Genomic DNA, 115,343 nt, shown 5'->3' with positions numbered 1-115,343 from the left:
GCTGGCCGTGGCGCCGGATTTTGCGGCCGGCAGCCTGGCGAGCGGCACGCCGTGGCGGCGCCAGGTCGACCAGGAGACCGGATTGCAGGTCCTCACGCTGGACGCCGGAAGAGGCAACGAGGCTGCCGCGCTGGCGCAGCGCATCGCCACCGCGCGCCCGGCCGCGGTGATCGTGGCGGGCGATACGCTGGCCTACGGCAATCTCGGCCGCGCGCTGGCGGCGCGGGGCTGGTACGGCTTCCTGGTGGGCTTGTCCGCGGTCAATTCGCTGGCGGCGCGGGAGATTCTTGGCGCCGGCTACAACGGCGGCATCGTGCTGACCCAGATCGCCCCGGGCCCGCAGGATCTGACCCTGCGCGTGGTCAAGGAGCATGTGGGCCGGATGAAGCAGTTCCTGGACGAGCCCGCCTCGCCGGCCACGCTGGCCGGCTACATCGGCGCGGCCTGGCTGGTGCGCACGGCCTTGTCCGGGCCGCGCGGGGCAACCCCGGCGGACCTGCGGCGCGCGCTGCAGGCCCGCGTCGACGTGGGCGACTTCGTGCTGGATTTCACGCACGGCACGCGCGGCTCGCAGTATGTGCAGCTCGCGGCGATGGGCGGCGGCACGGCACGGTGAGCGGTAGCGCGGGCACCGGGCCGCGCGCGGCTCAGGCGCGCGGCAGTACGATGCGCACCCGCAGGCCGCCCTCCGGGCGGTTGGCCAGGCTGAGCTCGCCGCCGTGGCGCGAGACGATATCCGAGGCGATCGACAGGCCCATGCCGACCCCGCCGGTGGTACGGTTGCGCGAGGATTCGAGCCGATAGAACGGCTCCAGCACGCGCGCCATCTCCTCTGGCGGGATGCCGGGGCCGTTGTCGCACACATCGATCACCACCCGCTCGGCACTGTCGGCCAGCTCGATGCGCGCGCTGCCGCCGTAGCGGTGGGCGTTCTCTACCAGGTTGACCACGGCCCGGCGCAGTTCGGCCGGATAGGCCAGCAGCGGCTCGGCGTCACCGGACAGGGTGACGTCCTGGCCGATCTCCGTGGCATCGTCTACCACAGCCTGCAGCAAGGCATGCACATCCACCCGCTGGCGCGGCGCGGCGGCGCCGTCGCGCTCGCGCAGGTAGTACAGGGTGGCATCGATCAGCCCGTTCATCTCCGCCAGGTCCTGGCGCAGGCGATAGCGGACCCGGTTGTCGTCGACGCCTTCGATGCGCAGGCTCATGCGCGTGAGCGGGGTGCGCAGGTCGTGGGACACGGCGGCCAGGAAGCGCGATTGCTGTGCCAGCTGGGTGCGGATGCGCTGCTGCATGTGGTTGAAGGCCTTGGCCGCGGCGCGGGCCTCGGCCGGGCCGCTGTCTTCGTCCAGCGGCGGGGCATGCACGTCCTGGGCAAGCCGGCCGGCGCTGCTGGCCAGGCGCTGGACGGGCCTGGCCAGCAGGCGCGCGCCCACCCATGACGCGGCCACGATGGCGGCAAGCTGGAACAGCAGCCCCAGGCGGGGTGGCCCCAGACCATGGGTCCGGCGCTGGCGGTGGGGCGGCACGGGAGCGCCGCTTTCACCGTTGTCCGCGCGCGCCCCGGCATCCGGCGGCGGCGGCGGCGGCGGCGGCTCGCCCCGCTGCCCCTCTTCGCCCGGAGGCGGCCCAGGCGGAAGCTCGTCACCGGGGGAGAAGCTGAATCCGGTATGCCCCGGGCGCGGGAACACGCTCTCGATGACCGTCACGCCGAGCAGGTGCACGGCCAGCATGATCGCGGCCATCACCAGGAACAGCCGGATGAACATGGAGTCGTGGCGGGCCACCCAGCCCGCGCGCTCAGGCTTCGACGGCGCCGGTGAAGACATAGCCCTCGCCTCGGACGGTACGGATCAGCGTCGGGTCGCGCGGATCGTCGCGCAGCTTCTGGCGCAGGCGCGAGACCAGCAGGTCGATGCTGCGATCGAAGACATCGAGATCGCGGCCGCGCGCCTGATTGATCAGCAGCTCGCGATCGAGCACGCGGTTCGGATGTTCGATGAATGCAAGCAGCAGCCGGAATTCAGCATTGGACAACGGCACCACGGTTTCCTCGCCGTCCACCAGCTGCCGCAGCGTGGTGTTGAGGCGCCAGCTACCAAAGCGCAGTTCGTGGCCGCCCACCGCCGCCGGGCGCTTCACGCCGCCGCCCCGGGTGCGGCGCAGCACGGTGTGGATGCGCGCCACCAGTTCGCGCATCTCGAAGGGCTTGGTGACATAGTCATCGGCGCCCACCTCCAGCCCGACCACGCGGTCGGCCAGCTCGGTGCGCGCGGTGAGCATGATCACCGGCAGGTCGCCGCGCTCGCGGATCTCGCGGCACAGCGCCAGGCCGTTTTCGCCGCGCAGCGAGAGGTCGAGCACCACCAGGTCGTAGTCGCGCGTGGCCATGGCGGCGCGCATGGCGCCGCCGCCCTCGGCGCCATCGGCTTCGATGCCGAAGGTGGCGAGATACTCGGCCAGCATGGAGCGGATCTGCGGATCGTCGTCGACGATCAGCAAATGAAGGGGCGTGGCGGGAGAATGGTCCATCGGGTTTCGTCGTGCTTTGCAGTGGTTTGCCGCGTGGCGTATGGCATGTCTGCGGCAGGTTTGCTTCGGTATGGAAGCGGATCGGGGCGGCCCGGCAGGCGGCCGCCGCCAGGGATTGACTCTACCAGCCCGGCTTGACGGCCCGATAGGCAGGGTGTGGCCGCTTTGTACCGGGCTTGATACAAAGCGGCCCGCCCCGGGGACTCGCTTTGTACGGCATTGCTTGCGCGTGCTGACCAAGCGCTCAAGCAACAGGGGGCTAGCCTTTCTAAGATGTCATGTCGTTATCCCGCCGCTTTTGTGCCTGCAAGTTCCTGACAAGCAGGCAACGGCAGCCCGGCGCCCCGCTATGCTTGAAGCCATCGGCATCACGTCGGCGATCCCGGGCCTCTCCCCGCATGACCTCCATGGAGAATCCTTGTGACCCAGCCCCAAGCCTTACTGCCCCGACTGCGTTCCCTGCCGTCCCTCGCCGTGCTGTGCGGCGCCTGCGCCTTGACGCTGCCGGCGCACGCGCTGCAGACCAGCGCGCCGGCCGTTGCCGGCCCCGGCCAGCCGGCGGCACCCGCATCGCTGCCCGAAGCGCTGGCGCTCACGCCTGCCCAGGCCGCCCTCTGGCAAGCCGCCCGGGCCGCGGCGCGGGAAGCGCATGCGCACGCGCTGGAACTGCAGGCGCGCTTTATCCGCGAAGGTGGCGGCCCCGCTCTGTCGGAGGGGCTCGAGCCGTCGCTGCGCGCCCGCGCGGAGCGGGAAGACCGCTTGCACGACGCGCTCGACAAGGATCGCCGCGCCGCGCGCGATCGCTGGATCGCGTTTGAAGAAAGCCTGGAAGCCGGCCAGCGCAAGCGTCTGCGCGACATGCCGGAGGGTCGCATGCCGGGCTCGCCGCCGGGCCCGTTCGGCCCCGGTCCCCACCCGTTCCCCGGCGCCATGGCAGGCCCGATGCCCGGCCACGGACCGGCGCCCATGCCCTGCGCCTTCGGCGCGAACGGCCCGTTCGGCGTACCCGGCGCTGCGGAACCTCACCGACCAGGAGTGCCAGATGCCCAATAAGCCCCTCGACCACGCAGGCCCGCTCGCGGAAAACGCAGGCCGCCGCCGCTTCCTCGGCGGCGTTCTGGGAGGATCCCTCGGCGCCGGGTTGATGGGGCTGGCGGGCGATGCCGCCGCGCAACCCGCCGCCTGCCTGCTCACGCCGGCCATGACCGAGGGCCCGTTCTATATCGACCAGGCGCTGGTGCGCCGCGATATCCGCGATGGCCGGCCGGGCCAGTTGCTGCGGCTGAGGCTGGTCGTGGTGGACACCGACCGCGGCTGCGCGCCCGTGGCCGGCGCGCTGGCCAGCATCTGGCATTGCGATGCCGGCGGCAGCTACAGCGGCTACGACCAGCGCAGCATGCCGCCGCCACCTGCGGGCAGCCCCGGCCCAGGGCCGGAACAAGGCCCAGGCCCGGACGGTGGCGCAATGCACGCCGTGCCCGCCAGCGCCTCCCGCTTCCTGCGCGGCGTGCAGCCCACCGGCCCCGATGGCGCCACGCAATTCCTGACGATCTACCCGGGCTGGTACGCGCCGCGCGCGGTGCATATCCACCTGAAGATCCATCTCGGCAAGACCGAGGTGCTGACCACCCAGCTGTTCTTCGACGATGCCCTCAACCGCGAGGTGCACCTCCAGCATGCCGCGTATCGCGCGCGGGGCGCTTCGCCAGTGCAAAACGCACAGGACGGCATCGCCGGCGCGCGCCCCAACCTGCTGCGGGTACGCCGCCTGCGGGACGCGGCCAGCACGCTGGAAGGCGAATTCACCCTGGGCATCGCGCGCCCCTGACAGCCACAGGATCTGGCGGATTCCCTAAAAAAACGCCCCCGGACTTAAGGTGCGGAGGCGCTGAACAGGGAAGAAGTCGGGCGTAATGCCCGGCCACGCCGCTCCGAAGGGACGGAACGACGCGGCACCTGGTCCAGTACATCGGGCCAGGCACTGGCGATGTTAGACGGACATCGGGCGGGGGTCATGTCCCCCTTGTAGGCTAATGTATCGACTTTGTACGTTCGGCACCGGCATGGGGCACGCCATGCCGGCGCCGGTCATGCCGGGTTCTTGCCTGGCGCGCCGGGCGTTCCCAGCAGGGCCTTGAGCCCGGCCAGGCGGTCCTTGGGGCTCATGGCGGGCGTTTCGTCCTTGATAGCGGGCGCCTCCTCGAGCTTCATCTCGCCGATGAAGCGCGAGGGCTCGCACGAATAGGTATCGCGGGCGCGCTTGCGCTTCTTGCACCAGCTCAGGTGCAGGCTGCGCTGGGCTCGCGTGATACCCACATACATCAGGCGGCGCTCTTCCTCGATCTTTTCGTCGCTCATGTCTTCGTCTTCGCGGCAGTGGGGCAGGATGCCCTCCTCCACGCCGACCAGGAACACGTGCGGATATTCCAGCCCCTTGGAGGCGTGCAGCGTCGACAGGCGCACCGCGTCGGGATCTTCCTCGCGGCCTTCGAGCATGCTCATCAGCGCCACCGTCTGGGTCAGCTCCAGCAGGTTCTTGCCCTCGTCGCCGAAGCCGTCGGCGGTGTCGAAGCCGGTAGCCTCTTCCGCCTCGCCCGTGGCTTCCGGCTTGGTGCCCTTGCGCTTGAGCCAGTCGAGGAATTCCAGCGTGTTGGTCCAGCGCGACTGGGCCTGGCGCTCGTCGAAGGTGTCGTACAGGTAGGCCTCGTAGTGGATGCCTTCCATCATGTCGTCAAGCACCTGCGTGGCGGGATCGCTGGCCGCGCGCCCGGCCAGGCGCACCATGGCCTCGCAGAACACCCGCAGTGGCTCCAGCTGGCGCGGCTGCAGCTTGCCTTCGATGCCGCCCATCATGGCTGCCTCGAACAGCGACACCTTGGCCTGCCCGGCGAAGGTGCCCAGCACTTCCAGCGTGGTGTTGCCCACGCCGCGTTTGGGCGTGGTGATCGCGCGGATGAAGGCAGGATCGTCGTCCGGGTTGGCGATCAGGCGCAGGTAGGCGCAGATGTCCTTGATCTCGGCCTTGTCGAAGAAGCTCTGCCCGCCCGAGAGCACATAAGGAATGCGCTCGCGGCGCAGGATCTGCTCGAACAGCCGCGCCTGGTGGTTGCCGCGATACAGGATGGCGTAGTCGCGGAACTGCGCGCGCCGCTCGAACTTGTGGGCGGACAGGCGGAACACCACGGATTCCGCCTCGTGCTCCTCATCGTTCATCGGGTTGACGGCGATGGGGTCGCCCATGCCGTGCTCGCTCCACAGCTTCTTGTCGAACAGCTTGGGATTGTTGGAGATGACCGCGTTGGCCGCCTCCAGGATGCGCACGGTGGAGCGGTAGTTCTGCTCCAGCTTGACCACCTTCAGGTCGGGGAAATCGGTCTGAAGCAGCTTCAGGTTGTCCAGCGTGGCGCCGCGCCAGCCGTAGATGGCCTGGTCGTCGTCGCCCACCGCGGTGAAGGCCGGCGCGCGCAGGTGCGAGCCGCCGGCGAGCTGCTTGAGCAACTGGTACTGGCAGGCGTTGGTGTCCTGGTACTCGTCCACCAGGAAGTAGCGCAGCCGGTTCTGCCAGCGCAGGCGCACTTCCTCGTTGCGCGCGAACAGCTCGGCCGGCAGGCGGATCAGGTCGTCGAAATCCACCGCCTGGTAGGCGTGCAGCGTGGCCACGTAGTTGCGGTAGATCAGCGCGGCCTGGTGATCGTCGGGATTGTCGGCCTGGGCGATGGCGGTCTCGGGATCGACCATGCCGTTCTTCCACAGCGAGATGGTGCTCTGCACGCTGCGGATCAGCTTCTTGTCGGTGGAGGCAAGCTGCTCCTGCACCATGCCGAAGCAATCGTCGGAGTCCATGATCGAGAAACGCGGCTTCAGCCCCACGTGCTCCGCCTCGGCCCGCAAGATCTGCACGCCCAGCGAGTGGAACGTGCTGACCGTGATCTGCTTGATGGGGATGCGCTTGCCCTCGCGCGTAGTCTTGCCCTCCATCAGCTTGGCGATGCGCTCCTGCATCTCCTTGGCGGCCTTGTTGGTAAAGGTCACTGCGGCGATGTGCTTGGGCTGGAAGCCCTTGTCCTCGATCAGGTGAGCGATCTTCTGTGTGATCACCCGGGTCTTGCCCGAGCCGGCGCCGGCGAGTACCAGGCAGGGGCCGTCGAGGTAGCGAACGGCTTCGGATTGGGCAGGGTTGAGTCCGTGGGTCATGCGAGGCGGGTAATGACGGATGCGCAACGCGGCATGCGCGATTGCTGGGCGGAGGCTGGATGTTAACACGCGGCCATGGCCGGGCCTTGGACGGAAAAGAGTGTACTCACCGGCACGTAACACTTCGTAAGCCCGGGAGCCGCGGCCTTTCTGGCACGTCTAATTTCTATGTCCGGCCAAAGTGTGAGCCGTGCCGGATGCACTTCACCATACGTTGGGGGCAAACACGCTGGAGGCAATCATGAACACCCTGCATTCCCTGAGCAAGGCGGTCTTGATCGGTATCGCGGTAGCTGGCATGGCGGGCTGCGCCGATATGACACCAAAGCAGCGAAACACCGCAATCGGTGCTGGCGTTGGCGCAGTGGGTGGCGCAGTCCTGACGGGCGGTGACGCACTAGGCACCCTGGGCGGCGCCGCGGTAGGCGGTGTCATCGGTAACGTTACGACACCCAACCATCGCGGGCGGTAGTGCATCGCAGCAGGACAGTGACGCCGGCCGGGTGCGTTGACAAAGCCAGGACGCTCCCGTAAATTGCGCGCATCTGACCGGGAGAGCGCGCATATCTTGCGCCGCCGAAGGGGTATCACCCGAAAACTCTCAGGCACCATGGACTGGTTGGATCGGCTTGCAACATGCACACGATGCACGCCGTACTCTGGAGAGCGGCACCCGCCACTGATCGATTCCATCGACAGCCATGGTGAGCGTGCCCACCGAAGGGGCGCGCAAGGTTTGGGTTTCCAGCAACCGGGATCCGCCTTGTAATCTCTCAGGTATCGAGGACAGAGGGGTCATCCGCCGCAGCGGATTTGGCAGCGCCATGGCGCGCCGAATCCTGCGGTGGATGGCCCTTTTTTCGTTTTCGAACCGAGATTTGCCTTCCCCCGAGGATTCCATGACGCTCCAGGCCACGCCCCTCAACGCCATCCACCGCGCCCTCGGCGCCCGCATGGTCGACTTTGGCGGCTGGGACATGCCGGTCAACTACGGCTCCCAGATCGAGGAACACCATGCCGTGCGCAGCGATGCCGGCATGTTCGACGTCTCCCACATGTGCGTGGTCGACCTCAAGGGCGCCAATGTGCGCCCCTTCCTGCGCGGCCTGCTGGCCAACAATGTCGACAAGCTGCAAACGCCGGGCAAGGCGCTGTACTCCTGCATGCTGGATGAAAAGGGCGGCGTCATCGACGACCTGATCGTCTATTTCTTCGCCGAGGACCACTTCCGCCTGGTGGTCAACGCCGGCACCGCGAACAACGATATCGAATGGATCGCCGCACGCAACGCCGCCACCAATAGCGGCGTGAAGATCACGCCGCGCCGGGGCGACAATGCGCCCGACGGCGTGGCCCCGCTGGCCATCGTTGCCGTGCAAGGCCCCAACGCCCGCGCCAAGGTGTGGAGCGCTTTCCCCTCGACCCAGCCCAGCGAAGCCCTGAAGCCGTTCAACGCCGTGGTGGTGCAGGACCCCGCCCTCGGCGAAGTCATGGTGGCACGCACCGGCTATACCGGCGAAGACGGTTTCGAGCTGGTAGTGCCGGCCGAGAACGTGGCCGGCCTGTGGGAAAAGCTGATCGCCGAGGGCGTTCGCCCCGCCGGCCTGGGCGCGCGCGACACGCTGCGCCTGGAAGCCGGCATGAACCTGTACGGCCAGGACATGGATATCCACACCTCGCCGCTCAACGCCGGCCTGGCCTGGACCGTGGACCTGCAAAGCGAACGGGACTTCACCGGCAAGGCGGCCCTGGTCGCCGGCGGCAAGACCCGGCAGTTCGTCGGCCTGATCCTGCGTCCGGCCAACGGAAAGGCGGGCGGCGTGCTGCGCGCCCACCAGAAGGTCATCACGCCGGCCGGCGAAGGCGAAATCACCAGCGGCACCTTCAGCCCCTCGCTCAGCCAATCCATCGCTTTTGCCCGCCTGCCGCTCGACGTTGCCGTCGGCGCCGAGGTGCAGGTCGAGATCCGCGACCGCAAACTCGCCGCGACTGTGGTTAAACTGCCGTTTGTGCGCAATGGCAAGGCACTCGTGAGCTGACGCTCGCACCGGTCACAGCGCGCCTGCCGGCGGTTTCCCGATCGACGATCGACACCCCCCGCCCGGCTGGCGCTGAAAAACAAATTGAATCTGGAGCAATCCCATGAATTTCCCCGCCGACCTGAAATACACCGAGTCCCATGAGTGGGTGCGCGTCGAAGCCGACGGCACGCTGACCATCGGCATCACCGACCACGCGCAGGACGCGCTGGGCGACATCGTCTTCCTGGAGCTGCCGGAAGTGGGCAAGTCGGTCGGCGCCGGCGACGCGCTGGCCGTGGTGGAATCGGTCAAGGCCGCATCCGACATCTACGCCCCGGTGGCTGGCGAAGTCATCGCCATCAACGATGCCGCCGCCGCCGCGCCGGAAAGCGTCAATGCCGACGCCTTCGACGCCTGGCTGTTCAAGCTCAAGCCGGCCAACAGCGACGACGTGAACGGCCTGATGTCGGCCGACGCCTACAAAGCCAACGTCGGCGCCTGATGCCAGACCGTCATTCCCGCCGCCACGGGAATGACGGATGAAGATTGACGCGACGCGCCGGGCCGACCACCCGCCGCACCGCTCCCACGAGATCCTTGCCATGAACGCCCCCCTGCCCATGACTGCCGCCCAAGTTGCCCGGCCCACGCTGGCCGAACTGGAGGCGCGCGACGCCTTCGCCTCCCGCCATATCGGCCCCGATGCCGCCGAACAACAGCACATGCTCAAGGTGCTGGGCTATGACAGCCGCGCCGCGCTGATCGACGCCGTCATCCCCGCCGCCATCCGCCGCCGCGACGGCATGCCGCTGGGCGAGTTCACCGCGCCGCTGAGCGAAGAAGCCGCGCTGGCCAAGCTGCGTGGGCTGGCCAGCAAGAACCGCGTGCTCAAGAGCTTTATCGGCCAGGGTTACTACAACACGCTGACCCCGGGCGTCATCCTGCGCAATATCTTCGAGAACCCGGCCTGGTACACCGCCTACACGCCCTACCAGCCCGAGATCTCCCAGGGCCGCCTGGAAGCCATGCTGAACTTCCAGCAGATGGTGACCGACCTGACCGGCCTGGACATCGCCAATGCCTCCATGCTGGACGAAGGCACCGCCGCGGCCGAAGCCATGACGCTGCTGCAGCGCGTCAACAAGCACGCCTCCACCACCTTCTATGTGGCGGACGACGTGCTGCCGCAAACGCTGGAAGTGGTACGCACCCGCGCCCTGCCGCTGGGCATCGAAGTCAAGGTCGGCCCCGCTGCTGAAGCGGCCGGCGCCCATGCCTTCGGCGTGCTGCTGCAGTACCCGGGCGTCAACGGCGATGTCGCCGACTACCGCGCCATCGCCGACGCCGTGCATGCTGCCGGCGGCCTGGTGGTGGCTGCCGCCGACCTGCTGGCGCTGACCCTGATCGCCGCGCCCGGCGAATGGGGCGCCGACGTGGCGGTGGGCAACTCGCAGCGCTTCGGCGTGCCGCTTGGCTTCGGCGGGCCGCACGCCGGCTACATGGCGGTCAAGGATGCCTTCAAGCGCTCCATGCCCGGCCGCCTGGTTGGCGTGACCATCGACGCGCAAGGCAACAAGGCATACCGCCTGGCCCTGCAGACGCGCGAGCAGCATATCCGCCGCGAGAAGGCCACCTCGAACATCTGCACGGCACAGGTACTGCTGGCCGTGATGGCCTCCATGTACGCCGTGTACCACGGCCCGCAAGGCCTCAAGCGCATCGCCCAGCGCGTGCACCGCCTGGCCGCCACGCTGGCCGGTGGCCTGGAACAACTGGGCTACGCACGCACCAATGCCACTTATTTCGATACGCTGACGCTGGAAACCGGCTTCAACACGGAAGCCATCCACGCCTCGGCAACCGCCCGCGGCATCAACCTGCGCCACGCCGGCGCCACCCGCATCGGCATCTCGCTGGACGAAACCACCTCGCGGGAAGACGTGGTCGCCCTGCTGGAAATCTTCGCGCACGGCAAGCCGGTGCCCGACTTCGATGTGCTGGAAGCCGTCGCGCAGGATGCCTATCCCGCTGGCCTGGCACGCCAGAGCGCTTACCTGACCCACCCGGTCTTCAACACGCACCACGCCGAGCACGAAATGCTGCGCTACCTGCGCATGCTGGCCGACAAGGACTTGGCGCTGGACCGCACCATGATCCCGCTGGGCTCGTGCACCATGAAGCTCAACGCCACCAGCGAGATGATCCCGGTGACGTGGCCCGAGTTCAGCAAGATCCACCCCTTCGCGCCGCTGGACCAGACGGTCGGCTACCGCGAGATGATCGACCAGCTCGAAGCCATGCTGTGCGCCGCCACCGGCTACGCCGCGGTGAGCCTGCAGCCCAATGCCGGCTCGCAAGGCGAGTACGCCGGCCTGCTGATCATCCATGCGTACCACGCCAGCCGTGGCGAGAGCCATCGCGACATCTGCCTGATCCCGTCCTCCGCGCACGGCACCAACCCGGCGTCCGCGCAAATGGCCGGCATGAAGGTGGTGGTGGTGGCCTGTGACGAAGATGGCAACGTCGACCTGGACGACCTGGCGAAGAAGGCCGAGCAGCACAGCAAGAACCTCGCCGCGATCATGATCACCTACCCGTCCACGCACGGCGTGTTCGAGCAGGGCGTGCAGCAGATCTGCGACATCGTGCACAAGCACGGCGGCCAGGTCTATGTGGACGGCGCCAACATGAACGCCATGGTCGGCACCGCCGCGCCGGGCCAGTTCGGCGGTGACGTGTCCCACCTGAACCTGCACAAGACCTTCTGCATCCCCCACGGCGGTGGCGGCCCGGGTGTTGGCCCCGTGGCGGTCGGCGCGCACCTGGCCGACTTCCTGCCCAACCAGGACAGCGTGGGCTATCGCCGCGACGACCAGGGCATCGGCGGCGTGTCCGCCGCGCCGTTCGGCTCGGCCAGCATCCTGCCGATCTCGTGGATGTATATCGCCATGATGGGCTCGGCCGGCCTGACCGCCGCCACCGAGAACGCCATCCTGGCCGCCAACTATGTGGCGCGCCGCCTGTCGCCGCACTTCCCCGTGCTCTACACCGGCCAGCACGGCCTGGTGGCGCACGAGTGCATCCTGGACGTGCGAGCGCTGCAGAAGACCACGGGCATCTCCAACGAGGACGTGGCCAAGCGCCTGATGGACTACGGCTTCCACGCTCCCACCATGAGCTTCCCGGTGCCGGGCACGCTGATGATCGAGCCGACCGAGAGCGAGGCCCTGCATGAGCTGGACCGCTTTATCGACGCCATGATCGCCATCCGTGCCGAGATCGCCCGCGTGGAAGACGGCAGCTTCGACCGTGAGGACAACCCGCTGAAGAACGCGCCGCACACCGCCGCGGTGATCACCGCCGACGCGTGGGAGCACAAGTACACGCGCCAGGAAGCCGCCTACCCGGTGGCCGCGCTGCGCACGCAGAAGTACTGGCCGCCGGTTGGCCGTGCGGACAACGTGTACGGCGACCGCAACCTGTTCTGCGCATGCGTGCCGATGAGCGAGTACGCTGAAGAGTAAGCTGGTATGAAGCCGGGGCTGCTGCTCGTCGCGGCAACCCCGGCGTTTTGCCAGCGCGCCTTGCCAACGCGCTATGCTCGGTGTGGATGCGCGGCCACCCGGCCGTGCCCGGAAAAACGGAGCACGCATGTGGAATCTCAGCGCCCCATGGTGGGAATTCGTCCTGCGCGGACTGATCGTCTACGGCAGCCTGCTGGTGCTGCTGCGGCTTTCCGGCAAGCGCCAGATCGGGCAACTCACATCGCTCGACCTGGTGTTGTTGCTGGTGCTGTCCAACGCCGTGCAGAACTCAATGAACGCCGGGGACAACTCCGTTGCCGCAGGGCTGATCCTGGCGGTGACGCTGGTCGCCGCCAACCTTGTGCTGGCGTGGCTGAGCTGGCGCAGCCGGCGCATCGAGAACGTCGTCGAAGGGCGGCCTGAGGTACTGATCCACGATGGCCTGGTGTTTGCCGACGTGATGAAGCGCGCGCTCGTCACACGCGACGACCTGCACAAGGCGCTGCGGCATGCCGGGTGCCAGCGCGTCGCCGATGTGCATTTCGCGATTCTCGAGAATGACGGCACGATCAGCGTGCTGGTAAAGAAAGACGCGCCCCCCACCCCGCCCAACGCGGCAGGCTCGCTGTGGCGCGCCCCCATTAACAACGATATGGACGCGCCGGTCTGAATCCGGCGCCAGCCAGCCCCCAGGAGCCTCTCGTGGCAGTCAGCGTCTTCGATCTGTTCAAGGTGGGCATCGGTCCCTCCAGTTCCCACACCGTGGGCCCGATGCGCGCGGCGCTGATGTTTGCCCAGGGGCTGGCCCGCGACGGGCTGCTGCCGCAGGTGGCCAGCGTGCGCATCGAGCTGTACGGCTCGCTCGGCGCCACCGGCCGCGGCCACGGCACCGACAAGGGCGTGATTCTTGGCTTGCTGGGGGAGGCGCCCGACACCGTCGACCCCGACACCATCGACTTGCGGATGGCCGCGCTGCGCGCGAGCCGCACGCTGTCGCTGCTGGGCACCCACCCCGTGCCCTTCGTGGAGAAGGAGCACATCGTCTTCTATCGCCGCGAGGCCATGGCCGAGCATCCCAACGGCATGAAATTCCACGCCTTCAATGCCGGCGGCGAAACCATCCGCGAAGGCCGCTACCTGTCGGTGGGCGGCGGCTTCGTCATCACCGCGGGCGCGGCCAATACGCAGATCCTGGAAGCGGACCATCAACTGCCGCATCCTTTCCGCAGCGGACGCGCCATGCTGGAGATGGCAACCGCCAGCAAGAAGAGCATCGCGCGGCTCATGATGGAAAACGAATGCGTGTGGCGCAGCGAGGCCGAGGTCAATGCCGGCCTGCTGCGGATCTGGGCCGTGATGCAGGCCTGCGTGGCGCGCGGCTGCCGCACCGACGGCGAGCTGCCGGGCCCGTTCAAGGTCAAGCGCCGCGCCCCCGAACTGTTCCGCAACCTGACCGAGCACGCCGAGCGCTCGCTGGCAGATCCGCTTTCGGTGATCGACTGGGTCAACCTGTACGCGATCGCCGTCAACGAGGAAAACGCGGCCGGCGGCCGCGTGGTCACGGCGCCCACCAACGGCGCCGCCGGCATCATCCCGGCCGTGCTGCATTACTACGACCGCTTCGTGCCGGGCGCCAACTCGCAAGGCGTGATCGACTTCCTGCTGACCGCCGGTGCGATCGGCATGCTGTACAAGCTCAATGCCTCGATCTCCGGCGCCGAAGTGGGCTGCCAGGGCGAAGTCGGCGTGGCCTGCTCGATGGCCGCCGGCGCGCTCGCCGCGGTGATGGGCGGCACGCCCGAGCAGGTGGAAAACGCGGCCGAGATCGGCATGGAGCACAACCTCGGGCTGACGTGCGACCCGGTCGGTGGGCTGGTGCAGATACCCTGCATCGAACGCAATGCGATGGCGTCGGTGAAGGCCGTCAATGCGGCGCGCATGGCGTTGCGCGGCGATGGCATGCACTACGTGTCGCTCGACTCCGTCATCAAGACCATGCGCGAGACCGGCGCCGACATGAAGACCAAATACAAGGAAACGGCGCGCGGCGGGCTGGCGGTGAATATCGTGGAGTGCTGAGCGCATCGCCCCGGCAAATCCGATCACGCGCTTTCTGCTACGCTAGCCGCGCATCCACCCCAACCCACTGGAGTCCGGCATGGTCAAGATCAGCATTCTCTACCCGCATAGGAAGGGCGGCCGGTTCGATATGGACTACTACATGCAACGGCACGTGCCGCGCGCCGTCGCGCTGTTCGGCCCGCATCCGGGCTACCACGGCGTGTCGGTGGAGCGCGGCCTGAGCGGCGGCGCGCCGGGCTCGGATCCGGCCTTTACGGTGGTGTTCAGTTTCCTGTTCGAGTCGCTGCCGGCCTTCGTCGCGGCGTCAAAGGCCGTCGGCAACGAGCTGCAGCTCGATATGCCCAACTACACCGATGCGGTGCCCGTGATGCAGATCAGCGAAGTGGTGAATATCGGCTGACACGCCTGCGGGCGGCGCTATCATGTAGCGTTCTTCCCCCATTGGCGGCCACAGCCATGCAGACCTTTCATCAGCTATTTGACGAAACCTCGTCCACCTTCACCTACCTGCTGATCGATGCGGCCACGCGCCAGGCGTTGCTGATCGACCCGGTAGACCACCAACTGGAGCGCGACATGGCGCTGCTGCAGGCCAGCGGCGCCACGCTGGCGTGGGTGGTCGAGACGCATGCCCACGCGGACCACATCACCTCCGCCGGCCATGTTGCACTGCAAACCGGGGCGCACACCGCGGCCCCCTCGGGTTGCGACATCCAACCCGCGCAAAAACAGCTGATCGACGGCGACACGCTGCAGTTCGGCACGCAGACGCTGCGCGCCATCCACACGCCGGGGCACACCGCCGGCAGCATGAGCTACCTGTGGGAAGAAGCCACGCCCGCCGGCACGATGCGCCGCGTCTTCACCGGCGACGCGCTGCTGATCGACGGTTGCGGCCGCACCGACTTCCAGTCCGGCGACGCTGGCACGCTGTACGACAGCCTCACGCAGAAGCTCTTCGCCCTGCCCGACGACACCGTGGTCTACCCCGCCCACGATTACAAGGGCCGCACCGAATCCACCATCGGCTTCGAGCGCGCCAACAACAGCCGCGTGGCTGGGCGCACGCGTACCCAGTTCATCGAGATGATGGGGCAGTTGAACCTGCCCAAGCCGAAGCTGATCGATGTGGCGGTGCCCGCCAACCAGCGGCTCGGGCTGCGGGATGGCGAAAGCGTGCCGCACGGGGTGTGACGCACGCGCGCGAGAAGCAATAAGCTATCGGCCTTCGCAGGCACTTGAATGGAGAGAGAAGACATGGCCCAGTACACCGCAGAGATCCTCTGGCAACGTGGCGAGCAGGATTTCCTCGGCAACCGCTATAGCCGCAAGCACCTGCTGCGATTCGATGGCGGCGTGGAAGTGCCAGGATCCTCATCGCCCCATATCGTGCCCCTGCCCATGTCGGACGCCGCCGCCGTCGATCCCGAAGAAGCCTTTGTTTCGTCGCTCTCCAGCTGCCACATGCTGTGGTTCCTCTCCATCGCCGCCAAGCACAAGTTCTGCGTGGACCGCTACTTCGATGCCGCGGTCGGCACCATGGCGAAGAACGCGGAAGGCCGGATGGCCATGGCGGTGGTCACGCTCAGGCCGGAGGTCACCTTCTCCGGAGAGCGCCAGCCGACCCGCGAGGAACTGGCGCACCTGCATCACACGGCGCACGAGGCTTGCTTCATTGCCAACTCGGTGAAGTCGGAGGTGCGCTGCGAGCCGGTGTACGTGGGCGCACAGGCCTGATTGCCCCGCTGCAAGCCGCGGGCCTGCCAGCGATTCGGACTGATTAGGACTGATTAGGACTGCTCTGATTGAGCAAGCCTGCAGATTGCGCTATGTTGGGGGCCCGCTGCCCGACTGCTCCTGCAGGTGCCCATTTGCCCGCCACGCCAATATCCGCCCCGGATCGCCAGCGCCGCCGCTTGCTGAAGGCTGCCGCTCTTGCTAGCGCTAGCGCCAGCTGCGCTTGCAGCGCGCCGGACCCATTGGTGGTGGACGACGTCAGCCAGTTGAACCCTATCCGCGTGGCGCAGCTGGCCACGCCGGCCAGCACGGCGCAGATCCAGCAAGCATTGCGAAAAAGCGCCGGGCCGGTATCGATCGGCGGTGCGCGCTTCAGCATGGGCGGACAGGTGGCCATGGCCGATTCGCTGCATCTGGACATGCGCGGGATGAACCGCCTGGTATGGCTGGACGTAGCGGGCCGGCGTGCCCGGGTGCAGGCCGGCATGCGCTGGCGCGATCTACAGGAAATCCTCGATCCGCACGACCTCGCCGTCAAGGTGATGCAGAGCTATAGCGATTTCTCGGTGGGCGGGTCGGTCTCGGTGAATTGCCATGGGCGCTACGTCGGGGCCGGTCCGGTGGTCGAGTCAGTGCGTGCGCTGCAACTGGTGGGCGCCGACGGCAATGTCCGCGAGCTGAGCCGAAATAAGGATGCGGCACTTTTCCGTGCTGTGGTTGGCGGCTACGGCGGCCTGGGGGTGATCTCCGAGGTGGAGCTCGACTTGGCGGTCAATGGCGTGATTGCCCGCCATGCGCAGCGCGTGACGCTGCCTGACTATCCCGCATTCTTTCGCGATCAGGTGGTGGGCAACCCCGCAGTGGTGCTGCATAACGCCGACCTCGCGCCGCCGGACTTCGACCAACCGCTAGCGGTCAGCTGGATTGCCTCCGACGCAAAGCTGACCCAGAGCGAACGCCTGGTGCCACGCAAGCTGAACTACGCACGCGAGCAGAACCTGATCTGGGCCGTGTCGGAATTGCCTGGCTCACAATGGCTGCGCGAGCGCTACGCCGAGGAAAATCTGCTGCGCGAGCGTGCGGTTGTACACCGCAACTATGAAGCCAGTCTTGATACCGCCTCGCTGGAACCACGCACGCGAATCTTCTCGACCTATCTGCTGCAGGAGTATTTCATCCCGGTAGCCGCGTTCCTGCCCTTTGCCAGGCGGATGGCGGACATCCTGCGGCGGTATCAGGTCAACGCCTTGAACATATCGATCCGGCACTCTCCACCGGATACGACCACGCTACTAGCGTGGGCACCCACCGAGGTGTTCTCCTTCGTGCTGTACTACAAGCAGCGAAGCAGCCAGAGCGCCGATTTCGCCACGCGGCAGTGGACGCAGCACCTGATCAACGCAGCACTGGACGCTGGCGGGCGCTACTACCTGCCTTACCGCCTGCATGCGACACCGGACCAGTTCCTGCGCGCCTACCCCGAAGCGGCGGCGTTTGCGCGCATCAAGAAGCAGGTAGATCCTGCCTATCGATTCCGGAACCAGCTTTGGGAGAAGTACCTGCCAGCGTAGGGTGCCGGCAACAGGCCCGGTACCGCGCTTAGCTAGCTTAGCTAGCCCAGCTATCGCAGGTCTGCCGCACCGTTTCGCGCAGGCTGCGGGTCGTGCTCTCGATCTGGCGCACGCGTTCCGCGTCGCCGTTGCGGCTTTGCGCCAGCGCGCGGATATTGGCCAGGGCGTCGAGCGAGCCCAGCGCTTCGGCATGCGGCACCAGCGCGTCGCAGATCGAGATGATGTGGTCGGCAATCGGCATCCGGGTCAGTTCGTTGGGATGCACGTACTCGCCTTCCAGCCCGAAGCGGCACGCCTGGAAGCGGTTGAAGGTGTAGACCAGGTAATCGTCTTCCTGCGGCATGAAGGGGCGCGACAGCAGCAGGTAACGCGCAAGCGCCTGGATGTAGGCGGCGATATCGCAGGCGCGCCCGACCGTGAGCGGCGTGTCCATCACGCGGACTTCGATGGTGCCGAACTCCGGCTTGGGACGGATATCCCAGTAGAAGTCCTTCATGCTCTCGATCACGCCCGTGTTGCGCATCTTGTTGAAGTACGCGGTGAAGGCATCCCAGGTGAGCAAGTGCGGCGCGCGCCCGCTCATCGGGAAGGCGGCGACGGAATTCAGCCGTGCCGAGGCGAAGCCGGTGTCCACCCCTTGCACATAGGGCGACGAGGCGGCCAGCGCAATGAAATGCGGCACGTAGCGGCCGATGGCGTGGAGCAGGAACAGCGATTCATCGGCGCTCGGGCAGCCGATGTGCACGTGCTGGCCGAACACCGTGAACTGCTTGGCCAGATAGCCATAGAGCTCGGAAATGTACTGGTAGCGCGGCGAATCGGAGATGGTGCGGTCGGCCCATTGCTGGAACGGGTGCGTGCCGCCGCCGCAGATGCCGAGGTTGAGCGAGCGCGAGGCGTCGACCATCAGGTCGCGCATGGTGCCGAGCTCAATCAGCGCCTGTGCATAACTCTTGCAGATGCCGGTGCTGATCTCGATCATCGAGGGGCTGATCTCGGGCTTGATGTCGCCGGCGTGCTGCGCGCCTTTCAGCGCACGCAGCAAATCCGGCGCGAACGGCGCCAGGTCGTAGTCATGCCGGTTGACGAGCTGCAGCTCCAGTTCCACGCCAAACGTCAGCGCCTCGGAGTGCTTGAACGGTTCGAGTGACATCAGCGCCCTCCTCCATTGCTTCTGACCTCGCCCGCATAGCGAAGTGCCCAGGCTGCCATCGTGGGCCCAAGCAACTGCTCGATCGCCAGCGAGCACAGGATGATGGCTGCCAGTGGCTCACCCGTGGTGGGATACAGCAGCGCGATATCGCTCATCAGCAAGTACGCGAGGCCCGACATGGGTGCCAGTGCAAGCCCGAGGGCCACGCACTGCTTCATGCTCAGGCCCGAGAACGAACCCAGCGAGGCCACGCCTACCAGCTTGGCGAAGTGACGCAGCAGTACCAGCACACAGGCGGCGCCACCACCAATGGCCCAGTCGTGCGCGGTCAGCGGCAGGCCGAGCGAGACCACCATCACGATGATCAACAGGCTGCCCGCGCTGCCGAAGTGCGCCGGCCACACGCGCGGCTGGCTGTCCTGATGCTTGAACACTACACCGGCCAGCATCAGCGTGAGCGGCATCGACAGCTTGAGTACGCGCGTGAGCGCCAGCGTGAACAGCACCAGCCCCACCAGCACCAGGAAGCTGTAGTGATCGTCCGTTTCCATGCGCGCGTAGATCGCGTGGCCAAGCTTGCCGACGACCCAGGCCAGCAGGCAAGAGCCCACCAGCAGGTAGAGCGGATGCAGCAGCGCCGCGCCCAGGTTGCCGTACTCGGAATGCAGCCAGCCGGTGGTGACCTGGACGATGGCGGCGGCGTAGATGCTGTTCAGCGCGGCCATGGCGAGCAGCCGCTCGGTCACCTGTCCGTCGGCGCGCAGCTCGTTCTTGAGCTGCAGCACGATGGTGGGCGAGGTACTGACGGCAATGCCGCCGGCCAGGATGGCCACCGCCGGGCTCACGCCGATCCATTGCAGCACTGCGGCCACCAGGCCCCAGGTCAGCAGGCTTTCAAAAGCGCTGGTGAAGAGCAGCCAGCGGTTGGCACGCAGCCAGGTGAGCGAGAGCCGGTGCCCGAGCTCGAACAGGGCCAGCGCCAGCGCCATGTCGATCAGGATGCGGGTCTGCGCGATCATGTCCTCGTCCACGATGCCGCGGCCGAGCATGCCGGCCGCGAGGCCCGTGGCGGCGTAGCCGACGATGCGGGGCAGCCGCAGGTACGTGCGGCATATCTCGCCCGCCAGGCCGGCGCCCACCAGCGCCAGCCCGACCCAGAAAAGCCCGCCCGGTGCCAGGGGCAGGCTTGGAAACAATTGGCTCAGTCCATTCATGGCTTATATGGTAGCGGAGGCACATGACATTCCATGTCGGAGTTTGTCCGACAGGGCACGGTAGTTGCTGTCAACGTGATGCGTTCACACGTAAAAAAACGCCATCTTACAGGGATGGCGTTTTTTTATCGTGACTGAGCCGCGGATGCGGCTGGCTCCCGAGGCTACACGCCCCAGAACTTCCATCCCGGCCGGGTAGCGCGCAGGCCGGTTTCCATGCGGGCATACAGCGAGCGCGTCTTGCCCTGCGCGGCACCGCTTGCGCGGGCCTTGTCGAAGTAGCCCAGCGCGGTCTCGCGCTGCTCCAGCCCTAGCGCGGCCTCTACGGCGCCGAGGTAAGCCTCGCCGTCCCAGCGGTCGCGCGCGGCAAAGGCGGCCTCGAAATCGGTCAGCGCCTGCGCGTATTGCTTCTCGCCGTTGCGGATCAGCGCGCGCTGCAGGCGCGGGAAGGCCTGGTCCACGGGATCGTCGTCGGTCAGCGCGATGGCTTGCTCGAACAGCGGCAGCGCACGCTCCGGCGCGCCCAGGTCGCGCCAGATCATGCCGAACTGATTGCACAGCCACGCGTCCTCGATCAGCAGCGCGCGGCGCTGCAGGGCCTCGATCTCGGCCTTCGCGTCGGTGCGGTCGTGCTGGTCCATGCTGCCGATCGCGTCGCGCAGCAGGCCCGCGAAGTGCGCGCGGGCGTGAGCCAGCGCGTGGGCGGTCTGGCTACGTTCCTCCACCGGCAAGGCGTCGGCGCGGGCATCCATGTGCGCCAGCGCATCACGGGCCGCCGACGTCACTTCCGCGCCGCCGATGGCCTTCCAGGTGCTCATCAGCCGGCTGAAGATCCAGCCCACATTGGCGGGGTCGCGCTCCAGCGGATAGCGGTTGAGCACATCGCCGGCGACTTCCACGGCTTTGCTGTGCTGCCCGGCTGCCTCGAGGCATTCAAGCAGGTCGATCCAGTGCTCGATGAATTCGCTGACCGCGATGCCCCTCTCGTGCAGCGCGATGCGCTCCGCGCGGTTGCCGTCGCCTTCCAGCCGGGTGGCCAGGTTGTGGCACAGCAACGAAAAAATATGGGGATCGGCGTCATCGTAGCCGCCCTCGCCGGTGGCGAAGTAGGCCTCGAAGCGCGCCAGGCCCAGGCGGTAGGCCTGGATCAGGTGCGGGGTCAATGCGGCCTCGGCGGCCGGCACCGCGTCCATGAACTCGGCCAGCGCCACGCCAGCGTTGTAGTAGCCGGTCGCGTCGGTGGCCTTGTCCACAAAGGAGAAGCGCAGCCACGGCTCGGCCTCGCCGGACTGGTGGCGCCATTCCAGCTCGCGCACCTGCGCCTTCGGGTCCGGCGCGTGGCGCTGGTAGGTGGCAAAGTCGTCCCAGGCGCCGTCCAGCTCGCCAGCCCGGTAGCGCAACGGCGCGCGGATGCGGCGGGCGTGCGGGTGGTCCGGCTGGCTGGCCAGCACGATGGCGGCCTGCTCCGCGGCCAGGGCGTCGCCCGCGGCTTCGTCCAGTTCGAGCAGGTCCGGGTTGTCCAGGCCGATCCGCGCCAGGCACAGGCGCAGCATCGGCTCGGCCTGCTCGCCGGCGGCATTCACATGCGCCAGGGCCTGGGCCAGGATGTCTTCGACGCCAAGGTCCGGCGCGCGATAGAGCAGGTCATACCAATAGGCGCCGGCCGCGGCGAAATTGCCCAGCCGGTAATGCACCAGCCCGGCATGCAGGCGGGCGCTCCACTCGCCGGAGGACAAGCCGTTGCGCAGCGCGGCTTCTTCCAGCCAGGGCAGCGCCTCCTGGAAGCGCTCCATCGCCATCAGCAGCATGCCGTAGCGGTGCGCGATCACGCCGCGCGAGGACCAGCGGTGCGCCGGGTGCAGCGGCAGCCCGGGCAGCTTGGCCAGCGCCGCATCGAGCACGGCAAAGGCGGCTTGCGCGTCGCCGCGATCGAAGTGCAGGCGTGCCCGCAGGCAATCGAAATCCACCACTTGAGGCTGCGCCTGCGAAAGCTGGTCGAGAATGACCAGCGCTTCATCGTAGCGCTCTGCGTTGGCTAGCTCGATGGCGTGGTCGTAGCTGACTTCCTGCACGGACACGGACTGCTCCTTCGGGGTGGATGTGCGAGTGCGGGATTATGCGCCATGGAGGCCCCCTCCCGCTTGTGAGAACAAGGGGCCATTCCGGCCGCAAGCGCAGCACTAGACATCGGCCTGCTCCCCATGTATGTCACAAACGACAACGCCGCCCGCCAGCCTTGGGAATGCAGAAATAGGGCGTAATATAGGTCTGAATTTAGACCTATCCGGAGCTTTTGATGGAAATCATCCATAGCCTGCTGACCGTCAGCATCTCGGAATTCAAGCAAAATCCCAGCAAGGTTGTTGAAGAGGCCCAAGGCCAGCCTGTGGCTGTCCTGAACCACAACCGGCCCGCGTTCTACACGGTATCTCCGGAGTTCATGGCCAAGATGGCCGAGCTGTACGATGAGCGACAGCTGGAGAGCCTGGTGCAGGCCCGGCTCAAGTCAGTGAGCCGCGCGGTCAAAGTCAACATCGACGACCTGTAAATGGCCCACGAACTACGGTTCGTCCCGGAGGCACTCAAGGATTGGGCGAAGCTCGACGGTTCGGTCAAAGCGCTTTTCAAGGATGCACTGAAGAAGCGCGTGGCGACGCCAAGGATTCCGGGCGCCGAACTCCGGCCACCGCTCATTGATTGCTACAAGATCAAGTTGCGTGGCGTCGGGTACCGACTGGTCTACCTGGTCCGCGACAACGAAAACCCGCCCGACATCATCGTTCTGGCGGTAGGCCGGCGCGATGGTGGCATCTACGAGGATGCAGCGGCTGCGTGGGAGGGTGGCCGGGACTTCGACGTCGAGGAGGACTGAGGGCATGTGGCGTCAGGACAGGCCCGCCCCCCTGGGTCACGGCAGATCCTACCTTGGGAAAAGAAGCGCCCCAGTCGTTGACTGAGGCGTATTGCGCCCCCTCGAGGGCGCGATCAACGCTTTGACCGAACGGCTAAGCCAGCAGGCTGGCGTTGTCGTTCCATGGAGAGGATGGCTTACTTGCCGCCCACCGTCTCCAGCACGGTCCATTTCCCGCCAACCACCTTGTAGACGGTAATGCCGCCGTCCTTCAGGTCGCCGCGCGCGTCGTAGGCCAGGGTCTTGGTGGTCACGCCTTGCATGTTGGTGGCCGCCAGCACCGGCAGGTAGCGCGCCGGATCGGCCGAGCCGGCCTTGACCATGGCGGTCATCATGGCCGTGGCACCGTCATAGGCGTACGGCGAGTAGGTCTGCACCTTGCCGCCGAAGCGCTTCTCGTACTTCTTCTCGTAGGTGGTGCCACCGGGCATCTGCTCCAGCGGCAGGCCGGCCAGCGACACGACCGTGCCCTCGGCAGCAGGGCCGGCCAGCTTCAGGAAGTTGTCGGTCTTCGACATTTCGCCCGACACCACCGGCGACTTCATGCCGAGTTCCTTGACCTGCTTGGCCATCGGTGCGGATTGCGTCTCGGCGCCGCCGAAGAAGATCACGTCCGGGTTGCTGCGCTTGATGTTGGTCAGCACGGCCTTGAAGTCCACCGCCTTGTCGTTGGTGAACTCGCGGCGCACGATCTTGCCGCCGGCAGCCTTGGCGGCCTTCTCGAACTCGTCTGCCAGGCCTTGGCCGTAGGCAGTGCGGTCGTCGACGATGGCGATGCTCTTGGCGCCCAGCTTCTTCACCACGAAGGCACCGATCACCGAGCCCTGCTGGGTGTCGGAGGTCATCATGCGGAAGGTGGTCTTGAAGCCCTGGCGGGTGTACTCAGGCGCCGTTGCCATGGCGATCTGGGGGATGCCGGCGCGGTTGTAGACCATCGAGGCGGGGATGCTGGTGCCGGAGTTGAAGTGGCCCAGCATGCCCTGGATGCCGTTGTCGACCAGCTTCTGCGCGACCACCGAGCCGGTCTTGGGGTCAGCTGCGTCGTCCTCGGAGAGCAGTACGAACTTGACGTCCTTGCCGCCGATCTTGGGCTTGGTCGCGTTCATTTCCTCGATGGCGAGGACGACGCCGTTCTGCATGTCCTTGCCGTATTGCGCTTGGCCGCCGGTCATCGGCGCGGCAAAGCCCAGCTTGATTTCCTGCGCTTGGGCGAAGGCAGCCGAGGTGGCGCAAAGGCCAGCGACGGACAGGGCAACGGTCAGGGCCGTCTTGTGGAAAGTCGAGTTCATCTGTTCTCCTTGGTGGCTATTCTCTATAGCCTTTGCTGCGTTTTTGGACGCGTCCGGGTGTGGCGCGAAACGCTTCCCGATTTTCAAATACGCGAGGTCTGCGGGATCGCCGCTGCCTCGCGTCGCTTCGATCAACGCCCGGCGGTTAGCCGATCGTCATCAAACTGGCATTGCCGCCCGCTGCCGCCGTATTGACGGACAGCGAACGCTCGATCAACAAACGCTCGATGGCTACATTCGGTTCACCGTGCGCCAGGCCTTGCACCGAAATAATGGGGCCCGGGCGCGTGGCCAGCTGCTCGCACACGGCGCGCAACTGGTCGGAATCGCCATGGTGCAGGACCGCGTCGAAGCCGGTGTCGCTGGCCGACCAGTCGGCCACCAGGCGGACGCGCGATTGTACTGCCTTGGGCAGGCGGGCAAACAGGGCCCGGGCCATGGGGCTTTCAACCCACACAGCCTGGCTGCCGGCCGCCAGTACCGCCGCCAGCTGGACGGCCAGGTCGGCCTCCTGCTGGGCCAGGCACAGCACGGCTGCACGCGGCAGCAGGGTATAAGTGTTGCGCTCCCCGGTGGGGCCGGGCAGCGTGACCGACAGGCCGGCCGCCGAGGCCGTGGCAAAGCGCTCGCACGCCGCCGCCAGTTCGGGCAGCGCCGCGCTCTCGCGCTGCGCCCATTCCTTGAGCGTACCCAGTGCCTCGGTCAGCGTGCGGCGCACCGGGCTGGTCTCATCGGCGCCGCCGAGGGTGTCGGAGGCGCGCACCACGCGGGCCACGGCGTCCTGCGGGCAGACCGACAACAGGCGGTGCAGGTACAGCGGGCCGCCCGCCTTGGGGCCGGTGCCGGACAGGCCTTCGCCGCCGAAGGGCTGCACGCCCACCACCGCGCCCACGATATTGCGGTTGACGTAGAGGTTGCCCACTTCCGCGCGCTCGACGATGTGCTCGATGGTCTCGTCGATGCGGGTGTGGATGCCCATGGTCAGGCCGTAGCCGGTGCCGTTGATCTGCTCAAGCAGCGTGTCGAGGCCGGCGCGCGGGTAGCGCACCACGTGCAGCACGGGGCCAAAGACTTCGCGCTGCAGCTCTTCGATGCTGTCGAGCTCGATCAGCGTCGGCGAGACGAAGGTGCCATTGCGGCAGGCCGCGCTGGCCGCGCCATCCGGGTCGGCCTGGTGGACACGGCGGCCCTTGGCACGCATGGCGTCGATATGGCGCACGATGTTGCCGCGCGCCTCCTCGTCGATCACCGGGCCGACGTCGGTGGACAGGCGGTCCGGGTTGCCCATGGTGAGCTCATTCATGGCGCCTTTGAGCATTTCCAGCACGCGGTCGGCCACCTCTTCCTGCAGGCACAGCACGCGCAGCGCAGAGCAGCGCTGGCCGGCCGAGTCGAAGGCGGAGTTCACCACGTCGCCAACCACTTGCTCGGCCAGCGCGGAGGAGTCCACGATCATCGCGTTCTGGCCGCCGGTCTCGGCGATCAGCGGTACCGGGCGGCCGGCGGCGTCCAGGCGGCCGGCCACGCTGCGTTGCAACAGGCGCGCCACTTCGGTGGAGCCAGTGAACATCACGCCCTTGACGCGGGCGTCGCCCACCAGCGCTGCGCCCACGGTTTCGCCACGGCCCGGCAGCAGTTGCACCGCGCCGGCCGGCACGCCGGCCTCGCGCAGCAGGCGCACGGCCTGGGCGGCAATCAGCGGGGTCTGCTCGGCGGGCTTGGCCAGCACGGTGTTGCCGGCAGCCAGCGCGGCCGCGACCTGGCCGGTAAAGATGGCCAGCGGGAAATTCCACGGGCTGATGCAGACCACGGGGCCGAGCGGGCGATGGGTGTCGCTGGAGAACGTTTCACGCACCTGCGCGGCGTAATAGCGCAGGAAGTCCACCGCCTCGCGCACTTCGGCGATGGCATTGGAGAACGTCTTGCCGGCCTCGCGCATGATGATGCCCATCAGGGACTGCATCTGCGCTTCCATCAGTTCCGCGGCGCGTTCCAGCGCGGCGGCGCGCACATCGGCCGGGGTCGCCTGCCAGATCGGCGCGGCGTTGACGGCGGCCTGCAGCGCGGCTTCCACTTCGGCCATGCTGGCTTCGGTGACATGGCCGACCACGTCGCGCAGGTCGGATGGGTTGCGCACGGGCGCCGGCTGGTTGGCGTCCTCGCCGGTGGCGGCTTGCGTGCCCAGCAGCGGCACGGCGGTGACCGCCTCGCTGGTGCCGGCCAGCAGCGCGGACGACAGCGAAGCCAGGCGATGCTCGTTGGACAGGTCGATGCCGGCGGAATTGGCGCGCGACTCGCCGTAGAGGTTGCGCGGCTGCGCAATGCGCGGGTGCGGCAGGCCCAGCGTGCCTTCCTCGGCGTGCATCTGCTCGACCACGGCGACCGGGTCGGCCACCAGCTCGTCCAGCGAGATGGTGTCGTCGGCGATGCGGTTGACGAAGGATGTGTTGGCGCCGTTTTCCAGCAGGCGGCGCACCAGGTAGGCCAGTAGCGTCTCGTGCGTGCCGACCGGCGCGTAGATCCGGCACGGGCGGTTGAACTTGCCGTCGGCCAGCGGGCCGACCACCTGGTCGTACAGCGGCTCGCCCATGCCGTGCAGGCACTGGAACTCGTACTGGCCAGGATAGTAGTTGTGGCCGGCGATCTGGTAGATGGCCGCCAGCGTGTGGGCATTATGGGTAGCGAACTGCGGGTAGATCACGTCCGGCACCGACAGCAGCTTGCGCGCGCAGGCCACGTAGGACACGTCGGTATAGACCTTGCGCGTGTAGACCGGATAGCCCTCCAGCCCGTCCACCTGGGCGCGCTTGATCTCGCTGTCCCAGTACGCGCCCTTGACCAGGCGGATCATCAGGCGGTGGCGGCTGCGGCGGGCCAGGTCGATCAGGTAGTCGATCACGAACGGGCAGCGCTTCTGGTAGCCCTGCACCACGAAGCCGATGCCGTTCCAGCCGGCCAGCTCGGGCTCGAAGCACAGGCGCTCGAGCAGGTCGAGCGAGATTTCCAGGCGATCGGCTTCCTCGGCGTCGATATTGATGCCGATGTCGTACTGGCGGGCCAGCAAGGTCAGCGACTTGAGGCGGCCGTACAGCTCGCTGATGACGCGCTCGTGCTGCGCGCGGCTGTAGCGCGGATGCAGCGCCGAGAGCTTGATCGAGATGCCCGGGCCTTCATAGATGCCGCGCCCGCGCGAAGCCTGGCCGATGGCGTTGATGGCCTGCTGGTAGGAGGCCAGGTAGCGCTGCGCGTCGGCCTCGGTCATGGCCGCCTCGCCCAGCATGTCGTAGGAGTAACGGAAGCCCTCGGCCTCGTACTTGCGCGCGTTGGCGAGCGCCTCGGAAATGGTCTCGCCGGTGACGAACTGCTCGCCCATCAGGCGCATCGCCATGTCCACGCCCTTGCGGATCAGCGGCTCGCCGCCCTTGCCGATGATGCGGGTCAGCGCCTTGGACAGGCCGGCCTCGGTATGGGTGGCCACCAGCCTGCCGGTAAACAGCAAGCCCCAGGTGGCGGCGTTGACGAACACCGACGGGCTCTGGCCCAGGTGGGACTGCCAGTTGGCGCCGCTGATCTTGTCGCGGATCAGCGCGTCGCGGGTGGCCTTGTCGGGAATGCGCAGCAGCGCCTCGGCCAGGCACATCAGCGCCACGCCTTCCTGCGACGACAGCGAGAATTCCTGGATCAACCCCTGCACCAGCCCTTCGCGGCCTGTGCCGACCTTGCGCTCGCGCAGCCGCGTGGCCAGGGTCCGGGCCATGGCCAGGGCGGCTTCGGCCTGCTGATGCGGCAGCCGGGCCTGCTCCAGCAGCACCGGCACGCACTCGGACTCCGGGCGGCGGTAACCGGCTGTGATCGCCGCGCGCAGCACCGACTGCGGCTGCACGCTCTGGGCGAATTCCAGGAAAGGCTGCACAGCGCCGTCGCCGGTGGCGCCGTCAAAGCCATCGGCGCCATCCGCCGCACCCTCGCTCCCCGTACCGGCGGCACTGGTCTCATGCGGGATGTGGCCCCGCTCGACTTGCTCAAGGTAAGTGAAGATCGCCTGCTTGATCAGCCAGTGCGGCGTGCGGTCGATCGACTGGGCAACACGCTTGAGGCGCTCGCGGGAGGCGTCGTCGAGTTTGACGCCGAGGGTGGTGGTGGCCATGCGCTTGATTCTCCGTAAGACGCGGACGCTGGTTTCCGTTACCGCGGGGAAACCTGCAGATTGGCGCGATCATACTCCGGGGCAAACCAAAGGTGCAACTAGGTACAACCACTCATGTCCTGTTGAAAATGTGGTTGCACCGTACCATGTGCTGCGCTGGCCCGAGCGCTTCCGAACGTTACTCAGATTCGCAAGGGATCAATCTCCAGTTGCCAGCGAACGCCCTTGGCATCGGCCAGCGCCTCGCCGAAAGTTTGCACCCACTCGCTGATGAATCGTTGCAACGCAAGGCGTGAAGTGCTTTCCACCAACATCTGCGCCCGCTCCCGGTTAGCCACCCGCACCATCGACATCGGTACCGGATCATGGAGTTGCACCTCCGGCGCCATCCGGCACGCATCGGCACGATTCCGTGCGCTCTGGAGGAACGCCAGCGCACGCTCCAGCTCGGCATGGTCGGCCGTGACGAGCACCTGGTAGGCAAACGGGGGCAACCCGGCCTGGCGGCGCTCGCGCAACTGGGTCGCCGCGAATCCATCATAGTCATGGCGTACCAATGCCTGCAATGCCGATGCATCGGGATAGCGGGTCTGGATCAGCACCTCGCCCGCCAGCCCTGCCCTTCCGGCGCGCCCTGCCACCTGCATCAGGGAGGCAAACAAGTGCTCGGCCGCGCGGAAATCGTGGCTGAACATGGCGGCGTCCGGATGGACGATGCCGACCAGGGTCACGCGCTGGAAGTCGTGCCCCTTGGCCACCATCTGGGTGCCGACCAGGATGTCAACCTCGCCCGCGTGGACCTCATCGAACATGGCCTGGGCACTGCCCTTGCGGCGCGTGGAATCGGCGTCGATGCGGGCAATGCGGGCTTGCGGGAAGCGGGCGGCCAGGGCTTCCTCGATGCGCTGAGTGCCTCGTCCAAGCGGCGCCACGTCCACATTGCCGCAATCCGGGCAGTGATGCGGCACCGGGGATTCCAGGCCGCAATGGTGGCAGCGCAGGCGGCGCTCAGGCCGGTGCAGCACCATATAGGCCGAGCAGCGCGGGCAGCCGGAGAGCCAGCCGCAGCTGTCGCAAGCGAGCACCGGGGCGTAGCCGCGCCGGTTCAGGAACAGCAGGCTCTGTTCGCCGCGCTGCAGGCGGGCCTCGATGGCGTTGAGCAACGGCACCGACAGGCCTTCGTAGAGAGCGCGCTGGCGCTGGCGTTCCTGGTTGATATCGATCAGGCGTACCGTGGGCAGCCTGGCGTCGGTCTGGGCACGCTCGCGCAGCACCAGCTTGCGGTAGGTGCCCTGCTCCGCGCGCCACCAGGACTCCATGGACGGCGTGGCGGAGCCCAGCACCACGGCCGCGCCGAGCTGCTTGGCCCGCCATACGGCCAGGTCGCGTGCGGAGTAGCGCAGGCCTTCCTGCTGCTTGTAGGAGGTGTCGTGCTCCTCGTCGACCACGATCAGCGCCAGGTGCGGCAGCGAAGCCAGCACCGCCAGCCGCGTGCCCAACACGATGCGGGCCTCGCCGCGGTGCGCGGCCAGCCACTGCAGGGTGCGCTCCTGGTCGGCCAGGCCGCTGTGCAGCACTGCGAGCGGCAGATGGGGGAAGCGCGAGGCAATCCGGCCTTGCAGCTGCGGGGTGAGGTTGATCTCGGGCACCAGCATCAGCACCTGCGCCTGCGCATCGCGCGCCAGCACTTCGGCCATGGCGTGCAGGTAGACCTCGGTCTTGCCGCTGCCGGTGACGCCATGGAGGAGGAAAGGCGCAAATCCCTTGGCCTGCCCGATCGCCTCCACGGCCACGCGCTGCTCTTCGTGCAGCGGCGGCGCGGTGGACGGCTCGGCAGCCGAGGGCGCGCCCAGCAAGGGCTGGTCGGCCCGCTCGGAGGTCACCCAGCCGGCCTCGGCCCACTCCGCCAGGCGCGACGGCGCCGCGCTGCAGAGCACGCGCGCCTCGGCGGCGGATACCGCCTGCCCTTGCCTGGCTGCAGCCACCAGCGCCTGAGCCAGCGCCAGCACGGTGCGGGCGCGCGGCGGCACCGCCGCCAACAGCGCCTCGCCCTGCCCCGGGGCTATGCGGTAGTGTTCGCTGCGGGCACGCAGTGCCAGCCGCACCCAGCCGTCGGCCTCGCGCAATGCGGGGGGCAGCGCGGGCAGCATGACTTCGCCGAGGCAGCGGTGGTAATAGCGAGCGGCAAAACCCGCCAGCGCGATCCAGTGGGCGCCAAGCGGCGGCAGCCAGTCCAGGCGCTGCGCCACGGCGCGCAGCTTGTCGGCGGGTACATCGGAGTGCGCGCAACGCGATACGGCCACGCCGACCAGCGTACGGCGGCCGAACGGCACCGTGACCAGTTCGCCGGGCTGCACTTCCGGGCCAGCAAGGTAATCGAAGACATCGTCAGCCGGCGTATCGAGCGCCACCTGCACCACGGCAAGCGGTGCTCGGCCGGAGGGCCCTGTGGCGGCCGCCCCGGCTTCGTCGGGGATCGCCGGCGACGTCACGCCGCGCCTCCCGGGCCGATCATCCAGCGCAGCGGTGGGTACGGTCCAGATTGGGGCGAGCAAGCCCAATGTGTGTGCAGACCGGGACTGAGCCGCTTTCCAGACAAAATAAGTGTGCGGTGCAACATCAACTTAAAGTAACGCTTCAAATGTGCCCCTAAGTCGATGATAGATGGCTGGTTTTCCCGGCCCCGGGCACCGCCTGTGGATAACTTTGTTGAAAACTCGTCCGGAGTTTCTGCCAAGCCCCGTAAAACAAGGCTCCCACGGGCATTCCAGCCTGTGCGTGGCTAGATGCAATGCCTTGTAAATCAAGGACTTGGCGACCTCCCTCAGATGAGTTAAGGACTAACCCGGTCTTGCACTGCGGAAAACCCATTGATGTGCATAAGTCAAGCCTTGACAAGCGCGAACCGGCACCGAAAGGGCGAAATATTGCAAAATAGTTTACTTGACAGCGCTTCGGGCAAGCCTCCCCCGGCACCCGAGCGTCCCGATGCGGCGCGCGAGGCTGGCTCGCTGCGCCGCACAGGCGGTACCCCCGGGAGGGAGGGAAGACGTGCATCCGCTGTCACCTTGCCGCGGTGCGCAGCTGCCGGCTGTAGCGATGCACCTCGTCCACCAGCACCGTCACATTCTCCGGCGGGGTGAACTGGGAGATGCCATGGCCGAGGTTGAAGACGTGTCCGTCGCAGCCGCCGCCGGCGGCGTAGCTGTCGAGCACGCCACGCACCTGCTCGCGAATCGCGGCTTCCGGCGCAAACAGCACATTGGGGTCGATGTTGCCCTGCAGGGCCACCTTGCCGCCAGTGCGGCGGCGCGCCTGCGCCAGGTTGACCGTCCAGTCCAGGCCGAGCGCATCGGCGCCGATCTCGGTGAGCGCTTCCAGCCACAAGCCGCCGCCCTTGGTGAACACGATGGCCGGCACCTGCTCGCCGTTGTGCTCGCGCTTCAGTCCGGCCAGCACCTTGCGCATATAGGCCAGGGAGAACGCCTGATACATGCCGTCTGCCAGCGTGCCGCCCCAGGTATCGAACAGCATCACGGCCTGGGCACCTGCCTCGATCTGCGCATTCAGGTAGGCCGACACGGCCTGCGCGTTGATCTCCAGGATGCGGTGCATCAGGTCGGGGCGGCTGTACATCATGGCCTTGACCGTGCGGAAATCGGAGGAGCCGGCGCCCTCGACCATGTAGCAGGCCAGCGTCCAGGGGCTGCCCGAGAAGCCGATCAGCGGCACGCGCTGGCGGCCGTCCTGCACCAGCGCCCGGCGAATCTCGCTGACCGCGTCGAACACGTAGGACAGCGAGGCCATATCCGGCACCGCCAGCTTCTTGACGTCGCCCTCGGTGCGCAGCGGGTGGGCAAAGCGCGGGCCTTCGCCCTGCGCGAACGACAGCCCGAGCCCCATGGCATCGGGCACGGTCAGGATGTCGGAGAAGAGGATGGCCGCGTCGAGCGGATAGCGCTCGAGGGGTTGCAGGGTAACCTCGGTCGCGTAGGCCGGGTTCTTGGCCAAGCCCAGGAAGCTGCCGGCGCGAGCGCGCGTGGCATTGTATTCGGGCAGGTAGCGCCCCGCCTGACGCATCAGCCACAGCGGGGTGTACTCGGTCGGTTGCCGGCGCAGCGCGCGCAGGAAGGTATCGTTCTGCAATGCGGTCATGGTCATCCTCGTAAGACCGCCATTTTACGGGATGGCCGGCCGCTGCCGGCAGCTTAGATATCCGCCGCCAGTTCCTTGAAGGCCTGCGCGGCGCGGCGCATCCATTCGCGCGCGCGCGGGGCGTCGGGCTGCAGGCGGGCAAAGCCGTGCGTCATGCCGCTTGCCTCCAGCGTGATCACCGGCGCGCCGTAGCGCACCAGGTAGTCGGCGTAGGCCAGGCCGTCGTCACGAAGCACGTCGTGGGCGGCAACCATCACCACGCTGGCCGGAGGCAGGTGCTGTGGCGCGGCGCCCATCAGGTGGATGCGCGTGTCTTCGATGGCGGCGCCGGCGGCAAGGCGCTCGGCGCCGATGAATGCCGTCCAGAACCAGGCCATCTCGTCGCGGGTGAGTCCGGGGCCATCCGCGAAGGCGCGATAGCTTTCGCTGGCCAGCACCGGCGCGGCCACTGGATAGATCAGCAACTGGGCGTTGACCAGGCCGGGGCGCCCGTGCGCATTGGCCCAGCGCGCGGCCTGCGCCGCCAGGTGCCCGCCCGCGCTGTCGCCCGCCACGGCCAGGAAGCCTGCGTCCAGGCGCAACCGGACACGTTGCTCGGCAAACCACAGCACCGCCTGCAGCGCGTCATCGCACGGTGCGGGGAACGGATGCTCCGGCGCCAGCCGGTAGTCAACGCTGGCCACCGCGCAGCCGGTGTCGGCGGCGAGCATCGCTGCCACGCTGTGATGCGTGTCATGCGAGCCCAGCACCCAGCCGCCACCGTGGAAATAGACGATCAGGCGCGGCTCGGCCACGCCCCCCGGGCGGAACAACCGCGCCGCCAGCGTGCGGCCGGGCAACGCCAGCTCCATGTCGGTGGCCTGGATGCCTTCCGGGTCGGGCACGACCGAAGTTGCCGCGATCTCGGCGAAGCGCGCGCGGCGGCCCGCGGCGTCGGCCGGCTCGGGCTGGCCGGCGTAGCGTTCGGAGAGCCGGCGGTAGTAGTCGAGAAGCTGGGGATCGATGGCCATGGCTGCTTGGGGCTGGATTGGGAGCGGGATTGGGAGCTAGGGTGGCTAGTTTAGCGGGATCAGGCAACCTGGCGCATCAGCTCGATCTTGCTGCAGCGATCCTGCACCGCCAGCAACCCGGCGGCAGTGGCCCGGGCAAAGGCCTTGTCGTTGACGATGCCGAGTTGCAGCCAGACGCCTCGCGCGCCGATCGCGATGGCATCCTCGACCACCGGCGGCACATCGGGGGCGCGGCGGAAGATATCGACCCACTCGATGCGCTGCCCCGACTTGGCCAAGGCCGCAGCAGCCTCGGCCAGGCTGGCGTGGCAGGTCTCGCCCAGGATGTGCTCGCCCGCATGGCGCGGATTGACGGGGACAATGCGATAGCCGTGGCGCTGCAGGTAGGCGGCGACTTCATGGCTGGGCCTGTCCGGGTGCCCGGACAGGCCGGCCACGGCTACCGTCTTCATCGCCAGCATGCCGCGTATGGCAGTCTGCATCTCGCTCACGTCGATTCCTTCTCGTTGGGTTCGGGGGACTGATCGCGGCCGGTGCCCCCCGGGCGGGCACAGCTGCCCAGCCGCGCGAACGGCACCGCCACCTGGTAAGAGCCCTGCGCAAACGGGCCGACCGCATAAGGGGCGTAGTGCAACACCACGCCACCGCGGTACAGGGTAAACGGGACGCGCGATTCCTGCAGGGCAGGTGCGTCGAACACGCCACGCGCGGGCTCGGCTGCGCCCTGCCGCTTCAGTGCGGCCTGTATCTCGTCGTTGAATTTTTGCAGGCAGGCCTCGCCCGGCTGCAGGAGATCGGCCAGCCCGACCGGGCGATAGACCGGCCGGGCAGCTGGCGCGGATGCCGTTGCACTCTCAGGGGCATGACGCCGCCAGGTGCCACTCACGTAGTCGAGGCTGCCATGCGCGCCACCGCTGTAGCGCCAGGTGGTACGCAGCAGGCTGACATTGCCGGCATCCAGCCGCATCAGCTCGATCGCGCTGCGGCACTCCTGCTCTCCCTGGCCGCAGCCGCCGGCACGCAGTGACGTAATCAGCGCGTCCAGGCGTGGGCGGCCGGTTTCGGGATAACGTTCGGTAAGACGCGCACCAGCCACATCCATGGTGCGCTCGCGATAGATTGCCTTGCGCGTGAGCGTCAACGCCTGGCGGCGGGTACCGTCGGTATTCATCCATTCCCCGCTGACACTCAACCCATCGGAGGAGACGATGCCCTCGAAACGTGCACCATCGCGGGCTTCGGGATACTCAACAGGCGCCTGGCCGGTAGCGCGCTCGTGCACACTCAACCGTCCATCGGATGTCAATTGGCCATCGAGTTGACGCGGCGCGGCGGCGAGCATTGAATCGTAACGGGCCGTGCCGTCGATCCCGCCAGTCCCCGCGCGTGGAAATATCGTTAGCGATACCTGTACGTGGCCGTCGAGCTCCCCCTGCCAAAGCACACCGGCGGGCGCTTGCGGCTCGGCCGCGCCAACCTGGCCAGCCGCGATGAAAGACGTGGCCAGCAACGCCGCCAGCCTATGCTGGACAAGGCCTCTCGCGATATGGCCGGGGGCCTGGGCAAAGGGGCAAAAGGAGTAAAAGGGGAAGGAAAGCGGCATGGCAGTCGGTGGCCGGACCGCAAGGCGGATGGCAGGATCAGCGAATGCTATCGGACCCGCGCCGCATGGTGATGTTCCCGCCGCCTGGCAGCGAGCGCGGTGACATGTGGTCTAACATGCCTATTTAGACACTTATTTAGTTACCGCGCTTTCAACTTCTTGCAAACCGATACATTTTGTTACTGCCATCCCCAAAAGTTTCCCCCACAATGCTTTAACACAATCAGTTTTTGTGAAAGGCGTTCCCTCCCCCAAACAGAAAGGGAGGGCGTCAGTGAAGAAAGCCTAAGGAAGCATTCCCACCCAGATTGACCGGATCGCAGGCGATGCCTGTGATCGGTGTACCAGGTTGAGATGATGTTGGCGCTTGCCGGTTCCGGCTGGTTGGATCGTCTGAATGCGATCAATGCCGCCTGACCGGGTGCTGGGCCACAAAGAATGTGGTTAGCGCCTGTTGGTTGACCTGGACCTTACCCGTTCCTTCGAATTGACCCCTCGAAGGGATTTTCCCGTCCGCGCGGAGCCTCCCCGGCCCGCGCGCTTTTTTTTGTCCTGAGCCGACAGAATAGTCGTTGGCATAAAAAAAAGGCAGCCTCGCAGCTGCCTTTTTTTCGCCGCCGCCAAAAAAACAACAGCTGCGGCGGCCCTGCTTTTCTTACCGTTTCCGGCGCAGGCGCGCGATGGCAGCCAGCTGCGCAGTAGCCACAGCCAGCTCGCCCTGCGCACGTGCCAGGTCGAGATCGCCGCTCTGGTTCTGCATCAGCTCCTCGGCGGCGCGCTTGGCTTGCTGCGCCTTGGCTTCGTCGAGGTCGCTGCCGCGGATAGCGGTGTCCGCCAGCACGGTGACGTGCTTGGGCTGGACTTCGAGAATGCCGCCGGCCACGAACACGAACTCTTCGCTGCCGTCTTCCTTCTCGATGCGCACCGCGCCCGGCTGGATACGCGTAATCAGCGGCGTATGGCCCGGCAGGATACCCAACTCGCCCGACTCGCCCGGCAGCGCCACGAACTTCGCCTGACCGGAGAAGATCGACGATTCGGCGCTGACGACGTCTACAAGAATGGTTGCCATGTGAATTCCTTTAGTCCCTGAAAGCTTCGGCTCCCCGTTGCCAGGAAGCAAGTATTCCGCTGGCAGGCTGAGCGCGGCCGCCCCGGACATTGCTGTCCGTGGCTAGACCGCCACTACGGCGCCGGCAGCGAAAAACGCCGCTTACTGGAGCTTCTTGGCCTTCTCGAAGGCTTCGTCGATCGAGCCGACCATATAGAACGCTTGCTCCGGCAGGTGATCGCACTCGCCGTCCACCAGCATCTTGAAGCCGCGGATGGTTTCCTTCAGCGTGACGTACTTGCCCGGCGAACCCGTGAACACTTCCGCAACGTGGAAGGGCTGCGACAGGAAACGTTGGATCTTACGAGCGCGCGACACCGACTGCTTGTCTTCCGGCGACAGTTCGTCCATGCCCAGAATCGCGATGATGTCGCGCAGTTCCTTGTAGCGTTGCAGCGTTTGCTGCACGCGACGGGCCACGTCGTAGTGCTCTTGACCCACGACTTGCGGGTCCAGCTGACGCGAGGTCGAGTCGAGCGGATCGACTGCCGGGTAGATACCCAGCGCGGCGATGTCACGCGACAGCACGACGGTCGAGTCCAGGTGCAGGAAGGTGGTGGCAGGCGACGGGTCGGTCAAGTCATCCGCAGGCACGTACACGGCCTGGATCGACGTGATCGAGCCGGTCTTGGTCGAGGTGATGCGCTCTTGCAGCTTGCCCATTTCCTCGGCCAGCGTCGGCTGGTAACCCACTGCGGAAGGCATACGGCCCAGCAGTGCGGACACTTCGGTACCGGCCAGCGTGTAGCGGTAGATGTTGTCGACGAAGAACAGGATGTCACGGCCTTCGTCGCGGAACTTCTCGGCCATGGTCAGGCCGGACAGTGCCACGCGCAGACGGTTGCCCGGCGGCTCGTTCATCTGGCCGAACACCATGGCCACCTTGTCGAGAACGTTCGAGTCCTTCATTTCGTGGTAGAAGTCGTTCCCTTCACGGGTACGCTCGCCCACGCCGGCGAACACCGACAAACCGCTGTGCTGCTTGGCGATGTTGTTGATGAGCTCCATCATGTTCACGGTCTTGCCGACGCCGGCGCCACCGAACAGGCCAACCTTGCCGCCCTTTGCGAACGGGCAGACCAGGTCGATCACCTTGATGCCGGTTTCCAGCAGGTCGACCGAAGGGGACAGTTCGTCGAACTTCGGGGCCTTCTGGTGGATCGAGCGCAGCTCGTCCGATTGGATCGGGCCAGCTTCGTCGATGGGACGACCCAGCACGTCCATGATCCGGCCCAGCGTGCCGTGACCGACGGGCACCGAGATCGGGGCGCCAGTGCCCTTCACTGCCATGCCGCGGCGCAGGCCGTCCGACGAGCCGAGGGCAATGGTACGCACCACGCCGTCACCCAGCTGTTGCTGCACTTCGAAGGTCAGGCCCTTCTCGGCGAACGAGGCTTCGTTGCTGTCTTCCAGCACGAGCGCTTCGTACACCTTCGGCAGCGCGTCGCGGGGGAACTCGATGTCCACCACGGCGCCAATACACTGCACAATATTTCCGATACTCATTTCGTATCTCCGATAGCTTGAATACTTGACGCCTTAGACGGCTGCCGCACCGCTGACGATTTCCGACAGTTCCTTGGTGATCGCTGCCTGACGGGTCTTGTTGTAGACCAGTTGCAGTTCGCCGATCACGTTCTTGGCATTGTCGGATGCCGCCTTCATGGCCACCATGCGCGCCGACTGCTCGGACGCCATGTTCTCGGCCACGGCCTGGTACACCAGCGCTTCGACGTAGCGGACCAACAGTTCTTCCACTACGGTCTGTGCGTCGGGCTCGTAGATGTAATCCCACGAGTAGGCGCGCTTTTCATCTTCGGTCTGGGCAAACTTGTCGGCGGGGAGCGGCAGCAGCTGCTCCACCATCGGCTCCTGCTTCATCGTATTGATGAACTTGGTGTAAGCCAGGTACACAGCGTCCACCTCACCATTGGTGAAGGCGTCGAGCTGGACCTTGATCGCACCGATCAGTTTTTCCAGATGCGGGGTGTCACCGAGGTGCACCACGTGCGAAACCACCTTGGCGCCGATGCGGCCCAGGAACTGCATGCCCTTGGAGCCAATGGCGGTGCTTTGCACCTGCACGCCGCGGCCTTGCAGCTCACGCAGTTCATTGGTCACCGCGCGCAGCACGTTCGTGTTCATGCCGCCGCACAGCCCCTTGTCGGTCGTCACCACGATCATGCCGGCGCGCTTGACTTCGCGTGCCACCATGAAGGGGTGCTTGAACTCGGGGTTGGCTTCAGCCAGATGCGCCGCGATATTGCGCACTTTCTCGGCGTAAGGACGGGCGTTACGCATCCGTTCCTGCGCCTTGCGCATCTTGGACGCGGCGACCATCTCCATCGCCTTGGTGATCTTGCGCGTGTTTTGCACGCTCTTGATCTTGGTTCGAATTTCTTTCGTTCCGGCCATATCTTCCTCTCCATTCGTGCTGCCCCGGCGCCGTCATGGCAACGGCACCGGCGCAGTTTCGTGGAATTGCGCGGTTAGAACGCGGCGGACTTCTTGAAATCCTCGATCGCGGCACGCAGCGTGGCTTCATCTTCCTTCGAAAGATCCTTGGTTTCTTCGATGCGGTTGATGAGGTCGACGTACTTGGTCTTCAGATGGTCGTGCAGGCCCTTCTCGAACGGGAGAATGTCCTTCACTTCCACGTTGTCGAGGAAGCCGTTGTTGGCTGCGTACAGCGACGCGGCCAGCTGCCACACCTGCAGCGGCAGGTATTGAGCCTGCTTGAGCAGTTCCGTCACGCGGCGGCCGCGCTCCAGCTGCTTGCGGGTGGCATCGTCCAGGTCGGAAGCGAACTGCGCGAACGCAGCCAGTTCACGGTACTGGGCCAGGTCGGTACGGATACCGCCGGACAGCTTCTTGATGACCTTGGTCTGGGCGGCACCACCAACGCGCGACACCGAGATACCGGCGTTGATTGCGGGGCGGATACCAGCGTTGAACAGGTCGGTTTCCAGGAAGATCTGGCCGTCGGTGATCGAGATCACGTTGGTCGGCACGAAAGCGGACACGTCGCCAGCCTGCGTTTCGATCACGGGCAGCGCGGTCAGCGAGCCGGTCTTGCCGGTCACGGCGCCCTTGGTGAACTTCTCGACGTAGTCGGCGTTCACGCGGGCTGCGCGCTCGAGCAGACGCGAGTGCAGGTAGAACACGTCGCCGGGGTAGGCTTCGCGGCCCGGCGGGCGGCGCAGCAGCAGCGACACCTGGCGGTAGGCCCAGGCTTGCTTGGTCAGGTCGTCATAGACGATCAGCGCGTCTTCGCCGCGGTCGCGGAAGTACTCGCCCATCGTGCAACCGGCGTAGGCAGCCAGGTACTGCATGGCGGCGGAGTCCGAAGCCGTGGCTGCGACGACGATGGTGTATTCCATCGCGCCCAGTTCTTCGAGCTTGCGCACCACATTGTTCACGGTCGAAGCCTTCTGACCGATTGCCACGTAGACGCAGAAAACGCCCTTGCCCTTCTGGTTGATGATGGCGTCGACAGCGACGGCGGTCTTGCCGGTCTGGCGGTCGCCAATGATCAGCTCGCGCTGGCCACGGCCGATCGGCACCATCGCGTCGATCGACTTCAGGCCGGTCTGCACCGGCTGGCTCACCGACTGACGTGCGATCACGCCAGGGGCAACCTTTTCGATCACGTCGGTTTCTTTGGCGTTGATCGGGCCCTTGCCGTCGATCGGCTGACCCAGCGTGTTGACCACGCGGCCCAGCAGTTCCTTGCCAACCGGCACTTCCAGAATGCGGCCGGTGCACTTGACCGGGTCGCCTTCCGAAATGTGTTCATACTCGCCCAGCACCACGGCGCCGACAGAGTCGCGCTCGAGGTTCAGTGCGAGACCGAACGTGTTGCCGGGAAATTCCAGCATCTCGCCCTGCATCACGCCGGACAGGCCGTGCACGCGGCAGATACCATCGGTCACGGAGATTACCGTGCCGGTGTTGCGCACTTCAGCGGCGGCGCCAAGACCCGAGATGCGGGACTTGATCAGCTCGCTGATTTCTGAGGGGTTCAGTTGCATCACAATGCTCCTAATTCTTCAATCCGTCGGCTGGTGCGCTTCTCGCGCATCATGCGGTCAGCGCCACTTGCATTGCTGCCAGGCGCGCACGCACGGAGGTGTCGAGCACTTCGTCGCCGACCTTGACGCGCACGCCGCCAATCAGCGACGGGTCCACCGCAACCGAAGGCTGCAGCTTGCGGCCGAACTTGCGTTCGAGCGCGGCGACGAGGTCGGTCAGGCTTGCGCCCTCAAGGGGGAAGGCACTCGTGATCTCGACATCAGCCGACCCTTCACGGTCGTTCTTGAGCGCATGGAACTGCTCGGCGATTTCCGGCAATACCGACAGGCGGTGGTTAGCCACCAGCAGGCTGACGAAGCGCTTGGCTTCGTCGTTGACCGGAGACTTCAGGGCCGACAGGAACAGTGCGCTCAGCTTTTCGCCGTGCATGTTCGGATCGCCAGCCACCGCCTTCATGTCGGGATTGGCGGCAACGTGCCCCATTTCCGACACCAGCTCGGACCATGCATCCAGATTGCCGCTCGATTCGGTCGCGACGCGGAACAGCGCCTCGGCGTAGGGACGGGCAATGGTTGCGGTTTCAGCCATGATTAGAGCTCAGCCTTGAGTTGATTGAGCAGATCCGCGTGGACCTGCGCGTTCACTTCCCGCTTGAGGATCTGCTCGGCACCCTTGACGGCCAGCACGGCGACCTGGTCGCGCAATTGCTCGCGCGCGCGGGTAACTTGCTGTTCGGCTTCGGCCTTGGCCTGGGCAATGATGCGTGCGGCTTCTGCCTGGGCGTTTTGCTTGATCTCGTCAGCGGTCAGCTGAGCGCGCTTTTCGGCGTCGGCGACGCGTTGAGCACCTTCGGTGCGGGCTTCGGCCAGGGCCTGGTCCACACGCTTGTTGGCGAGTTCGAGCTCAGCCTTGCCTTTTTCGGCGGCGGCGAGGCCATCGGCGATCTTCTTTGCGCGTTCGTCGAGCGCCTTCACCAGCGGCGGCCAAATGAATTTGGCAACTACCCACCACAGGATGAAGAACACGACCATCTGCGCAAAAAACGTTGCGTTCAGATTCATGGTGTGTTCCTTTCGGTAATCAAACTACAGATAAATGCGCAAGGGCGGCCAGGCTAAGTGGCCCGCGCCGCCCGTCAGCATCATGCAGACCGAAAAGAATTACTTGATGACAGCCAGCAGCGGGTTGGCGAATGCGAACAGCATTGCAACGCCCACGCCGATCAGGAATGCTGCATCGATCAGGCCAGCCAGCAGGAACATCTTGGTTTGCAGCGGGTTCATCAGTTCAGGCTGACGTGCGCACGCTTCGATGTACTTGCCACCCATCAGGGCGATACCCAGGCAGGCGCCGATTGCGCCCAGACCGATGATGATGCCGATACCGATGGCGGTCAGACCCTGGATGTTGGCGAGATATGCTTGCATGACTACTCCTTTAATTGAGAAGAGACTTAGAACCAAAAAACCGAAAAACCGAAAATCTAAAAATCAGTGGTGATCGTGTGCCTGGCCGATGTACACCAGCGTCAGCATCATGAAAATGAAAGCCTGGAGCAGAACGATCAGGATGTGGAAGATCGCCCATACCGTACCGGCCAGCACATGACCGACGAAGCCCAGCGCGGAGAGATCCGCACCGAACGTCCAGATGGAACCCAGCAGCGCGATCAGCAGGAACACCAGTTCGCCGGCGTACATGTTGCCGAACAACCGCATGCCCAGCGAAACCGCCTTGGCCAGGAATTCAATCAGGTTCAGGATCAGGTTGAACGGGGCCAGGTACCACTTGGCGCCGAACGGGGCCGACAGCAGTTCGTGGACGAAACCGCCCGCGCCCTTGATCTTGAAGCTGTAATAGATCATCAGCACCAGCACGGCGCACGACATGCCCAGCGTACCGTTCAGGTCGGCCGTGGCAACCGCGCGGTGGTGCGGCAGATGGATGTGGAAGATGCCCAGCAGGCCGTTCAGGCCAGTGACCCAGTCGACCGGGATCAAGTCGATGGCATTCATCACGGTGATCCAGCAGAACACCATCAGTGCCAGCGGGGCGATGAAAGAGCGGTCGCCGTGGATGATGCCCTTTGCCTGGTCGTCGACCATCTCGACGATCATTTCCACGAAAGCCTGGAAGCGGCCCGGCACGCCGGCGGTCGCGCGGCGAGCGGCAGCGTACAGGAAAATCACGGCGATGGCACCGCACAGCACCGACCAGAACACGGTGTCATAGTTGAGGACGCTGAAGTCAACGACGGCGGCTTGCTTGCCACCAACCGTGTTGAGGTTCTGCAAGTGTTCGGCGATATAGCCGGAGGGGGTGAGGGCCTGTTCGGCGCCTTGAGCAGCTGACATGTCGAAACGAACCGTAATATTGCGAAACCAGTTGCCGGCATCTTGCCGGTACGCTTCTTGCACCGCCTGCAGCACACTCTGCTGGTCACCGCGGGCAAGCTCGTTTGAACCTTATCCACGCCGCGCTTCACTGGTGTGACGCGCCACGCAAAAAAATCTTGATATTCTGTTTTCGTGCCCCACTTCGACGAGAAGCACACTTATCCGACCTACCGCGCCTGGCCTGCCCTGGGGCACACCCTCAGCGAATCGCCAGCGCGACCCAGTAAGTCTTGAGCGCAAGCACGAACGTGACCAGCATCGGTACCCAGCGCAACTCGCTGTACAGCACCACTACCAGGACGAACAGTCCGGCGGTGGCAAACACCTTGATCGCCTCGCCGACCACCAGTCCGCTGATCGAGGGACGCTCGCGCGCCATCCAGAGTCGCAGCGCGAAGAAACCGCTGGGCACGAAACACACCGCGCCACCGAATAGTGCCGACCAACCCGCCGCGCCGGCGTTGCCGCCAGCAAACAGTCGCCAGGCAATGGCCGACAACAAAGTAACCGCAACCTGCGCCAGCACGACCCTGCCGGGCGTCATGCGCGAAGGGCGCAGCGCGCGCTCGCCGAACAGCGTTTCCGCCTCGACGCGCGACAGCGGATCGACCGCCTCTTCTTCGCGTTCTGCCTCATCTTCCCAGGCATCACGCGCCTGCCGGTCTTTCTTCTGACCAGCATCCTGACGATCTGAAACCACCTGCTCTTGCCTTTGCTTATCGCTTTGCGTCGTTTTGCTTCCCGCTCGGCTTATCGCTTTACTTACTCGTTACTTACTCTTTGCTTATCGCTTAATCCGCCCCGGAACTTTTCTGGACCGGCCGGAATTCAAACCGCACGATTTTACGAGGAATGCACCATGCGAGTCAATCTGCTTACAGACGCCTTGCAACAGTTCGCATTTCGCTTGCAATCGCCACGAACCCATAGTGCGCGCGCGGCCGACGCATACCAATAACGCGCCAGGTAATTGAGCTGCCTTGGGCTAGCGGCGCACCATGGTCGTTTATCGGCCTTGCACAGACCTTACACAGGCGTGCGCGCGCCAAGCCAAAACCGGCCGGCACCAAATTGCACCAAGCCGTGGCACAGCCGCACCGACCGTTAATCGCGCACTATTTTTGGGAAATCCCGCTCAGGCGGTTGACTGGCTTTCGCCGGGCTCGCGCAGGCGTGTCAGCACACCGTCGAGCGCATCATTGCTGGTGAAGTGAATGGTGAGCTGGCCTTTGCCCCGCACGCCCAGCTTGATCTGCACCGGCAGGCCAAGCGCGTCGGATAGTTCTTCCTCCAGGCGGGTCACGTCGCGCGCCGGCGCGCCGTTGTTCGGCTTCTGCAACCTGAGGTCAAAGGGCTTGAGGGTGGAGGCTACCAGCTTTTCGGTCTCGCGCACCGATAAACGTTTGTTGACGATCTGATTGGCGAGCGTGATCTGGTTGGCGCCGTCGGCGGAGAGCAGCGCACGGGCGTGGCCCATGTCGAGATCGCCCGCCATCAGCATGGTCTGCACCGGCTGGGCCAGGTTCAAGAGACGCAGCAGGTTGGACACCGCGCTGCGCGAGCGCCCTACCGATTCCGCCGCCTGCTCGTGCGTGAAATTGAATTCGCGCACCAGGCGCATGATGCCTTGCGCTTCTTCCAGCGGGTTGAGGTCTTCACGCTGGATATTCTCGATCAGCGCCATCGCGGCCGCGGCTTCGTCGGCCACGTCCTTGACCAGCACCGGCACCTCTTCGAGCCCGGCGATCCTGGATGCGCGGAAGCGGCGCTCACCGGCAATGATCTCGTAGCGGTCCGGCTCGGCAACGCGGCGCACCAGGATCGGCTGCATCAGCCCTTGGGCGCGGATGCTCGCGGCCAACTCCTGCAGCGCGCCTTCGTCCATGCGCGTGCGCGGCTGGTATTTGCCGGGCTGGAGCTGGTCCAGGCGCAGCACGGAGGGCGCGCCCTCCTGCTTGACGGCATCGACAATCTCGGCCGGACCACCCAGCAGTGCTTCCAGTCCGCGGCCCAGGCCCTTCTTCTTCGCGGTGCTCATCTCGGTATCCTGTATTCGGTGACTCTCAACCCGGTGACTCTCAACCCGGTGCTCAGTCGAGTTGCTTGACGCGTGCGATCATCTCGGCGCCGAAATCCAGGTAGGCCTTGGCCCCCTTTGACGACGGATCGAATGCCACGCCCGGCACGCCGTACGACGGCGCCTCTGCCAGCCGCACATTGCGCGGGATGACGGTCTTGAACACTTTGTCGCCAAAATGCGACTCGAGTTGGGCCGACACCTGTTGCTGCAGGGTGACACGTGGGTCAAACATCACACGCAGCAAGCCAATCACCTTCAGGTCGCGATTGAGGTTGGCGTGCACCTGCTTGATGGTATTGACGAGATCGGACAGCCCTTCCAGCGCGAAGTACTCGCACTGCATCGGCACGATCACGCCGTGGGCCGCGCACAGGCCGTTGAGGGTCAGCAGCGAGAGCGACGGCGGGCAGTCGATCAGCACGAAATCGTATTCGGCATCGACCTCGGCAATGGCGTTCTTGAGACGTTTCTCGCGCTGGTCCAGCTCGACCAGCTCCACTTCCGCGCCGGCCAGCTCGCGGTTGGCGGGCAGCACGTCGTACTTGCCGGACTCGGAATGCTGGCGTGCCTGGCTCACCGTCGACAAGCCAACCAGCACCTGGTAGATGCTGTGCTCGAGCGACTGCTTGTCGATGCCGGAACCCATCGAGGCATTGCCCTGGGGATCCAGGTCGATCAGCAACACACGCTGGTCCTGTGCCGCGAGGCCGGCGGCAAGGTTCACCGTGGTGGTGGTCTTGCCGACGCCGCCCTTCTGGTTTGCGATCACGAATACCTTGGCCATATGCTCCTGCTGCTCCTGCTTGATTTCTACCTGCCGGGGGTGGGCGCCGGCGACAACCACCGGCCGGGTCAGCGGCGCGACAGCACCACCAGGTGACGTTCTGCGTCCAGCTCCGGCACGGTCAGGCGCGGTATCGCCTCGACCTGCCACCCGGCCATCAACCCGGCCGCGTCCATGCGATCGAGTTCGGGCTGAGGATAAACGCCCTTCATTGCAATCAGCTTGCCGCCCGGCGCCAGCAGGTGGCCGGCGAGCGAAACGAAATCGCTCAGCTCGGCAAACGCACGCGACGTGATGACTGCATACCCCTTGTCGTCTTCCAGCTTCTCCACCGGCCCCCAATGGGCGGCGGCGTTGGACAGGCCGAGCTGCGCCCGGCACTGCGTCAGGAAGGCGGTTTTCTTTTGCACGATGTCGACCATCAGCACCGACAGGTCGGGGCAAGCGATGGCCAGCGGCAGGCCCGGCATGCCACCGCCAGAACCCACATCCAGCACCCGGCTGCGCGCGCCCTCCTCCACCCCTGCGGCGCGTGCCGCTTCCGCCAGCGCCGGCACGGCGGCTAGCGAGTCGAGCATGTGGTGGGTCAGCATCTCGTCGGGATGACGGATGGCGGTCAGGTTATAGATGGCGTTCCATTTGCGCAGCAGTGCCAGGTAGGCAAACAACTGATCGATCTGGCTCGCGGAGACCGCCAGGCCAATGGCGGACAAGCCGGCCTCCAGGCGACGGCGCTGATCGGCATCATCCACGGCCGCGTAACGTTGGTTCCTCACTCAGGCGGCCTCTTGGCTGGGGTCGGACTTGGTACGCCCCATGCCCTTCTTTTTCAGATGGACCAGCAGCAGCGAAATCGCGGCCGGCGTCACGCCGGAAATACGCGATGCCTGGCCGAGGGTCTCGGGCCGGTGCTGATTCAGCTTCTGGCCCACCTCGATGCCAAGGCCGCGCACTTCCGTGTAGTCGAAGTCCTCAGGCAGGCGGGTGGATTCGTTGGCTTCCAGCTTATCCACCTCTGCGGCTTGCCGGGCGATGTAGCCGTGGTACTTGATGCCGATCTCGATCTGCTCGCGAATCTGCCCGACCAGCAGCGGGTCGGCATCGAGTGCCTGGGCGGGTGCGAACTTGCCACCTTGCAATGCCATCAGCGCTTCGTAGGTGACAGCAGGACGGCGCAGCAGATCGGCGAGGTTGTACTCGCGCTCGATCGCCTTGCCCAGCAGCGGCACGGCGTCGGCTTCCGGCAGGATGCTCGGATTGACCCAAGTTCCCTTCAGTCGCTCTGTTTCACGTGAAACAGCATCGCGCTTCCGGTTAAAGGCATCCCAGCGCACATCATCGACCACGCCAAGCTCCCGGCCTGCCTCGGTCAGTCGCATATCGGCATTATCTTCACGCAGGCTCAATCGGAACTCAGCACGGCTGGTGAACATTCGGTACGGTTCCGAGACCCCGCGGGTGATCAGGTCGTCGACCAGAACCCCAAGATAGGCCTGGTCTCGCCGGGGAGTCCAGGCGTCGCGCTCCCGCACGAAGCACCCCGCGTTGATGCCAGCCAGCAGGCCCTGGGCCGCAGCTTCTTCGTAGCCGGTGGTGCCGTTGATCTGGCCGGCGAAGAACAGGCCGCTGATGGCCTTGGACTCCAGCGAGGCCTTCAGGGCACGCGGATCGAAGTAATCGTACTCAATGGCATAGCCGGGACGCAGGATGTGCGCGTTCTCCATGCCACGGATCGAGTGCACCAGGGCAAGTTGCACGTCGAACGGCAGGCTGGTGGAGATGCCGTTGGGGTAAAACTCGTTGGTGGTCAGTCCTTCCGGTTCCAGGAAGATCTGGTGGCTGTCCTTGCTGGCAAAACGATGGATCTTGTCCTCGATGCTGGGGCAGTAACGCGGCCCTACCCCTTCGATCACGCCGGTGTACATCGGCGAACGATCCAGGCCGCCACGGATGATGTCGTGGGTCTGGCTATTGGTATGCGTGATCCAGCACGGCAGTTGCTGCGGGTGCTGCTCGGCACGCCCCAGGAAGGAGAACACCGGCACCGGATCGAGATCGCCAGGCTGCTCGTCCATCACGGAGAAATCGATGGTGCGTCCGTCGATACGCGGCGGCGTACCCGTCTTCAGGCGGCCCTGCGGCAGCTTGAGCTCCTTCAGGCGCGCCGAAAGCGATACCGAGGCAGGGTCACCCGCACGGCCGCCAGTGTAGTTATCCAGCCCCACGTGGATCTTCCCGTCGAGGAAGGTACCAGCGGTCAGTACCACGGCGCGTGCGCGAAAGGTGATGCCAACCTGCGTGACGGCACCGACCACGCGGTCGCCCTCCACCACCAGGTCATCCACGGCCTGCTGGAACAGCATCAGGTTGGGCTGGTTTTCGAGCCGCGTGCGAATCGCCTTGCGATACAGCACGCGGTCCGCCTGAGCGCGGGTGGCACGTACGGCCGGACCCTTGCTGGAATTCAGGATACGAAACTGGATCCCCGACTCATCCGTGGCCGCCGCCATGGCGCCGCCCATTGCATCCACCTCCTTGACGAGATGGCCCTTGCCAATGCCGCCGATGGACGGATTGCAGCTCATCTGGCCAAGGGTCTCGATGTTGTGGCTCAGCAGCAGCGTCTGGCAGCCCATACGCGCAGCGGCGAGTGCAGCTTCAGTGCCGGCGTGGCCGCCACCGACAACAATGACATCGAATTCTTTTGGGTAAAGCATGGAGGCACCTCCTCCGGGAGGCTAGCGGAAATAAATCGGGATGCCGAATTATAACGGCAATCTCCGGAGCTTCCCTGCGCCGCAGCATGTTTCACGTGAAACATGCTGCATGAATAACCTGGGTGTGTTCCACGTGAAACAAAAAAGCCGGGCGCAATGGCCTGGCTTGGTCGCTACCTTGATCGGCTCCTACGCCTCATCCCCTGCCCTGCTCTTCCAGGTAGACAGCGATGCGCTCGATCAACCGCCCCAGATCGGCCTGAAGCTGGTCGAACCCTGCATTGCGCTCGCGCGTCACTTCGTCCATGTACAGCGGGCGCCGAATCTCGATCTGCAGGCTGTTGCGCCATTCGGCAGGGCGACCGATTTGTGCGATCAGTTGCACGCCCTTGTACGGATCATTGCGCGCCACGGTGTAGCCGAGCGAACGCAATTCAGCATCCACCAAATCGACAAAGGCAGGCTCGCAGGTCGTGCCATCCCGGTCGCCCAGCACAAAATCGGCCAGCGGATGGGCGCTCTGGATCTTCAACCGCTCGTAAGCGTTGTTGGGCATCGAGTGCAGGTTGAGATGCCAGACCGCGCCGAAGCGCCGATACGTTTCCTCGACCGCGCCTGACAGCGCCTGGTGGTACGGGCGGTAGTAGCGATCGATCCGGTTGCGTACCTCTTCCAGCGAGAGTTTGCGGTCATAGATGGGCGTGGCGGCATCGATGTTGCGCCAGATCAGCCCATACCCCAACCGCGTTTTCTCGCCTGGGGCCAGCGGCTCGGGCCAGGTGCCGTCCAGCAGGCTGGGATCGAGATCGTCCAGCGTACGGTTGGGATCGATGTAGACACGCGGGAAATTGGCGGCAATCAACGTGCCGCCAGCCTGGGGCACGGCTTCCCACAGCGCTTCCACGTGGGTGTCCTCGCCGCCGCGCAGGCGCTGCGCTGGGACGGCTGCCCGGAAATCCTGCGGGTATTGTGTGCCGCTATGCGGCGAGTCGCACACCAGCGGCAGCGTCTGGGCCAGGGGCGCGAAGTGGACGAAGGGCTCGAAGTTGTCGCTCATGGCCGTCAGTCCAGCTTGATATTGGCGGCCTTGGCCACGCGTGCATAGCGCGCCATCGCCTGCTGGATCTGCACCTTGAAGCCGTCCGGCGTGGTCGGCACCAGCGTGCCGCCCGACTCCTCCACCTTGCGCTTGAACTCGGGGTTCAGCATCGCCTTGTGGATAGCGCTGTTGAGCTTGGCGACGACGGCTGGCGGCGTGCCGGCGGGCGCGACTATGCCGAACCAGCCGCCATCGCCCATCTCCTTGTAGCCCAGTTCCGCGTAAGTCGGCACGTTGGGAAGCTGCGGCGAACGGGTGGCGCCCAGCACGGCCAGCGCCCGCAGCCGGCCCGATTTCACGTGGGGCAGCGTGGACGACAGGTTGTCGGTGATGGCATTGACCTGCCCTGCCACTGCATCGTTGAGCGCCAGGCCGGCGCCCTTGTACGGCACGTGCAGCATGTCGATCTTGGCCAGCATCATGAAGTTCTCGATATTCACATGGCCTAGCGAGCCAGCGCCGGGAGAGGCGAAGCTGTACTTGCCGGGGTTGGCACGGACCAGCGCGACGAACTCCTGCATGGTCTTGGCCGGCACGCTGGGATGCACCGCGAACACGCTCGGGATGGCGACCACGTTGGTGACCGGCGCGAAATCCTTGATCGGATCGTAGTTCAGCTTGGGGTACACGGCCCGGTTGGAGCCATGCGTGCTGACCGTCGCCATGCCGATGGTGTAGCCGTCCGGCGCCGCGCGCGCGACCTGCTCCATGCCCAGCGAGCCACCGGCGCCACCCTTGTTCTCCACCACGATGGACTGGCCCAGCTCGCGCCCGCCGAACTCCGCAACCAGGCGTGCCGACAAATCGGTAGAGCCGCCCGCGGCAAAGGGCACGATCAGGCGAATCGGCTTGTTCGGATAGTTGGCCTGCGCCAGCGCGCCGCCGGCTGCGGCAAGGCTGGCGCATGCCGCCAGGCAAGACAGGACAAAATGCCGGCGCGGCAGTTGGGCTCGGATCATGCGGACTTCTCCTTGGATTTCTATGAGTTGGCTCGCCAAGTGTCGGGAGTTTACCGAGTCCGCACAAACGACTATATTGCACGGTTGCATTACCAAAGTGCATTCTCGGCCCACCCTCCCCCACCTCATGCGGCTACGCTCACCCTCGATGTCCGAACTGCATGCCTTTGCCGCCGCCGCGCGGCTGGGCAGTTTCACGCGCGCGGCCGAGGACCTGTGCGTGACCCAGGGCGCGATCAGCCGTGCCATTGCCCGGCTCGAATCGCACTTTGGCCAGCCCCTGCTCCAGCGCAATGCGCATCGCCTGACGCTGACCGATGCCGGCAAGCAACTGCTGGAGGCCGTGGCCGGCCCGCTGGCAGCCATTGAAAACGCCAGCGCCGCCCTCCTCGCCCGTGACCGCCAGCACCACCTGACGCTATCGGCCGTGCCCACGCTGGCCAGCGTATGGCTGGTGCCAAGGCTGCCGGATTTCCACCGCCGCTACCCCGACGTCCGCCTGGACTTTGTGCCCTACCGGCGCGACGAGGACTTCTCAGGCCCCGCGCCCGATGCCGCCATCCTGCCCGGCACCCCGGACCGCTGGCCCGGCCTGCAATGCGACTACGTGATCGGCAGCGAGATGGTGCCCATCTGCCACCCCGAGCGCGCCCGCGCGCGCCTTGAGGCAGGCCGCTGGTCCGAGCCCGCCGAACTGCTCGATGAGCCCCTGCTCTATCACACTACCGCGCCGGCAAACTGGCAGCACTGGCTGTGGGCCGCGGGCGTACCCAGTGCTGCGCCAACGCTCTCGAAAGGCTTCGACCAGGTCTCGATCCTGGTGCAGGCGGTCAAGGCGGATATGGGCGTGGCGGTATTGCAGCGCTGCCTGGTACGCGATGAGATCGCCGCGGGCCGCGTGGTGGCGCCGTTTGATCTGCCGATCCGGCTGACGCGTGGCTACTTCCTGTGCGCGCCGCGGGAGCGGCGGGACCATCCGGCGTTTGCGCAATTTCGGGCATGGTTGCTAGGCGTGGCGGCACAGGACCCGGATGTGCTCGAACTCAATCAGGAAAATTCACGGGACAAATAGAAATTGGCATCATTTGCCAAACCACATTCATTAGACACATCTTTTTTACTTCCGGCAATCATAGCATCCATATTAAGAATGCCTATCCGATACGTCTGGACAGATATATTCATATCATGAATTGAAAGCGTACCAACCGCTGCGCTATCCAACCGCCACCAAAGCCAACAGACTGGCTTCACTAGAAAATGCATCTCAGAAATAATAACGGCGAGCAAAGCTCGCCGTTATTCATCGAGAGAATTCTACAAAGCGGGAAGCGCTAAGCCGCCTTCTTCGCCAATCCCAGATACGTCTCAATCACCTTCGGATTCGCCGCCAGCTCCGCCGCCGGCCCCTCCATCGCCATATCCCCCGTCTCGATCACGTACCCGTAATCCGCCACCTGCAGCGCCGCCCGCGCGTTCTGCTCGATCAGCAGCGTCGCCACGCCCGTCTTGCGCAGGTCATTGATGATGTGAAAGATCTCTTTCACGATCAGCGGCGCCAGCCCCAGGCTCGGTTCATCCAGCATCAGCAGTTGCGGCTTGGCCATCAGCGCGCGGCCCACCGCCAGCATCTGGCGCTCGCCACCGGACAACGTACCGGCATCCTGCTTCGCCCGCTCCTTCAAGCGCGGGAACAGCCCGTAGACCACTTCCATCTGGTCGAGGAAATTCTTCTCGCCGGCGCGCTTGCGGCGATAGGCGCCCAGCACCAGGTTGTCCGCCACGCTCATCGAGCCGAACAGTTCGCGCTTCTCCGGCACCAGGCACATGCCGCGCGCCACGCGCCCTTCCACCGGCAGGCCGGCGAGGTCGTGGCCGAGGTAGGTCACCGCGCCGTTGGACGAACCGCTCACCGGCAGCGCGCCCATGATGGCGTTGAGCATGGTGGACTTGCCCGCGCCGTTGGGGCCGATCACCGTGACGATCTTTCCCGCCTCCACTTTCAGGTTGGCGCCGTGCACGGCTTCGACCTTGCCGTAGCGCACGTGGAGGTCCTTTACTTCCAGGATCAGGCTCATTGTTCTTTCCTTACTCCACGCCGCCGAGGTAGGCCTCGAGCACCGCCGGGTCCTTCTGCACGTCCTCGGGCACGCCCTGCGCGATGCGCGTACCAAATTCCATCACCACCAGGCGGTCCGTCAGGTTCATCACGAAGTCCATGTCGTGCTCGACCAGCAGCACGCTCATGCCCTCGCCCTTGAGCTTCTTCAGCAGCTCGGCCAGCGCCTGCTTTTCCTTGTAGCGCAGGCCTGCGGCGGGCTCATCCAGCAACAGCAGCGCGGGATCGCAGCACAGCGCGCGCGCGATCTCCAGGATGCGTTGCTGGCCCAGCGCGAGGCTGCCGGCTTCCATGTACATGCAGTCGGCCAGGCCCACGCGTTCGAGCTGGCGCGCGGCTTCGTGCAGCAGCTTCGCCTCCTCGCGCTTGTTCATGCGCAGGATCGCCGCCGTCACGCCGCCCTGCGGCGCAAAGTCGCCGCGCAGGTGCGCGCCGATGGCCACGTTCTCCAGCACGGTCATGGTGGGCAGCAGATGCACGTGCTGGAAGGTGCGGCCGATGCCGCGCTTGACGATCTCGCGCGAGGGCAGCCCGGAGATCTGCTCGCCGCGGTACAGCACCTCGCCGCGCGTGGCCGGCAGCACGCCGGTGACGAGGTTGAAGGTGGTGGATTTGCCCGCGCCGTTGGGGCCGATCAGGCCGATGATCTCGCCGGCGCGCACCTGGAAGCTGACGTCGTTGACCGCCACCAGCCCGCCGAACTCCTTGCGCGCCGCTTTCACGTCGAGGATCAGTTCGCCGGCGTGCGGCTTCGCGCGCAACGGTAATGCGGGCGCTTGCGCCGGGGCCACCACCGGCGGGCCGTTGGGGAACAGCTTCTTGATAAACGGCCAGATGCCATCGCGCGCGTATTGCAGCAGCAGCACCATCAGCACGCCGAACACGATGGTTTCGAAGTTGCCGTTGGCGCCCAGCAACTTGGGCAGCACGCCCTGCAGTACGTCCTTCAGGATGGTGAGGATGCCGGCACCCAGCACCGCTCCCCACACGTGTCCCACGCCGCCGACCACCGCCATGAACAGGTACTCGATGCCGTAGTTCAGCCCGAATGGCGTGGGGTTCACCGCGCGCTGCAGATGTGCGTAGAGGAAGCCCGAGATGCAGGCCAGCATCGCCGCCACCACGAAGATCACCACCTTCATCCACGCGGTGTTCACGCCCATCGCCTCGGCCATGGTGCCGCCGCCCTTCAACGCGCGGATGGCGCGGCCCGGGCGCGAGTTGAGCAGGTTCTGCATGGCGATCACCGACACCAGCACCACGCCCCAGATCAGGTAGAACATCGAGCGCCCGGAGGCGAGCTCGATGCCGAGCACGTGCAGCACGGGAATGCCGTTGAGGCCATCGTACTTGCCGAGGAACTCCAGGTTGCCGAACAGGAAGAACAGCGACAGGCCCCAGGCGATCGTGGCCAGCGGCAGGTAGTGGCCGGACATGCGCATGGTGACGAGGCCGATCACGTAGGCCGAGGCCATCGTGATCACCAGCCCGACCAGCAGGCCAAACCAGGGCGACAGCCCGAACTGCGTGGTGAGATAGGCCGTGCTGTAGGCGCCCAACCCGACGAAGGCAGCCTGGCCGAAGGAGGTCATGCCGCCCACGCCGGTGAGCAGCACCAGACCGATGGCGACGATGCTGTACAGGCCGATGTAGTTGCCCAGCGTGATCCAGAATTCGGGCGTGGGCAGCACCGGCAACAGTGCCAGCACTACCGCGAAGGCCAGCAGGAAGATGCGGTTCTTGAGGTTAGTGTTCATGGCGTGTCCGTTATTCCTCGTCTTCCACATGCTTGCTGGTGAGCGAGCGCCACAGCAGTACGGGCAGGATCAGGGTGAACACGATGACCTCCTTGAACGCACTGGCCCAGAAGGACGAATAGGACTCGAGCAGCCCCACCAGGATGGCGCCCGCGGCCGCCACGGGGTAGCTCACCAGGCCGCCCACGATCGCGCCGACGAAGCCTTTCAGGCCGATCAGGAAACCCGATTCGTAGTACACCGTGGTCAGCGGCGCGATCAGGATCCCGCACAGCGCGCCCATTGCCGCGGCAAGCGTGAACGACAGGCGCCCGGCCTGCGTCGTGCCGATGCCAACCAGCCGCGCGCCCAGCCGATTGACCGCCGTGGCACGCAGCGCCTTGCCGGCAATCGTGCGTTCGAAGTAGAAATACAGCCCCGCGATCAGCAATGCCGATACGCCGACCACCCAAAGGCTCTGCCCGGAGATGGTCAGGCTGCCCACTTCAAAGCGCGCCTCCGAGAATGGCGTGGTGCGCGAGCCCTCGGCGCCGAACATGACCAGCCCCAACCCCACCAGCGCAAAGTGCACGCCCACCGAGACGATCAGCAGCACCAGCGTGCTGGCTTCGGCCAGCGGCTGGTAGGCCAGGCGATACAGCATGGGCCCGAGCGGGATCACGATCAGCAGCGTCAGCGCGATCTGCGCCAGCATGGGCATCGACTGCCCGTCGAAGTTCTGCGCCAGCAGATGCACGGCCAGCGGGAAGAGCAGGTATTTGCCGGCCAGCACCGCGACTCGCCTGGGCGCGGTCCGGCGCAGCTCGGCGCTGCGCAGGATGGTGACCGTCTCGTACAGAAAGGTCAGCACGCCCATGACCAGCAGCAGCCAGCTGCTTTGCGGCGCATGGCCGGACTGGATCGCCGCCAGGGTCAGCGCGCCATAGGCGACGAACTCCCCTTGCGGAATGAAGATGACGCGGGTCACCGAGAACACCAGCACCAAGGCTAGCGCGAGCAGCGCATAGATGGCGCCCGAGGTGATGCCGTCCTGCGCCAGGATGGCGGCGATCGAGAGGTCCATTGTCTCCTCGTATTGTTGGTGAGTCCGGCCGGCGGAGGGAGGCCGGCTAGCTTGTGAAACTACAAATTACGAAATATGAAACAACTTACGCATAGCGGAAATCCCGAGGAACCCTTAGCTTGCGCAGTGCCGCATCGGTGATTTGGCACGAGAGGCGGGAAACTCTGTGTATGACGGGTGCAGCATATCCGCAGCGCACCATGACCGTCATCTCGTTTCGCTCGCCCGGACAAACGCCAAATTCATTAACACGTTAAAGATCATGCATGGCGGATGCGGTGTCAAGTACGGGATTGCCTGTAGTAGCGCAGTAGTGCAGTGGCGTGGGACCGCGTGGGATGGCGCGCGCAACAAAAAAGGCGCATGGCTGGCCATGCGCCCTCGTTGCATCAATGCAGCCAGTCTTTGCCGCCTACTTGGTCTGCAACTTCCACTTGCCGTCGGCGATCTCCACCATCACGCGCGCGCGCTGGTCCAGGCCAAGGTGGTCGGTCGGCGTCATGTTCATGATGCCGTGCGAGATCGGCAGCTCCCTGGTTTGCTCCATGGCATCGCGCAGCGCCTTGCGGAACTCCTTGGTGCCCGGCTGGCCCTTCTTCAGCGCCTCGGGAATGGCTCGCTGCAACAGCAGGCCGGCATCCCAGGCATGGCCGCCAAAGGTTGAGACCTGGCCGCCAAACGCCTTCTCGTATGCCGTCTTATAGCTGATGGCAGGCTTCTTCACCGGGTTGGTATCGGGCAGTTGCTCGGCCACCAGCAGCGGGCCGGCCGGCAGGAACGTACCTTCGCAATCCTTGCCGCACACGCGCAGGAAATCGGCGTTGGCCACACCATGGGTCTGGTAGATCTTGCCCTTCCAGCCACGCTCCTTGAGCGCCTTGGCAGGCAGCGCAGCGGGCGTACCCGAGCCTGCGATCAGGACCGCGTCGGCGTTGCTGCCCATCATCTTGAGCACCTGGCCGGTGACCGAAGTGTCGGTGCGCGCAAAGCGCTCGTTTGCCACCACCTTGAGCTTGCGCATCTCGCCGACCTTGGCGAACTCCTGCGCCCAGCTATCGCCATAGGCATCCGCGAAGCCGATAAAGGCAACCGTCTTCACGTTGTGGTTGGTCATGTGCTCGGCAATGGCGGTCGCCATGTGCGAGTCGTTCTGCGGCGTCTTGAAAACCCAGGCGCGCTTGGCATCCATCGGCTCGATGATGCGGGCCGAGGCGGCCAGCGTGATCATCGGCGTCTCGTTCTCGGCGACGACGTCCACCATGGCCAGCGAGTTGGGCGTGACGGTGGAGCCCACGATCACGTCGACCTTGTCTTCGCTGATCAGCTTGCGCGTGTTCTTGACCGCGGTGGTGGTGTCCGACGCATCGTCGAGCACGATGTACTCGATCTTCTTGCCAGCGATCTCCTTGGGCAGCAGCGAGATGGTGTTCTTCTCGGGGATGCCCAGCGAGGCCGCGGGCCCCGTGGCCGATAGCGTTACCCCGACTTTGACCTGTGCGCTGGCGGTGCCGGCGCACAGGCTGGCGGCAGCGAGAGCCAGCAGGCTGGCGCGCTTGAATGTCATCGTGTCTCCCTCCATTGCGGCAAACGGAAGAGGAATCCGTGTCGGCTCGCGGCCGGTCGGATGCCTCAATCTGGTCTTCTGGTCTGTCTTGTCCTGGCGGATCTTATTGTGCCGGTGCCCTTTCGTTGCATTTCAGGCCCGTATCCAGGCGCAACGCCGGCGCCTGCCTGCAACCACGGGGCGATGGGCGAATCCGAATCCGCCCTGCCCCATCTCCCGTCCTGCGCGTGATCCCCGGCGGCGCTCGGCAAGGCTCGCCAAACAGTTCCATGGCGCGCCACGCCGGCCGCCCATTCACCGACCGCCCGGTCGGGAATGCGTAGCGAGTCTAGCAACAGGCCTATCCCCGGGCTAGCGGGATTAACCCGCATCGCAGCATGCAAGCGACACGGCTGCATCTTGACCCTCATCGGCCGAACGCATCCCAGGCAGTCTTCACGATCAATCCGGCCACCACCACGATGAACACGCGCCGCACGAAGGCGCTGCCGTGCTTGAGCGCGAGGCGGCTGCCGATCTGGCTGCCGGCCACGTTGGCCAAGGCCATGACCAGCCCGAGCTGCCACCAGACATGCCCCTTCGCCGCCAGCAGCAGCAAGGCCGCCAGGTTGGTGGCGAAGTTGACCACCTTGGTCGATGCCGAGGCGTGCAGGAAGTCGTACCCGAACACGCGCACGAACACGATCATCAGGAAACTGCCGGTGCCCGGCCCGAACACGCCGTCGTAAAAGCCGATCACGGCCCCCGCCAGCAAAGCCGCGGCGCGCTCCTTGGCGCCCGAGAGCGACAGTGCGTGCTCGGTACCCAGGCTCTTCTTGGCCACCGTATAGACCAGCAGGGTCACCAGGATAAAGGGCAGCGACTTGCGCAGCGGCTCCGCGGGGATCAGCGTGAGCGCGTAGGCGCCCGCCATCGAGAAGGCAAAGGCCGACAGCATCGTCGGCAAGGTCGCGCCCCAGTAGATGCGCACGCTGCGCCCATAGCGCAACGCCGCATTGGTGGTACCCGCCAGCGACGCCACCTTGCTGGTGCCGAGCAGCGTGGCCGGCGGCATATTGGGATAAGCCGAAAACAGCGCGGGGATCTGCACCAGGCCACCACCGCCGGCGACAGCATCGATCAAGCCGGCAAGAAAAGCGGCAACAGCAAGAAACGCGAATTCCATGGACGCGGGGAGACGAAAGAAGAGAAAACGGAGGAAAGGCGGTGAAACAAGCGCGGCAGGCGCGCTGAACGCGTCAGCCCAGCATCTTGGTGGCTGGTGACAAATTGCGATGCCACAGGCCGCTGGCATGCGGCTCGAAGCCCGCCGCCGCCGCCTGCGGCGCAGCCAGCAGCGCCGGCGCCAGCAACAGGTGGCGCACGCCGTGCGCGCGGCACCAGTCGGCCAGCAGGCTGCAGCAATCCAGCAGCATGGCGGCGCCCCTGTCCACCGGCACGTCACCTGCCCACCATTCGGTGGCAAGCGCCGCGAGGCCGGCAAGTTCGAGGTGAGGCATCAGCGTAACGGGCAGGCAACCGAGCAGATCCGCGCCGGCGCTGTCCTGTGCCACCACACAGGCCCCACGCTCAGGCCGGGCAAGCAGCCCCTCCAGCAGCGCCTGCCGGGCACGCGCCGCCGGCACGGGCAATGCGTGCCGTGATTGCAGCCAGGCGCCCAGACTTTGCGCATCGGCAGTACCGGCCAGGCGTATCGAGGCCGGGGGAATGGCGAATTCAGGCGAGGAAGGAATTGGAGAGGGGGAATCTGAAGGCATGGCGGGCCCGATGGCAAGGCCGCATTGTCGCATGCGCAGTCGGTGTCATTTATCGGCGATTCCGCATGGCGAAAACGTCACGCACCAGAAACGAGCATAAAAAGCGGGCATTAAAAAAGGCGTTGCCGAGGATCACCCAGCAACGCCCTTATCTTATATTGACACTGCAGCCTAGTGACTGCGCGCCTGTCGTCTCCTCGCTTCCGCCTCCATTTAACCTGCGAAAACCGTATATGGAATGTAACGAAGCGGTGCGTTTCGAGCAAGCTAGAAGAAACCCTAGCCCCAAAATCGGGCATGTCGCCCCACGATCACTCCCGGGGCTTCCCAAAGCGCGCAAGAAGCTCGCCCATGATGCCGCGGCGGAACGTCAGCACGCAGATCACGAAGATCACGCCTGTCACCATTGTGACGGATTCGCCCAGTGAGTTGAACCACTCGATGCCCGTCGTCGAGGCCAGGAAGCTGCCGATGTCGCCGAGCTTGTTTTCCAGGGCCACCACCACGAAAGCACCGACCAGCGGGCCGGAAAGCGTGCCCAGGCCGCCCACCAGCGTCATCAGGATCACCGAGCCCGACATCGACCAGTGCACGTCGGTCAGCGTGGCAAAGCCCAGCACCAGCGCCTTGATCGATCCCGCCAGCCCGGAAAGCGCCGCCGACAGCACAAACACCATCAGCTTGAAGCGATCCGTATCGTAGCCCAGCGAAATGGTGCGCGGCTCGTTTTCCTTGATCGCCTTGAGGATCTGCCCGAACGGCGAATGCACGGTCCGCACGATCAGCGCGAAGGCCGCCACGATGATCGCCAGCGCCACGTAATACAACGTCAGATCGTTGGCTAGGGACAACACCCCGAACAGCTTGCCACGCGGAATGCCCTGCAAGCCATCCTCGCCCCCGGTGTAGGGGACCTGCAGGCAGAAGAAGAACAGCATCTGCGCCAGCGCCAGCGTGATCATCGAGAAGTAGATGCCCTGCCGGCGAATCGCGATGTAGCCGACCACATACCCGATCAAGGCGCCCGCCAGCGTGCCCAGCACCAGCCCGACCTCCGGCGTGACGCCCCACACCTTCATCGCATGCCCGGCCGTATAGGCCGCGCCGCCGAAGAAGGCCGCATGGCCGAACGACAGCAGCCCGGTATAGCCGATCAGCAGGTTGAAGGCGCACGCGAACAGCGCGAAGCACAGCACCTTGAGCACGAACACCGGATACGCCCCGGCCACCGGCGCCAGGATCAGCGCTGCCAGCAACAATCCGTACAACAGTTTCTTCTGCACGCCCCGCCCCTGTCTTGTCTGCCCCGCGGCCACTGCCGCGCCGGTTGGTTGGTTCATCACTTCTCCCTCCCGAACAGCCCGGCCGGGCGCAGCATCAGCACGATCACCATGATGAAGAACACGACCGTGGAGGAGGCCTCCGGATAGAACACCTTGGTCAGGCCCTCGATCACGCCCAGGCCGAGGCCGGTGAGGATCGAGCCCATGATCGAGCCCATCCCGCCGATCACCACCACCGCGAACACGATGATGATCAGGTTCTGCCCCATCAGCGGCGAGATCTGGATCACCGGCGCCGCCAGCACGCCGGCAAACGCCGCCAGCGCCACACCGAAGCCATAGGTCAGCGTCACCATCAGCGGCACGTTGACGCCGAACGCCTCAACCAGCTTGGGGTTCTCCGTGCCGGCGCGCAGGTAGGCGCCCAGCTTGGTCTTCTCGATCAGGTACCAGGTGGAGAAGCACACCACCAGCGAGGCAGCCACCACCCACGCGCGGTAGTTCGGCAGGATCATGAAGCCGAGATCCGTGGCGCCGCTGAGCGCCTCGGGCGCCGAGTACGGCAGCCCCGACACCCCGTAGATCGAGCGGAAGATGCCTTCGATCACCAGCGTGATGCCCAGCGTCAGCAGCAGGCCGTAGATATGGTCGAGCTTGTAGATCCAGCGCAGCATGGTGCGCTCGATCACGATGCCGATCAGCGCCACCGCCAGCGGCGACAGCACCAGCATCACCCAGTAGTTGAGCCCGGCGTACTCCATGCCCATCCAGGCCAGGACCGCGCCGAGCATGAACAGCGCCCCATGGGCAAAATTGATGACGTTGAGCAGCCCGAAGATGACCGCAAGGCCAAGGCTCAACATCGCATAGAAGGCACCGTTGACCAGTCCCAGCAATAACTGGGACAGCATGGCGGGCAGAGGAATACCGAAGATGTCCATCGCAGGCGTTACCGTTTGCGCACCAGCCGGGATTGGTCGTTCCCCGCCAGGCAGGCGCTGTCAAAATGAAGCGAAGAAAGACACTGGCCCCCGCCCTCGATCCCGCTTAACAGTCAACAGCCAACAGCCAACAGCCAGCGGTCAACGGTCTCGGGCAGGGGCGCCATACCTCAATCAACTCAACGCAACTCAATTCACATGCTTACTTCTTTATCATCGCGCACTTCGATTCCGCCACCGTGGTGAAAGCCTGCTCACCCGGGATCGTGGCCACCACCTTCAGGTAGTCCCACGGCTTCTTCGATTCGGCCGGCGACTTCACCTGCATCAGGTACATGTCATGGATGCCGCGGCCGTCCTGGCGGATGTAGCCCTTGGTGTAGAAGTCGTTGATCTTCATCTTCTTCAGTTCGGCCATGACCTTGTCCGGGTCATCCGTCTTGGCTGTCTCGACGGCCTTCAGGTAGGTATGCGCAGCGGAGTAGTCGGCGGCCTGCAAGCTGCTCGGCATCTTCTTCATCTTCGCGAAGTAGCGCGTGGCGAACTTGCGGGTATCGTCGTTCATGTCCCAGTACCAGCTGTCGGTCATCAGCAGGCCTTCGGTGTTCTTCAACCCCAGGCTGTGGATGTCGTTGATGAACATCAGCAGGCCGGCGATCTTCATCGTCTTGGTGATGCCGAATTCCTTGGCCGCCTTGATCGAATTGATGGTGTCGCCGCCGGCATTGGCCAGGCCGAGGATCTGTGCCTTGGACGATTGTGCCTGCAGCAGGAAGGACGAGAAGTCGGAAGCGTTCAGCGGGTGACGAACCGAACCCACCACCGTGCCGCCGTTGGCCTTCACGACGGCCGCGGTATCGCCCTCCAGCGAGTGGCCGAAGGCGTAGTCGGCGGTCAGGAAGAACCACGACTTGCCACCCTGCTTGACCACCGCGCTGCCGGTACCCTTGGCGAGCGCCACGGTGTCATACGCATAGTGCACGGTGTACGGCGAGCACTCTTCGTTGGTCAGGCGAGCCGAGCCGGCGCCGATATTGAAGTAGACCTTCTTCTTCTCCGAGGCCACCTTGTTCATGGCCAGGCCAGTGGCGGAATTAGTGCCGCCGATCAGCGCGTCCAAGCCCTGCTGGTCCATCCACTCGCGTGCCTTCGATGCGGCGATGTCAGCCTTGTTCTGGTGATCGGCCGAAACCAGTTCGATCGGCTTGCCCAGCACCTTGCCACCGTTGTCCTCGATCGCCATCTTGATGGCTTCGAGGCCGCCCGGGCCGTCGATGTCGGCGTACAAGCCCGACATGTCGGTGATGTAGCCGATCTTGACGGTATCGCCCGAGACCTGCGCCGATGCCGAACCCATTGCCACGCCCGTTACGATAGCCGCCAGAGCGACCGCCAGCCGAGTCATCTTCATTGCCTGTCTCCTTAGTTTCGGCGGCACCTGACGCCACCCGTTCCTGCCCTAAAACAATGCCTGCGATTCATGACAGCGCCGCGCGCCGATACGAATCAGACCCCAAGCAGTTCGTTCAGCACCGGCATCTTGGCCTGCAGCTCAGCGGCCGCGAAACGCTCGACGATGGTGCCGTGTTCCATCACATAAAAGCGATCTGCCAGCGGCGCGGCAAAGCGGAAGTTCTGCTCCACCATCACCACCGTATAGCCCTTTTTCTTGAGCATCAGGATCATCCGCGCCAGCGCTTGCACGATCACGGGCGCGAGCCCCTCGGAGATCTCGTCGAGCAGCAGCAGGTTGGCCCCGGTGCGCAGGATGCGCCCGACGGCAAGCATCTGCTGCTCGCCGCCCGACAGGCGCGTGCCCTGGCTCTGGCGGCGCTCCTTCAGGTTAGGGAACATCTCGTAGATCTCGGCCTCGCTCATGCCGGTGAGCGCGCTGGTGCCCTGCCCTTTCAACAGCGGCGGCAGCATCAGGTTTTCCTCGCACGACAGGCTGGCGAAGATGCCCCGCTCTTCCGGGCAATAGCCGATGCCGCAGTGCGCGATCTTGTGCGTCGGCATGCCGATGGTCTCGGTGCCGTTGACGCGGATCGAGCCCTTGCGCTGGCCGGTGAGGCCCATGATGGCGCGCAGCGTGGTGGTGCGCCCGGCGCCGTTGCGGCCCAGCAGCGTCACCACCTCGCCGGGATTCACGGTCAGGTCCACGCCATGCAGGATGTGCGATTCGCCGTACCAGGCGTGCAGGTCCTTGATTTCTAGTGCGGGCGTTGTGCTCATCCTGGCTCCTCAGTGCGCGCCCTGCAATTCAGTTTCGACGGTGCCCATGTAGGCCTCCATCACGCGCGGGTCTTTCGATACCTCGGCGTACGGCCCCTCGGCCAGGATCGCGCCGCGCTGCAATACCGTGATCTTGTCGGCAATCGACGAGACCACGTTCATGTTGTGCTCGACCATCAGGATGGTGCGCCCCACCGCCACCTTGCGGATCAGCTCGGTGACGCGCGCCACGTCTTCGTGGCCCATGCCCTGGGTGGGCTCGTCCAGCAGCATCATCTCCGGCTCCATCGCCAGCGTGGTGGCGATCTCGAGCGCGCGCTTGCGGCCGTACGGCAGGTTGACCGTCACCGTCTGCGCCACATCGGTCAGCCCGACCTGCTCGAGCAGTTCCATGCCGCGTGCGTTGAGCGTGTCGAGCGTGCCCTCGCTGCGCCAGAAATGATAGGAAGTGCCAAGTTGCCGCTGCAGCCCGATGCGCACGTTCTCCAGCACCGTCAGGTGCGGGAATACAGCAGAGATCTGGAACGACCGGATCACGCCGCGCCGGGCGATCTGCGCCGGTTTCTCGCGGGTGATGTCGATGCCGTTGAACAGGATCGTGCCCGTGGTCGGCTCGAGGAACTTGGTCAGCAGGTTGAAGCAGGTGGTCTTGCCGGCGCCGTTGGGGCCGATCAAGGCATGGATGGCACCGCGCCGCACCTTGAGGTTGACGTCGCTTACCGCGGTGAACCCCTTGAACTCCTTGGTGAGGTTCCGCGTTTCCAGGATCGTTTCTTGCTGATTCATGATCTCCTGCCCGCCCTCTTGCTGCGGCGCCGGCTTCTGGTCGGCACCGCCAAATGGTCAGAACTGTGGTGCCGGTCGCACCACCACCGCACAGGTCGCGCCAATCCAGTCGCGCTCCCGTGACTGTTGCGGCTTTCGCGCCGCTTGGATTGATTTGCTGCCTTTATTGCTGCTGGATGCCCGCCGCGCCGCGCCCTCCCGGAACGCGCGACGCGCCCTTGGGGGGGCGCGCCAATGTGAGCAGTGCTGCACGGCATCTCGGCGTCTATTGTGTGCGTCTGCTGCGTCGCAAAACATCCGGGTTTGCACTGATTATGAAACATGAACCAGATGTCAGGTCTGTGTCGCAGCTCCCGCTTTGGCATTCGCCGTGGCGCCGGCAGCTGCCGGGCTGGCAATTACCGTTGCCGCGGCGCTGGCAGCGTCCGTCCCGGCCATGCGCCGGCGCCGGTCTTCGCGGATCATGTCGCTGGCACGCTCCGCGATCATGATGGTCGGCGAGTTGGTGTTGCCCGAGGTGATCAGCGGCATGATCGATGCATCGACCACGCGCAGGCCGTCGATGCCGATCACGCGCAGGCGCTGGTCCACCACTGCCTCGGGATCATCGGGACGGCCCATGCGGCAGGTGCCCACCGGATGGAAGATGGTGGTGCCGATCTCGCTCGCGGCCTGGGCCAGTTGCTCGTCGGTCTCGAACGCCGGGCCCGGCAGCCATTCCTGCGGCTTGTAGGGCGCGAGCGCGGGCGACGCCACGATGCGCCGCGTCAGCCGCAGCGAATCCGCCGCGACCTTGCGGTCGGCGTCGGTCGTCAGGTAATTGGGCGCGATCACCGGCGCGTGGCGGAAATCCGGATCGGCGATGTGCACGCTGCCGCGCGAGGTCGGGCGCAGGTTGCACACGCTGGCCGTGAAGGCGTTGAAGCGATGCAGCGGATCGCCGAACTTGTCGAGCGATAGCGGCTGCACGTGGTACTCGAGGTTGGGCCGCGCATACGATGCATCCGAGCGCGCGAATGCGCCGAGCTGCGACGGCGCCATGCTCATCGGCCCGCTCTGGTTGATCGCGTACTGCAGGCCGATGCCGAGCTTGCCCCACCAGCTGCCCGCGCGCGTGTTGAGCGTGCGCACGCCCTCCACCTTGACCACGCTGCGCAGCTGCAGGTGATCCTGCAGGTTTTCGCCCACGCCGGGCAAGACATGGCGCACCGCGATGCCCAAAGCCTGCAGCCGCTCGGGCTGGCCGATGCCGGACAGCTCCAGCAACTGCGGCGTATTGACCGCGCCCGCCGCCAGGATGACTTCCTCGCGCGCTGCCGCTGTGAATGGCTTGCCCCCGCCGAGATAGTCCACGCCGCTGCAGCGGCGTCCCTCGAACGTCAGCGCGCTCACCTGAGCGCCGGTGACGATGGTCAGGTTGGGGCGCTCGGCCGCGCGGCGCAGGAACGCCTTCGCGGTATTCCAGCGGATGCCGCGGCGCTGGTTGACTTCGAAATAGCCCACGCCAAAGTTGTCGCCGCGATTGAAGTCATCGGTGCGCGGGATGCCGGCCTGCTCGGCGGCATCCATAAAGCGCTCCAGGATGTCCCAGCGCAAGCGCTGCCCTTCCACGCGCCATTCGCCACCCGCGCCGTGGAATTCGTCGCCGCCGCGATGATGGTCCTCGCTACGCTTGAACAGCGGCAGCACATTCTCCCAGCACCAGCCGTCGTCGCCCGCGAGGCGCGCCCAGTCGTCATAGTCTTCGCGCTGCCCGCGCATATAGATCATGCCGTTGATCGACGACGAACCACCCAGCACGCGGCCGCGCGGGTAGCCCAGCGAGCGGCCGCCCAGGCCGGCTTCTGCCACGGTGCGGTACATCCAGTCGGTGCGCGGGTTGCCGATGCAATACAGGTAGCCCACCGGGATGTGGATCCAGTGGTAGTCGTCGCGCCCGCCGGCTTCAAGCAGCAGCACGCTCACTTCGGGGTCCTGGGTCAGGCGGTTGGCCAGCACGCAGCCGGCCGATCCGGCGCCGACGATGATGTAGTCGTAAGTCTCCATGCTGTCTCTTGTCAGGCCTTGCGCCGCGTTTGGAAAGGTTGATGATGGGCCCGCGCGGGAACATCCCGCCAGGATTGCAAATGCATGCGTCCATGCGCGGCATGCCGAACTTGGGCCGTGGATGCGCGCAATGGTTCAGGTGGTGCCATCCAGGGACACATCATGCACGCTCACGCCGCCTGCGGTTGCAGATGCTTGCGCAGCCAGTCGGTGAGCGCGGCGAATACCTCGCCGCGCAGCGGCTGCGCCTCGTTGAAGAGCTCGTGGTAGCCGGAGTCGAACCAGCGCGCCTCGCGCAGGTCGGGCGGCGCGTTGTCGAAAAAACGTCGGCTGCCCGCCGGGTCGACGATGCGATCGTCGCCCGCCACCAGCATCAGCGTGGGCGCTTCCAGCAAAGGCGCATCGGTTTGCGCCTGCGCCATGCCACGCACGAACGTCTCCAGCACGCCGGCGCTGATGGTGCCCTGCACCAACGGATCGGCGCGGTACTGCGCCACCATCGCCGCGTCGTGCGACAGGTAGCGCGCATCGATCGGGTTGGGCACGCGCAGGCGCGGCACCAGCGTCAGCAGCATGCGGTGCAGGGCCAGCATCGGGCCGGACAGCCTCAAGGCCAGCGCCGGCGATGACAGCACGAGCGCGCGGATCGGCCGCACGCGCGCGGTGGCAAAGCGCGCCGCCACCAGCCCGCCCATGCTGTGCCCCAGCAGGAACGGCAGCTCCTTCCACTGGCCCACCGCAGCGTCGTGGATTTCAGTGAGGTCTTCGACAAACACATCCGGATGCTCTGCCACCATGCGCGGACCGCCGCTCGCGCCATGGCCGCGCTGGTCGTAGCCGCGCACGCGCAGGCCAAGGCCGCACAGCAACTCGGCCACGTGCTGGTAGCGGCCGCAATGCTCGGCCAGGCCGTGCACCAGCAACAGCGAGCCCGTGGGTTCCGGGAACAAGTCGGGATCGGGCTGCCAGGTACGCAAGAGCAGCTCCGTGCCGTCGCGCATGCGCTGGCGGCTTTCGATGGGGGCAACGGGCCGCGCAGCGGCCGCCACGCCAGGGCCGGCACCATCGGCGGCAGGCTGGACGGAGGCAGCGGTACTCGGTCGATCCATTCGGTTGATCTCCATCTGTGTTCCGCTACGGTGCCGCTGGCATCCACCGACTAGGAGGCCGCGGTTCTGTCCTCGCCGTGACGATGGCAGGCCCGCACCGCGCCATCGCCGCCCTTTTCCACTTCCTCCGGCTCCAGGCCTGACCCCGCCTGCGCCATATCCGCGAGGATCGGGCAGTCGGGCCGCGCATCGCCGCTGCAGGCCTCGGCCAGCTGGCGCAGCGTGTCACGCATGGCGGCAAGCTCGGCAATGCGCTGTTCCAGGTCCGCCACGTGGCGCAAGGTGAGCGCCTTGACGTCGGCGCTGGCCCGCGCGCGGTCGTGCCACAGCGACAGCAAGCCGCGTATCTCGTCCAGCGAGAACCCGAGATTACGGGCACGCCGCACGAAGCGCAAGGTGTGCACCGCGCGCGCGTCGTAGCGGCGGTAGCCGCCCTCGCTGCGCGGCGGCGGCGCCAGCAAGCCGATGGACTCGTAGTGCCGGATCATCTTGGCGGAGACGCCGGAAGCCTGTGCCGCTTCACCGATATTCATGCTTGCTCTCCCGCCGGCTTCCAGCGCCGCAGCAGCAGCGCATTGCCGACCACGCTCACGCTGGAGAATGCCATGGCCGCGCCGGCCACCACCGGGTTGAGCAGGCCGGCCGCCGCCAGCGGGATGCCGATCACATTGTAGAAGAAGGCCCAGAACAGGTTCTCGCGAATCTTGCGCACCGTGCGGTGCGAGATCGCCAGCGCGTCGGCCACCAGCGCCGGGTCCCCGCGCATCAGCGTGATGCCAGCAGCATGCATGGCCACATCGGTGCCGGTCGACATGGCAATGCCGACATCCGCCGCGGCCAGCGCCGGCGCATCGTTGATGCCGTCGCCCACCATCGCCACCACGGTGCCGCCCGCCTTGAGCGCGTTCACGCGCTCGGCCTTGTCGGCCGGCAGTACTTCCGCCTGCACCTCGTCCAGCCCGAGCGTCTCGGCCACGCGCGCGGCCGCGCCCTTGTTGTCGCCGGACAGCATCACCGTGCGCACGCCGGCGGCGCGCAGCCGTTCGATCGCGCGCCGCGCGCCGGGCTTGATGGCGTCGCCAAAGGCAACCAGCCCCACCACGCGGTTTTGCGCAGGCGCCGCATCCTGCGCGCCCGTCTCGATCAGCCAGGACACCGTGCGGCCCGCTTGCTGCAGTGCTTGCGCCTGCGCTTCGAGCGTACCCGCCGCTGCGCCCAGCGACGCTCGCAGGCGCTCGCTGCCAAGCTGCAACGCCACGCCATCGACCTTGCCGGACAAGCCCATGCCGGGCAAAGCGCGCACATCGGTAGCCGTCGGCGCGTGGATGCCGCGCGCGCGTGCCGCTGCCAGCACCGCGTGCGCCAGCGGATGCTCGCTGCCGGCCTGCAGCGCGGCCAGGCGCGCCAGCAAGCGTTGCTCTTCCACGTCGCCGGCACCCGCCGGCACGGCCAGCGCCACCACTTCCGGCTTGCCTACGGTGAGCGTGCCGGTCTTGTCGAACGCCACCACCATGACCCGGTGCGCCACTTCCAGCGCCTCGGCGTCCTTGATCAGGATGCCGGCGCGGGCACCCGCGCCGGTGCCCGCCATGATCGCGGTCGGCGTGGCCAGGCCGAGCGCGCACGGGCAGGCGATCACCAGCACCGCCACCGCGTTGAGCAAGGCAACCTCCCAGTTGCCACCGAGCAGGCCCCAACCCAGCAACGTGACCAGCGCGATGCCCAGCACCACCGGCACGAACACCGCGCTGACGCGGTCGACCATGCGCTGGATCGGCGCCTTGGCGGCTTGCGCGTGCTCGACCATGCGGATGATGCGCGCCAGCACCGTCTCGGCGCCCACCGCCACCGTACGCGCCACCAGGCGGCCTTCATAGTTGATGGCGCCGCCGGTCAGCAACGCGCCAGGCGCCTTCGGTACCGGCAGGCTTTCGCCGGTCAGCATCGATTCATCGGCATGGCTGCTGCCTTCGATCACCTTGGCGTCCACCGGCACGCGTGCGCCCGGCAGCACCACGATTTCGTCGCCGACCCGCACCGAGCCCAGCGGCACGCTGACCTCAGCGCCGTCGCGGCGCACGATCGCGCTATCGGGGCGCAGCGCGGCCAGCGCGCGGATGGCGTCCGCCGTCTGGCGCTTGGCGCGGGTTTCCAGCCACTTGCCCAGGCGCACCAGCGTGATGACCACTGCCGCGCTTTCGAAGTACAGGTGCGGCATGCCGTGCGCGCCGCGCCACATCAGCCACAAGGACAAGCCGTAAGCCGCCGAGGTACCGAGCGCGACCAGCAGATCCATATTGCCCGCGCCCGCACGCACCGCCTTGAAGCCGGCCTTGTAGAAACGCCAGCCAAACACAAACTGCACCGGCGTGGCCAGCAGCCACTGCACCCAGGCCGGCAGCATCCAGTGCACGCCGAACCATTCAGCCACCATGGGCGCCACCAGCGGCAGCGAAAGCGCCGCCGAGATCGCCACCGGCCACGGCCCGGACCAGAAGCCTTCGCCCGGCACAGCCCCAGCCGGCAAGTCGCCCGTCACCGGCACCGCGCCATAGCCGGCGCGCGCCACCGCCGCGGCCAGCGCATCGGCATCCACGGCGCCGCGCAGCACCGTCACCTCGGCCTGCTCCGTTGCCAGGTTGACCTGCGCATCCACCACGCCCGGCACGGCTTTCAGCGCACGCTCGACACGCGCCACGCAGGACGCGCAGGTCATGTCGCTGATGGACAAGGTCATGGCCTGGTGCGGCACCTCGTAGCCGGCGGCCTTGACGGCCTCTGCGGCGGCCGGCAGCACGGCGCCGCTATCGGCTTGCAGCGTGGCTTCTTCGGTGGCGAGGTTGACGGCGACCTGACGCACGCCAGGCACCTTGCCAAGCGCGGTCTCGACGCGCCGCACGCACGAGGCGCACGTCATGCCGCCGATCGGCAGCCGCCATTCGGAGGCCTGCGCGTCTGCTGCGGCGCCGGGTAAGGGAAGGAGTTGGGAATTCGCGGGCATGGCAGGGATCAAGTCCACAGTGATGACAACCACATCATGGACCTTACCATGTTGGGAAGGTCAAGCCCGGTTGCAAGCCACGCGTTCATCACGCGCGGTGCGCAGGAACGATTGGAAAAGGCCTTGCGCTTCCCACGGTGGGAAGGTGCAAACTTCAGGGGTAGACAAAAAGTCCGGCCCGGCCAGCGCAGCGACAGGTACGCTTTTTGGACGGCCGGGCGCTTACCTTGATTTCGTACCCCAGGTACCAACAGGAGATTCCAGATGATCCAGTTCCAGGTTGAAGGCATGTCGTGCGGCCATTGCGTGGGCGCCATCACGCGCGCCGTGCAAGCCCTCGATCCCGCCGCGAAAGTGTCGGCCGACATCCCAGCGCAGGCAGTTTCGATAGAGGCCACCGCCAGCGGCCAAGCGCTGCGCGAGGCCATCGAGGCAGCGGGCTATCCCGTCAAGGGCAGCACCCAGGCCGCGGGCTGAGCCGGCAAGCCGCGCAAAGCAAAACGGGCGCCTTGGCGCCCGTTTTGTCATCTGGCGGACCGCTTAGAAGCGGTAGCCGACGTTCAGGTAGGTCACCACCGGATCGATCTTGATCTTGGTATGCGACACAACCGTAGCATTGCCCGCCGCACCCGCGTTCTGGGTGGTGAGCGTGGCCGTGCTGGACAGCGGCAGGTAGGACACCGACAGGCCGACGAACCAGTTATCGGTGACGGCGTAGTTCGCGCCGACATTGAACACCGGATTCCACGAGCTCTTGGCGCTCGCCGTCATCCTGGCGTTCGGGCCAAACTCGGAGCGCACGAAAGTCTGGTTGCTGATGGTCTCGTCGGTGAACCACGTGTAGTTCGCGCCAAGGCCCACGTAGGGGCGGAACTTGGTCTTCGCTTCCCCGAAGTAGTACTTCACCAGTACCGCCGGGCTCCATTGCTTCACATTGCCCAGCGTGCCGTATTTGGCAAACGTGCCAGCGCCCTCCACATCGTGCTTCGGTGGAATCCCCACGACAAATTCACCTGCGATATTGTCGGTAAAGAAGTGCGTGAACGCGATGCCAAGCGTATCCGCGGACTTGATCTTGGCACTCGTGCCGGCTTCGGTCTGGTTGACGGGGAAGCCGCCGATGCTATCGACGACCAGCGCATCGGCGGAACTCGTCGGCATCACGCGGAACCAGCCCAGGCTGACAATATTGCTGCCGGCGCTTTGCGCTTGCGCGGCACCGGCAGCTAGCATGGCTACGCTGGCCAGCAGGATCTTCTTGGGGGACATGCCTCTACTCCTTGTTAACTCTCTACCCGAAGCAGGCATTATCCCGTCTGGTGTGACCCCTCTGTTTCAAACGCTTAACACTTTTGTAGAAGCCCGCCCCTAAAGCACGGGTTAACCATTAAAAACACAGGCAAACAAGCCAAACTGGCCGTGCAAACTGTGTGCAATTTGCGACGCTCGCCGGCCAGGAAACCTGCTGCGCGGCATAGGCCTACTCGCCTCAAGGGAATTACGCCGTGCCAGCGCTCGCCAGCACGCATGCCGCCAGGTCCCACAGGGCGTAACCAACACTCTTGAAGACCAGCGGGCTGCCGCGGCGCGCGCGCAGCGCGTCCGCGGCGAGGATGGCATGCTCGAAGGGCTGCACGGTGGCCCAATCGATGCCCGCCTGCAGCAGGTCGCCCGCCTCCTCCTCGATGCCGAACAAGGTGTCGGCCAGCAGCCGGCCATGCGCCGAGGCTGCCTGGCAAAGCGCCGGCGGCAGCTCGCACATCTCCGGGCGGAACGCGCCCACCGCAGCGATGAAATGATCGTCGCGCCACAAGCCGCTATCCAGGTCCGGCAGCACCGGCACCAGGCTGGACGTCACCGTCACCACCATCGACACGCGGGGCAATACGGCGCTCACGTCATCCACCGCCTGCGCCTCCACGCCCAGCGTGCGCGCATGCGCGGCGAGGGCTTCGGCCTTGGCAGCCGTGCGCGAATGCAGCCACACGCGGCGCGGCGAGAGCCCGGCGACAAAGGCTTCGAGATGGGTCATTGCCTGCACGCCGGCACCGATGATCAACAGCTCGCCAGCGGGATCCGGCGCGAAGCACTGCGCCGCCAGCAACGACACGGCGGCCGTGCGCCGGCCCGTCACGGTGGGCCCGTCCAGCAGCGCCAGCCGGCGTCCGGTATGGGCGTCGGCCACCACCACCTCGCCGAGGATATTGGGCAGGCCGCGCTGCGGATTGCCAGGGTGCACGGTGATGTTCTTGGTCATCACCAGTTCCCTGTTGCGCGCCGGCATCACCAGCAGCGTGCCTTCGCCGCCGGCTGGATCCCCAACGGCCAACGCAATGCGCGGCGGCGCCATGGCCGTGCCCGCGCGCAGCTCGGCCAGCATGCCGGCAATGGCACGGGCCAGCGCGGGATAAGGCAGGCGGGCCGCCGTCTGGGCGGCGTCTAGCAGGGCAACGGACATGGCGGGTGGCTCCGGAGGCGGTTCGCGATGCTGGATTATCCGTGAACTCGCCGCCGGCCCCACACGCGCTACAGGTTCAGCAGGTTCAGCACGTTCAGCGCGCCAGCAAGGACATTGCCTGTTCCGGATAACGCGTACCCACTACTGCGTCCGCCGGAAACACGGCGTCGATGGCCGCCATGTCGGCCGCGTCCAGCGGTGTACGGGCCATATATATCAGCCGCATCAATAAGATTAACGCCGTGATCAAGCACATGATTAATCGTGCGAATGGACTCGACGTCGTCGTGCGCGCCGTAGAACTCGCTCATGCCTCACAATCGGGCTGCCCGTTCAAGCCGGACACGGCGGGATTTCATCCCGGACTCTCCCGGCGGGACAGGCAGTCGACCAGCACCCGCAGCTTCGGCAACATGTGCCGGCTCGATGGCCACAACATCCAGAATGTGCCCTGCACCACGTTGAACGTATCCAGCGCGGTCACCAGGCGCTTGTCGCGCAGCGCCAACGCCAGCGTAATCAGCGGCGCGGCGCCTTGGCTACGGCGCCACGCACCTCGATGCCGATGCGGTCGACCACCTTGCCGGCAGCATCCAGCAATTCCACTTCGTGCCGGCCCGGCCAGGGCAGCCAGGAGAGCTGGCCGCCGCGCCCCAGCGGCTTGCCATCGATGCGCCAGCTCACGTGCTGCGCGGCCTGTCCGCTGACACCTTCTGCATGGAACCAGACGCGCTGCGCTGCCGGCGGGATATCGGGATCGAGCGCGAACACGGTGCCATCGGCAGGGCTGGCGATAGCGGATACGCGATCCTTGGTGGCACGCACGCTATCCGCGCTGGCCACGTTGACGACCCGCATTGCGGTACCCGCAAGGAACACCTCATCGCGCGCAGGTTCGAGGTCATCGGCGAAGCGCAGCGGCACGCGCTCCACGCCAGCAGGCATGGCCGGCGCCATGCTCGGCACCGAGCGGTGCAGTGCCTCCATGATCTCGTGCCACACCGGCGCCGCGCCGGACACGCCCGAGACCTCATGCATGCTTGCGCCGCTGGCATTGCCCACCCACACGCCAACCGTGTAGCGCTGCGACCAGCCCACGCACCAGTTGTCGCGCATGTCCTTCGACGTGCCCGTCTTGACCGCGGTCCAGAAGCGCGTGGTGAGCGGGCTGTCCAGGCCGAACGTGCGCGCCCGCGCGTGGCGATCCGACAGTACATCGGCAACCAGGTAGCTCGCCGCGGGCGACATCACCGCGCGCGCTGTCACGGGCGGCGCATCGGCGCGCAGCCGTGCGCTCGCATAACGCCCGCCGTTGGCGAACGCGCGATAGGCATTGGTGAGCGCGACCAGCGGCACATCGGCGCTACCCAGCGCAAGGCTGTAGCCGTAGTAGTCTCCAGCCTGCGTCAGCGGCAAGCCGAGCGCGGTCAGCCGCTGGTGAAAGCGAAACGGCGTGACCATCACCAGCGTGCGCACCGCGGGCACATTCAGCGACGAAGCCAGCGCGGCGCGCATGCTCACCCAGCCCGCGTATTGCCGGTCATAGTTCTGCGGCACATAGAGGCCCCCGCCGCCGCCCGTGGGCAAGTTGACCGGCCGATCGTCCAGCAGCGACGCCGTGGTCAGCCGCCGCGCTTCCAGCGCTTGCTCATAGAGAAACGGTTTCAGCGTGGAGCCGGCCTGGCGCGGCGCCGCAGCGTGATCGACTTGCGCGGCCGCCGACAACACACCCGACGAACCGACGTAGGCCAGCACGTCGCCACTCGCGTTGTCGATCACCACCACGGCGCCATCTTCCACATTGCGCCCGGCAAGCTCGCGCAGATGACGATCGAGGCTTGCCGTGGCGATGCGCTGCAGGCCGGCATCGAGCGTGGACGTGATCGTGGCAGGCACCGTGCCGGCGGCACGGGCTTGCGACACCAGCAAGCGCGCCAGGTGCGGCGCGAGCTTCGGCGCCAGGCTCGACGTCGATGCATTGCCCACAGCGTCGCCGCTGCCCGCGCTGCGGGTACGCAGCAAAGCCAGTTGCGCGAAGCCGTCCAGGCCATCGCATGCCTTCGGCAATTGCTGCTCGCGCAGGATACCGCAGGCGCGCTGCGCCACCTGCGGCGCTCGCGCGTTGGGCGCGCGCACCAGCGCTACCGCCAGCGCCGCCTCGCGTGCATCGAGGCCGCTCGGAAACTTGCCGAACAGCGCCTGCGACAGCGCGGACAAGCCTACCAGTTCGCCGCGAAACGGCACCAGGTTGAGATAGGCCTCGAGGATCTGGTCCTTGCTCCAGTTGCGCTCCAGTGCGGTCGCTCGCACGGCCTGCGCCATCTTCTGGCTCACGCTGCGGCCGCTGTCGGCACGCCGCAGGTCTTCGTCGAGCAAGCCGGCGAGCTGCATGGTCAGGGTGGAGGCGCCGCGCGTGCGCGTGTTCCACAGGTTGGCCCACGCGGCGGCGGCAACGCCCTGCCAGTCCACGCCGCTGTGCGCATAGAAGCGCCGGTCCTCGGACAGGACGATGGCGGTGCGCACCGCGGGCGATATCTCCGCCAGCGTGACCCAGTCGCCGCGGCGCGCACGGAAATCGTCGCGCACGCGGGACAGGGTTTCGCCGTGGCGGTCGAGCACCACCACGTCCGCGCTGCGCCAACTGGTGCGCACGTTGTCGAAGGACGGCAACGCATGCGCGGGCGCGCTGGCCACGCAGGCCATCACGACGACCGCGCGCAGGCCCGCCTTCATTTGTCCCGCCCGGCCACCACGCCGGCCACCAGCAGCACCTGCGCGGCCGCGTAGGTCCACCAGATGCCGAGCGCAAAGGTATCAAACGGCACGAGAAAGCGCGCGGTGCCGAGCAAGCCGTCGGACACGGCGAAGCACAGCGCGCCGATTGCCGCCAGCGGCGTCGGCAGCTTTGCCAGCAACGCGGCGCAGGCCATTGCCGCGAGCGCGCCCACATAGACCGAGACCGGCACCGCCAGCGTGCCCAGGTTGGGCCAGAAGCGCGCGAGCATCACGCCGGCCGCGCCCACCACCGCGCCGCAAGCGATCAGGCGATGCGCGCGCCCGTCGCCCGCCATGGGCACGAACAAGCCGAGGTAGGCGAAGTGCGCGATCAGGAAAGCCCCGAGCCCGCCGATGAAGGAGAACGACAGCCACGGCATCGCCAGCAGGAAGTCCCCCAGCGCGGAGAACAGCAGCGCCGCCATCAGCCAGCGCCGCTCGCGGCGCACGGGATGGAAGTGCGCGGCGCGTACCAGCAGCAGCGCCATCGCGGTCTTCCACACCGGCTGGAAGGCGATTTGCCCGTTCAACGGCGCGCCGGGTGGCGAGTCCATCGCGACGGTGACCAGCAGGCCGCCGTAGACCAAGCCGGCCATCGTCCCGGCCATCCACCACTCGCGCACCCGCGCGGGCATCATCATTGCAAGCCAGCTCAAGGGCGTGCTCCTACGGTCAGTCTGGCATTGGGTTGCGCGCCGAAGACATCCGGCGCGTACATCGCTTCCACCCGCGTGGGCGGCAAGGCGAACTCGCCGGCGTTGTTCAGGCGCACGGTGTATTCCACCGTGGCGTTGCCGCGCGGCAGGTAGGCGTAGTACTCGCGCAAGGCCTGCGGCGTGCGCTCGGTGAATGCGGGCCATGCGCCCTTGCGCCGCTCGCCGCGCGTGGCGATCTCCGAGTCGCGCCCGAGGCCGCTGCCCAGGATGGTGGCGCCGGCAGGCACCGGGTCACTCACCACCACCCATGTCATGTCGGCCTGCGCATCGATCTCCAGCTTGACGCGATACGTGTCGCCGCGCGACCACTTGCCCGCCACCGCCTGCTCCACCGGCGTCACGCTGCGTGTGATGCGGTAGCCCGCCGAGAGTGGCGCGGCGAGCGGCACTGCCGCCAGCGCGCGCACCGTGGCCCAGGGCTTGCCGGCGCCTTGCTGCACGGCCTGCAGCGTGGCGGCCTCGCCCGCACGTGGCCACGGCAGCCTGAGGCTGCCACCCGGCACGCCATCCACCTTCTGTGCGCGTGCCCAGTCGAAGCTGCGCGATGCATCGGGCACGCCCTCCAGCGCCACGCGCGTGGCGCCCGACACCGGCGTCTTCTCGAAGGCTTGCGCAAAGCGCGCGATCGCCAGCGAGCCCCAGGCGTTGGCCGTGGTGGTGCCCCAGGCGCCACGCATCTGACGGCCGAGCAAGCCGGTTGCAAGTTGTGCGCTTTCGTCCCTCCAGCCGGGCAACTCAAGCGACAGCGCCAGCAGGCGCGCGGCATTGAGATCGCCGCCGCTCATCAGCCACCACCAGTTGTCGTCGCGCTCGGTGGAGAACGCCAGCCGCGTGCCTTGCACCGTCAGCCGCGAGCGCAGGACCTGCTGCGCTTGCGCGAGGCGCTCGTCGCGCTGCGGGATATCCTGCACGCGCGACAGCACGGCGATCCAGTCGAGCAGCGCCGAGGTGGGCCATTGCGCCGGCAGGATCTGGATCGAGCCCAGCATGCGCGCCTGCGCGTGCCCGCTGCGCGACAGCGCTTCGAGCGCGGCCAGCTTGCGCACTTCCAGGTCTTGCGTGGGCGCCCAGCGTTCGCGCTTGATGCGGCCTTCGATGAAGCCGGACAAGCCGCTTTCCATGCGCGCCCGCGCCTCATCAGGCAGGCGCAGCGGCAGGCCCGCGCGCACGGCTTCGTCGGAGACTGCCAGCAGGTAGGCGGTCAGCACCTCGCTACCCGCGTTGCCGTCGTTTTGCAGCGGGAAATACGAGGCCAGCCCGTCGTTGTCGAGATAGCCGGGCAGTTGCGCCGTCAATGCGTTCCATTGCGCCGCATCACCCAGCCCGATCGCGCGCGAGGCACGCTGCTCCAGGCACGTGAACGGATAGCTGCGGAACCACTCGCGCACGCCCGGCATGCCGCCCGCCAGCGACGCCTGCAGGTTCACCTGCAGGCCTCCGCGAGGCTGGCCCGCGGCATCCGCCAGCGCACCCTGCGGTGCGCGCACCGGCACCGACAGGTTTGGCGCCAGCTGCGCCAGCGTGGCTTGCTGCACGGTGAGCGGCACCGCCGGCACCAGTTGCTGCGAGAGCTTGACGCGGTCGCTGGCGCCCCCCGTCTTGCCGGCCTCGGTGGCTTCCACCTCCCACTGCACCGTGCCGTCCTGCACCAGCGAGCCGGCGGGCAACAGCGGCGCGGCCACGTCCCAGCCGATCTCGCGCGATTCGCCCGCGGGGATCTCCACCGTCTGCGCCGCCAGCGCCTGCGGCTGCACGGATGGTCCCGGCGGGCTCACGCGCGCCGCGGCCTGCACCGTCATCGCGCGCTGCGTGGTATTGCGCAGCGTAAACATGGCCCGATAGCGATCTTCCTCGCGCACCAACGGCGGCAGTCCCGAGATCAGCTGCAGGTCCTGCGTGGCAGCAAGGGTAGCGCTGCCGTTGCCGAAGCGACCCACGCCCAGGTCGGCCACGGCCACGATGCGGAATCGCGTGAGCGAATCGTTGAGCGGCACCGTCAGCGTGGCGCGCCCTTCGCCGTCAAGCTGCACGCGCGGATTCCACAGCAGCAAGGTATCGAACAACTCGCGCGTCGGGCTCTTGCCGCCACCGCCGCCTGCCGGCACGGCCTTGCGGCCGTAGTGGCGCCGGCCGATGATTTCCATCTGCGCGGTGGCGGTCTCCACACCGTAGCTGCGCCGCCGCAGCATCGCGTCGAGCAGATCCCAACTCGTGTTCGGCATCAGCTCAAGCAGTGCTTCATCCACCGCGGCAAGCGCGACTTCGCCGTTGGCGGCAGGCCTACCGTCCGGCAGCTTCACCTGCACGGCTACCTGCGCCTTGCCGCGCACGGGATAGCTCGCCTTGTCGGGCGTCACCTTCACATCGAGCTTGTAGCCCTCGTTGCCCACGCGGATCTCCGCCAGCCCGAGGCGGAAAGCCGGCTTGGACAAATCCACCAGTGCGCTGGGCGCGGCGTACTCGCGCCCCTCGCTGCGAAACGCCTGCCACCACTCGGTCGGCTGGCGCCAGCCCCAGGTGAAGAACGAATACCAGGGCACCTCGCGCAAGCGCCCGCGCAACGCCAGCACCGACACATACACATTGGGGCCCCACTCCGGCCTCACCTTGACCCGCACCGTGGGGTCGCGCCCGCTGAGCTCCACCACGCTGGTCTCCAGCACGCCCTCGCGCTCCACCGCCACCAGCGCGGTGGCATGGCGGAACGGCATGCGCACCTGGAACACGGCGGTCTCGCCCGGCGCGTAGGCTTTCTTCTCGGGCAGCAGGTCGATGCGGTCGTTGTTCTCGCCGCCGAACCACAGCTCGCCCTGGCGCGTCACCCACACCGAAGTGGCGGCCTGCGATACGCGTCCCGCGTTATCCCGGGCCTGCGCAATCAGCTCCACCTGGCCGGCCTCGGGCAGCGATACGTCGCATTGCATGCGGCCTTGCGCGTCGGTACGGCCCTCGCATTTGATGCCCAGATCCTTGTTCTCGTTGCGGTTGTCATAGCGATAGAAGCCGCCCACCACGCGCTTGCGCACCGACGTGGTGATGCGCACCTGCGCGCGCAGCGAGATCGGCACGTTGGCCTGCGGCCGTCCCTGCGGATCGAGCGCCACGGCATGCACGGGCAGCTTCTGCTTGACCGAGACCCAGCTCTGCGTGCGGATGCCCGCCACCACGGCCGCCGGCCACATCGGCACCGTCTGGCGCAGCGTCTGGATTTCGCCGTTGGGGTCGGCAAAGCCCGACTCCACCACCAGGTCCTTGGGTGCGTCCAGCCTCGGCATGTTCTTGAGGGTCAGCGTGCCGCCGCCGTTCTTGTCCAGCTTCAGCGGCAGCTTGTCCGCCACCAGCTTCTGCGCCTCGTTGCGCTGCGTAGTGCCATCCTCGCCCTCGTCCTCATCGCCACTGCTGTCCTTTTGCGGCTTGCGCGGCGCGGCGAAGGCATAGCCATCGTAGTCGGCAAAGCGCACGTACTTGTCGCGCAGCAGCGCCGACACCCGCACCGGCAGGCCTGCCGCGCCGCCGCCCGACACGTAGTGCACTTCCAGGTTGAGCGGCACCTCGGCCGGCGCCACCAGCGCCCCGCCGCTGCCGGCCTTGAGCGTGCCCGCGAGCACCGGCAGGCGGAAGGCCTCCACGCGGAAGCTGCCGCTGTCCAGCACGCGATCCTTGGCATCGCTCAACGACACGGTATAGACGCCCAGCTTCGCTGCCGCGGGAATCGCGAACGTGCTCTCGGCGCTGCGCCCACCTGTGGCGGTGGTGCGCCACTGCACCGGCTGCTCGTAGGTCTGGCCACTGCCTTCATGCTGGATGACCAGCTTCTCCGGCAAGGGATCGCCCGCACCCGGCAAGGCGAAGCCATTCGCGGTCTCGGTGCGGATCACGTGCTTCATCGACACGGTCTCGCCGGCACGCAGCAAGGTGCGATCGAAGATGGTGTGGGCGCGCACGTCCGGCACCGCGCTGGTGTCGGTCGGCACATTGAAGCGCCAGCTCTCGATGCCCTGGTTCCAGTCGGACATCACGAAGGCCATGTCGGCCTGCCCGCGCGCCTGCGGATGATCGGCGGCAATGCGCGCCGAGACGAAATAGCCAGACAGCCCGGTGTCGTCGCAACTGCGCTCGCGCACGTCGTCCAGGCCGTTGAAGCTCGCCAGCCCGGCGGCATCGGTACGGCCCGAGGCCAGCAGCTTGCCGCTGCAATCGCGCAGCGCCACCGCGGCGTTTGCCACCGGCTTGCCGTCGTCGAGCGTGGTGACCCACGCCAGCGCAGTCATTTTGCCGGGGCCGCGCGCGAGCTTGAAATGCACGCCCAGGTTGGTCACCAGCGCGGCGATGCGCACGTACATGGGGGCCGGCTTGCCGAGCAGTGCCTCGCCCAGCATCGGCGACGCGATCTCCACCACATGAAAGCCCGCTTCAGGCAGCGCAATGCCAACCACCTCGAACGGGCGGGGCGCCTTGCCGCCGGGCTCGCCCAGTTGCGGAATGGCGAGCTTGCGCGCACCCGCCACGCCATCGAGCAGCGACACGGAGCGGGTCTCGATGGAAGGCGCATTGCGCGGGTTGTTGACCGCGGACGGCGAGCGGCCGGCGAGAATGGCGTCGAGCTCGCCGCGCGTCCAGCTGCCTTCGTGCAGCCGGCGCACCAAACCGTACCAGCGCAGCACCGCGCCGTCGTCGTCCACCTTCAGGCGGCGTACCGTGCCAGCTTGCGCGCGCACGCCTTGCGCCGGCAGGTCGGCCTCGACATTGCGCAGCGTCACCGGCAGCAGCGCCGGATAGTCGGCCGGCACACGGCCCTTGGGCAACTCGCCAAAGCGCTCGAGCACGCCGAACGGCGCGGCCGAGAATTTCGCCAGCGGCGGCATCGCGGCCATGCTGACCTTGAGCGGGAACAGCTCGGCATTGGACAGCACGCGACCGCTGTCGTCCTTCAGGCCGGCGGGTACCGAAAGCGTGAACTCGGTCTTCTCGGCAAAGGGCGGCTTGAAGCTGACACTGCTGACGGGCGCGTCGCGCGCCGCGTCCGGCTCGAATTGCGGGGCGCGCGGGCCTTTCGGCGTATTGAGCAGGATATGCTCGGCGTCCTTGCGCGAGATCGGGGCGGAGAACGACAGCGAGATAGGCCGCAACGGCGTGCAGGGCGACTGCGCGCGCTCGCGCTCGCAGGTAAAGCTGGCGGTGAAGGGCTCGCGCACGGTGTAGTCGAAGCGCCGCTCGTCGCGCGTGGCCAGCCCCGAAGGCGTGGCGATGCCGCTGCCCAGCACCAGTTGCATGCGCGCACCAGACGGCAGGCGCTGCTGGCAGGCCAGCAGGTGCACGGTATCCACCTCGTCGGCCTTCAGCTTCCAGTGCAGCGCGCCCAGCACGGCGTCGCGCTCCTTGCCGGCAACGAGGCGCACGGGGATGCGCTCGCCCAGGCCTTGCGCCTGGCACCATGCAGCGGTGCGCACCGAGTCGGCGGTGGCCGGCCCGTTGAAGCGCAGCGCAAAGACCTGGTCTTCTTCGATCTCGCCGCCGCCGGGTCGCGCGAAGACCACGGTGGGGCCGCCGGTCTCGAAGCGGTACTCCGGCTTGCCGGTGTACGCCTTGCCCGCCTCGCTCTTGAGGCCGGCCACCATGCGCACCGTGCATTTGACGCCGGGAGGCAGGTCGCGCGCAAAATCGAAGGCCCAGTTCTTCGCGTCGGTCCAGCGTGCCTGCCCGGTGATCGTGCTGCCATTGCAGGACACCGTGGCGGGCGGGCTCGCCTGCAGGTCGCCCAGCGGCACCATCGCTTCATCGAAGCGGATCGCCACCTGCCGCACGCGAGCGACCTCGCCCTCCGGTGAGAAGCGGATCACCTGCGCCGCCTGGCCGGAGCCCGGCAACGTCGCCAACACTGCCTGCAGGCAAGCTGCGGCAGCCCACCAGTACCCACCTCTCGCACGTTGCTCACGCTTGTCCATCCGAGCGACGATCTGCGTCATCCTGCCTCCTCCCGATTACGGCACCCGGCGAGGGTGACATGCGCCGATGGCAAGCGCAAGTCCGCGCGCGCGGCGAGAGGCTCGCTGGCTAGCGCAAATGCGACAGCGGCAACGGCCCGTCGCGCTTGAGCGCGGTCAGCACGATGTTGGAACGCACGCTCTCCACGCCCGGCACGCGCATGAGCTTCTTCATCGTGAATTCGGCCAGCGTCGGCAGGTCGGGCACCATGATGCGCAGCAGGTAGTCGGCCTCGCCCGCCACGGAGTAGCACTCCTGCACTTCTTCCAGCAGCAGGATGTCCTCGCGGAAGCGCTCGACGATGGTGTCGCCGTGGTGGGCCAGCTTGACGCTGGTGAACACCAGCACGCCAAGCCCGAGCGATGGCGGCGACAGCACCACGCGGTAGCCGGTGATCACACCGTCGGCCTCGAGCCGCGCGAGCCGCCGCCCGATCTGGCTGGGTGAAAGATGAATGCGCTCGGCGAGCTGCTGGTGGGTGGAGCGGCCGTCGGTCTGCAATGCCGCCAGCAGCGCGAGGTCGAATGGGTCGAGGTTGATCATGGTCATGTCGCTTCGGTCGCGTTGGTCGCGATGGTCGAGTCGGAATCGCTTCTTGTTGTGCACTACGCCTGGCGGGAAGAATGCTACCCCCACCGCCGCCTTGCGGCACGCCGATTGTCGCTAGCAGCGCACCCACGCATATTTCCCGCATACAATACCAAATTTCTGCGTGCTTGATGCATCTCCTGACGAAACCAAGCCGTATTTGCGGGCCATTTACGTCATCTCCTCGCTAAACTGTGCGGTAATCTGCAGGAGATAAAACATCATGGACGCAATGGCTACCGCCACCCAGGCTGGGGACGCCCAGGCCAGCTTTGCCGGCACCTTGACCGACAAGCTCAAGGAACAATTCGACGCCGGCCTGCTGTCCGGCCAGGAGCTGCGCCCCGATTTCACCATCGCGCAGCCGCTGGACCGCTATACGGAGACGGACCACGCGGTGTGGGCCAAGCTCTACGACCGCCAGGCCTCGATGCTGCGCGGCCGCGTCTGCGATGAATTCCTGCAAGGCCTGGCCACGCTGGGCATGGAGCGCGACCGCGTGCCCAGCTTCGACCAGCTCAATGAAACCCTGATGCGCGCCACCGGCTGGCAGGTGGTGGCGGTGCCCGGCCTGGTGCCGGATGCCGTGTTCTTCGAGCACCTGGCCAACCGCCGCTTTCCCGCCAGCTGGTGGATGCGCAAGCCTGAGCAGCTCGATTACCTGCAGGAGCCCGACTGCTTCCACGATGTGTTCGGCCATGTGCCGCTGCTGATCAACCCGGTCTTTGCCAACTACATGGAAGCCTACGGCAAGGGCGGGCTCAAGGCCGCCTCGCTGGGCGCGCTCGACATGCTGGCGCGGCTGTACTGGTACACCGTGGAATTCGGCCTGATCCGCACGCCGGGGGGCCTGCGCATCTACGGCGCAGGCATCCTGTCGAGCCAGGGGGAATCGATCTACAGCTTGGACTCGGCCAGCCCCAACCGCATCGGCTTCGATGTGCGGCGCATCATGCGCACGCGCTACCGCATCGACACGTTCCAGAAGACGTACTTCGTGATCGACAGCTTCGACCAGCTGTTCGACGCCACCCGCCCCGACTTCGCGCCGCTCTATGAGGAACTGCGCGCACAGCCCACGCTTGGCGCGGGCGACGTGGGGCAATCCGACCTCGTGCTGCATCGCGGCTCGCGCGAAGGCTGGGCCGACAGCGACGACGTCTGACTCCGGCGCCCCGCGCGCGCTTTGTGAAACAATATCGGCATGCCCGCTCCGCCCCCGCCGCCATGCACGTCGCAATGGCCGGAAAGCTGAGCGGGCGGGCTGGTATTCCCGTTTGCCAACTTCCTTTTCGACCATCGAGCCCATCATGTCCCCTGCGCCTGTCGTGCCCCTAACGCTTGAAGAACGTGCACCGCTGCTGGCCGGCCTGCCCGGCTGGAGCACCGTCGATGACCGCGATGCGATCCACAAGCGCTTTACCTTTGCCGACTTCAACGCCGCCTTCGCCTTCATGACGCGCGTGGCGCTGGCCGCGGAAAAGGCCGACCACCATCCGGAGTGGTTCAACGTCTACAACCGGGTCGACGTCACCCTGTCCACCCATGACGCCAACGGCCTGACCCGGCGCGATACCGACCTGGCCGCCTTCATGGAGCGCGCCGCCGCGTCGCTGTCCAAGGCCTGAGCGCGCGCCTGCGCCTACCCGGGAGACTGTAGGCAAACCGAAAGGACGCAAGCGGCCCTGCGCTGTACAATCGGTGGCTGACCGTTTGTTGCATTCGTCACTTTCCCGACCCCTTTCGAGCCTCCCAGCCTGCCACCATGCGTATCCTTCTGATCGAGGACGACCGTCAGATCGCCAGTGGCGTCGAAGCCGGCCTGTCCCAAGCCGGCCATCAGGTGCGCGTGGTGCATGACGGCGTCTACGCCACCGAGCACCTGCTGCGCGAACAACACGACCTGGTGATCCTCGACCTGGGATTGCCCGGCATCGACGGCATGACACTGCTGGCGCGCTACCGCGCCCGCAACCGCACCACGCCGGTCATCATCCTGACCGCGCGCGACGAGCTCGAAGACAAGCTCTCCGGCCTGAACGCCGGCGCCGACGACTACCTGGTCAAGCCCTTCGCCCTGCCCGAGCTGGAGGCGCGCGTGCGCGTCTTGCTGCGCCGCAGCCAGCACGGCGAGGCCGCGCCCGAGCGCGACGTGCGGCTCGGACGGCTGCGCCTGTCGGGCAACGATCGCCGCATGTTCATCGACGGCAAGCCGCTGGAACTCTCGCCGCGCGAATTCGCCGTGCTGGAGTTGTTGCTGCAGCGCCAGGGCCGCGTGGTCAGCAAGGCACAGCTGCAGGACCATCTCGCCACTTTCGCGCATCCCGCGGGAGAAGGCGGGGACACGGTTGGCGATACCGCCATCGAAGTCTACGTGCACCGCGTACGCAAGAAGCTCGAAGAATGCGACGTAGAGATCGTGACCGTGCGCGGCTTCGGCTACCTGTTGCAGATCCGCGCCGGCACCTGACGCCGCGCCCAGGGAGAAGCCCGCCATGTGGCTGCGCCCACGTCCTCCCCAGCCTCCCAAGGCCCTGACCGACGCCGCCAGCGGTGTATCCGGCAAGACGGTCGCAACCGCCGCGGCAACGCCATCCGCGCGCTCGGCCTCCACGCAAAGCCTGCGCGTGCACTTGCTGCGCGCGCTGGCCACGCCGCTGTTCGCGCTGGTGCTGACCAGCGGCTCGCTCTCCTACTGGCTGGCGGCGCACTACACCACACAGGTATTCGACCGCGCCCTGTACGGCGTGGCCAACAATATCGCGCAGCAGATCCGCATTGCGGGCCCCCGGCTGGAGCAAGACATCCCGATGATCGCGCAGACGCTGGTCGAGGCCGAAGGCACCGACCGCATCTACTGGCGCATCCACGGCCCCGACGGGCTGATCGGCGGCATGGACACCTGGCTGGGCTACGGCACCGGGCAGACTTCGCTGCACGATGCGCGGCTCTTCTATGCCTGGTTCAGCGGGCGCCAGGTGCGCGCCGTGCGCCTGCCGGTCAACCTGCCCAGCCCGGCCTCGGATGAACTGGCCACCAGCGAGGCCGGACGCGCCCCGCGCGGGCCCATCGTGGTGGAAGTGGCCGAGCTGCTGGACCGGCGCGAGACTGCCGCCAACGAGATCCTGCTGTCGGTCTCGGTGCCGCTGATCCTGCTGCTGGTGGTGGGTAGCCTGATCCTCTCGCACGTACTCAAGGAAGAGCTGGTGCCGCTGCAGATCCTCACCGACAAGCTCAATCGCCAGACCGCGCGCTCGCTGGCGCCGCTCGATGAAACCCAGGTACCGGCCGAAGTGGAGCCGCTGATCCGCGCGCTCAACGCGCTGCTGGCCAGGTTGCGCGATGCGCTCGACGCGCAGCGCAAATTCATCGCCGACGCCGCGCACCAACTGCGCACGCCGCTCACTGCCGTCAAGCTGCATGCCGACCGTGCGGTGCAATCGGTGGATCCCGCGGTGACGGACCACGCGCTGCGCGAGCTGCAATCGGCAGCCGACCGCGCGGTGCGCCTGTCCAACCAGTTGCTGTCGCTGGCCCGCGCGGAGCCTGGGCTATCGCTGGAGCGTCTGGGCCCGATCGAGCATTTCGACCTAGCCACGCTGGCCTTCGAGACCGGCGCCGAGTGGGTGCCGCAGGCGCTCGCGCGCCAGATCGACCTGGGCTTCGAGACCTTGCCCGGTCCCACCTTTACCGGCGCGGCGCCCTCTACGGTGCGCGGCAACCGCCTGCTGATGCGCGAAGCGCTCAGCAACCTGATCGACAATGCCGTGAAATACGTGCCGCCCGGCGGGCGCATCACCGTGCGCGCCGGCGGCGAGGCGCTCGGCCATCGCGGCATGGCGGTGGTGATGGTGGAAGACAACGGGCCTGGCATTGCGCTGGCGCGCCGCGAGGAAGTCTTCAAGCGCTTCTTCCGCGGCGACCATACGCCGGGGCCCAATGTGCCGGCGCAACCGCCCGGCGGCGCCGGCCTCGGCCTTGCCATCGTGCATGAAATCATCGGCCTGCATCACGGCACCATCCGCATCGAAGATGTGCCCGCCTCCGGGGAGGCGGCCGAGGCGCGCGGCATGCGCTTTGTGATCCGCATCCCGTGCGAGGCCGCCGGGACCGTCTGAGGCGGGACAAGCCGTGCAGCTCGTCCCCTTGCAAGACGCCTACTTGGCTTTCTTGTCCTTCGGCGCCAGCATGGTGCCGCGGCACTTCGGGTTGCCGCAACGGCACTCGAACTCCTTCTTGAGCTTCTTGGTGTAGCGCGCGTCGATCACCAGCCCATAATCGTAGAACAGTTCCTCGCCGCCCGCGATGTCGCGCAGCGCGTGGATGAACACGCGCCCCTTCTTCTCGCGTGCCTCGCAATTGGGCGCGCAGGCGTGGTTGATCCAGCGCGCGCGGTTGCCGCCGAACTTGGCGTCGATCACGTTGCCGTCTTCCAGGCTGAAGTAGAAGGTGTGGTTGGGATCCGCCGGATCGTGCGGATGGCGCTTGAGCGCTTCCTTCCACGAAATATGCTCGCCCTTGTATTCGATGATGCGCTCGCCCTCGGCAATCGGCGCGTTCGCATAGACGCCCTTGCCATGCACGCCCGAGCGGCGCACTTCGACGCGGTCGGACGCGGTCTTGCGCTTGCCCTGCCTGGGGCTCTTGACGCGCTCGGCGTCTTTCGCGTCAGTCCCTTCCTGGTTCAATTCCTCTTGCTCTGCCTGTTCCGCCATGTGCCATCCCGTATTGGTCCGCCTTCCTGCCACCCTGCGTGGCTGCGCGCCGCCCGGGCGCGATGGCGATGATACCTGCCCATATTGGCTGCGGCATCCCCTTGCCGGCAAATAGGCGTATACGGGCGGCCCACCTGAACCCGTATATGTCGATCCAGGTATACGGCGCACCGGTTAACGGGAAGACCCATCATCGAAAACAGCCTCAAGAAGCTCTTCTGTGGCTACCTGTGGCTACGTATACGACCACGAACCCGCCGACCGTCTGTGGATAACCCGGCAAAAATCTGGGGATAAAGACATGCAATTCATGTGGGCTGCCTGGGGTTGGCATGGGGATGCATCAGGCATAAGTCGGAGGGTTGCACCCGACCCCCTCCTCCAAAAGGCTAAGTCATCCACGTCCGCCAACACCGGGTCCGACCACTTCTGCTTCTTGCAACCCACTGATTTGAAAAGCGTTTACCGGGTTATCCACAGAAAAGGCAGCCGTTTACCTACTACTACTATCTGTATACATTAAAGAAAGAAGTAAACAGAAAGGACTACGTCCTGATATCGGCGAGCAAAGAGAACCACGCAAAAAATAAAGGGCTGAAAAGCCGCTTCAGGCGTGGCTTCTTTTTTGAGCAAGAGGAATTTCCTGGTCGCTGCACGGTTTACCGCCGTACAGTCAGGGATGTTTGACGGGGAAGACCGCGTACAAGCGCGTATACGCACGGTCTTCGTGCTGGGTGGCCGAGGTATACGCGCCGTTTCGCGGCGGTCGGTATACGTCCGCACTGCCCGGCGACCGGCCTTGGCCGTAAACGCGCACCGTTAACGGCCAAGGCTGCGCATGCATGACGCGAATAACCTCGAAATTTCGGCCGCGCTTGCTCAATGGGCGCCATGCACAATAGTTCATACCCCTCCCAGGCAGCCTCTCGGCCCTCGCTGCTGCGCTGCAATGGGTACGCGGTCACGGGCCCGGCTCCAGCGAAAGAAACGCCCACAGCGCCTGTAAGGCCCCTTGGCGGGCAGGGATAGCGCTGCGCGGCGGCCAGTTGCCTTTGGCATCTGCCGGAGGCCCCGGCATTTGAGGGATTTCGCCCTGCCCGCGCCAGGCTTCGCTATTGCAATGCAATGCCCCTGGAAGGGCCCACAAGGCCTCTGGAGCCGTTTTGCAGGTGTGGATGCCCTCTGGGACACCTGGGTACGTTAACTCGCCTGAGGCCCATCCTGACGCTCGCGAAGGCTCGGCTTGCACCCCCGAATCCCCACAAAGCCCCAGCCAGCGCGGCCTGGAGCGGGATGCCCTGTAACAATCTGTTCCCAGTTGGCGTGGCCCGACACGGTATGATGTGGCCCGCGGCGCCTTTGCCGACGCCGGTGCGAAGTGCGCCGGCCCAGCCAGGCGTCCTTGTTTTATCAACTCGACACGGAGTGAAGCATGACGAAAACCGAACTGATCGACGCCATCGCGGCCGGCGTGGACGGCCTGACCAAGGCCAAGGCAGAACAAGCGCTGAACGTGACGCTTGGCGCCATCATGGAAGCCGTGGCCAAGGGCGACACCCTGAGCCTGATCGGCTTTGGCACCTTCAGCCAGGGCGAGCGTGGCGAACGCATGGCGCGCAACCCGCGCACCGGCGAAGAAATCAAGGTCGAAGCCGCCAAGACCGTCAAGTTCAAGGCTGGCCAGAAGTTCAAGGACGCAGTGAACCAGTGAGTCCCGCGGGCGGTCTCGTGCCAGCCCCGTTGGATCAACCCCGCCGTGCCGCCACCGGTTGCCTGATGGCATGGGTGAGCGCCAGGCGGGGCGCGTTATCCACAGTGTTTGACCCGCGGTTATCCTGCCGCTTCGCGGTATACGCCGCACCCTCCGCCAGCCCGATAAGATAGTGCCCTATCGGCGCCTTCCCTCAGTAAATACAAGGGTCTAGGGCGTCCTGCCCAGTAGGCCTCTCATGCACCTTCCTTCGCCGCGCGGCAGATTTCCACAGCTTTATTCACAACGTTTCCCACAAAATTTTCCACAGGCACGGCGGCTTGGCCTGAGCCTGCTGATGACGCTCGCGCTGGTCTCGGGTTGCACCACGCCTTCCCCGCCCGCACGGCCTCAGGCGACCCCCCTGCCCGATACGGAAAGGCCCGTGACAACGCCCGGCGCCACGCAGCGTCAGCGCATCGTTGAGATCGCCTGGCAGGAATGGCAGCGCTGGGGTGGCCAGACCGTGCGCCTGGGTCGCGACGACACCGCGTGCGTGGCCGACAGCCCGCTGCCGGCGCCCGTATTGCCCGGCATGCCGGTGGCCGGACCCGAAGCGGATGGGACGGATGCCGCGGACCGGTCCGCCGACCGCGAGGACGAGGAGAGCAGCGAGGCGGCCTGCCTGCACTTTCCCGACGGCACCGGCATGGAGGCCACGCCCCAGGGCTGCAAGCTCGCCCAGCGCTATTGGGCCATCGTGGGCAAGGCCGTCACGTGCCGCCAGGTCACCCAGGGCAACTGGGCGTGGTCTGCCGTGTTCATTTCCTGGGTGATGCGCAAGGCCGGCCTGGACGACCGCCAGTTCCTGACCGGCGATTCGCACTCGATGTACGTGGTGGACGCGCGCGACGGCATCCTGCCCGCGCCGGCGTTCCGCATCGAGCCGTTGCCCGCCATGCCCCGCCCGGGCGATGTGATCTGCGCCGCGCGCGGGCACGACAGGTACCTCGACAGCGCCGCTGAGATCGGCTTTGGCACCACGCCCATGCATTGCGACATCGTGGTCGAGGTCGACCCGGCGGCACGCCTGGTCAAGGCCATCGGCGGCAATGTCCAGCAATCGGTGTCGATGGAGCTGATCGAGCTGGGTGACTCCGGCATGATCGACGGCGTCACCAACTCGCACATGCCGTGGCTGCTGATCATGCGCAACACGCTGCCCTGAGCCGGAACCTGAGGCGTTGCTGGTTGCCCTGTGCCAAGCCGCCGTACGCGGGTAGCCCCGGCTTGACCCGCCTCGCAAAATCATTAACATGGTAATTAATCGGGCGTCGGCATGGGGTCTCTCCGTGTCGGCATCATGGCCCGCCCCCACCTGAACCGCACACTGAAAGCGCGCGCACCGACGCGGCGAGCAACCCGAGAGGAGACCCTGCATGGCCATTGCCAACTGTCACCCGGCGGAATGGGAGGCGCGCGTCAAGCTCGCCGCCTGCTACCGCATCTTCGACCGGCTGGGCTGGACCGAGCTGATCTACAACCACATCACGCTGCGCCTGCCGCCCGAGGCGGGGGGCGATGGCGGTAGTCCTCACTTCCTGATCAATCCCTTCGGCCTGCGCTACGCGGAGGTGACCGCCTCCAACCTGGTGAAGATCGACCTGGCGGGGCAGGTCATCGGCGAGAGCCGATGGCCGGTCAACCCGGCCGGCTTCACCGTGCACGCCGCCATCCACGCCGGCATCCCGGGCGCGCACTGCGTCATGCATACGCACACCACGGCCGGCATGGCGGTCGCCTGTTCGGCGCAGGGCCTGTCGATGAGCAACTTCTACGCGGCGCAATTGTTCGGCAAGGTGGCCTACCATCCGTTTGAAGGCATCACCGTGCACGACGACGAAGGGCCGCGCCTGGTGCGCAATATCGGCGACAAGCCCGCCGTGATCCTGCGCAACCATGGCTTGCTGGCCTGGGGCGACAGCATTGCGCGTACCTTTTCCACGCTCTGGCTGCTCAACCGCGCGTGCGAGATCCAGCTGGCCACGCTGGCCATGGGGGCGGCGCTGCCGGTGCCCGAGGAGATCCAGCGCAAGTGCACGCGCGACTCGCTGCAGTTCAATCCCAAGTTCGGCGCGGGCGAAGATGTGTTCGCGGCACTGACCCGGGAAATTGATGGTATCGATGAATCGTATCGCGAATAGCCAACATTGATTCATAGCAAGAATAAACGAGCAGGAGCAGGCAGTCATGACATCCCTATGCATCGTCGGCGCAGGTGCCGTCGGCGGCTTTATCGGCGCGCGCCTGGCCCGTTCCGGCCAGGCGCTGAACGTACTGGCGCGCGGCCAGACGCTGGAGGCGCTGCGCTCGCAAGGCCTGACCCTGATCGAGGGCGAGCGCAGCGAGACGTTCGCGGTTCACGCGCAGGGCGATCCCGCAGCGCTAGGTACGCAAGATGTGGTGATCCTGGCGGTGAAAGCGCCGGCGCTGCCGCAACTGGCGCAGACCATCGGACCGCTGATCGGCCCCGATACGGTGGTGGTGACGGCGATGAACGGCGTGCCCTGGTGGTTCTTCGAGCGGCCCGGCCCGCATGCCGGCCTGTCGCTGCGCGCCGTGGATCCGCAAGGCGCCATTGCGCGCGCCATCCCGGCGGCACAGGTAATCGGCTGCGTGGTGCACCTGACCGCCTCCACGCCGGCTCCGGCCACGGTGCGCCACGGCTTCGGCGCGCGCCTGATCCTGGGCGCGGCGGGCGGCGCTACGGCCATGGCAGCTGGCAAGCTCGAGGCAGTGGCCAGCCTGCTCGCCAGCGGCGGCCTGGAGGTCGAGCGCAGCGTCGCGATCCAGCAGGACATCTGGTTCAAGCTGTGGGGCAATATGACGATGAACCCGGTCTCCGTGCTGACAGGCGCCACCTGCGACCGCATCCTCGACGATCCGCTGGTCAATCGTTTCTGCCTGGCGGTGATGGAAGAAGCCAGCAAGATCGGTGCGGTCATCGGTTGCCCGATCGCGCAGAGCGGCGAAGAGCGCAGCCAGGTCACGCGCAAGCTGGGCGCCTTCAAGACTTCGATGCTGCAGGATGCCGAGGCCGGGCGGCCGGTGGAGATCGATGCACTGGTGGCATCGGTGCGGGAAATTGGCGAGCACGTCGGGATCGCGACCCCCAACATCGATGCGCTGCTGGGGTTGGTACGGCTACATGCCCAGGTGCGTGGGCTTTACTGACCGGGTTTGGCGGGGTGAAAGGGTTTTGTTATTCTCCATATAAATCAACTGATCTTGTTTGTTTGGCTATTGATAAATAGTAAGAATGATTTTGCCGCGCACCGCCAGGCCTTGAGGCATTGCTTGCTTGGTGGATGGCTGCAAAGAGGCAAAATTAATTCGTATGAAGAATGTTTGCGTGCAATCAACAATAGATTTCATTGTTGGTGTAAATATAAAGGGGCCTCAATGAGGCCCCTTCTTCATCCTTGCGTCGCCAGCTTCGCCCGCTGGCGCCCCGCCCATATCCCCTCGATCGCATAGACAGCCAGCGATATCCAGATCATCGCAAAGCCGACCTGCTTGCTGGCTGGGAACGGCTCGTTCCAGAGCCACACGCCGAGTAGCAGCTGCAGCGTCGGGCCGGTGTACTGCAGCAGCCCCAGCAAGGACAGCGGGATACGCCGCGCGCCGGCCGCGAACAGCAGCAAGGGGACGGCGGTGACCGGCCCGGCGAGCAGCGCTAGCAACTGCACCCCGCCGCCGACCTCGGGAAAGTCGGCTTGGCCCGTCGCGAACAGGTAAGCCAGCGCGCTTGCCGCCAGCGGGAACAGCAGCATGGTCTCCAGCGAGAGGCCTTCCAGCGCGCCCAGCGTGGCGGTCTTGCGCAGCAGCCCATAGCCGCCGAAGGTGGCGGCCAGCGCCAGCGCAATCCATGGCAACTGGCCCGCGGCCACGGTCAGCCAGACCACGCCTGCCGCAGCCAGGGCAATGGAGGCCCACTGGCCGGGACGCAGCCGCTCATGCAGGAACAGCACGCCCAGCAGCACGTTGAACAGCGGATTGATGAAGTAGCCCAGGCTGGCGTCCACCACCCGACCGTTCGATACCGACCAGATGTAGAGAAACCAGTTGCCGCTCAGCAGCAGCGCACTGGCAACGAAGCCGGCCAGCAGGCGCGGATTGGTCCAGACTCCGCGCAGCCAGCCCCAGTGGCGCCGCCAGGTGAGCACCAGCCCCAGGAACACCAGCGACCACACCATGCGGTGCAGCAGGATCTCCATTGGCGCGATGCCGTGGAGGGATTTGATATAGAGCGGCAGCAAGCCCCAGACGATGTAGGCGAGCAGCGCGTAGATGATGCCGGTTTGCATGAAGAGTCCTAAGGAATCGGGGGATTCTACCGGCGTAAAAAAGCCCGTGCTGGGCACGGGCTATGGCTGGCTTGCGCCACCTCGCGGGAGGTGGCAGTGCACTTACAGCTTGTGCGCGAAGCTGAACTGCGAAAATGCTTGCTCGGCCACGTTGAACCACGCTGCTTCGTTGTTGCGGAAGACGCGCCAGTCGTCGTAGATCTTCTTGAACGACGGGTTCTTGGCGGTTTCCTCTGCGTAGGCGTCCTGGGTGGCCTTGAAGCAGGCCTCCATGATTTCCTTGGAGAACGGACGCAGCTTCACGCCGTTTTCCAGCAGGCGGGCCAGCGCTTGCGGGTTGACCGCGTCGTACTTGGCCATCATGTTGGTGTGGACTTCGATGGTGGCCGTTTCCAGCGCGCGCTTGTACAGCGCGGGCAGCTTCTCGTACTCGGTTGCCGAGGAGTAGAAGGACAGCTGCGCGCTGCCTTCCCACCAGCCCGGGTAGTAGTAGTACGGGGCAACCTTGTAGAAGCCGAGCTTCTCGTCATCGTACGGGCCGACCCATTCCGCCGCATCGATGGTGCCTTTTTCCAGCGCGGGATAGATGTCGCCACCAGCGATCTGCTGCGGCACCACGCCCAGGCGCGACAGCACCACGCCGGCGAAACCGGCAATGCGGTACTTCAGGCCCTGCAGGTCGGCAACCGTCTTGATTTCCTTGCGGAACCAGCCACCCATCTGCGCGTTGGTGTTGCCGCCAAGGAAGTTGACGACGTTGTATTCCTTGAAGAACTCGCGCATCAGCTTCATGCCGTTGCCCTGCATCATCCATGCATTTTGCTGGCGCGAGGTCAGGCCGAACGGGACGGTGGTGTCGAAGCACAGCGTCGGGTTCTTGCCGAAGTAGTAGTAGCCGGCGGTGTGGCCGATCTGCACGGTGTTGTTCTGCACCGCGTCCAGCACCTGCAGGCCCGGCACGAGTTCGCCGGCGGCGAAGACCTTGATGTTGAATTTGCCGTCGGTGAGTTCCTTGACCCGTTGCGACAGCAGCTCGGCGCCACCGTAGATGGTGTCAAGAGACTTGGGGAAGCTCGAAGCCAGGCGCCATTCCACGGCCGGATTGCTGCCGATCACGGCTGGTGCGCTGGCACCGGCGGCGGCCGGCGCAGCAGCCTTTTCTTCCTTGCCGCACGCGGCCAGCGCACCCGTGGCGGCCACGGCCGATGCCTTCAACAGAAAGGAACGACGTTCCATGACTTCTCCTCTTTTATAGATTTCTAGTGCGGCAGCAGGGGGTGGGCACGCCCGCGTCATGCGTGGGCATCCCGCTCTGTACCGTGACGCGCAGGCAGCCGGGGTACGGCGGCCGCGCAACAATGAGCCTGTTACAGAGACATAGCAGGAACGTGGCGTATCCTGGCATGCCTTCGTAACAGGCTCGAGGGGCCGGTCCGTACCCGTTGGACAGGCCAGGTGATTATAGCGGTGGCCCTTTCGCCACGGGGGGCCGTGCAAGTCCGGGTTTTCGCTAGGAAAGTGCAGATTCAGAGGGTGCTGCACATCGTCCTGTCATCCTGCCGCGCTCCCATTGGCATGGCTGCACCGTGACATGCCAGGTGACGCAAGCGATGTATTCCATATGGTGAGAACGACGCCCCCACTGCGGATTTTGTAACCCCGCTTGCTGTCCAATTGGTCGACTGTTAAAAAATCACGCCTTACTGGTCTTGTCCTATGTTGTTTGCCGCCTCGCCCGCCTCCAGCCGCCTGCCGGCGTTCCGCTCGCGTTGTCTCGCCGTTGCCGTGCTGGCCGCCTGGGGACTGAACGCGTGCGCGCAGACCGGGACCGGGCCAAACCTGGCGGCGGCCGATGCGCAGGCCACGCCCGCAGCGATGCAGAGTCCGGCCACCCCGCCCGAAGCAGACCCGCTGGCAGCCCTGATCTCGGGCGAACAAGCCGCCCCGGCCCCGGTGGCTGCGGACGCCCCTGCAGCGGCTGCCGCACAGGAAGCGCCCGAAGCGCCTGGAGCGCCCAAAGCCGCCGCTGCCGAGGGAGCTTCGCCCACGCCCGCCGCCGCCCTGCCAGAGCCGCCCCCGCCTGCCACCTGGGCCAATGCCGGCCTGGATGACGACGGCATGGAGCTCGCCGGCCCGCCCGATCCACCCCTGCCCCCGGAGCCGGTTGTCGCGCCTCCCCCGCCCGTGGTGTTCTTTCCCAAGCGCCTTGGCGAGTTCGTGGCGGACGCCCCGCCGAATGTCGCCAAGGCCGCCGAGGGCGAGGCTGCCGACACGCCGGCAGCGGCCGGTGAAACATATGCGCTGGTTTCCCAGTTGCCCGCCGACGATCCTGCCGGCGATCAGGTCTGGCGGCTTGGCTACAGCGGGCGCGCCGCGTATGACGATCGCACCACCGCCACCCGTGCCTGCGCTGGCGGTGGCACCTTGTCCACCGGCATCGGCGGCGGGCTCGCGTGCCGCAGCACCGGCGAGGTCAAGGTCAAGGAGTCCCTGTTATCGCTCGACGGCGGCGCACAGGTGCAACTGGTGGCGCAGGCCAAGGGGACCGATGCCACTTCGATCAATGGCCGCCCGGCCGCGGTCGATCCCTATGCCCTGCTGCCGCAGATCTATACCTCGGTCAGTGGCCTGTCGGTGCTGGACGGCGCCACCATGTGGGCCGGCCGGCGCGAGAACTCGTCGTTCCTGATGTCGTCGGGGCTGCTGCCGCCCACGTCGCCGGCGATGCGTTTCGGCGTGGACAATGCACGCTTTGGCGACATCGCGCTCAACTACCAGTACACCGCGCGCAATGACCTGAACGGCGCCAACCTGCCAAGCTATCATTCGCTGCGCACCGCGCCCATCGCCACCAACGAGAAAGGCTCGGTGCAACTGGGCTATACGCGTGTGGAAGCGCAGCCGCTGATCTTGCAGACCGGCAGCGCGTGGTGGGTGTCGGCCATGCACGAGCAGCAAGGCGTGCTCGCCGGCACCAACCGCTTCGGCATGCAGTTTGGCGAGGGCAGCCGTAACGCGTTGACGGGCTACACCGGCATGGGGCCCGCCTTGTCGCGCGTACGCGTGGCCGAATCAATGGAGTGGAAGCAGCGCTCGGGGCTGGGCCTGGCGGGCTCGGTCGAGTCCAGCATGCAGTTCGACCGCTCGCCGGTTGGCACGCTGCAATGGATGGCCACGCGCGTGCGCCCCGCCTATATCGCCAGTGACCAGTTCAAGCTGACCTTCGAGGTGGCGCACGACCAGATCTCTTCGGGCTTAGGCGCCAGCGGACAGCGCACGGCGGTGACCGTGGCGCCTACCTTCACGCTTGGCAAGGCGGCCGGCAATGCCAACTTGCGCGCCTTCTACACCTACAGCAAGGCCAACGACGTGGACGGCATCGCCTTTGCCTCGCCCACCGATACCTGGGCTTCGCAGACCTCAGGCTCTATCTTCGGCGTGCAGCTCAATCGCCGCTGGTAGGCGCTATAGCCGCTGTGGTCGCTGCTCGCCATGGCGTCTTTCGCGTGATCGGCGCACGGCCCGGCAGCACAGCCGGGGCTCGCAGCAACCAGTGGAAGACCAGTGTGGCGCTCAACCCGCCCGCTATCTGCGCCAGCACGAAGCCCGGCACATCGATGGCGCGAATGCCGGTGAAGGTTGCCGTCAGCGCGCACGCAAGGGTCAGCGCCGGGTTGGCGAATGACGTCGATGCCGTGAACCAGTACCCCGCCGTGATATAGCCCGCTACCGCGAACGGCACCAGTCCGGGCCGGCTGCGCCCGGTGCCGATCGCCACGCCGATGAGGCCAAAGGTGGCGACGAACTCGCTCCACCACATCGATGGCCCGGTCCGGCTTTGCGCCGACCAGGCCAGCATCGGCTCGCCAAACATCGCATGCGCGCAGGCGACCCCTGCAATGGCGCCGCCCATCTGCACCAGCCCGTAGCGCCAGGCATCGCGCGCCGGCAGCGCGCCGCGCACCATCGCCGAGAGCGTGACGACCGGGTTGAAGTGCCCACCCGAGACCGGCCCCAGCGCGAGCAACAACGCAATCAGCCCGCCTCCCGTGGCCAGCGAGTTCGCCAGCAAGGCCAGCGCGACATTGCCGCCGGCTAACTGCTGCGCGCGAATGCCCGAGCCTATCACTACCGCCACCAGCAGCGCCGTGCCGAGTCCTTCCGCAACCAGGCGCTGACAGAGCGTGCTCGCAGGCGCAGGTACGCTTGCGCGGTGCTGTTCGGCAGCGTGGACGGGTTCGGCCAAGGCATCGGGGGAAGGCGCGTGCATCGGGTTTGCAGTGATGGGCGGGAGCGCGCAGTGTTTCGTTTTTCGCCTTTCAGCGTCAATGCACGTGCGGCTTGTTTTGAATGAACCGGGAGTATCGAATGCGCGGCGTGTTTTGCTGAATCGCTATCGGGATGGCATGGATGGTGACATGACATCGCGAAAATCGGAGGTCAGGACCAAATGCGAAAGCCGGATTTTTGGTGTAATTGGCGCAATGCCGATAATCGCGGGCGCGATGGCATTGGATGAAAAAATTCGTGCCTGAACATTAGGCGGTGGCAGGCGATATTGCAAGGTCCGGCCTGCGTGAGGCGTGCCCCTGCAAAGGGGGCGATAGACGCGTCCTGGCCGTGTTCTAAGCGGCTACATGCGTGTGGGGTGAGGAAGTGTTGTGCGCGCCAGGCTTCGTCTCTCGGACGCGCCTGAAAGGCCTGAACGGCCAGAAAGGCAGCGATGAAACCATGGGCACAATGAAAAAAGCCCAAGACCTTTTCAGATCTCGGGCTTTTTCGTAATGCTGGTGGCCTGGGACGGAATCGAACCGCCGACACAAGGATTTTCAATCCTCTGCTCTACCGACTGAGCTACCGGGCCAAAGAAGCGAAATCATAGCAGCGCTTTTCGACCCGGTCAAGCGCTGCGTGCATCACCGCATCATTGTTCTGCAGGTTCCGGCTTGTTGCGGCCGAGTTCCACGCCAAGCTGCTTGAGCTTGCGATACAGGTGGGTGCGTTCGAGGCCGGTTTTCTCGGCGACGCGGGTCATGCTGCCGTGCTCGCGCAGCAAGTGGTATTCGAAGTAGGCGCGCTCGAACAGGTCGCGAGCTTCGCGCAGTGGCATGTCGAAGGAGAAATGCATCTCGGCTTCGGGCAAGCGCTGCGGGCTGCCGTTGGCGGTCTCGGCGGCGCTTTCCGCGGCAATCGCCGCAGTGCCCTCGCCATTGCCGCTCGCGGGCAGCGCCGCGCCTGCGGCCACGCCCGAGCGCGGACGCTCGATGCCACGCGCCAGGCCCTGCTCGACCGCCGACAGCAGCTTTTGCAAGGCAATTGGCTTCTCGAGGAAATTGAGCGCGCCAATCTTGGTTGCTTCCACCGCGGTATCGATGGTTGCGTGCCCCGACATCATGATGACGGGCATGGAGAGCAAGCCTTGGGCCGACCACTCCTTGAGCAGCGTGACGCCGTCGGTATCGGGCATCCAGATGTCAAGCAGCACCAGGTCAGGCGTATTGCCGGCACGGTACTCGCGCGCTTTCTGCGCGTTTTCTGCCACTTCGACCACATGGCCTTCGTCGCTGAGGATCTCCGAGAGCAACTCCCGGATACCCATTTCGTCGTCGACTACGAGGATGGTTGCCATACTTCCCCTCTTGACCCCACCGCGGCTTGCCGGGTTCGGGGCCGCACATTGACTATGCCAGTTTAACGAACAGGATGGAGATCTGCGCCCCGATGATTTCGGAGCCCTCCATGCGATTGCGCAACTCGATGCGTGCGCCGTGTTCGTCAATGATCTTCTTCACCATCGCAAGACCCAGGCCTGTTCCTTTGGCCTTGGTGGTCACATACGGCTCGAACGCGCGACTAAGGATGCGCGGAGCGAAGCCGGGACCATTATCCGCAATGGTGAGCTTGACGGCCTGCCGGTCTTCGCCGGCAGAATCTTTGTATTCTACAGTCTCGGTGTGCAGAGCGATATGGGGCGCCGCCCTAGCCGCGCTTACGTTGTCCGCCACGGCATCCTGGGCGTTTTGCAGCAGGTTGTGAATCACCTGGCGCAGTTGCGTCGGATCGCCCTTGATTTCAGGCGGGCTGCCCGCCAGCGACGGATGGATCACGGCATGCTCGTGCGTGCCCGTGTCGTCGATGCCGTAGAGATGCAGCACTTCGGCGACCAGGCCGTTGAGCTGCAGTGACTGCAACAGCGCTGGCGGCGTGCGCGCGTAATCGCGGAAGTCGTCGACCATGCGCTTCATGGCCGCCACCTGGTTGACGATGGTGGTGGCGCCGCGCTTGAGCACATCGACGTCGGCGCCCTCCAGTTTGGGCGAGAGCTTCATCTGCAGGCGCTCGGCCGAGAGCTGGATCGGGGTCAGCGGGTTCTTGATCTCATGCGCGAGGCGCCGTGCCACTTCGCCCCACGCTACCGAGCGTTGAGCGGAAATCACATCGGAGATGTCGTCGAATACCACCACGTAGCCGGGTTCGTCGCGCTCGTCGCCGCGCCCGCCCGGCAGGCGCGCGCCGCGCACCAGCAGCGTGAGTGCCTGTTCCTCGTCGCCCTGCGGCAGCTCGATCTGCTTTTGCCAGTGCTGCGCGCCACCCAGCATTTCACTGGTGCTCTGCTCGGAGAAGGCCTGCCGCACGATGTCGCCGAACTCGCCCAGGGCCGGGATGCTGTCGATGGGCTGGCCCAGCGCGCCAGTAAACGGCTGGCGGAAAATGCGCTCGGCCCCGGGGTTGGCGGTGATCAGCACGAAGCGGCGATCGAACACGAACACGCCGGCGGTGAGGTTCTGCAGCACGCTCTCGAGATAGGCCGTCGATTTCTCGAGCGCGCTGCGGTTCTGCTCCACCGCGATGCGCGCTTCCGACAGCTGGCGCGTCATCATGTTGAATTGCTGGGTCAGCATGCCGAGCTCGTCGCGGCTCTTGAGCTCGCGCTTGGGCGAGAGGTCGCCCTCGGCCACTTCCTTGGTCCCTTGCAGCAACATCAGCAACGGCCGCGCCAGCTGCCCGCCGAGCAACAGCGCCAGCATCACGGCGATGAACACCGCGAGGAACAACGTGAGCGTCAGTGTGCCGATATACATCTTGCGCAGGCCGGTGCGGCCGAGCGCCTTTTCCTGGTACTCCTGGTAGGCGCGCTGGACTTCGTCGGCATTGCGCGCCAACGCTGCCGGCACCGGATGCACGACCTGCAGGTAGCGCTCCTCGCGCACCGTGTCGCCCACCAGCCCGAAGCCGGACGATGCGGCGTCCTCGGGGCGGCGCTCGACGGACAGCCCCGAGCCGGCCCAGCGGCTGGCGGCATTGAGGGGCGGCTTGCCCGCGGGCCGGCTGGCGCTATCCGCGGGTGTGGCTGCGTCGGTTTGCACGGTGGGCGCGGTGGGCGCGGGGCCCAGCGGCACGATGACGCGCAGCAGGTACAGGTGGCTGCCATCGGTACGCTCGGGCTGGTGATGGCTATCGACCGACGGATCGGTGCCCCCTTCCACCGCGGCATAGCCGCCGGCCAGCCGGGCCTGCTCGGCCAGCACGCCAGAGGGCAGGTCCGGCACCAGCGACGCATAGTTGCTCGACGCCGTGGCGATCACGCGGCCGCTGCCGGTGAAGATGGCGGCTTCCTGCACGCCGTATTGCTCGCGCAGCCGGTTGAGCTGCAGCGAAGTGGCGACATTGGGCGAGCTGGTGAGCTGGTCGGCCATCAGCCGCGCCTTGCCTTGCAGGTCCGACAGCGAGCTGTCGATGGTGGAGCGGCCAAGGTTGAGGCCGGCCTCGAGCGCGGTCTCGACCCGCACGTCGAACCAGGACTCGATGCTGCGCGAGACGAACTGCAGGGACACCAGGTAGATCAGCACGCCGGGCAGCACACCCACCACGCCGAAGAACACGGCGAGCTTGGTCATCAGCCGCGTGCCGAACTTGCCGCGGCGATAGCGCAGCCACAAGGTCAGCGCCAGCGCGCCGATGATCAGCACCAGCAGGATGCCGATCACCAGGTTGATCTTGAACAGCAGCGTGAAGTACCGATCGAAGAATTCCGTATTGGCCGAGGCGCCGGCAAGCAGCGCTACCAGCACCAGCGCCAGGAACACGATGATGCCCGCCACGACGCGGTAAAGCACGCGCCGGAACCGGCTGTCCCACAGGCTGGGGGGCGCGCTCATGGCTGGCCTGCGGCCGGCTGCACCAGGGTGGTGGGAGAGAGCACGGTCGATACGGTCTGCGCGAACGGCACCGCGCGCGTTTCGCCTGCCACCGGGGCGGATGCGGCGGACGCCGGCGCCGGCACGGGTGGCGGCACCGGTACGGGCACGAGTTGCGGCGCTGGCGTGGGCGCGGTCGGCGGCGGGAATTCGGTCGGCACAGTGAAGTTGAAGCGCCGCCATTCCGATGCCAGGTTCCACTCGCGCGTGTTGACGGCATTGATCTGGAACGGCTTGGGCAGTTGCGTCAGGTCCAGGCGCATGCGCGCTTCGGCCTGGTAGGTCTCGCCCGGCTTGACCATATTGCGCTCGAACACGCGCCAGCCACGCACGCGCTGGATGAACTGCAGCGCGCCCTTCAGGCGCATGAACGGCAATTGCAGGCCGCCGGTGGAAACGCGGTACTGGCGCGTGAGCGGATGGTAGGACAGCCGCACGCTGCGGCTGGCATTGACGGGCTTTTCGTCGAACCAGTACCAGCGTGGGCGGGTGAGCTGGAAATCGACGACGAAATACAGCGAGATGCCTTTGTTGAGCGCGTCTTCAAGCGGCGGCGGCAGATCGAAATCGAAACTCGCGGCCAGGTCGAAGCCGCCGTCCTGGTACTCGATGCGGGCCTCGTTGACTTCAATGCCGTCGGCGCGTGCCGTGCCCGGCAGCGCGATCAGCGTCATCAGCACGCCGAGCATGATCGTCGCCGCGAGCCACCACGACGCCAGCCGCGCGCGCGCGCTGCATGCCGGGCCGGGGCCGGCTATTGCACCAGCAGCACCAGTTGCACCAGCTGCAGCAAGGGGCACGCACGCACTGTCGTCTGGGACGCGAAGGACGAACAAGCGAAGCGGGTTCGGCATTGGGATCGATTGGGATCGGTCAGGGTCGTTTCTGGAAACGGGCGTAGAAGAAGCCATCGTGATCGGTGGGCAGGCCTTCCTGGCTGCCATTTCCGCCACCGGCCAACTGATCCTTGCTACCGGGCAGCATCTGGCCGGGCGCCTGCAATCGTATCGCATCTGGTAGCTGTGCACCAAACCAGCGCGCCTGCTCTTCATTCTCCGTTGGGAAAATAGAACAGGTGACATAGACCAGGATGCCGCCCGGCTTGAGCAGGTTCCAGAGCTGCGACACGATGCGCCGCTGCTCGGTGACCAGGCGGGGGATATCCACCTCGCGGCGCAGCCAGCGGATGTCCGGGTGGCGGCGCACGATGCCCGAGGCGGAGCACGGCACGTCGGCCAGGATGCGGTCGTACTGGCGGTTGTCCCACCAGTCTTGCGGGCGGCTGGCGTCGCCTACCACCACGGTGGCTTGCTGGCCCAGGCGCGCGAGGTTCTCGTCGATGCGCGTGGCGCGCTGCGCGTCGCTCTCGAGCGCGGTGACTTCTACGTTAGCGAGTTCCAGGATATGGCCGGTCTTGCCGCCGGGCGCGGCGCACGCGTCGAGCACGCGCTGGCCGTCGGCCAGGTCCAGCAGTGGCGCGGCCATTTGCGCGCCGGCGTCCTGCACCGAGACATCGCCCTCGGCAAACCCGGGGATCTGCGACACGGGGAACGCGCGTACCAGCCGCACGGCCTGCGGGCCGATGGCCACGCCCGCCATGCCGGCATTGAGCACGCGCTTGAGGTAGTCAGGCACCGAGACCCGCGCGGTGTTGACGCGCAGGGTCATGGGCGGGCGCACATTGGCGCTCTCGGCCAGTGCGGTCCACTGGTCCGGGTACGCCTTGCGCAGCGCGTCCAGCCACCATGCGGGCAGGTTCCAGCGCGCTTCGTCATCCTGGCGCACCTCGGCCAGGAGTGCCGTGCGTTCACGCAGGAAACGGCGCAGCACGGCGTTCACCAGCCCGCGCGCGTGCGCGGTCTTGGGCTCGGAAGCCGCCGCGCTGACGGCCTGGTCGACCACGGTGAACTCGGTATAGCCGCCCTCGCCCCGCTCGTCCTCGACCAGCAGCGCCAGGGCCACGGCCAGCAGCGAATCCACCAGCGCGCCGGGCGGCCGGGTCACCAGCTTGGTGACCAGCGCGCGCGCCGTGCCGAACTGGCGCATGGTGCGGTAGGCCAGGTCCTGCAGGGCGCCACGCGCGGCGGCGTCGCGCACGCGGTCCAGGCGGTACTGGGCGGCGGCGTTCTCGATGGCCAGCGGCAGCGCGCTGCCTTCGTTGACGCCGCGTACGGCAGCCGCGGCGGCGAGCATCTGGAAGGCGAGGGATTCGTGTTGCAGGCGCATGACAGTGGGGCAGTGAGACGGTGAAACGGGGTGGCAGGGGGCAAGCCGCAAGCGGCGAGGACTGGCGGCAAGGCCGGGCGAGGCCAAAAACACACTGCCCGCCGCTTCCGGGGAAGCACGGCGGGCAGTTTACCCTGTATGGGGCGGGGGCCGGCGTTTTTGCGCCGGACTGGCCGCGGCGAGGGGCTAGCGCAGGGGCCTGGACCGCGCTTAGGCCGCGCTTGGACCGCGCTTACACCGGATAGACGCCGGTCTGGGCCATCTGCATCAGCCGCGCCACCCGTTCCTCGGTCGCCGGGTGGGTGGAGAACAGGTTGGCGATGCCGCCGCCAGAGAGCGGGTTCATGATCATCATCTGCGCCGTGGCCGGGTGCTGCTCCGCCGTCTGGAACGGAATCCCCTGCGCATAGCGGTGGATCTTGTCGAGCGCCATCGCCAGCGCCTGCGGGTCGCCGCTGATGGTGGCGCCGCCGCGGTCCGCCTCGAACTCCCGGGCGCGCGAGATCGCCATCTGGATCAGCGAGGCCGCCAGCGGGGCCAGGATTGCCACCGCGATGCTGGCGATGGGGTTGGAGCGGTTGCCGTTCTCGTCGCGCCCGCCAAAGAACATGGCGAAGTTGGCCAGCGCGGCGATGGCACCGGCCATGGTGGCGGCGATGGTCGAGATCAGGATGTCGCGGTGCTGCACGTGGGCCAGCTCATGGGCCATCACGCCGCGCAGCTCGCGCTCCGACAGCACCCGCAGGATGCCGGTGGTGGCCGCAACCGCGGCATGCTCCGGATTGCGGCCGGTGGCAAAGGCGTTGGGCGCATCCTCGTTGATCAGGTACACGCGCGGCATCGGCAGCTGGGCGCGCTGCGCCAGCTCCTGCACCATGCCGTAGAACTGCGGTGCGGTGCTCGCGTCGACTTCCTGCGCGTTGTACATGCGCAGGACCATCTTGTCCGAGAACCAGTACGAGAAGAAGTTCATGCCCAGCGCCATGATCAGCGCGAACATCATGCCGCTGCGGCCGCCGATCATGCCGCCGATGACGATGAACAGCGCCGTGATGGCGGCCATCAGCATGAAGGTCTTGACCCAGTTGAACATTGTCTTGATCTCCGAAAAAATCATCCTCGCGCGCACACCGGGTGGCCGGGCTGGCCGTGCTACGGAAAGCGTGACGCGGTGCTGTTTAGATAGTACCCCGGCCCGGAAATTCAACCGCAGCCTGCCTAAAAAAAGGGCAGCAGGCGCCGGCGGCCGTTCGTTGCCCCGGCGTGTTCGGCAACCGTCCCTAGCGTTGGGCGAAGGCCAGGCGCGCGCCCAGCCCGATGAAGGCCACGCCCACAATGCGATCCAGCCAGCACTTGAGAAGCGGCACTTCGCTGGCGCGGCGGGTCAGGGTACCCGCCATCCATGCCACCAGGCTGTTCCATAGCGTCGACATCGCCACCATGACGCCGCCCAGGGCCAGGAATGCCAGGGCCTGGTGCTCGGCGTGGCGATCGACAAACTGCGGGAAGAAGGAAATGAAGAACAGGATCACCTTTGGATTCAGCACATTGGTGAGGAAGCCCTGCATGAACAAAGCGCGCAGGCCGCGCGTGCCCGGCTGCGCGGCGGGGGCCTCGTCTGCGCTGGGGGGCGCGGATCGCTGCCAGACCAGGCGTAGCCCAAGCCACACCAGGTAGGCTGCGCCGGCAAACTTGATCAGGGTAAAGGCGGTGGCCGAGGCCGCCAGCAACGCGGTCAGGCCAAAGGCGATGGCCAGCGAGTGCACGCAGCAGCCGGCACTGACGCCGAGCGCGGAGACCACGCCCGCCGCCCTGCCCTGCGCCACGCTGCGCCCGACGATATAGGCCGTATCCGGGCCAGGCGTCACATTGAGCAGGAATACCGCGCCGACGAACAAGGGAAGGTCAGTAATGCCGAGCATGGTTGGCTGCCGGTGAATGGGAGGCAAAGTGCGCTGCCGGCAAGTCAGCCCTGGTGGCTTTGCCGCAGGCGCAGGGCGATTATGCCGTGCCTCCAGGCACGGCGCAGCGGGTACCCGGCGGCAGCGGCATGCTTTGCAGGAACTGCTGGGCCGGCACGCGGCGGCCGCCCGGCTTTTGCAGCTCGGTCACGCGCAGCGCGCCCTCGCCGCAGGCGATCACCACGCCGTCGGCATCCGCCGCGAGCACGGTGCCCGGCGCCTGCGGGTGGCTGGCCGTGGCCGCCAGCGGCTGGGCCTGCCAGCACTTGATGACGGTCTCGCCGACCTGCACGGTGGCGCCGGGGAACGGGTTGAAGGCGCGCACCTGGGCGGCCAGCACCGCAGCCTGGCGGCGCAGGTCCAGCGGCGCTTCTTCCTTGGCGATCTTCTCGGCATAGGTCACGCCCTCGGCCGGCTGCGGCGTGCCGGCGAGCGGCTGGCCCACGCAGAGGCGGCGCAGCGCCTGCACCACCATGCGCCCGCCGAGCGCGGCCAGTGTGTCGTGCAGGGTGCCGGTGGTGTCGTCTGGGCCGATCGGCACTGTTTCGCCCTGGATCATCGCGCCGGTGTCCAGCCCTTCGTCCATCTGCATCAGCGTGATGCCAGTGTGCGCGTCGCCGGCCTCGATGGCGCGGTGAATGGGCGCGGCGCCCCGCCAGCGCGGCAGCAGCGAGGCATGGATGTTCAGGCAGCCGTAGCGCGGCAGCGCCAGCACCTCGGCCGGCAGGATCAGGCCGTAGGCGGCCACCACCATGACATCCGGGGCGATCTGCGCCAGCGTGTCCACGGCGGCGCCGGCCTCTTCGGGATACTTGCCGTTACGGCGCAGCGAGCGCGGCTGCAGCACCGGGCCCAGGCCCTGCTCCAGCGCGTACTGCTTGACCGGGCTGGCCTGCAGCTGCAGGCCGCGGCCGGCTGGCCGGTCGGGCTGGCTGAGCACCGCCACCACCGGAAAACCAGCGGCGTGGATGGCTTCGAGCGCCACGCGGGCGAATTCGGGCGTGCCGGCAAAGGCAACGCGCAAGGCTTGGGATGGGCTTGCGGCTTGGGACATGGCGCGCTCCGGCATAAAGCGGCACCGGCCGCATCAGCGGCCGGTAACTTGATTCATCGGGAAGGCAATACGATAGCAGACCGGTACCGGAGCGCGGCCGGCGCCGGCTGCCTTACATGCGGGTGCGCTCGCGCTTGTGCAGCTTGGCCAGCTTGGCCTTGATGCGCTGGAGCTTGAGCGGCGACAGGTACTCGACGAAGACCTTGCCCTTGAGGTGGTCCAACTCGTGCTGGATGCACACGGCAAGCAGGCCGTCGGCTTCGATCTCGAAGGGCTCGCCCTTCTCGTTCAGGGCGCGCACGCGCACATGGTCCGGGCGCTCGACGCGGTCGTAGACCTCGGGCACCGACAGGCAACCCTCTTCCGCCACCTTGCGGGTGTCGCTGGACCAGACGATCTCCGCGTTGATGAACACCTGCAGCGCGTCGCGGGTCTCGGAGATATCGATCACCACCACCTGTTCGTGCACGTCCACCTGGGTCGCGGCCAGGCCGATGCCGGGGGCTTCGTACATGGTCTCGGCCATGTCCTGCACCAGGCGGCGAATGCGGTCGTCCACCACGGCAACCGGTTTTGCCACGGTATGCAGGCGGGGATCGGGGTAGGTCAGGATATCGAGTTTAGCCATGATGCTGGGGCGCAACGCCTGCGGCTCACACATGTGACCCGCGCGTTGCGGCTACGGGTGTTTACATGCAGAATCGGGGCGCAAGTACAAAAATTCAAGGCGCGCCGCAACAGGCGCGCTCTCCAGGGTCAATCCGGCTGTTCTGCCAGCCGGTTCGAGAAAATGCGCGATCTTACCAAAGAACACCAGGCGGCGCCGGGCCGCAGGCCGTACGCGTTTGCCCGTTGGATAATGTGTGCGGCCGGAATCACTGCCGTCACAGGGGCGCCAGTGCATGCCGCCGATCTTACCGTCACCACGGCCCAGCGGGCCCAGGCCACCGTCACCGCGCAACAAGGCATTGCCGCCGCCGACCTGGCTTCGGACGCGCCCCAGCAGTATGTCGTGCGCGGGGGCGACACGCTTTGGGGGATCTCCGGGCGCTTCCTGCGCCAGCCCTGGCGCTGGCCCGAGCTGTGGGGCATGAACCAGCAGCAGATCCACAATCCACACCTGATTTATCCCGGCCAGGTCCTGTACCTGATTCAGCGCGACGGCCGCGCCTGGCTCTCCACCAGCCCCGATGCCGGCGGCACGGTGCGGCTCACGCCGGGCGTGCGCAGCGAAGGCGGGCCCGAGGGCGCCATCGCCAGCATTTCCGCCAAGGACGTCGAGCCATTCCTGATCCGCCCGCTGGTGGTGGACGAGGGCACGCTGGAGACCTCGGCGCGCATCATCGCCCTGCCCGAGTCGCGGGTCTACCTGGGCATGGGCGACACCGCCTACGCGCGCGGCGTCTCTCCGCCCGAGGCGGTGGTCGGCAGCGACTGGCAGGCCTTCAAGCCGGTCAAGCCGATCAAGGATCCCGTCACCGGCGTCGTGCTGGGCTACGAGGCCGAGTACCAGGGCAATGTCCGCGTGTCGCGCCTGCCGGAAGGCTTCGACGCGGTAACCACCGTCAAGGTCACCCAGGCCCAGCAGGAAATGGGCTCCGGCACCTTGCTGATGCCCCAGCCGGCGCGCGAGCCGGTGCGCTATGTGCCGCGTGCGCCGGATGGCATGCTCGATGGCCGCATCGCGGCGGTCTACGGCGGCGTGCAGTTCGGCGGCGCCAAGCAGGTGGTCGTGCTTAATATCGGCACCGCCGCGGGCCTCGAGCCCGGCCACGTGCTCGCGCTGTCGCGCGCCGGCCAGGTGGTGCGCGATCGCACGGACGGCAACCGCGCCATCCTGTTGCCCGACGAGCGCTATGGCCTGGCCTTCGTGTTCCGCGTGTTTCCCGGCGTGGCCTATGCCCTGGTCACCGATGCCTCGAACGCGATCGAGGTGGGCGACCGCGTGACATCGCCGCGTTGACCGGGCTGGCAGCAGCCGGCGCCAACCCGGCGCCGGTGCCCGTCACCACCCGCAGCACCGCCGACATCGAGGCGTGGCTGCGGCTGACCGGTGCCCGCGGCCTGGGCACAGGCGCCTTGCGCCAGTTGCTGGCCATCTTCGGCCTGCCGCACCAACTGCTGGCGCAAACCGTCAGCGCACTGGCTGGTGTCATTCCCGAGAAGCATGCCCGGGCACTGCTGGCACCGCCCGATGCCGTCACCATGGCGCTGGTCGAGCGCACCGTGGCCTGGGCCGCCGAGCCCGGCAACCATGTGGTGACGCTGGCCGATGCCGCCTATCCCCGCCCCTTGCTGGATCTGTCCGACCCGCCGCTGGTGCTGTACGTCAAAGGCCGGCTGGAAGCGCTTGGCGGCCCGGCCATTGCCATGGTCGGCGCGCGCAGCGCCACCGTGCAGGGCGTGGAGGACGCGCGGCGCTTCGCCCGCGTGTTGTCCGGCGCCGGGCTGGCCGTGGTGTCGGGGCTCGCGCTGGGCATCGATGGCGCGGCCCATGAGGGGGCGCTGGAGGGCACTGGCGGCACCGTGGCGGTGATCGGCACCGGCGCCGACCTGGTCTACCCTGCCCGCCACCGCGACCTGGCCCACCGCATCGCGTCTCATGGCGCCATCGTCAGCGAGTTCGCGCTCGGCATGCCCGGGCGCAGCCACCACTTCCCCCAACGCAACCGCATCATCGCGGCGCTCGCGCGCGGCGTGCTGGTAGTGGAGGCGGCGGCGCGCTCGGGGTCGCTGATCACGGCGCGGCTGGCGGCCGAGATGGGGCGCGAGGTCTACGCCATTCCCGGCTCGATCCATGCGCCGTTGTCCAAGGGTTGCCACCTGCTGATCCGCCAGGGCGCCAAGCTGGTGGAAACCGCGCAGGACGTGCTCGAGGAACTTGGCATGGCCGGGGATGCCGCCCGGCCGGTGGCGCCGGCACCTATGCCGGCGCTCGACGATGTCCTCGGCCTGACGCTCACCCACGACCCCGTCACGCTGGACGCGCTGTGCGCGCGTACCGCCCTGCCGCCCGAGCAAGTGGTGGCCAGCCTGCTGGCCCTGGAACTGGCGGGCGCGGTGGAGCGTCTGCCGGGCAATGTCTATCGGCGTGTAAGCTAGTGAGCGATCCCAGGACCGCGGGCCAAAATACGGATTTCCTGGCGGCCGCTACAATCAAACGATTTCCCGTGCCTGAAAAGGCTCATGTTTCCCCCGCCATGACCGTTTACTTTCCGGAGCAGGACCAGGGCGCGATCGCCCAAGCGCTGGCAGCGCGTCCGCAAGGCCGCCTGGTAGCCTGCCTGTGCGCAGCCTGGTGCGGCACCTGCGGCACCTACCAGGAGGCGTTCGCGGCGCTTGCCGCCCGGTTTCCTGGCGATTGCTTCGTGTGGATCGATATCGAAACCCATGCCGACCAGCTGGGCGACCTGGATATCGACAACTTTCCGACGCTGCTGGTGCAGCCGGCGGCGGGTGGAGCCCCGCAGTTCTACGGGACACTTTTGCCGCACATCGAAGTGCTCGAGCGCATGCTGGCGCGCGGCGCGGCCATGCCGGCGACAGCCGGCGCGGAAGTCCCGGACGTGCTCGAGTGGCTGGCGCCGCACGCTAACGACGTCTAACTCCGGTCATCGGCGCTAGGCGCAGGCCGGGAGCACCGCCGGAAAAATGCAGTCAAAAAACGAAGCGGGCAGCGGCTGTTCAGGGCCGGCCCGCATGCCAGCAGCGCCCGTTTGACGGCGACGGCGGAGGCAGCTTGCTTGCACCGCCGTCGGAACCGCGCTTATTATTGGCGCCTCAAAGCCCCAAGCTCGCTGTTTACATATAGTGCAGAGCCCTTAGTGGCAACAATTCGCAGGTCGCCAGAGTGCGGCCAGCAAGGATCCGATCCATGTCAAAAGCCCTCATCATCGCGGAAAAGCCATCGGTTGCGGCCGATATCGCCCGTGCCCTCGGGGGCTTTACCAAGCACGACGAATACTTCGAAAGTGACGATTACGTTCTTTCGTCGGCCGTCGGCCACCTGGTTGAAATCGCCGCCCCGGACGAATACGAAGTCAAGCGAGGCAAGTGGAGCTTCGCCAACCTGCCGGTGATTCCCCCCCACTTCGACCTGCGCCCCATCCCCAAGACCGAGTCGCGGCTGAAGGTGCTCAACCGCCTGATCAAGCGCAAGGACGTCACCGGCCTGGTGAACGCCTGCGATGCGGGGCGAGAAGGGGAGCTGATCTTCCGCCTGATCCAGCAGCAGGCCAAGGCCAAGCAGCCGGTGCAGCGCCTGTGGCTGCAGTCCATGACGCCGCAGGCAATCCGCGACGGCTTTGCCCGCCTGCGCGACGATGCCGACATGCTGCCGCTGGCGGACGCCGCGCGCTGCCGCTCGGAAGCCGACTGGCTGGTGGGCATCAACGGCACGCGCGCCATGACCGCGTTCAACAGCAAGGGCGGCGGCTTCTTCCTGACCACGGTTGGGCGGGTGCAGACCCCCACGCTGTCGATCGTGGTGGAGCGCGAAGAGAAGATCAAGAAGTTCATCCCGCGCGACTACTGGGAAGTGCGCGCCGAGTTCATCGCCGCCGCCGGCCTCTATGAAGGCCGCTGGTTCGACCCCAAGTTCAAGAAGAGCGAGTTCGATCCCGAGACGCGCGAGTCGCGCCTGTGGAGCGAGGCCGAGGCCAAGAGCATCGTGGCGGCCTGCCGTGACAAGACCGGCACCGTCACCGAAGAGTCCAAGCCGTCCTCGCAGCAGTCGCCGGCGCTGTTCGACCTGACCACGCTGCAGCGCGAGGCCAACTCGCGCTTCGGCTTCTCGGCCAAGAACACCCTCGGCCTGGCCCAGGCGCTGTACGAAAAGCACAAGGTGCTGACCTACCCGCGTACCGATGCGCGCGCGCTGCCCGAGGACTACCTGGACACGGTCAAGCAGACCATGGACATGCTGGCCGAGAGCTCGCCGAACTACCTGCCGCACGCCAAGAAGGTGCTGGCCAGCGGGTGGATCAAGCCCAACAAGAAGATCTTCGACAACAGCAAGATCAGCGATCACTTCGCTATCATCCCGACGCTGCAAGCCCCGAAGAACCTCTCGGAGCCGGAGCAGAAGCTGTATGACCTGGTGGTGCGCCGCTTCCTGGCGGTGTTCTTCCCGGCGGCCGAGTTCCAGGTCACCACCCGCATTACCGAGGTGGCCGGCCATCATTTCAAGACCGAGGGCAAGGTCCTGGTCAATCCCGGCTGGCTGGTGGTCTATGGCCGTGAAGCCCAGGGCGACGAGGCCAACCTGGTGGCGGTGGCCAAGGACGAGCGCGTCAAGGTCGACAAGGTCGACGGCGTGATGCTGACCACCAAGCCGCCCGCGCGCTACAACGAAGCCACGCTGCTGTCCGCCATGGAAGGCGCCGGCAAGCTGGTGGACGACGACGCGCTGCGCGAGGCCATGGCCGGCAAGGGCCTGGGCACGCCAGCCACGCGCGCGGCCATCATCGAAGGCCTGCTCGCCGAGAAATACCTGGTGCGCGAAGGCCGCGAGCTGATTCCCACCGCCAAGGCCTTCCAGCTGATGACGCTGCTGCGCGGCCTGGGCGTGCAGGAACTGACCCAGGCCGAGCTGACCGGCGAATGGGAGCACAAGCTGTCGCAGATCGAGCGCGGCGGCCTCAAGCGCGACGAGTTCATGCGCGAGATCGCGCAGATGACGCAGCAAATCGTCAAGCGCGCCAAGGAATACGACAGCGACACCATTCCGGGCGACTACGCGACGCTGGCCACGCCCTGCCCGCAGTGCGGCAGCCAGGTCAAGGAGAACTACCGCCGCTTTGCCTGCACCGCGTGCGAATTCTCGATCAGCAAGATCCCGGGTGGGCGCCAGTTCGAGATCGACGAGGTCGAAGAACTGCTGCTGAAGAAGGAAATCGGTCCGCTGCAAGGCTTCCGCAGCAAGATGGGCCGGCCGTTCGCCGCCATCCTCAAGCTGGGCAAGGACGACGAAGGCCATTACAAGATGGAATTCGACTTCGGCCAGAACGACGACGACAACGACGGCGAGCCGGTCGACTTCAGCGAGCAGGAAGCGGTTGGTGCCTGTCCCAAGTGCGGCGGCTCGGTGTACGAGCACGGCATGAAGTACGTGTGCGAGAACAGCGTGGCCGTGCCCAAGACCTGCGACTTCACCACGGGCAAGATCATCCTGCAGCAGGAGATCTCGCGCGAGCAGATCGGCAAGCTGCTGGGCGTGGGCCGCACGGACCTGCTGACCGGCTTCAAGTCATCGCGCACCGGGCGCAACTTCAAGGCCTTCCTGGCCAAGCAGCCGGACGGCAAGATCGGCTTCGAGTTCGAGGCGCGCGAGCCCAAGGCGGGCGCCAAGACCGCGGCCAAGGGCGCAGCGGCCAAGACCACGTCCGCCAAGGCTGGCGGCGAGGATCAGGCTGCCGAAACGGTGAGCAAGGCCAAGGCGCCGGCCAAGAAGGTGGCGGCCAAGAAGGCCCCCGCCGCCAAGAAGGCACCCGCAGCGAAGAAAGCCGCGGCCAAGACGCCGGCAGCCAAGCGCGCTACCGGCAAGTCCCGCGCCGACGACGAAGCCACGGCCGACGCCGAGGAGGAGTGAGTCGCGCGCGGAGCCGGCGTCCTGCCGGCTCCGCGCTTGCCTTTTATCCCTTTATCCCTCGATCCTGCGATTCCCTTACTGGTTGTCGTTGCGGATCTTGCCCTCTTCGAGCAGGAAATCGATAAAGGCGCGGACCTTGGTCGGCAGGAACTTGCGGCTCGGGTAGACCACGCTGATATCGCGTTTCGGCAACTGGTACTGCGGCAGGATGTGCGTCAGCCGCCCCGCCTCGATATTGGGGCGCGCCAGGTAGGATGACAGCATCGCCACGCCCATGTCGGCCAGCGCCGCCTGGTGTGCCAGCTCGGCATTGCTGCACAGCAGGCCCGGGCGGATCGGCACCGTCACCTCGCCCTCCGGGCCCGACAGCGTCCACTCATGCTCCGCGGTGGGAAGGCGCATTGCGATACAGCGGTGGTTGGTCAGCTCGTGCGCGTGGCGCAGCGGCGGGTGCTTGCGCAGGTAGCCCGGCGAGGCGCACAGGATGATCTCGGCGGAGATCAGCGGGCGCGCCACCAGGTGCGAGCCCAGCCCCAGGTCCGACAGCACCACGCCCACGTCGCGGCCCTCCTCCACGATATCGACGATACGGTCCGACAGCTGCACGTCGAATACCACTTCCGGGTACAGGGCCTGGAAGCGCGCCAGCGTGTCCGGCAGCAGGTGCAGGCCGAACATCACCGGCGTCACCAGCCGTAGCGTGCCGGAGAGCGACTGGCTGCGTGCCGTCACCACGGCCTCGGCCTCCTCTACATCCTCCAGGATCTGCTGGCAACGCTGCAGGTAGGTTTCCCCGGCGTCGGTCAGCGACAGGCTGCGGGTGGTGCGATTGAGCAAGCGCGTGCCAAGGTGGCTCTCCAGGTCGGCCACGTAGCGCGTCACCACCGCATTGGACATTTCCAATTGTTGCGCCGCACGAGCAAAGCTGCCGAGCTCGACCACTTTGGAAAAGACGCGCATCGATTGCAGCCGGTCCATGACATAGTCTCCAGTCTTGCCCGCGAACTTTTACGGAAAGTGGGTTGTTTATTGTTAAAACTACAACTAATCATTGTCTGGGGCAATATTTATTCATATCAGGGAAATGCCTAATATGAAGCCATCGGATGCCGCATTGCAGCGAAGGCTGCTGAGAAGACTAGGTGTCCTGCCTGTGGAAAGGATTCAATCATGAAAAGCCAACGTTTCGCCCTGATCGCCGCTGCCACCACGCTTGCAGCCGCCCTGACCGCCGCCCCCGCATTTGCCAAGGCCGGTAAGTTCGACCCCTACACCGATGGCGCCCGCGCCACCCAGGCTTCGGTCTACAGCAACGGCGGCCGCGCTGGCAAGTTCGACAGCTTTACCGACGGCGCTCGTGCCGGCAAGTTCGACCCGTTCACGGATGGCGCCCGCGTTGGCAAGTTCGACCCGTACACCGACGGCGCCAAGGCCGGCAAGTTCGACGTCTTCACCGACGGCGCCGCTGCCCTGTAATTCAGGCGCCCTGTCGGCGGGAACTGGTTTTGATGGCGGTTCCATCCCTTTCGGCTGATCTCCACAGGCCGACGGGGAGGGAGTGAAAGCTCTCTCTCCGTACTACATGGAGGACACGCCCGTACCACGCCGGTATGGGCGTGTTTGTTTTTGGGCCGCCGCTTGTGTTGCTTGTGCCGCGTTCGCTCTCGCGTATCGGGTGATGCATGATACCCCCGGCCAGGTTTTCGGACCGGCGTCGGGGCATAAAAAAACGGGCCAGTCCTGGCCCGTTTTTGTTGCCGGCGTCGTAGGCCGGCTGCCGGCGGGCGGGAGATGATCCCGCCTGCGCCATGCAGATCAATCGTCGTGATCGTGATGGTTGTGGCCACGGCCGTGCTTGCGCTTGTAGCCGCTGCGGTAGTAGCGGTCGTCGCGGTAGCCGCGGCCGCGTTCGTCCGCGTAGGAGTTGCTGCGCGAGACGTTGCCGCCCAGCGCAGCACCTGCACCGCCGCCAACCGCCGCGCCCAGCAGGCCGCCGGTGCGCCCGCCCATGGCGTTGCCCGCTGCCGTGCCTGCGCCGC

Annotated in this window: 95 protein-coding genes, 1 tRNA gene, 1 pseudogene and 2 riboswitches (1 of these 99 running past the window's edge); of the genes and pseudogenes, 31 read left to right on the top strand and 66 right to left on the bottom strand. The window is 66.3% G+C overall.

Features of this window, described 5'->3' with window-relative positions; all coding sequences use genetic code 11:
- Nucleotides 1-616, top strand: the 3' portion of a protein-coding gene (locus tag ACGLHR_RS02840) for an ABC transporter substrate-binding protein (RefSeq protein ID WP_400091728.1). The gene continues 527 nt to the left of window position 1, outside the view; only the last 616 of its 1,143 coding nucleotides appear in the window; the start codon falls outside the window, past its left edge; the stop codon is at nt 614-616.
- A gap of 31 nt (nt 617-647) precedes the next feature.
- Here the strand turns inward: ACGLHR_RS02840 and ACGLHR_RS02835 are convergent, their stop codons facing one another.
- Entirely contained in the window at nt 648-1,832 is a 1,185-nt protein-coding gene (locus tag ACGLHR_RS02835; protein ID WP_400091726.1) for an ATP-binding protein, read from the bottom strand.
- Complete coding sequence (locus ACGLHR_RS02830; RefSeq protein ID WP_400091725.1) at nt 1,804-2,535, bottom strand: response regulator; 732 nt, start codon at nt 2,533-2,535, stop codon at nt 1,804-1,806. Before ACGLHR_RS02830 ends, ACGLHR_RS02835 begins: the two co-directional genes overlap by 29 nt.
- A 420-nt stretch (nt 2,536-2,955) precedes the next feature.
- Here ACGLHR_RS02830 and ACGLHR_RS02825 point away from each other — a divergent pair, with 420 nt between their 5' ends.
- Entirely contained in the window at nt 2,956-3,588 is a 633-nt protein-coding gene (locus ACGLHR_RS02825) for a hypothetical protein (protein WP_400091723.1), read from the top strand.
- On the top strand, nt 3,578-4,363 hold the full coding sequence (locus tag ACGLHR_RS02820; RefSeq protein ID WP_400091722.1) for a protocatechuate 3,4-dioxygenase: 786 nt from the start codon (nt 3,578-3,580) through the stop codon (nt 4,361-4,363). Before ACGLHR_RS02825 ends, ACGLHR_RS02820 begins: the two co-directional genes overlap by 11 nt.
- Before the next feature lie 260 nt (nt 4,364-4,623).
- On the opposite strand, the gene ACGLHR_RS02815 is transcribed toward ACGLHR_RS02820, so the two are convergent.
- Nucleotides 4,624-6,729: a UvrD-helicase domain-containing protein gene (locus ACGLHR_RS02815; protein ID WP_267604753.1), complete on the bottom strand. Its 2,106-nt coding sequence runs from the start codon at nt 6,727-6,729 to the stop codon at nt 4,624-4,626.
- Between the two features lie 241 nt (nt 6,730-6,970).
- Here ACGLHR_RS02815 and ACGLHR_RS02810 point away from each other — a divergent pair, with 241 nt between their 5' ends.
- The 10 genes from ACGLHR_RS02810 (at nt 6,971) to ACGLHR_RS02765 (ending at nt 17,664) form a co-directional block, all read left to right on the top strand.
- Nucleotides 6,971-7,201, top strand: a complete 231-nt coding sequence (locus ACGLHR_RS02810) for a hypothetical protein (protein ID WP_400091721.1) — start codon at nt 6,971-6,973, stop codon at nt 7,199-7,201.
- 68 nt (nt 7,202-7,269) lie between these two features.
- A riboswitch (glycine riboswitch) is annotated at nt 7,270-7,357 on the top strand.
- A 21-nt stretch (nt 7,358-7,378) separates the two neighbouring features.
- Nucleotides 7,379-7,529: riboswitch (glycine riboswitch) on the top strand.
- A gap of 99 nt (nt 7,530-7,628) precedes the next feature.
- The gene (gene gcvT, locus ACGLHR_RS02805) at nt 7,629-8,768 is read left to right on the top strand and encodes a glycine cleavage system aminomethyltransferase GcvT (RefSeq protein ID WP_400091719.1); all 1,140 of its coding nucleotides are present in this window, start codon (nt 7,629-7,631) and stop codon (nt 8,766-8,768) included.
- 103 nt (nt 8,769-8,871) lie between these two features.
- Nucleotides 8,872-9,252 carry a glycine cleavage system protein GcvH gene (gene gcvH, locus ACGLHR_RS02800; protein WP_006157271.1) on the top strand — a complete coding sequence of 127 codons (381 nt, stop codon included), beginning with the start codon at nt 8,872-8,874 and terminating at the stop codon, nt 9,250-9,252.
- A 100-nt stretch (nt 9,253-9,352) separates the two neighbouring features.
- Nucleotides 9,353-12,274 (top strand): aminomethyl-transferring glycine dehydrogenase, encoded by a 2,922-nt coding sequence (gcvP, locus tag ACGLHR_RS02795; RefSeq protein WP_400091717.1) that lies wholly within the window; start codon nt 9,353-9,355, stop codon nt 12,272-12,274.
- Nucleotides 12,275-12,401: 127 nt separating this feature from the next.
- On the top strand, nt 12,402-12,944 hold the full coding sequence (locus ACGLHR_RS02790) for a DUF421 domain-containing protein (RefSeq protein WP_400091716.1): 543 nt from the start codon (nt 12,402-12,404) through the stop codon (nt 12,942-12,944).
- Nucleotides 12,945-12,976: 32 nt separating this feature from the next.
- A complete protein-coding gene (locus ACGLHR_RS02785; RefSeq protein WP_400091714.1) occupies nt 12,977-14,353 on the top strand; it encodes an L-serine ammonia-lyase in 1,377 nt (458 codons plus the stop codon).
- A gap of 79 nt (nt 14,354-14,432) precedes the next feature.
- Nucleotides 14,433-14,756, top strand: a complete 324-nt coding sequence (locus ACGLHR_RS02780) for an EthD family reductase (RefSeq protein WP_400091713.1) — start codon at nt 14,433-14,435, stop codon at nt 14,754-14,756.
- 56 nt (nt 14,757-14,812) lie between these two features.
- Complete coding sequence (locus ACGLHR_RS02775; RefSeq protein WP_400091711.1) at nt 14,813-15,550, top strand: MBL fold metallo-hydrolase; 738 nt, start codon at nt 14,813-14,815, stop codon at nt 15,548-15,550.
- A gap of 63 nt (nt 15,551-15,613) precedes the next feature.
- Complete coding sequence (locus ACGLHR_RS02770) at nt 15,614-16,093, top strand: OsmC family protein (RefSeq protein WP_400091709.1); 480 nt, start codon at nt 15,614-15,616, stop codon at nt 16,091-16,093.
- Between the two features lie 248 nt (nt 16,094-16,341).
- Nucleotides 16,342-17,664 (top strand): FAD-dependent oxidoreductase, encoded by a 1,323-nt coding sequence (locus ACGLHR_RS02765; protein ID WP_400091708.1) that lies wholly within the window; start codon nt 16,342-16,344, stop codon nt 17,662-17,664.
- A gap of 37 nt (nt 17,665-17,701) precedes the next feature.
- Here the strand turns inward: ACGLHR_RS02765 and ACGLHR_RS02760 are convergent, their stop codons facing one another.
- The 3 genes from ACGLHR_RS02760 to ACGLHR_RS02750 all read right to left on the bottom strand — a co-directional run bounded on the left by ACGLHR_RS02760 (nt 17,702) and on the right by ACGLHR_RS02750 (nt 22,109).
- Nucleotides 17,702-18,817: a YbdK family carboxylate-amine ligase gene (locus tag ACGLHR_RS02760; protein WP_318233584.1), complete on the bottom strand. Its 1,116-nt coding sequence runs from the start codon at nt 18,815-18,817 to the stop codon at nt 17,702-17,704.
- Nucleotides 18,817-20,031, bottom strand: coding sequence for a cation:proton antiporter (locus ACGLHR_RS02755; protein WP_318233583.1), 1,215 nt, complete (start codon nt 20,029-20,031; stop codon nt 18,817-18,819). The genes ACGLHR_RS02760 and ACGLHR_RS02755 overlap by 1 nt, the downstream gene beginning before the upstream one ends.
- Before the next feature lie 164 nt (nt 20,032-20,195).
- A complete protein-coding gene (locus ACGLHR_RS02750) occupies nt 20,196-22,109 on the bottom strand; it encodes a tetratricopeptide repeat protein (protein ID WP_400091706.1) in 1,914 nt (637 codons plus the stop codon).
- A gap of 218 nt (nt 22,110-22,327) precedes the next feature.
- Between ACGLHR_RS02750 and ACGLHR_RS02745 the strand changes: the two genes are divergently transcribed.
- Nucleotides 22,328-22,579: a type II toxin-antitoxin system Phd/YefM family antitoxin gene (locus ACGLHR_RS02745; RefSeq protein WP_400091704.1), complete on the top strand. Its 252-nt coding sequence runs from the start codon at nt 22,328-22,330 to the stop codon at nt 22,577-22,579.
- Nucleotides 22,580-22,903, top strand: a complete 324-nt coding sequence (locus ACGLHR_RS02740) for a type II toxin-antitoxin system RelE/ParE family toxin (RefSeq protein ID WP_267604768.1) — start codon at nt 22,580-22,582, stop codon at nt 22,901-22,903.
- Between the two features lie 176 nt (nt 22,904-23,079).
- Here ACGLHR_RS02740 and ACGLHR_RS02735 read toward each other — a convergent pair whose 3' ends face one another.
- The 22 genes from ACGLHR_RS02735 to ACGLHR_RS02630 form a co-directional block, all read right to left on the bottom strand.
- Nucleotides 23,080-24,231: a branched-chain amino acid ABC transporter substrate-binding protein gene (locus ACGLHR_RS02735; RefSeq protein ID WP_267604770.1), complete on the bottom strand. Its 1,152-nt coding sequence runs from the start codon at nt 24,229-24,231 to the stop codon at nt 23,080-23,082.
- A 145-nt stretch (nt 24,232-24,376) separates the two neighbouring features.
- Nucleotides 24,377-28,378, bottom strand: a complete 4,002-nt coding sequence (putA, locus tag ACGLHR_RS02730; RefSeq protein ID WP_400091700.1) for a trifunctional transcriptional regulator/proline dehydrogenase/L-glutamate gamma-semialdehyde dehydrogenase — start codon at nt 28,376-28,378, stop codon at nt 24,377-24,379.
- A gap of 182 nt (nt 28,379-28,560) precedes the next feature.
- Nucleotides 28,561-30,870 (bottom strand): primosomal protein N', encoded by a 2,310-nt coding sequence (locus ACGLHR_RS02725; protein ID WP_400091697.1) that lies wholly within the window; start codon nt 30,868-30,870, stop codon nt 28,561-28,563.
- 571 nt (nt 30,871-31,441) lie between these two features.
- Nucleotides 31,442-32,539, bottom strand: a complete 1,098-nt coding sequence (gene hemE, locus ACGLHR_RS02720; RefSeq protein WP_400091695.1) for a uroporphyrinogen decarboxylase — start codon at nt 32,537-32,539, stop codon at nt 31,442-31,444.
- Between the two features lie 47 nt (nt 32,540-32,586).
- Nucleotides 32,587-33,543 (bottom strand): alpha/beta hydrolase, encoded by a 957-nt coding sequence (locus ACGLHR_RS02715; protein WP_400091694.1) that lies wholly within the window; start codon nt 33,541-33,543, stop codon nt 32,587-32,589.
- A gap of 59 nt (nt 33,544-33,602) precedes the next feature.
- Nucleotides 33,603-34,025 carry a CoA-binding protein gene (locus tag ACGLHR_RS02710; protein WP_400091783.1) on the bottom strand — a complete coding sequence of 141 codons (423 nt, stop codon included), beginning with the start codon at nt 34,023-34,025 and terminating at the stop codon, nt 33,603-33,605.
- A gap of 5 nt (nt 34,026-34,030) precedes the next feature.
- On the bottom strand, nt 34,031-35,053 hold the full coding sequence (locus ACGLHR_RS02705; RefSeq protein WP_400091693.1) for an RsiV family protein: 1,023 nt from the start codon (nt 35,051-35,053) through the stop codon (nt 34,031-34,033).
- 748 nt (nt 35,054-35,801) lie between these two features.
- A complete protein-coding gene (locus tag ACGLHR_RS02700; RefSeq protein ID WP_267604782.1) occupies nt 35,802-36,218 on the bottom strand; it encodes a F0F1 ATP synthase subunit epsilon in 417 nt (138 codons plus the stop codon).
- Between the two features lie 141 nt (nt 36,219-36,359).
- Nucleotides 36,360-37,763: a F0F1 ATP synthase subunit beta gene (gene atpD / locus ACGLHR_RS02695; protein ID WP_267604783.1), complete on the bottom strand. Its 1,404-nt coding sequence runs from the start codon at nt 37,761-37,763 to the stop codon at nt 36,360-36,362.
- Nucleotides 37,764-37,796: 33 nt separating this feature from the next.
- Entirely contained in the window at nt 37,797-38,672 is an 876-nt protein-coding gene (gene atpG / locus ACGLHR_RS02690; RefSeq protein ID WP_318233575.1) for a F0F1 ATP synthase subunit gamma, read from the bottom strand.
- A 74-nt stretch (nt 38,673-38,746) separates the two neighbouring features.
- Nucleotides 38,747-40,288 carry a F0F1 ATP synthase subunit alpha gene (atpA, locus tag ACGLHR_RS02685; protein ID WP_400091690.1) on the bottom strand — a complete coding sequence of 514 codons (1,542 nt, stop codon included), beginning with the start codon at nt 40,286-40,288 and terminating at the stop codon, nt 38,747-38,749.
- 49 nt (nt 40,289-40,337) lie between these two features.
- The gene (locus tag ACGLHR_RS02680) at nt 40,338-40,877 is read right to left on the bottom strand and encodes a F0F1 ATP synthase subunit delta (protein ID WP_400091689.1); all 540 of its coding nucleotides are present in this window, start codon (nt 40,875-40,877) and stop codon (nt 40,338-40,340) included.
- A 2-nt stretch (nt 40,878-40,879) separates the two neighbouring features.
- Entirely contained in the window at nt 40,880-41,350 is a 471-nt protein-coding gene (locus tag ACGLHR_RS02675) for a F0F1 ATP synthase subunit B (RefSeq protein ID WP_043350775.1), read from the bottom strand.
- Between the two features lie 99 nt (nt 41,351-41,449).
- A complete protein-coding gene (atpE, locus tag ACGLHR_RS02670) occupies nt 41,450-41,716 on the bottom strand; it encodes a F0F1 ATP synthase subunit C (protein WP_006157246.1) in 267 nt (88 codons plus the stop codon).
- A 63-nt stretch (nt 41,717-41,779) separates the two neighbouring features.
- Nucleotides 41,780-42,643 carry a F0F1 ATP synthase subunit A gene (gene atpB / locus ACGLHR_RS02665; protein ID WP_267606534.1) on the bottom strand — a complete coding sequence of 288 codons (864 nt, stop codon included), beginning with the start codon at nt 42,641-42,643 and terminating at the stop codon, nt 41,780-41,782.
- A 241-nt stretch (nt 42,644-42,884) separates the two neighbouring features.
- Entirely contained in the window at nt 42,885-43,385 is a 501-nt protein-coding gene (locus tag ACGLHR_RS02660; RefSeq protein ID WP_400091686.1) for an ATP synthase subunit I, read from the bottom strand.
- Nucleotides 43,386-43,820: 435 nt separating this feature from the next.
- Nucleotides 43,821-44,723 (bottom strand): ParB/RepB/Spo0J family partition protein, encoded by a 903-nt coding sequence (locus ACGLHR_RS02655; RefSeq protein ID WP_400091684.1) that lies wholly within the window; start codon nt 44,721-44,723, stop codon nt 43,821-43,823.
- Nucleotides 44,724-44,775: 52 nt separating this feature from the next.
- Nucleotides 44,776-45,549 (bottom strand): ParA family protein, encoded by a 774-nt coding sequence (locus ACGLHR_RS02650; RefSeq protein ID WP_400091683.1) that lies wholly within the window; start codon nt 45,547-45,549, stop codon nt 44,776-44,778.
- 68 nt (nt 45,550-45,617) lie between these two features.
- The gene (gene rsmG, locus ACGLHR_RS02645; RefSeq protein WP_400091682.1) at nt 45,618-46,325 is read right to left on the bottom strand and encodes a 16S rRNA (guanine(527)-N(7))-methyltransferase RsmG; all 708 of its coding nucleotides are present in this window, start codon (nt 46,323-46,325) and stop codon (nt 45,618-45,620) included.
- A complete protein-coding gene (mnmG, locus tag ACGLHR_RS02640) occupies nt 46,326-48,266 on the bottom strand; it encodes a tRNA uridine-5-carboxymethylaminomethyl(34) synthesis enzyme MnmG (protein WP_400091681.1) in 1,941 nt (646 codons plus the stop codon).
- 196 nt (nt 48,267-48,462) lie between these two features.
- Nucleotides 48,463-49,323 carry an N-formylglutamate amidohydrolase gene (locus ACGLHR_RS02635; RefSeq protein WP_400091680.1) on the bottom strand — a complete coding sequence of 287 codons (861 nt, stop codon included), beginning with the start codon at nt 49,321-49,323 and terminating at the stop codon, nt 48,463-48,465.
- A 5-nt stretch (nt 49,324-49,328) separates the two neighbouring features.
- Nucleotides 49,329-50,324 carry a tripartite tricarboxylate transporter substrate binding protein BugE gene (locus ACGLHR_RS02630; protein ID WP_400091678.1) on the bottom strand — a complete coding sequence of 332 codons (996 nt, stop codon included), beginning with the start codon at nt 50,322-50,324 and terminating at the stop codon, nt 49,329-49,331.
- A 127-nt stretch (nt 50,325-50,451) separates the two neighbouring features.
- Here ACGLHR_RS02630 and ACGLHR_RS02625 point away from each other — a divergent pair, with 127 nt between their 5' ends.
- Complete coding sequence (locus ACGLHR_RS02625; RefSeq protein ID WP_400091676.1) at nt 50,452-51,396, top strand: LysR substrate-binding domain-containing protein; 945 nt, start codon at nt 50,452-50,454, stop codon at nt 51,394-51,396.
- A gap of 262 nt (nt 51,397-51,658) precedes the next feature.
- Here the strand turns inward: ACGLHR_RS02625 and ACGLHR_RS02620 are convergent, their stop codons facing one another.
- From ACGLHR_RS02620 to ACGLHR_RS02550, 15 genes are all read right to left on the bottom strand, one after another.
- Nucleotides 51,659-52,402: an ABC transporter ATP-binding protein gene (locus ACGLHR_RS02620; RefSeq protein WP_267604798.1), complete on the bottom strand. Its 744-nt coding sequence runs from the start codon at nt 52,400-52,402 to the stop codon at nt 51,659-51,661.
- A 10-nt stretch (nt 52,403-52,412) separates the two neighbouring features.
- Nucleotides 52,413-54,200 carry an ATP-binding cassette domain-containing protein gene (locus ACGLHR_RS02615; protein ID WP_400091673.1) on the bottom strand — a complete coding sequence of 596 codons (1,788 nt, stop codon included), beginning with the start codon at nt 54,198-54,200 and terminating at the stop codon, nt 52,413-52,415.
- 10 nt (nt 54,201-54,210) lie between these two features.
- Nucleotides 54,211-55,263 carry a branched-chain amino acid ABC transporter permease gene (locus ACGLHR_RS02610; RefSeq protein WP_267604800.1) on the bottom strand — a complete coding sequence of 351 codons (1,053 nt, stop codon included), beginning with the start codon at nt 55,261-55,263 and terminating at the stop codon, nt 54,211-54,213.
- A gap of 412 nt (nt 55,264-55,675) precedes the next feature.
- Nucleotides 55,676-56,827, bottom strand: a complete 1,152-nt coding sequence (locus ACGLHR_RS02605; RefSeq protein ID WP_318233563.1) for an ABC transporter substrate-binding protein — start codon at nt 56,825-56,827, stop codon at nt 55,676-55,678.
- A gap of 406 nt (nt 56,828-57,233) precedes the next feature.
- Complete coding sequence (locus ACGLHR_RS02600) at nt 57,234-57,992, bottom strand: sulfite exporter TauE/SafE family protein (protein WP_400091670.1); 759 nt, start codon at nt 57,990-57,992, stop codon at nt 57,234-57,236.
- 73 nt (nt 57,993-58,065) lie between these two features.
- Nucleotides 58,066-58,584: a hypothetical protein gene (locus ACGLHR_RS02595; RefSeq protein WP_400091668.1), complete on the bottom strand. Its 519-nt coding sequence runs from the start codon at nt 58,582-58,584 to the stop codon at nt 58,066-58,068.
- Between the two features lie 311 nt (nt 58,585-58,895).
- Nucleotides 58,896-59,924 carry a branched-chain amino acid ABC transporter permease gene (locus tag ACGLHR_RS02590; RefSeq protein WP_267604806.1) on the bottom strand — a complete coding sequence of 343 codons (1,029 nt, stop codon included), beginning with the start codon at nt 59,922-59,924 and terminating at the stop codon, nt 58,896-58,898.
- Entirely contained in the window at nt 59,924-60,808 is an 885-nt protein-coding gene (locus tag ACGLHR_RS02585) for a branched-chain amino acid ABC transporter permease (protein WP_043350832.1), read from the bottom strand. Before ACGLHR_RS02585 ends, ACGLHR_RS02590 begins: the two co-directional genes overlap by 1 nt.
- 202 nt (nt 60,809-61,010) lie before the next feature.
- Nucleotides 61,011-62,219: an ABC transporter substrate-binding protein gene (locus tag ACGLHR_RS02580; RefSeq protein WP_400091665.1), complete on the bottom strand. Its 1,209-nt coding sequence runs from the start codon at nt 62,217-62,219 to the stop codon at nt 61,011-61,013.
- 95 nt (nt 62,220-62,314) lie between these two features.
- Nucleotides 62,315-63,040 (bottom strand): ABC transporter ATP-binding protein, encoded by a 726-nt coding sequence (locus ACGLHR_RS02575; protein WP_267604808.1) that lies wholly within the window; start codon nt 63,038-63,040, stop codon nt 62,315-62,317.
- Between the two features lie 9 nt (nt 63,041-63,049).
- Nucleotides 63,050-63,826: an ABC transporter ATP-binding protein gene (locus ACGLHR_RS02570; protein ID WP_267604809.1), complete on the bottom strand. Its 777-nt coding sequence runs from the start codon at nt 63,824-63,826 to the stop codon at nt 63,050-63,052.
- 333 nt (nt 63,827-64,159) lie between these two features.
- Entirely contained in the window at nt 64,160-65,872 is a 1,713-nt protein-coding gene (locus ACGLHR_RS02565; RefSeq protein WP_400091662.1) for a GMC family oxidoreductase, read from the bottom strand.
- A 170-nt stretch (nt 65,873-66,042) separates the two neighbouring features.
- Nucleotides 66,043-66,981 (bottom strand): lysophospholipase, encoded by a 939-nt coding sequence (locus ACGLHR_RS02560; RefSeq protein ID WP_400091660.1) that lies wholly within the window; start codon nt 66,979-66,981, stop codon nt 66,043-66,045.
- Nucleotides 66,982-67,031: 50 nt separating this feature from the next.
- On the bottom strand, nt 67,032-67,514 hold the full coding sequence (gene cueR, locus ACGLHR_RS02555; RefSeq protein WP_400091659.1) for a Cu(I)-responsive transcriptional regulator: 483 nt from the start codon (nt 67,512-67,514) through the stop codon (nt 67,032-67,034).
- Complete coding sequence (locus tag ACGLHR_RS02550) at nt 67,511-69,982, bottom strand: heavy metal translocating P-type ATPase (RefSeq protein WP_400091657.1); 2,472 nt, start codon at nt 69,980-69,982, stop codon at nt 67,511-67,513. The genes cueR and ACGLHR_RS02550 overlap by 4 nt, the downstream gene beginning before the upstream one ends.
- Before the next feature lie 264 nt (nt 69,983-70,246).
- On the opposite strand from ACGLHR_RS02550, the gene ACGLHR_RS02545 reads away from it, so the two are divergent.
- The gene (locus tag ACGLHR_RS02545; protein ID WP_400091655.1) at nt 70,247-70,459 is read left to right on the top strand and encodes a heavy-metal-associated domain-containing protein; all 213 of its coding nucleotides are present in this window, start codon (nt 70,247-70,249) and stop codon (nt 70,457-70,459) included.
- A 63-nt stretch (nt 70,460-70,522) separates the two neighbouring features.
- Here ACGLHR_RS02545 and ACGLHR_RS02540 read toward each other — a convergent pair whose 3' ends face one another.
- The 8 genes from ACGLHR_RS02540 to ACGLHR_RS02505 all read right to left on the bottom strand — a co-directional run bounded on the left by ACGLHR_RS02540 (nt 70,523) and on the right by ACGLHR_RS02505 (nt 82,465).
- Nucleotides 70,523-71,251 carry an OmpW family protein gene (locus ACGLHR_RS02540; protein ID WP_400091652.1) on the bottom strand — a complete coding sequence of 243 codons (729 nt, stop codon included), beginning with the start codon at nt 71,249-71,251 and terminating at the stop codon, nt 70,523-70,525.
- A 229-nt stretch (nt 71,252-71,480) separates the two neighbouring features.
- Nucleotides 71,481-72,440, bottom strand: coding sequence for a delta(1)-pyrroline-2-carboxylate reductase family protein (locus ACGLHR_RS02535; RefSeq protein ID WP_318233551.1), 960 nt, complete (start codon nt 72,438-72,440; stop codon nt 71,481-71,483).
- 68 nt (nt 72,441-72,508) lie between these two features.
- Nucleotides 72,509-72,751, bottom strand: a complete 243-nt coding sequence (locus tag ACGLHR_RS02530; RefSeq protein WP_400091650.1) for a hypothetical protein — start codon at nt 72,749-72,751, stop codon at nt 72,509-72,511.
- A gap of 44 nt (nt 72,752-72,795) precedes the next feature.
- Nucleotides 72,796-72,948, bottom strand: a complete 153-nt coding sequence (locus ACGLHR_RS02525) for a hypothetical protein (protein ID WP_400091649.1) — start codon at nt 72,946-72,948, stop codon at nt 72,796-72,798.
- Between the two features lie 11 nt (nt 72,949-72,959).
- Nucleotides 72,960-75,173: a penicillin-binding protein 1C gene (pbpC, locus tag ACGLHR_RS02520; protein ID WP_400091648.1), complete on the bottom strand. Its 2,214-nt coding sequence runs from the start codon at nt 75,171-75,173 to the stop codon at nt 72,960-72,962.
- Complete coding sequence (locus ACGLHR_RS02515) at nt 75,170-75,871, bottom strand: lysoplasmalogenase (RefSeq protein ID WP_400091647.1); 702 nt, start codon at nt 75,869-75,871, stop codon at nt 75,170-75,172. The genes pbpC and ACGLHR_RS02515 overlap by 4 nt, the downstream gene beginning before the upstream one ends.
- Nucleotides 75,868-81,876 (bottom strand): MG2 domain-containing protein, encoded by a 6,009-nt coding sequence (locus tag ACGLHR_RS02510; protein ID WP_400091782.1) that lies wholly within the window; start codon nt 81,874-81,876, stop codon nt 75,868-75,870. Before ACGLHR_RS02510 ends, ACGLHR_RS02515 begins: the two co-directional genes overlap by 4 nt.
- A 109-nt stretch (nt 81,877-81,985) precedes the next feature.
- The gene (locus ACGLHR_RS02505; RefSeq protein WP_150987569.1) at nt 81,986-82,465 is read right to left on the bottom strand and encodes an Lrp/AsnC family transcriptional regulator; all 480 of its coding nucleotides are present in this window, start codon (nt 82,463-82,465) and stop codon (nt 81,986-81,988) included.
- Nucleotides 82,466-82,736: 271 nt separating this feature from the next.
- Here ACGLHR_RS02505 and phhA point away from each other — a divergent pair, with 271 nt between their 5' ends.
- The 4 genes from phhA to ACGLHR_RS02485 all read left to right on the top strand — a co-directional run bounded on the left by phhA (nt 82,737) and on the right by ACGLHR_RS02485 (nt 86,622).
- Nucleotides 82,737-83,669 carry a phenylalanine 4-monooxygenase gene (gene phhA / locus ACGLHR_RS02500; protein WP_400091780.1) on the top strand — a complete coding sequence of 311 codons (933 nt, stop codon included), beginning with the start codon at nt 82,737-82,739 and terminating at the stop codon, nt 83,667-83,669.
- Nucleotides 83,670-83,814: 145 nt separating this feature from the next.
- On the top strand, nt 83,815-84,132 hold the full coding sequence (locus ACGLHR_RS02495) for a 4a-hydroxytetrahydrobiopterin dehydratase (RefSeq protein ID WP_400091645.1): 318 nt from the start codon (nt 83,815-83,817) through the stop codon (nt 84,130-84,132).
- A gap of 137 nt (nt 84,133-84,269) precedes the next feature.
- Nucleotides 84,270-84,974 (top strand): response regulator transcription factor, encoded by a 705-nt coding sequence (locus ACGLHR_RS02490; RefSeq protein ID WP_267604828.1) that lies wholly within the window; start codon nt 84,270-84,272, stop codon nt 84,972-84,974.
- A 25-nt stretch (nt 84,975-84,999) separates the two neighbouring features.
- On the top strand, nt 85,000-86,622 hold the full coding sequence (locus tag ACGLHR_RS02485) for a sensor histidine kinase (RefSeq protein ID WP_400091643.1): 1,623 nt from the start codon (nt 85,000-85,002) through the stop codon (nt 86,620-86,622).
- A 39-nt stretch (nt 86,623-86,661) separates the two neighbouring features.
- Here the strand turns inward: ACGLHR_RS02485 and ACGLHR_RS02480 are convergent, their stop codons facing one another.
- Nucleotides 86,662-87,219, bottom strand: a complete 558-nt coding sequence (locus ACGLHR_RS02480; RefSeq protein WP_400091642.1) for an SET domain-containing protein — start codon at nt 87,217-87,219, stop codon at nt 86,662-86,664.
- A 1,432-nt stretch (nt 87,220-88,651) separates the two neighbouring features.
- On the opposite strand from ACGLHR_RS02480, the gene ACGLHR_RS02475 reads away from it, so the two are divergent.
- The 4 genes from ACGLHR_RS02475 to ACGLHR_RS02460 all read left to right on the top strand — a co-directional run bounded on the left by ACGLHR_RS02475 (nt 88,652) and on the right by ACGLHR_RS02460 (nt 92,143).
- Nucleotides 88,652-88,930: an HU family DNA-binding protein gene (locus ACGLHR_RS02475; protein ID WP_006162250.1), complete on the top strand. Its 279-nt coding sequence runs from the start codon at nt 88,652-88,654 to the stop codon at nt 88,928-88,930.
- Nucleotides 88,931-89,168: 238 nt separating this feature from the next.
- Complete coding sequence (locus tag ACGLHR_RS02470) at nt 89,169-90,137, top strand: DUF2272 domain-containing protein (protein WP_400091641.1); 969 nt, start codon at nt 89,169-89,171, stop codon at nt 90,135-90,137.
- Between the two features lie 211 nt (nt 90,138-90,348).
- Nucleotides 90,349-91,113 carry a class II aldolase/adducin family protein gene (locus ACGLHR_RS02465; protein WP_318233543.1) on the top strand — a complete coding sequence of 255 codons (765 nt, stop codon included), beginning with the start codon at nt 90,349-90,351 and terminating at the stop codon, nt 91,111-91,113.
- Between the two features lie 46 nt (nt 91,114-91,159).
- Complete coding sequence (locus ACGLHR_RS02460) at nt 91,160-92,143, top strand: 2-dehydropantoate 2-reductase (protein ID WP_400091639.1); 984 nt, start codon at nt 91,160-91,162, stop codon at nt 92,141-92,143.
- A gap of 242 nt (nt 92,144-92,385) precedes the next feature.
- Here ACGLHR_RS02460 and rarD read toward each other — a convergent pair whose 3' ends face one another.
- Both rarD and ACGLHR_RS02450 read right to left on the bottom strand, forming a co-directional pair.
- Nucleotides 92,386-93,276 (bottom strand): EamA family transporter RarD, encoded by an 891-nt coding sequence (gene rarD / locus ACGLHR_RS02455; RefSeq protein WP_267604834.1) that lies wholly within the window; start codon nt 93,274-93,276, stop codon nt 92,386-92,388.
- Between the two features lie 102 nt (nt 93,277-93,378).
- Nucleotides 93,379-94,512 (bottom strand): TRAP transporter substrate-binding protein, encoded by a 1,134-nt coding sequence (locus tag ACGLHR_RS02450; RefSeq protein WP_400091638.1) that lies wholly within the window; start codon nt 94,510-94,512, stop codon nt 93,379-93,381.
- 480 nt (nt 94,513-94,992) lie between these two features.
- Between ACGLHR_RS02450 and ACGLHR_RS02445 the strand changes: the two genes are divergently transcribed.
- Nucleotides 94,993-96,738, top strand: coding sequence for a carbohydrate porin (locus ACGLHR_RS02445; protein ID WP_400091637.1), 1,746 nt, complete (start codon nt 94,993-94,995; stop codon nt 96,736-96,738).
- Here ACGLHR_RS02445 and ACGLHR_RS02440 read toward each other — a convergent pair.
- The 10 genes from ACGLHR_RS02440 to def form a co-directional block, all read right to left on the bottom strand.
- Nucleotides 96,722-97,546: an aquaporin gene (locus tag ACGLHR_RS02440; protein ID WP_400091635.1), complete on the bottom strand. Its 825-nt coding sequence runs from the start codon at nt 97,544-97,546 to the stop codon at nt 96,722-96,724. The genes ACGLHR_RS02445 and ACGLHR_RS02440 overlap by 17 nt on opposite strands.
- A gap of 518 nt (nt 97,547-98,064) precedes the next feature.
- A tRNA-Phe gene (locus ACGLHR_RS02435) sits at nt 98,065-98,140 on the bottom strand.
- A 60-nt stretch (nt 98,141-98,200) separates the two neighbouring features.
- Nucleotides 98,201-98,905, bottom strand: a complete 705-nt coding sequence (locus ACGLHR_RS02430) for a response regulator (RefSeq protein ID WP_267604836.1) — start codon at nt 98,903-98,905, stop codon at nt 98,201-98,203.
- 52 nt (nt 98,906-98,957) lie between these two features.
- Nucleotides 98,958-101,435, bottom strand: coding sequence for a sensor histidine kinase (locus ACGLHR_RS02425; protein WP_400091634.1), 2,478 nt, complete (start codon nt 101,433-101,435; stop codon nt 98,958-98,960).
- Nucleotides 101,432-102,163, bottom strand: coding sequence for a DUF4390 domain-containing protein (locus ACGLHR_RS02420; protein WP_400091633.1), 732 nt, complete (start codon nt 102,161-102,163; stop codon nt 101,432-101,434). The genes ACGLHR_RS02425 and ACGLHR_RS02420 overlap by 4 nt, the downstream gene beginning before the upstream one ends.
- 184 nt (nt 102,164-102,347) lie before the next feature.
- Nucleotides 102,348-103,700 (bottom strand): 16S rRNA (cytosine(967)-C(5))-methyltransferase RsmB, encoded by a 1,353-nt coding sequence (gene rsmB / locus ACGLHR_RS02415; protein WP_400091631.1) that lies wholly within the window; start codon nt 103,698-103,700, stop codon nt 102,348-102,350.
- A 232-nt stretch (nt 103,701-103,932) separates the two neighbouring features.
- Nucleotides 103,933-104,793 (bottom strand): zinc metalloprotease HtpX, encoded by an 861-nt coding sequence (gene htpX, locus ACGLHR_RS02410; protein ID WP_267604841.1) that lies wholly within the window; start codon nt 104,791-104,793, stop codon nt 103,933-103,935.
- Between the two features lie 187 nt (nt 104,794-104,980).
- Nucleotides 104,981-105,622 carry a LysE family translocator gene (locus ACGLHR_RS02405; protein WP_318234295.1) on the bottom strand — a complete coding sequence of 214 codons (642 nt, stop codon included), beginning with the start codon at nt 105,620-105,622 and terminating at the stop codon, nt 104,981-104,983.
- Between the two features lie 79 nt (nt 105,623-105,701).
- Nucleotides 105,702-106,715, bottom strand: a complete 1,014-nt coding sequence (gene fmt, locus ACGLHR_RS02400; RefSeq protein ID WP_400091629.1) for a methionyl-tRNA formyltransferase — start codon at nt 106,713-106,715, stop codon at nt 105,702-105,704.
- Nucleotides 106,716-106,827: 112 nt separating this feature from the next.
- A complete protein-coding gene (gene def / locus ACGLHR_RS02395) occupies nt 106,828-107,343 on the bottom strand; it encodes a peptide deformylase (protein ID WP_318234293.1) in 516 nt (171 codons plus the stop codon).
- 162 nt (nt 107,344-107,505) lie between these two features.
- Here def and ACGLHR_RS02390 point away from each other — a divergent pair, with 162 nt between their 5' ends.
- The 4 genes from ACGLHR_RS02390 (at nt 107,506) to ACGLHR_RS02375 (ending at nt 113,304) form a co-directional block, all read left to right on the top strand.
- The gene (locus ACGLHR_RS02390) at nt 107,506-108,678 is read left to right on the top strand and encodes a LysM peptidoglycan-binding domain-containing protein (protein ID WP_400091628.1); all 1,173 of its coding nucleotides are present in this window, start codon (nt 107,506-107,508) and stop codon (nt 108,676-108,678) included.
- On the top strand, nt 108,675-109,817 hold the full coding sequence (gene dprA / locus ACGLHR_RS02385) for a DNA-processing protein DprA (protein WP_400091627.1): 1,143 nt from the start codon (nt 108,675-108,677) through the stop codon (nt 109,815-109,817). Before ACGLHR_RS02390 ends, dprA begins: the two co-directional genes overlap by 4 nt.
- 98 nt (nt 109,818-109,915) lie before the next feature.
- Entirely contained in the window at nt 109,916-110,320 is a 405-nt protein-coding gene (locus ACGLHR_RS02380) for a thioredoxin family protein (protein WP_400091626.1), read from the top strand.
- A 269-nt stretch (nt 110,321-110,589) separates the two neighbouring features.
- On the top strand, nt 110,590-113,304 hold the full coding sequence (locus ACGLHR_RS02375) for a DNA topoisomerase III (protein ID WP_400091625.1): 2,715 nt from the start codon (nt 110,590-110,592) through the stop codon (nt 113,302-113,304).
- A 75-nt stretch (nt 113,305-113,379) separates the two neighbouring features.
- On the opposite strand, the gene ACGLHR_RS02370 is transcribed toward ACGLHR_RS02375, so the two are convergent.
- Nucleotides 113,380-114,282, bottom strand: a complete 903-nt coding sequence (locus ACGLHR_RS02370; protein ID WP_400091624.1) for a LysR family transcriptional regulator — start codon at nt 114,280-114,282, stop codon at nt 113,380-113,382.
- A 192-nt stretch (nt 114,283-114,474) separates the two neighbouring features.
- On the opposite strand from ACGLHR_RS02370, the gene ACGLHR_RS02365 reads away from it, so the two are divergent.
- On the top strand, nt 114,475-114,780 hold the full coding sequence (locus tag ACGLHR_RS02365; RefSeq protein WP_400091623.1) for a hypothetical protein: 306 nt from the start codon (nt 114,475-114,477) through the stop codon (nt 114,778-114,780).
- Between the two features lie 339 nt (nt 114,781-115,119).
- Here the strand turns inward: ACGLHR_RS02365 and ACGLHR_RS02360 are convergent.
- Nucleotides 115,120-115,343, bottom strand: a pseudogene (locus ACGLHR_RS02360) (hypothetical protein); the annotation flags it as partial.

Origin of the sequence: Cupriavidus sp. CuC1 (assembly GCF_044627735.1) — a bacterium.
In the GTDB taxonomy this organism is placed as follows: Bacteria; Pseudomonadota; Gammaproteobacteria; order Burkholderiales; family Burkholderiaceae; genus Cupriavidus; species Cupriavidus ulmosensis.
Note: the sequence above shows the minus strand (reverse complement) of the source record. Positions and strands in the feature narration are given on the sequence as shown.

Bases quoted from the DNA above. Each gene is read 5' to 3' on its own strand.
- ACGLHR_RS02835 (WP_400091726.1), bottom strand. From the start codon at position 1,832: ATGTCTTCACCGGCGCCGTCGAAGCCTGAGCGCGCGGGCTGGGTGGCC.
- ACGLHR_RS02830 (WP_400091725.1), bottom strand. From the start codon at position 2,535: ATGGACCATTCTCCCGCCACGCCCCTTCATTTGCTGATCGTCGACGAC.
- ACGLHR_RS02820 (WP_400091722.1), top strand. From the start codon at position 3,578: ATGCCCAATAAGCCCCTCGACCACGCAGGCCCGCTCGCGGAAAACGCA.
- ACGLHR_RS02815 (WP_267604753.1), bottom strand. From the start codon at position 6,729: ATGACCCACGGACTCAACCCTGCCCAATCCGAAGCCGTTCGCTACCTC.
- ACGLHR_RS02810 (WP_400091721.1), top strand. From the start codon at position 6,971: ATGAACACCCTGCATTCCCTGAGCAAGGCGGTCTTGATCGGTATCGCG.
- gcvT (WP_400091719.1), top strand. From the start codon at position 7,629: ATGACGCTCCAGGCCACGCCCCTCAACGCCATCCACCGCGCCCTCGGC.
- gcvH (WP_006157271.1), top strand. From the start codon at position 8,872: ATGAATTTCCCCGCCGACCTGAAATACACCGAGTCCCATGAGTGGGTG.
- gcvP (WP_400091717.1), top strand. From the start codon at position 9,353: ATGAACGCCCCCCTGCCCATGACTGCCGCCCAAGTTGCCCGGCCCACG.
- ACGLHR_RS02790 (WP_400091716.1), top strand. From the start codon at position 12,402: ATGTGGAATCTCAGCGCCCCATGGTGGGAATTCGTCCTGCGCGGACTG.
- ACGLHR_RS02780 (WP_400091713.1), top strand. From the start codon at position 14,433: ATGGTCAAGATCAGCATTCTCTACCCGCATAGGAAGGGCGGCCGGTTC.
- ACGLHR_RS02775 (WP_400091711.1), top strand. From the start codon at position 14,813: ATGCAGACCTTTCATCAGCTATTTGACGAAACCTCGTCCACCTTCACC.
- ACGLHR_RS02770 (WP_400091709.1), top strand. From the start codon at position 15,614: ATGGCCCAGTACACCGCAGAGATCCTCTGGCAACGTGGCGAGCAGGAT.
- ACGLHR_RS02760 (WP_318233584.1), bottom strand. From the start codon at position 18,817: ATGTCACTCGAACCGTTCAAGCACTCCGAGGCGCTGACGTTTGGCGTG.
- ACGLHR_RS02755 (WP_318233583.1), bottom strand. From the start codon at position 20,031: ATGAATGGACTGAGCCAATTGTTTCCAAGCCTGCCCCTGGCACCGGGC.
- ACGLHR_RS02745 (WP_400091704.1), top strand. From the start codon at position 22,328: ATGGAAATCATCCATAGCCTGCTGACCGTCAGCATCTCGGAATTCAAG.
- ACGLHR_RS02740 (WP_267604768.1), top strand. From the start codon at position 22,580: ATGGCCCACGAACTACGGTTCGTCCCGGAGGCACTCAAGGATTGGGCG.
- ACGLHR_RS02735 (WP_267604770.1), bottom strand. From the start codon at position 24,231: ATGAACTCGACTTTCCACAAGACGGCCCTGACCGTTGCCCTGTCCGTC.
- putA (WP_400091700.1), bottom strand. From the start codon at position 28,378: ATGGCCACCACCACCCTCGGCGTCAAACTCGACGACGCCTCCCGCGAG.
- hemE (WP_400091695.1), bottom strand. From the start codon at position 32,539: ATGACCATGACCGCATTGCAGAACGATACCTTCCTGCGCGCGCTGCGC.
- ACGLHR_RS02715 (WP_400091694.1), bottom strand. From the start codon at position 33,543: ATGGCCATCGATCCCCAGCTTCTCGACTACTACCGCCGGCTCTCCGAA.
- ACGLHR_RS02710 (WP_400091783.1), bottom strand. From the start codon at position 34,025: ATGCAGACTGCCATACGCGGCATGCTGGCGATGAAGACGGTAGCCGTG.
- ACGLHR_RS02700 (WP_267604782.1), bottom strand. From the start codon at position 36,218: ATGGCAACCATTCTTGTAGACGTCGTCAGCGCCGAATCGTCGATCTTC.
- atpD (WP_267604783.1), bottom strand. From the start codon at position 37,763: ATGAGTATCGGAAATATTGTGCAGTGTATTGGCGCCGTGGTGGACATC.
- atpG (WP_318233575.1), bottom strand. From the start codon at position 38,672: ATGGCCGGAACGAAAGAAATTCGAACCAAGATCAAGAGCGTGCAAAAC.
- atpA (WP_400091690.1), bottom strand. From the start codon at position 40,288: ATGCAACTGAACCCCTCAGAAATCAGCGAGCTGATCAAGTCCCGCATC.
- ACGLHR_RS02680 (WP_400091689.1), bottom strand. From the start codon at position 40,877: ATGGCTGAAACCGCAACCATTGCCCGTCCCTACGCCGAGGCGCTGTTC.
- ACGLHR_RS02675 (WP_043350775.1), bottom strand. From the start codon at position 41,350: ATGAATCTGAACGCAACGTTTTTTGCGCAGATGGTCGTGTTCTTCATC.
- atpE (WP_006157246.1), bottom strand. From the start codon at position 41,716: ATGCAAGCATATCTCGCCAACATCCAGGGTCTGACCGCCATCGGTATC.
- atpB (WP_267606534.1), bottom strand. From the start codon at position 42,643: ATGTCAGCTGCTCAAGGCGCCGAACAGGCCCTCACCCCCTCCGGCTAT.
- ACGLHR_RS02655 (WP_400091684.1), bottom strand. From the start codon at position 44,723: ATGAGCACCGCGAAGAAGAAGGGCCTGGGCCGCGGACTGGAAGCACTG.
- ACGLHR_RS02650 (WP_400091683.1), bottom strand. From the start codon at position 45,549: ATGGCCAAGGTATTCGTGATCGCAAACCAGAAGGGCGGCGTCGGCAAG.
- mnmG (WP_400091681.1), bottom strand. From the start codon at position 48,266: ATGCTTTACCCAAAAGAATTCGATGTCATTGTTGTCGGTGGCGGCCAC.
- ACGLHR_RS02635 (WP_400091680.1), bottom strand. From the start codon at position 49,323: ATGAGCGACAACTTCGAGCCCTTCGTCCACTTCGCGCCCCTGGCCCAG.
- ACGLHR_RS02630 (WP_400091678.1), bottom strand. From the start codon at position 50,324: ATGATCCGAGCCCAACTGCCGCGCCGGCATTTTGTCCTGTCTTGCCTG.
- ACGLHR_RS02625 (WP_400091676.1), top strand. From the start codon at position 50,452: ATGCGGCTACGCTCACCCTCGATGTCCGAACTGCATGCCTTTGCCGCC.
- ACGLHR_RS02620 (WP_267604798.1), bottom strand. From the start codon at position 52,402: ATGAGCCTGATCCTGGAAGTAAAGGACCTCCACGTGCGCTACGGCAAG.
- ACGLHR_RS02615 (WP_400091673.1), bottom strand. From the start codon at position 54,200: ATGAACACTAACCTCAAGAACCGCATCTTCCTGCTGGCCTTCGCGGTA.
- ACGLHR_RS02610 (WP_267604800.1), bottom strand. From the start codon at position 55,263: ATGGACCTCTCGATCGCCGCCATCCTGGCGCAGGACGGCATCACCTCG.
- ACGLHR_RS02605 (WP_318233563.1), bottom strand. From the start codon at position 56,827: ATGACATTCAAGCGCGCCAGCCTGCTGGCTCTCGCTGCCGCCAGCCTG.
- ACGLHR_RS02600 (WP_400091670.1), bottom strand. From the start codon at position 57,992: ATGGAATTCGCGTTTCTTGCTGTTGCCGCTTTTCTTGCCGGCTTGATC.
- ACGLHR_RS02595 (WP_400091668.1), bottom strand. From the start codon at position 58,584: ATGCCTTCAGATTCCCCCTCTCCAATTCCTTCCTCGCCTGAATTCGCC.
- ACGLHR_RS02590 (WP_267604806.1), bottom strand. From the start codon at position 59,924: ATGAACCAACCAACCGGCGCGGCAGTGGCCGCGGGGCAGACAAGACAG.
- ACGLHR_RS02585 (WP_043350832.1), bottom strand. From the start codon at position 60,808: ATGGACATCTTCGGTATTCCTCTGCCCGCCATGCTGTCCCAGTTATTG.
- ACGLHR_RS02580 (WP_400091665.1), bottom strand. From the start codon at position 62,219: ATGAAGATGACTCGGCTGGCGGTCGCTCTGGCGGCTATCGTAACGGGC.
- ACGLHR_RS02575 (WP_267604808.1), bottom strand. From the start codon at position 63,040: ATGAGCACAACGCCCGCACTAGAAATCAAGGACCTGCACGCCTGGTAC.
- ACGLHR_RS02570 (WP_267604809.1), bottom strand. From the start codon at position 63,826: ATGAATCAGCAAGAAACGATCCTGGAAACGCGGAACCTCACCAAGGAG.
- ACGLHR_RS02565 (WP_400091662.1), bottom strand. From the start codon at position 65,872: ATGGAGACTTACGACTACATCATCGTCGGCGCCGGATCGGCCGGCTGC.
- ACGLHR_RS02560 (WP_400091660.1), bottom strand. From the start codon at position 66,981: ATGGATCGACCGAGTACCGCTGCCTCCGTCCAGCCTGCCGCCGATGGT.
- cueR (WP_400091659.1), bottom strand. From the start codon at position 67,514: ATGAATATCGGTGAAGCGGCACAGGCTTCCGGCGTCTCCGCCAAGATG.
- ACGLHR_RS02550 (WP_400091657.1), bottom strand. From the start codon at position 69,982: ATGCCCGCGAATTCCCAACTCCTTCCCTTACCCGGCGCCGCAGCAGAC.
- ACGLHR_RS02545 (WP_400091655.1), top strand. From the start codon at position 70,247: ATGATCCAGTTCCAGGTTGAAGGCATGTCGTGCGGCCATTGCGTGGGC.
- ACGLHR_RS02540 (WP_400091652.1), bottom strand. From the start codon at position 71,251: ATGTCCCCCAAGAAGATCCTGCTGGCCAGCGTAGCCATGCTAGCTGCC.
- ACGLHR_RS02535 (WP_318233551.1), bottom strand. From the start codon at position 72,440: ATGTCCGTTGCCCTGCTAGACGCCGCCCAGACGGCGGCCCGCCTGCCT.
- ACGLHR_RS02530 (WP_400091650.1), bottom strand. From the start codon at position 72,751: ATGAGCGAGTTCTACGGCGCGCACGACGACGTCGAGTCCATTCGCACG.
- pbpC (WP_400091648.1), bottom strand. From the start codon at position 75,173: ATGAAGGCGGGCCTGCGCGCGGTCGTCGTGATGGCCTGCGTGGCCAGC.
- ACGLHR_RS02510 (WP_400091782.1), bottom strand. From the start codon at position 81,876: ATGGACAAGCGTGAGCAACGTGCGAGAGGTGGGTACTGGTGGGCTGCC.
- ACGLHR_RS02505 (WP_150987569.1), bottom strand. From the start codon at position 82,465: ATGACCATGATCAACCTCGACCCATTCGACCTCGCGCTGCTGGCGGCA.
- phhA (WP_400091780.1), top strand. From the start codon at position 82,737: ATGGCTACCGCCACCCAGGCTGGGGACGCCCAGGCCAGCTTTGCCGGC.
- ACGLHR_RS02495 (WP_400091645.1), top strand. From the start codon at position 83,815: ATGTCCCCTGCGCCTGTCGTGCCCCTAACGCTTGAAGAACGTGCACCG.
- ACGLHR_RS02490 (WP_267604828.1), top strand. From the start codon at position 84,270: ATGCGTATCCTTCTGATCGAGGACGACCGTCAGATCGCCAGTGGCGTC.
- ACGLHR_RS02485 (WP_400091643.1), top strand. From the start codon at position 85,000: ATGTGGCTGCGCCCACGTCCTCCCCAGCCTCCCAAGGCCCTGACCGAC.
- ACGLHR_RS02480 (WP_400091642.1), bottom strand. From the start codon at position 87,219: ATGGCGGAACAGGCAGAGCAAGAGGAATTGAACCAGGAAGGGACTGAC.
- ACGLHR_RS02475 (WP_006162250.1), top strand. From the start codon at position 88,652: ATGACGAAAACCGAACTGATCGACGCCATCGCGGCCGGCGTGGACGGC.
- ACGLHR_RS02470 (WP_400091641.1), top strand. From the start codon at position 89,169: ATGCACCTTCCTTCGCCGCGCGGCAGATTTCCACAGCTTTATTCACAA.
- ACGLHR_RS02465 (WP_318233543.1), top strand. From the start codon at position 90,349: ATGGCCATTGCCAACTGTCACCCGGCGGAATGGGAGGCGCGCGTCAAG.
- ACGLHR_RS02460 (WP_400091639.1), top strand. From the start codon at position 91,160: ATGACATCCCTATGCATCGTCGGCGCAGGTGCCGTCGGCGGCTTTATC.
- rarD (WP_267604834.1), bottom strand. From the start codon at position 93,276: ATGCAAACCGGCATCATCTACGCGCTGCTCGCCTACATCGTCTGGGGC.
- ACGLHR_RS02450 (WP_400091638.1), bottom strand. From the start codon at position 94,512: ATGGAACGTCGTTCCTTTCTGTTGAAGGCATCGGCCGTGGCCGCCACG.
- ACGLHR_RS02445 (WP_400091637.1), top strand. From the start codon at position 94,993: ATGTTGTTTGCCGCCTCGCCCGCCTCCAGCCGCCTGCCGGCGTTCCGC.
- ACGLHR_RS02440 (WP_400091635.1), bottom strand. From the start codon at position 97,546: ATGCACGCGCCTTCCCCCGATGCCTTGGCCGAACCCGTCCACGCTGCC.
- ACGLHR_RS02430 (WP_267604836.1), bottom strand. From the start codon at position 98,905: ATGGCAACCATCCTCGTAGTCGACGACGAAATGGGTATCCGGGAGTTG.
- ACGLHR_RS02425 (WP_400091634.1), bottom strand. From the start codon at position 101,435: ATGAGCGCGCCCCCCAGCCTGTGGGACAGCCGGTTCCGGCGCGTGCTT.
- ACGLHR_RS02420 (WP_400091633.1), bottom strand. From the start codon at position 102,163: ATGCTCGGCGTGCTGATGACGCTGATCGCGCTGCCGGGCACGGCACGC.
- rsmB (WP_400091631.1), bottom strand. From the start codon at position 103,700: ATGCGCCTGCAACACGAATCCCTCGCCTTCCAGATGCTCGCCGCCGCG.
- htpX (WP_267604841.1), bottom strand. From the start codon at position 104,793: ATGTTCAACTGGGTCAAGACCTTCATGCTGATGGCCGCCATCACGGCG.
- ACGLHR_RS02405 (WP_318234295.1), bottom strand. From the start codon at position 105,622: ATGCTCGGCATTACTGACCTTCCCTTGTTCGTCGGCGCGGTATTCCTG.
- fmt (WP_400091629.1), bottom strand. From the start codon at position 106,715: ATGTCCCAAGCCGCAAGCCCATCCCAAGCCTTGCGCGTTGCCTTTGCC.
- def (WP_318234293.1), bottom strand. From the start codon at position 107,343: ATGGCTAAACTCGATATCCTGACCTACCCCGATCCCCGCCTGCATACC.
- ACGLHR_RS02390 (WP_400091628.1), top strand. From the start codon at position 107,506: ATGCGCGATCTTACCAAAGAACACCAGGCGGCGCCGGGCCGCAGGCCG.
- ACGLHR_RS02380 (WP_400091626.1), top strand. From the start codon at position 109,916: ATGACCGTTTACTTTCCGGAGCAGGACCAGGGCGCGATCGCCCAAGCG.
- ACGLHR_RS02375 (WP_400091625.1), top strand. From the start codon at position 110,590: ATGTCAAAAGCCCTCATCATCGCGGAAAAGCCATCGGTTGCGGCCGAT.
- ACGLHR_RS02370 (WP_400091624.1), bottom strand. From the start codon at position 114,282: ATGGACCGGCTGCAATCGATGCGCGTCTTTTCCAAAGTGGTCGAGCTC.
- ACGLHR_RS02365 (WP_400091623.1), top strand. From the start codon at position 114,475: ATGAAAAGCCAACGTTTCGCCCTGATCGCCGCTGCCACCACGCTTGCA.